The organism is Undibacterium sp. GW821-FHT11B02, assembly GCF_058808955.1.
The window spans coordinates 1-115343 of record NZ_JBXASD010000009.1; the positions used below are offsets into that span (position 1 = coordinate 1).

94 protein-coding genes, 5 tRNA genes, 1 pseudogene and 2 riboswitches (1 of these 102 running past the window's edge) are annotated in these 115343 nt (G+C 50.8%); of the genes and pseudogenes, 64 read left to right on the top strand and 36 right to left on the bottom strand.

What is annotated here, in order from left to right; genetic code table 11:
- A pseudogene (locus tag AC1RVX_RS19265) lies at positions 1-79 on the top strand (biopolymer transporter ExbD); the annotation flags it as partial.
- A 170-nt stretch (positions 80-249) separates the two neighbouring features.
- Positions 250-1503: a tetratricopeptide repeat protein gene (locus tag AC1RVX_RS19270; protein WP_493218226.1), complete on the top strand. Its 1254-nt coding sequence runs from the start codon at positions 250-252 to the stop codon at positions 1501-1503.
- Between the two features lie 115 nt (positions 1504-1618).
- Here the strand turns inward: AC1RVX_RS19270 and AC1RVX_RS19275 are convergent, their stop codons facing one another.
- From AC1RVX_RS19275 to AC1RVX_RS19285, 3 genes are all read right to left on the bottom strand, one after another.
- Complete coding sequence (locus tag AC1RVX_RS19275; RefSeq protein WP_493218227.1) at positions 1619-3181, bottom strand: transglycosylase SLT domain-containing protein; 1563 nt, start codon at positions 3179-3181, stop codon at positions 1619-1621.
- 340 nt (positions 3182-3521) lie between these two features.
- The gene (locus tag AC1RVX_RS19280) at positions 3522-4742 is read right to left on the bottom strand and encodes an MFS transporter (RefSeq protein ID WP_493218228.1); all 1221 of its coding nucleotides are present in this window, start codon (positions 4740-4742) and stop codon (positions 3522-3524) included.
- Positions 4743-5024: 282 nt separating this feature from the next.
- Complete coding sequence (locus AC1RVX_RS19285; RefSeq protein ID WP_493218229.1) at positions 5025-6842, bottom strand: ABC transporter transmembrane domain-containing protein; 1818 nt, start codon at positions 6840-6842, stop codon at positions 5025-5027.
- Between the two features lie 289 nt (positions 6843-7131).
- Here AC1RVX_RS19285 and AC1RVX_RS19290 point away from each other — a divergent pair, with 289 nt between their 5' ends.
- From AC1RVX_RS19290 to gcvP, 4 genes are all read left to right on the top strand, one after another.
- Entirely contained in the window at positions 7132-9528 is a 2397-nt protein-coding gene (locus AC1RVX_RS19290) for a penicillin acylase family protein (RefSeq protein WP_493218230.1), read from the top strand.
- 392 nt (positions 9529-9920) lie between these two features.
- Positions 9921-10008: riboswitch (glycine riboswitch) on the top strand.
- An 11-nt stretch (positions 10009-10019) separates the two neighbouring features.
- A riboswitch (glycine riboswitch) is annotated at positions 10020-10143 on the top strand.
- 72 nt (positions 10144-10215) lie between these two features.
- Entirely contained in the window at positions 10216-11346 is a 1131-nt protein-coding gene (gene gcvT, locus AC1RVX_RS19295; protein WP_493218231.1) for a glycine cleavage system aminomethyltransferase GcvT, read from the top strand.
- Positions 11347-11427: 81 nt separating this feature from the next.
- The gene (gcvH, locus tag AC1RVX_RS19300; RefSeq protein WP_493218232.1) at positions 11428-11805 is read left to right on the top strand and encodes a glycine cleavage system protein GcvH; all 378 of its coding nucleotides are present in this window, start codon (positions 11428-11430) and stop codon (positions 11803-11805) included.
- Between the two features lie 120 nt (positions 11806-11925).
- A complete protein-coding gene (gcvP, locus tag AC1RVX_RS19305) occupies positions 11926-14814 on the top strand; it encodes an aminomethyl-transferring glycine dehydrogenase (protein WP_493218233.1) in 2889 nt (962 codons plus the stop codon).
- A 78-nt stretch (positions 14815-14892) separates the two neighbouring features.
- Here gcvP and AC1RVX_RS19310 read toward each other — a convergent pair whose 3' ends face one another.
- Positions 14893-16998 carry a putative bifunctional diguanylate cyclase/phosphodiesterase gene (locus AC1RVX_RS19310; protein WP_493218234.1) on the bottom strand — a complete coding sequence of 702 codons (2106 nt, stop codon included), beginning with the start codon at positions 16996-16998 and terminating at the stop codon, positions 14893-14895.
- A 213-nt stretch (positions 16999-17211) separates the two neighbouring features.
- Positions 17212-17664: a cache domain-containing protein gene (locus tag AC1RVX_RS19315; protein WP_493218235.1), complete on the bottom strand. Its 453-nt coding sequence runs from the start codon at positions 17662-17664 to the stop codon at positions 17212-17214.
- A gap of 368 nt (positions 17665-18032) precedes the next feature.
- On the opposite strand from AC1RVX_RS19315, the gene AC1RVX_RS19320 reads away from it, so the two are divergent.
- Positions 18033-18368 (top strand): energy transducer TonB, encoded by a 336-nt coding sequence (locus AC1RVX_RS19320; protein WP_493218236.1) that lies wholly within the window; start codon positions 18033-18035, stop codon positions 18366-18368.
- A 166-nt stretch (positions 18369-18534) separates the two neighbouring features.
- On the opposite strand, the gene AC1RVX_RS19325 is transcribed toward AC1RVX_RS19320, so the two are convergent.
- The 10 genes from AC1RVX_RS19325 to prpR form a co-directional block, all read right to left on the bottom strand.
- A complete protein-coding gene (locus AC1RVX_RS19325) occupies positions 18535-19698 on the bottom strand; it encodes a cyanophycinase (RefSeq protein ID WP_493218237.1) in 1164 nt (387 codons plus the stop codon).
- A gap of 117 nt (positions 19699-19815) precedes the next feature.
- Complete coding sequence (locus AC1RVX_RS19330) at positions 19816-20553, bottom strand: AAA family ATPase (protein ID WP_493218238.1); 738 nt, start codon at positions 20551-20553, stop codon at positions 19816-19818.
- 14 nt (positions 20554-20567) lie between these two features.
- A complete protein-coding gene (phnE, locus tag AC1RVX_RS19335; RefSeq protein ID WP_493218239.1) occupies positions 20568-21374 on the bottom strand; it encodes a phosphonate ABC transporter, permease protein PhnE in 807 nt (268 codons plus the stop codon).
- Positions 21371-22210: a PhnE/PtxC family ABC transporter permease gene (locus AC1RVX_RS19340; protein WP_493218476.1), complete on the bottom strand. Its 840-nt coding sequence runs from the start codon at positions 22208-22210 to the stop codon at positions 21371-21373. Before AC1RVX_RS19340 ends, phnE begins: the two co-directional genes overlap by 4 nt.
- 5 nt (positions 22211-22215) lie before the next feature.
- Positions 22216-23070, bottom strand: a complete 855-nt coding sequence (locus AC1RVX_RS19345) for a phosphonate ABC transporter ATP-binding protein (RefSeq protein WP_493218240.1) — start codon at positions 23068-23070, stop codon at positions 22216-22218.
- Between the two features lie 23 nt (positions 23071-23093).
- Positions 23094-23933: a putative selenate ABC transporter substrate-binding protein gene (locus tag AC1RVX_RS19350; RefSeq protein WP_493218477.1), complete on the bottom strand. Its 840-nt coding sequence runs from the start codon at positions 23931-23933 to the stop codon at positions 23094-23096.
- 140 nt (positions 23934-24073) lie between these two features.
- Positions 24074-25102, bottom strand: a complete 1029-nt coding sequence (locus AC1RVX_RS19355; protein ID WP_493218241.1) for a GGDEF domain-containing protein — start codon at positions 25100-25102, stop codon at positions 24074-24076.
- Positions 25102-25713 carry a chemotaxis protein CheC gene (locus tag AC1RVX_RS19360; protein WP_493218242.1) on the bottom strand — a complete coding sequence of 204 codons (612 nt, stop codon included), beginning with the start codon at positions 25711-25713 and terminating at the stop codon, positions 25102-25104. Before AC1RVX_RS19360 ends, AC1RVX_RS19355 begins: the two co-directional genes overlap by 1 nt.
- Positions 25710-26075, bottom strand: coding sequence for a response regulator transcription factor (locus AC1RVX_RS19365; protein ID WP_493218243.1), 366 nt, complete (start codon positions 26073-26075; stop codon positions 25710-25712). Before AC1RVX_RS19365 ends, AC1RVX_RS19360 begins: the two co-directional genes overlap by 4 nt.
- 154 nt (positions 26076-26229) lie before the next feature.
- Complete coding sequence (gene prpR, locus AC1RVX_RS19370) at positions 26230-27819, bottom strand: propionate catabolism operon regulatory protein PrpR (protein ID WP_493218244.1); 1590 nt, start codon at positions 27817-27819, stop codon at positions 26230-26232.
- Positions 27820-28068: 249 nt separating this feature from the next.
- On the opposite strand from prpR, the gene prpB reads away from it, so the two are divergent.
- From prpB to AC1RVX_RS19400, 6 genes are all read left to right on the top strand, one after another.
- Positions 28069-28959: a methylisocitrate lyase gene (prpB, locus tag AC1RVX_RS19375; protein WP_493218245.1), complete on the top strand. Its 891-nt coding sequence runs from the start codon at positions 28069-28071 to the stop codon at positions 28957-28959.
- Positions 28960-29057: 98 nt separating this feature from the next.
- Complete coding sequence (prpC, locus tag AC1RVX_RS19380; protein WP_493218246.1) at positions 29058-30206, top strand: bifunctional 2-methylcitrate synthase/citrate synthase; 1149 nt, start codon at positions 29058-29060, stop codon at positions 30204-30206.
- 33 nt (positions 30207-30239) lie between these two features.
- Positions 30240-30713, top strand: a complete 474-nt coding sequence (locus tag AC1RVX_RS19385; protein WP_493218247.1) for a GNAT family N-acetyltransferase — start codon at positions 30240-30242, stop codon at positions 30711-30713.
- Between the two features lie 53 nt (positions 30714-30766).
- Positions 30767-33361, top strand: a complete 2595-nt coding sequence (acnD, locus tag AC1RVX_RS19390; protein ID WP_493218248.1) for a Fe/S-dependent 2-methylisocitrate dehydratase AcnD — start codon at positions 30767-30769, stop codon at positions 33359-33361.
- Positions 33362-33439: 78 nt separating this feature from the next.
- Entirely contained in the window at positions 33440-34633 is a 1194-nt protein-coding gene (gene prpF, locus AC1RVX_RS19395; RefSeq protein WP_493218249.1) for a 2-methylaconitate cis-trans isomerase PrpF, read from the top strand.
- A gap of 145 nt (positions 34634-34778) precedes the next feature.
- The gene (locus AC1RVX_RS19400; RefSeq protein WP_493218250.1) at positions 34779-36668 is read left to right on the top strand and encodes a propionate--CoA ligase; all 1890 of its coding nucleotides are present in this window, start codon (positions 34779-34781) and stop codon (positions 36666-36668) included.
- Positions 36669-36742: 74 nt separating this feature from the next.
- Here the strand turns inward: AC1RVX_RS19400 and AC1RVX_RS19405 are convergent, their stop codons facing one another.
- Positions 36743-37627, bottom strand: coding sequence for an HDOD domain-containing protein (locus AC1RVX_RS19405; protein ID WP_493218251.1), 885 nt, complete (start codon positions 37625-37627; stop codon positions 36743-36745).
- A 215-nt stretch (positions 37628-37842) separates the two neighbouring features.
- Positions 37843-39684 (bottom strand): DUF885 domain-containing protein, encoded by a 1842-nt coding sequence (locus AC1RVX_RS19410; protein WP_493218252.1) that lies wholly within the window; start codon positions 39682-39684, stop codon positions 37843-37845.
- A 439-nt stretch (positions 39685-40123) separates the two neighbouring features.
- Between AC1RVX_RS19410 and AC1RVX_RS19415 the strand changes: the two genes are divergently transcribed.
- The gene (locus AC1RVX_RS19415; RefSeq protein WP_493218253.1) at positions 40124-41218 is read left to right on the top strand and encodes an SPM autocatalytic domain-containing protein; all 1095 of its coding nucleotides are present in this window, start codon (positions 40124-40126) and stop codon (positions 41216-41218) included.
- A gap of 288 nt (positions 41219-41506) precedes the next feature.
- On the opposite strand, the gene AC1RVX_RS19420 is transcribed toward AC1RVX_RS19415, so the two are convergent.
- Complete coding sequence (locus tag AC1RVX_RS19420) at positions 41507-43243, bottom strand: methyl-accepting chemotaxis protein (protein WP_493218254.1); 1737 nt, start codon at positions 43241-43243, stop codon at positions 41507-41509.
- Positions 43244-43487: 244 nt separating this feature from the next.
- On the opposite strand from AC1RVX_RS19420, the gene AC1RVX_RS19425 reads away from it, so the two are divergent.
- Entirely contained in the window at positions 43488-44477 is a 990-nt protein-coding gene (locus AC1RVX_RS19425; protein WP_493218255.1) for a fumarylacetoacetate hydrolase family protein, read from the top strand.
- A gap of 60 nt (positions 44478-44537) precedes the next feature.
- A complete protein-coding gene (locus AC1RVX_RS19430; RefSeq protein WP_493218256.1) occupies positions 44538-45704 on the top strand; it encodes an ABC transporter substrate-binding protein in 1167 nt (388 codons plus the stop codon).
- A 33-nt stretch (positions 45705-45737) separates the two neighbouring features.
- Here the strand turns inward: AC1RVX_RS19430 and AC1RVX_RS19435 are convergent, their stop codons facing one another.
- On the bottom strand, positions 45738-47954 hold the full coding sequence (locus AC1RVX_RS19435) for a patatin-like phospholipase family protein (RefSeq protein WP_493218257.1): 2217 nt from the start codon (positions 47952-47954) through the stop codon (positions 45738-45740).
- A 169-nt stretch (positions 47955-48123) separates the two neighbouring features.
- On the opposite strand from AC1RVX_RS19435, the gene AC1RVX_RS19440 reads away from it, so the two are divergent.
- From AC1RVX_RS19440 to AC1RVX_RS19455, 4 genes are all read left to right on the top strand, one after another.
- Positions 48124-49065 carry a CysB family HTH-type transcriptional regulator gene (locus AC1RVX_RS19440; RefSeq protein WP_493218258.1) on the top strand — a complete coding sequence of 314 codons (942 nt, stop codon included), beginning with the start codon at positions 48124-48126 and terminating at the stop codon, positions 49063-49065.
- Positions 49062-49865 carry an HAD family hydrolase gene (locus AC1RVX_RS19445; RefSeq protein WP_493218259.1) on the top strand — a complete coding sequence of 268 codons (804 nt, stop codon included), beginning with the start codon at positions 49062-49064 and terminating at the stop codon, positions 49863-49865. Before AC1RVX_RS19440 ends, AC1RVX_RS19445 begins: the two co-directional genes overlap by 4 nt.
- Positions 49858-50511, top strand: a complete 654-nt coding sequence (locus AC1RVX_RS19450; RefSeq protein ID WP_493218260.1) for a class I SAM-dependent methyltransferase — start codon at positions 49858-49860, stop codon at positions 50509-50511. The genes AC1RVX_RS19445 and AC1RVX_RS19450 overlap by 8 nt, the downstream gene beginning before the upstream one ends.
- 70 nt (positions 50512-50581) lie before the next feature.
- Complete coding sequence (locus AC1RVX_RS19455) at positions 50582-50878, top strand: SCP2 sterol-binding domain-containing protein (RefSeq protein ID WP_493218261.1); 297 nt, start codon at positions 50582-50584, stop codon at positions 50876-50878.
- Between the two features lie 132 nt (positions 50879-51010).
- Here the strand turns inward: AC1RVX_RS19455 and AC1RVX_RS19460 are convergent, their stop codons facing one another.
- The gene (locus AC1RVX_RS19460; protein WP_493218262.1) at positions 51011-51349 is read right to left on the bottom strand and encodes a hypothetical protein; all 339 of its coding nucleotides are present in this window, start codon (positions 51347-51349) and stop codon (positions 51011-51013) included.
- Between the two features lie 121 nt (positions 51350-51470).
- On the opposite strand from AC1RVX_RS19460, the gene AC1RVX_RS19465 reads away from it, so the two are divergent.
- A complete protein-coding gene (locus AC1RVX_RS19465) occupies positions 51471-51776 on the top strand; it encodes a 2Fe-2S iron-sulfur cluster-binding protein (RefSeq protein WP_493218263.1) in 306 nt (101 codons plus the stop codon).
- A gap of 19 nt (positions 51777-51795) precedes the next feature.
- Here AC1RVX_RS19465 and AC1RVX_RS19470 read toward each other — a convergent pair whose 3' ends face one another.
- The 3 genes from AC1RVX_RS19470 to AC1RVX_RS19480 form a co-directional block, all read right to left on the bottom strand.
- Positions 51796-53193 carry an MBL fold metallo-hydrolase RNA specificity domain-containing protein gene (locus AC1RVX_RS19470; RefSeq protein WP_493218264.1) on the bottom strand — a complete coding sequence of 466 codons (1398 nt, stop codon included), beginning with the start codon at positions 53191-53193 and terminating at the stop codon, positions 51796-51798.
- A 167-nt stretch (positions 53194-53360) separates the two neighbouring features.
- The gene (locus AC1RVX_RS19475; protein WP_493218265.1) at positions 53361-55505 is read right to left on the bottom strand and encodes a 3-hydroxyacyl-CoA dehydrogenase NAD-binding domain-containing protein; all 2145 of its coding nucleotides are present in this window, start codon (positions 55503-55505) and stop codon (positions 53361-53363) included.
- Between the two features lie 24 nt (positions 55506-55529).
- Entirely contained in the window at positions 55530-56732 is a 1203-nt protein-coding gene (locus AC1RVX_RS19480; protein WP_493218266.1) for an acetyl-CoA C-acetyltransferase, read from the bottom strand.
- A gap of 210 nt (positions 56733-56942) precedes the next feature.
- Here AC1RVX_RS19480 and AC1RVX_RS19485 point away from each other — a divergent pair, with 210 nt between their 5' ends.
- The 4 genes from AC1RVX_RS19485 (at position 56943) to AC1RVX_RS19500 (ending at position 60682) form a co-directional block, all read left to right on the top strand.
- Positions 56943-57422, top strand: a complete 480-nt coding sequence (locus tag AC1RVX_RS19485) for a thioesterase family protein (protein WP_493218267.1) — start codon at positions 56943-56945, stop codon at positions 57420-57422.
- A gap of 58 nt (positions 57423-57480) precedes the next feature.
- On the top strand, positions 57481-58266 hold the full coding sequence (locus tag AC1RVX_RS19490) for an enoyl-CoA hydratase/isomerase family protein (protein ID WP_493218268.1): 786 nt from the start codon (positions 57481-57483) through the stop codon (positions 58264-58266).
- A gap of 275 nt (positions 58267-58541) precedes the next feature.
- A complete protein-coding gene (locus AC1RVX_RS19495) occupies positions 58542-58745 on the top strand; it encodes a cold-shock protein (RefSeq protein WP_007878889.1) in 204 nt (67 codons plus the stop codon).
- A 227-nt stretch (positions 58746-58972) separates the two neighbouring features.
- Positions 58973-60682: a methyl-accepting chemotaxis protein gene (locus AC1RVX_RS19500; protein WP_493218269.1), complete on the top strand. Its 1710-nt coding sequence runs from the start codon at positions 58973-58975 to the stop codon at positions 60680-60682.
- A gap of 66 nt (positions 60683-60748) precedes the next feature.
- Here AC1RVX_RS19500 and AC1RVX_RS19505 read toward each other — a convergent pair whose 3' ends face one another.
- Positions 60749-62995, bottom strand: coding sequence for an HzsA-related protein (locus AC1RVX_RS19505; RefSeq protein ID WP_493218270.1), 2247 nt, complete (start codon positions 62993-62995; stop codon positions 60749-60751).
- A 119-nt stretch (positions 62996-63114) separates the two neighbouring features.
- On the opposite strand from AC1RVX_RS19505, the gene AC1RVX_RS19510 reads away from it, so the two are divergent.
- Positions 63115-64794: a hypothetical protein gene (locus AC1RVX_RS19510; RefSeq protein WP_493218271.1), complete on the top strand. Its 1680-nt coding sequence runs from the start codon at positions 63115-63117 to the stop codon at positions 64792-64794.
- Between the two features lie 4 nt (positions 64795-64798).
- Here the strand turns inward: AC1RVX_RS19510 and AC1RVX_RS19515 are convergent, their stop codons facing one another.
- Complete coding sequence (locus tag AC1RVX_RS19515; protein ID WP_493218272.1) at positions 64799-65704, bottom strand: LysR family transcriptional regulator; 906 nt, start codon at positions 65702-65704, stop codon at positions 64799-64801.
- A gap of 165 nt (positions 65705-65869) precedes the next feature.
- On the opposite strand from AC1RVX_RS19515, the gene AC1RVX_RS19520 reads away from it, so the two are divergent.
- Both AC1RVX_RS19520 and aceB read left to right on the top strand, forming a co-directional pair.
- Positions 65870-66553 carry a haloacid dehalogenase type II gene (locus AC1RVX_RS19520; protein WP_493218478.1) on the top strand — a complete coding sequence of 228 codons (684 nt, stop codon included), beginning with the start codon at positions 65870-65872 and terminating at the stop codon, positions 66551-66553.
- A gap of 32 nt (positions 66554-66585) precedes the next feature.
- On the top strand, positions 66586-68172 hold the full coding sequence (gene aceB, locus AC1RVX_RS19525; RefSeq protein WP_493218273.1) for a malate synthase A: 1587 nt from the start codon (positions 66586-66588) through the stop codon (positions 68170-68172).
- A gap of 105 nt (positions 68173-68277) precedes the next feature.
- On the opposite strand, the gene paaX is transcribed toward aceB, so the two are convergent.
- A complete protein-coding gene (gene paaX / locus AC1RVX_RS19530) occupies positions 68278-69192 on the bottom strand; it encodes a phenylacetic acid degradation operon negative regulatory protein PaaX (RefSeq protein WP_493218274.1) in 915 nt (304 codons plus the stop codon).
- A 219-nt stretch (positions 69193-69411) separates the two neighbouring features.
- On the opposite strand from paaX, the gene paaA reads away from it, so the two are divergent.
- The 17 genes from paaA to AC1RVX_RS19615 all read left to right on the top strand — a co-directional run bounded on the left by paaA (position 69412) and on the right by AC1RVX_RS19615 (position 86439).
- A complete protein-coding gene (gene paaA, locus AC1RVX_RS19535; RefSeq protein ID WP_493218275.1) occupies positions 69412-70401 on the top strand; it encodes a 1,2-phenylacetyl-CoA epoxidase subunit PaaA in 990 nt (329 codons plus the stop codon).
- An 18-nt stretch (positions 70402-70419) separates the two neighbouring features.
- Positions 70420-70704: a 1,2-phenylacetyl-CoA epoxidase subunit PaaB gene (paaB, locus tag AC1RVX_RS19540; RefSeq protein ID WP_493218276.1), complete on the top strand. Its 285-nt coding sequence runs from the start codon at positions 70420-70422 to the stop codon at positions 70702-70704.
- 45 nt (positions 70705-70749) lie between these two features.
- Positions 70750-71517 (top strand): 1,2-phenylacetyl-CoA epoxidase subunit PaaC, encoded by a 768-nt coding sequence (gene paaC / locus AC1RVX_RS19545; RefSeq protein ID WP_493218277.1) that lies wholly within the window; start codon positions 70750-70752, stop codon positions 71515-71517.
- Positions 71511-72038 carry a 1,2-phenylacetyl-CoA epoxidase subunit PaaD gene (paaD, locus tag AC1RVX_RS19550; RefSeq protein WP_493218278.1) on the top strand — a complete coding sequence of 176 codons (528 nt, stop codon included), beginning with the start codon at positions 71511-71513 and terminating at the stop codon, positions 72036-72038. Before paaC ends, paaD begins: the two co-directional genes overlap by 7 nt.
- A gap of 33 nt (positions 72039-72071) precedes the next feature.
- The gene (gene paaE, locus AC1RVX_RS19555; RefSeq protein WP_493218279.1) at positions 72072-73148 is read left to right on the top strand and encodes a 1,2-phenylacetyl-CoA epoxidase subunit PaaE; all 1077 of its coding nucleotides are present in this window, start codon (positions 72072-72074) and stop codon (positions 73146-73148) included.
- Complete coding sequence (gene paaG, locus AC1RVX_RS19560; protein WP_493218280.1) at positions 73149-73940, top strand: 2-(1,2-epoxy-1,2-dihydrophenyl)acetyl-CoA isomerase PaaG; 792 nt, start codon at positions 73149-73151, stop codon at positions 73938-73940.
- 38 nt (positions 73941-73978) lie between these two features.
- A complete protein-coding gene (gene paaI / locus AC1RVX_RS19565; RefSeq protein ID WP_493218281.1) occupies positions 73979-74473 on the top strand; it encodes a hydroxyphenylacetyl-CoA thioesterase PaaI in 495 nt (164 codons plus the stop codon).
- Positions 74474-74572: 99 nt separating this feature from the next.
- The gene (gene paaK, locus AC1RVX_RS19570; RefSeq protein ID WP_493218282.1) at positions 74573-75901 is read left to right on the top strand and encodes a phenylacetate--CoA ligase PaaK; all 1329 of its coding nucleotides are present in this window, start codon (positions 74573-74575) and stop codon (positions 75899-75901) included.
- Positions 75902-75939: 38 nt separating this feature from the next.
- Positions 75940-77142 carry a 3-oxoadipyl-CoA thiolase gene (gene pcaF / locus AC1RVX_RS19575; protein ID WP_493218283.1) on the top strand — a complete coding sequence of 401 codons (1203 nt, stop codon included), beginning with the start codon at positions 75940-75942 and terminating at the stop codon, positions 77140-77142.
- A 21-nt stretch (positions 77143-77163) separates the two neighbouring features.
- Positions 77164-77763 (top strand): phenylacetic acid degradation protein PaaY, encoded by a 600-nt coding sequence (locus AC1RVX_RS19580; protein ID WP_493218284.1) that lies wholly within the window; start codon positions 77164-77166, stop codon positions 77761-77763.
- 34 nt (positions 77764-77797) lie between these two features.
- Positions 77798-79852 (top strand): phenylacetic acid degradation bifunctional protein PaaZ, encoded by a 2055-nt coding sequence (gene paaZ, locus AC1RVX_RS19585; RefSeq protein WP_493218285.1) that lies wholly within the window; start codon positions 77798-77800, stop codon positions 79850-79852.
- Between the two features lie 205 nt (positions 79853-80057).
- The gene (locus AC1RVX_RS19590; RefSeq protein ID WP_493218286.1) at positions 80058-82886 is read left to right on the top strand and encodes an ATP-binding protein; all 2829 of its coding nucleotides are present in this window, start codon (positions 80058-80060) and stop codon (positions 82884-82886) included.
- Positions 82887-83077: 191 nt separating this feature from the next.
- On the top strand, positions 83078-84955 hold the full coding sequence (locus AC1RVX_RS19595) for a potassium transporter Kup (RefSeq protein WP_493218287.1): 1878 nt from the start codon (positions 83078-83080) through the stop codon (positions 84953-84955).
- A gap of 58 nt (positions 84956-85013) precedes the next feature.
- A tRNA-Arg gene (locus AC1RVX_RS19600) sits at positions 85014-85090 on the top strand.
- A 184-nt stretch (positions 85091-85274) separates the two neighbouring features.
- Positions 85275-85667: a DUF4279 domain-containing protein gene (locus tag AC1RVX_RS19605; RefSeq protein WP_493218288.1), complete on the top strand. Its 393-nt coding sequence runs from the start codon at positions 85275-85277 to the stop codon at positions 85665-85667.
- Between the two features lie 188 nt (positions 85668-85855).
- Positions 85856-86161, top strand: a complete 306-nt coding sequence (locus AC1RVX_RS19610) for a hypothetical protein (protein WP_493218289.1) — start codon at positions 85856-85858, stop codon at positions 86159-86161.
- Between the two features lie 201 nt (positions 86162-86362).
- A tRNA-Arg gene (locus AC1RVX_RS19615) sits at positions 86363-86439 on the top strand.
- A 123-nt stretch (positions 86440-86562) separates the two neighbouring features.
- On the opposite strand, the gene AC1RVX_RS19620 is transcribed toward AC1RVX_RS19615, so the two are convergent.
- Positions 86563-86973, bottom strand: a complete 411-nt coding sequence (locus tag AC1RVX_RS19620; protein WP_493218290.1) for a thioredoxin family protein — start codon at positions 86971-86973, stop codon at positions 86563-86565.
- Positions 86974-87057: 84 nt separating this feature from the next.
- Here AC1RVX_RS19620 and tsaB point away from each other — a divergent pair, with 84 nt between their 5' ends.
- From tsaB to AC1RVX_RS19640, 4 genes are read left to right on the top strand one after another with little or no spacing between them, the layout of a single operon-like run.
- The gene (tsaB, locus tag AC1RVX_RS19625; RefSeq protein WP_493218291.1) at positions 87058-87750 is read left to right on the top strand and encodes a tRNA (adenosine(37)-N6)-threonylcarbamoyltransferase complex dimerization subunit type 1 TsaB; all 693 of its coding nucleotides are present in this window, start codon (positions 87058-87060) and stop codon (positions 87748-87750) included.
- 15 nt (positions 87751-87765) lie between these two features.
- Positions 87766-88248, top strand: a complete 483-nt coding sequence (gene rimI, locus AC1RVX_RS19630) for a ribosomal protein S18-alanine N-acetyltransferase (protein WP_493218292.1) — start codon at positions 87766-87768, stop codon at positions 88246-88248.
- Complete coding sequence (locus AC1RVX_RS19635) at positions 88248-89225, top strand: uracil-DNA glycosylase (protein ID WP_493218293.1); 978 nt, start codon at positions 88248-88250, stop codon at positions 89223-89225. Before rimI ends, AC1RVX_RS19635 begins: the two co-directional genes overlap by 1 nt.
- Entirely contained in the window at positions 89180-90202 is a 1023-nt protein-coding gene (locus AC1RVX_RS19640) for a DUF1853 family protein (RefSeq protein WP_493218294.1), read from the top strand. Before AC1RVX_RS19635 ends, AC1RVX_RS19640 begins: the two co-directional genes overlap by 46 nt.
- A gap of 37 nt (positions 90203-90239) precedes the next feature.
- On the opposite strand, the gene lplT is transcribed toward AC1RVX_RS19640, so the two are convergent.
- Entirely contained in the window at positions 90240-91502 is a 1263-nt protein-coding gene (gene lplT / locus AC1RVX_RS19645; RefSeq protein WP_493218295.1) for a lysophospholipid transporter LplT, read from the bottom strand.
- A 215-nt stretch (positions 91503-91717) separates the two neighbouring features.
- Between lplT and radA the strand changes: the two genes are divergently transcribed.
- On the top strand, positions 91718-93097 hold the full coding sequence (gene radA / locus AC1RVX_RS19650) for a DNA repair protein RadA (RefSeq protein ID WP_493218296.1): 1380 nt from the start codon (positions 91718-91720) through the stop codon (positions 93095-93097).
- 36 nt (positions 93098-93133) lie between these two features.
- Here the strand turns inward: radA and hpnE are convergent, their stop codons facing one another.
- Together hpnE and hpnD are read right to left on the bottom strand one after the other, a co-directional pair.
- The gene (hpnE, locus tag AC1RVX_RS19655; protein ID WP_493218297.1) at positions 93134-94492 is read right to left on the bottom strand and encodes a hydroxysqualene dehydroxylase HpnE; all 1359 of its coding nucleotides are present in this window, start codon (positions 94490-94492) and stop codon (positions 93134-93136) included.
- A gap of 4 nt (positions 94493-94496) precedes the next feature.
- Positions 94497-95330, bottom strand: coding sequence for a presqualene diphosphate synthase HpnD (hpnD, locus tag AC1RVX_RS19660; RefSeq protein ID WP_493218298.1), 834 nt, complete (start codon positions 95328-95330; stop codon positions 94497-94499).
- A 316-nt stretch (positions 95331-95646) separates the two neighbouring features.
- On the opposite strand from hpnD, the gene AC1RVX_RS19665 reads away from it, so the two are divergent.
- Positions 95647-96498: a hypothetical protein gene (locus AC1RVX_RS19665; protein ID WP_493218299.1), complete on the top strand. Its 852-nt coding sequence runs from the start codon at positions 95647-95649 to the stop codon at positions 96496-96498.
- A gap of 182 nt (positions 96499-96680) precedes the next feature.
- Here AC1RVX_RS19665 and AC1RVX_RS19670 read toward each other — a convergent pair whose 3' ends face one another.
- From AC1RVX_RS19670 to hpnC, 3 genes are all read right to left on the bottom strand, one after another.
- Positions 96681-97406 carry a M24 family metallopeptidase gene (locus AC1RVX_RS19670; RefSeq protein WP_493218300.1) on the bottom strand — a complete coding sequence of 242 codons (726 nt, stop codon included), beginning with the start codon at positions 97404-97406 and terminating at the stop codon, positions 96681-96683.
- Positions 97407-97421: 15 nt separating this feature from the next.
- Positions 97422-97694 carry a hypothetical protein gene (locus tag AC1RVX_RS19675; protein ID WP_493218301.1) on the bottom strand — a complete coding sequence of 91 codons (273 nt, stop codon included), beginning with the start codon at positions 97692-97694 and terminating at the stop codon, positions 97422-97424.
- Positions 97695-97965: 271 nt separating this feature from the next.
- Positions 97966-98814 carry a squalene synthase HpnC gene (gene hpnC, locus AC1RVX_RS19680; RefSeq protein ID WP_493218302.1) on the bottom strand — a complete coding sequence of 283 codons (849 nt, stop codon included), beginning with the start codon at positions 98812-98814 and terminating at the stop codon, positions 97966-97968.
- 253 nt (positions 98815-99067) lie between these two features.
- Between hpnC and AC1RVX_RS19685 the strand changes: the two genes are divergently transcribed.
- The 7 genes from AC1RVX_RS19685 to lon all read left to right on the top strand — a co-directional run bounded on the left by AC1RVX_RS19685 (position 99068) and on the right by lon (position 109920).
- On the top strand, positions 99068-100246 hold the full coding sequence (locus tag AC1RVX_RS19685) for an efflux RND transporter periplasmic adaptor subunit (RefSeq protein ID WP_493218303.1): 1179 nt from the start codon (positions 99068-99070) through the stop codon (positions 100244-100246).
- Complete coding sequence (locus AC1RVX_RS19690; RefSeq protein WP_493218304.1) at positions 100243-103338, top strand: efflux RND transporter permease subunit; 3096 nt, start codon at positions 100243-100245, stop codon at positions 103336-103338. The genes AC1RVX_RS19685 and AC1RVX_RS19690 overlap by 4 nt, the downstream gene beginning before the upstream one ends.
- 289 nt (positions 103339-103627) lie before the next feature.
- Positions 103628-103714: transfer RNA gene (locus AC1RVX_RS19695), tRNA-Leu, on the top strand.
- 28 nt (positions 103715-103742) lie between these two features.
- Complete coding sequence (gene tig, locus AC1RVX_RS19700; protein ID WP_493218305.1) at positions 103743-105092, top strand: trigger factor; 1350 nt, start codon at positions 103743-103745, stop codon at positions 105090-105092.
- A gap of 16 nt (positions 105093-105108) precedes the next feature.
- Positions 105109-105735, top strand: coding sequence for an ATP-dependent Clp endopeptidase proteolytic subunit ClpP (clpP, locus tag AC1RVX_RS19705; protein WP_305258513.1), 627 nt, complete (start codon positions 105109-105111; stop codon positions 105733-105735).
- Positions 105736-105993: 258 nt separating this feature from the next.
- Positions 105994-107259 (top strand): ATP-dependent Clp protease ATP-binding subunit ClpX, encoded by a 1266-nt coding sequence (gene clpX, locus AC1RVX_RS19710; RefSeq protein WP_493218306.1) that lies wholly within the window; start codon positions 105994-105996, stop codon positions 107257-107259.
- Positions 107260-107511: 252 nt separating this feature from the next.
- Positions 107512-109920, top strand: coding sequence for an endopeptidase La (lon, locus tag AC1RVX_RS19715; RefSeq protein ID WP_493218307.1), 2409 nt, complete (start codon positions 107512-107514; stop codon positions 109918-109920).
- Between the two features lie 246 nt (positions 109921-110166).
- On the opposite strand, the gene AC1RVX_RS19720 is transcribed toward lon, so the two are convergent.
- On the bottom strand, positions 110167-110769 hold the full coding sequence (locus AC1RVX_RS19720; protein ID WP_493218308.1) for a glutathione S-transferase family protein: 603 nt from the start codon (positions 110767-110769) through the stop codon (positions 110167-110169).
- 116 nt (positions 110770-110885) lie between these two features.
- Entirely contained in the window at positions 110886-111371 is a 486-nt protein-coding gene (locus tag AC1RVX_RS19725) for a DUF1579 domain-containing protein (RefSeq protein WP_493218309.1), read from the bottom strand.
- A 106-nt stretch (positions 111372-111477) separates the two neighbouring features.
- On the opposite strand from AC1RVX_RS19725, the gene AC1RVX_RS19730 reads away from it, so the two are divergent.
- The gene (locus AC1RVX_RS19730; protein ID WP_493218310.1) at positions 111478-112428 is read left to right on the top strand and encodes a helix-turn-helix transcriptional regulator; all 951 of its coding nucleotides are present in this window, start codon (positions 111478-111480) and stop codon (positions 112426-112428) included.
- A 209-nt stretch (positions 112429-112637) separates the two neighbouring features.
- Here the strand turns inward: AC1RVX_RS19730 and AC1RVX_RS19735 are convergent, their stop codons facing one another.
- Complete coding sequence (locus tag AC1RVX_RS19735; RefSeq protein ID WP_493218311.1) at positions 112638-112805, bottom strand: hypothetical protein; 168 nt, start codon at positions 112803-112805, stop codon at positions 112638-112640.
- 580 nt (positions 112806-113385) lie between these two features.
- Here AC1RVX_RS19735 and AC1RVX_RS19740 point away from each other — a divergent pair.
- The 5 genes from AC1RVX_RS19740 to hmpA all read left to right on the top strand — a co-directional run.
- Positions 113386-113469: transfer RNA gene (locus AC1RVX_RS19740), tRNA-Tyr, on the top strand.
- An 89-nt stretch (positions 113470-113558) separates the two neighbouring features.
- The gene (locus AC1RVX_RS19745; RefSeq protein ID WP_493218312.1) at positions 113559-113795 is read left to right on the top strand and encodes a hypothetical protein; all 237 of its coding nucleotides are present in this window, start codon (positions 113559-113561) and stop codon (positions 113793-113795) included.
- 73 nt (positions 113796-113868) lie between these two features.
- Positions 113869-113942 (top strand) — tRNA-Cys (locus AC1RVX_RS19750).
- A gap of 435 nt (positions 113943-114377) precedes the next feature.
- Complete coding sequence (locus AC1RVX_RS19755) at positions 114378-114938, top strand: HNH endonuclease (protein WP_493218313.1); 561 nt, start codon at positions 114378-114380, stop codon at positions 114936-114938.
- A 212-nt stretch (positions 114939-115150) separates the two neighbouring features.
- On the top strand, positions 115151-115343 hold the 5' end (the start) of the coding sequence (hmpA, locus tag AC1RVX_RS19760) for an NO-inducible flavohemoprotein (RefSeq protein WP_493218314.1). 1025 nt of this gene lie beyond the right edge of the window; the window shows 193 of its 1218 coding nt (coding positions 1-193); its start codon is at positions 115151-115153; its stop codon lies off the right edge, out of view.

Here is a 115343-nt window from a genome sequence, read left to right on the forward strand (position 1 = left end):
GGCCGCGGTGATGGCAGCAGCGCAGCGTCTGGGTGTGACCAAGATCGGCATGGTCGGGAATGAACAGTTCTTGAAATGACAAATATTCATTTCATGACGATTTCAGCGCATCAATGCTGAGTTCTTAAGGTATGATAGAAAATTGGCAGGGGACTCCCTGCCATTTTTCGTATTCACGGGTTGAGCCTAAGGTATTTCTGAAGCTGCAGTCCCAAAGTTTATTAAATTTATTGATTGAGAGATCAACATATGAAGCAACTTCGCTTGTCTCGTATTGCTGTATTGATTGCAGCTATTGGCTTTGCCGCCGCTCCGGAATTAACTAATATTGCAGCAAACCAAGCCTATGCCCAGGAATCCATGCGTCCTGAAATCGGTCGTATCGTGCAGGCGGCTGGTGAGTTGTACAAAGCGAAGAAGTACAAAGACGCCTTGTCCAAGATTCATGAAGCGGACAGCGTTGGTGGTAAGTCAGTCCATGAAAATTTCACGATAGAGCGCATGCGTCTGTCGATCGCATCAGCTGCAGGCGACAATGATTCGGTCATTCGTTCTGCAGAGACTATTGTTTCTGCGAATAAATTGCCAGGCAAAGAGCAGTTGCAAATGATACAGGTGCTGGCGAATGCTTATTTTAAGGCCGGCAACTACTCGAAAGCTGCCCAATGGTATAACCGCTATTATGCTGATGGCGGTACTGATCCTTCCTTGCGTCCTTACCTGATCCAGGCGATGTCACAGAGTGGTGACAGTGCCAAAGCCATGAAAGAAATCAAGGGTGAACTGGCTGCCGACGAGAAAGCCGGTCGTGTACCAAGTTTGACCAATCTTGAATACCTGGCCAACGACGCGCTGAGAAACAAAGACATGGCCACTTATTCCAGCGCGCTGGAAAAAATGGTGTCTTTCCATGGCAAGAAAGAATACTGGGTCAACTTGTTGAACAATGTTCAAAAACAACCTGGCTATTCAGAACGTCTGAAGCTGGATTTGATGCGTTTGAAGCTGGCTTTGGGTCAGATCACGAAAACTGCAGACTTTATGGATATGTCTTTGTTTGCTATCCAGGCTGGCTATCCTTCAGAGGCAATCAAGGTTATTGATGCTGGTTACAAAGCTGGCGCCTTGGGTGAGGGTAAAGATGCTGATCGCCACAAGCGTTTGCGCGATATGGCGGCCAAGGCTCAGGATGATGCCAGCAAAGCCATGGTGGCAAACGAATCGGAAGCGAAGCAGGCCAAGGATGGTACTGGCCTTGTCGATATGGGCTATAACTATGTAACTGCAGGCAAGTTTGACAAGGGTCTGAGCATGATGGAGGAGGGGATCGCCAAGGATAACCTGAAGCATGAAGACGATGCCAAGTTGCATTTGGGTGTGGCCAATATTTTGGCGGGTAAGAAATCTGCTGCGATTAAGGCATTGAAAACAGTACGCGGTAGTGATGGCACGGCAGACTTGGCCCGTTACTGGATTATTTATGCCAATCAGTCGATGAAATAAGTCGGGCTGGGCACTGGTGTTTCAGTGCAATATTTGAAAAAAGGTGCCAATGGCACCTTTTTTTCATTGAATCTTTTGCCGTAATGTGGTGACGTCGCAGTACGGCTGTGCGTCGCTAGCTGTGCTTTTTACGACTAGTCTTGAGGTGGGCGAGTAATGACTTGCCAGTATTGTGCACTGGTGCAACTGAGCGATGGACGATCCTGGGAGCGGCCGCAGTATGCCGGGTGGCAAGTGGGGTATGCTGGCTTACCTGGGTGACAAACGGTACTTGCACATGCAAAGTCTGACCGTGGGACAGATTGTCGCGCTTCAGGTTATTCCATGACTTCAGATCAGCAATGCTGACACGATAACGCTTGGCGATGCCTGCCAGGTTGTCATGCTTGCCGACCTTGTAGCTGACTTGCCGGGTAGAGGTTTTCTCTATAATAAGTTGGGCTTTTTCAGCAATTTCCAGCGAAATGTCATTGTCTGGAGCCTTAGCCGATTTTGGCACCAGCAGGGTGGAACCCGCTTTGACCATCATTTTTGCCGGGATCAGGTTAACTTCCCTGAGCAGTTCGGGTTTCAGGCCCAACTTGTGTGCCAGTGACTCAATACGTTCAGTTTTTTGCACGGTGTGGGCAGACCATGTGGACAACGGGCCTTGCCATTTACTGAGATTCTCTTTAAACAGTGCAGCATTATCGGTCGGCAGCAAGATTTTGGTATTGCTGTCTCCGGTAATGACGGGGCGGCTGAATTGAGGATTGAGCGCCGTAAATTCAGCCAGCGGTAATTCTGCCAGTTGTGCTGCTACCCGCACATCAATGTCCCTGGTTTTTTCTATGGTGACAAAGTAGGGCTGGTTTTCCAGCTTGGGCAGGGCCAGGCTGAATTGTTCCGGGTGACCAATGATATTTTTAACAGCCTGCAATTTCGGCAGGTAGTTCCTGGTTTCGTTCGGCATGTGCACCGACAGGCTCTGGAAGTCGATAGGCAGGCCTAGCGCCTGCTGTTTCTTGATGGCGCGTTGCACCGATCCCTCACCCCAGTTGTAGGCCGCTAGCGCCAGTTGCCAGTCGCCAAACATGCCATACAATTTTTCAAGATAGTTCAAGGCGGCATCAGTGGAATCCAGCACACCGCGCCGGTCATCCTTGAACATGGTCTGTTTCAGGTTGAAATCACGCCCTGTTGAAGCCATAAACTGCCACATGCCAGTAGCTTTGGCGGTGGATATGGCTTGTGGGTTGAAGGCGGATTCGATGAAAGGCAGCAGGGCCAATTCTGTTGGCATGCCGCGCTTTTCCAACTCCTCAACCACGTGATAAAGGTAACGTGAGCCACGTTGTACAGTGCGCAGAATATAGTCAGTACGTGTGCTGTACCAGGCAAGTTGATTGTCGACCAGTTGGTTTTCCAGGTCGGGTATTGCATATCCAGCGCGTATTCTGCCCCATAAATCAGTGGTTTTGTTCGTGTATTCCAGTGTCGTTGCATCAAGCGGTATAGGCAGCGGTAATTCTGGCACTGCAGAAGGTGCTGTGCCTATAGTTGGTACAGGAGCGATGGTTTCCGGTGCAGATGCCAAGGCGAATGCAGGAGGCGCGTCAGCCTGGCAAATTTGCGGCGCAGCGTAGCTAAGCAGCGCTGCAGCAAATAAGGATGAGGAGCGTAAGGGAAATCGTTTCATAGGCAATAAGTTGTCTAATCGACCATGGTCAACGTGGATTGCAGGATCGTGAGAGTGTACGCAAGTGCGGATTGCAGCGTCAAGGAAAATGTCAATGAAATGACAACTGTTACATCTGCAGGTCAACATTCATCATATTAAATATAAGAAAGTGCTGGCATTGGTACTTAAAATTATCTTTACAGAGTGTAAATGGAGGTAATGATGCCTTATCTCATGGATGCGACATTTTTTTACCTGCTTTTCAGGTTGATGACAGACGTTATTATTTAGTCATGCTCAGGGCTGGACTGTTGATGCCGCAACGCTTCATTGGCATTCAACCGCCTTGTTGCTCAACTTAAGCAAGCTGTAATGCCAATGGTTTTTCTTTGATCGGCAGGTGTATCAGTGCAGCGCCAACGGCCAGGCAGATATCGATATACCAGAGCAAATTGAAGTTGCCGCTGGCTTCGAAGACTTTGCCGCCTAACCAGACTCCCAGAAAGCCCCCTAATTGGTGCGCCAGCATGATAATGCCAAACAGGCTGGCCATATGTGCTGGACCAAAGAATTTGGCCACCAGGCCGGCTGTGGGCGGTACCGTGGATAAGAAAGTCAACCCCATGACGGCAGCAAAGACCAGTACGGCGGGACCGGTTTTAGGGGTTAGCAAAAACACGATGATGGCAAAGGCACGTGCCGCGTACAGTAATGACAACAGGGTTTTCATGCGCCAGCGGCCTACGGCCCAGCCCATGGAAATGCTGCCGACGATATTGAACAGGCCAAGTATGCCCAGGGACCATGCGCCATATTCAACAGGCAGTCCGCAAAGACTGATGATGCCAGGCAAATGCGTTGCCAGAAAAGCGACATGAAAGCCGCAGACAAAAAAACCGGCTGCCAGCATCAGGTAGCCAGTGTTTTTCAGGGCACTGTAGATGGCGTCTTTGGTACTGCTTGGCATTTGTCCATTATCTGTATTGTGCACAGGTTTGCCACGTAGCAGAAACGCAGCGGGCAGGGCCAGCAAGACTACCAGCCCCAGAATTTGCATGGCATTGTTCCAGCCATAGTGATTCATCAGCCACACAGCCAGTGGTGCCATCAGAAACTGTCCGAAAGATCCGCCAGCATTGATGATGCCGGTGGCGATGCCGCGTTTCTGAATTGGGATCATGCGGGTGGCAGTCGCCATCAACACAGCAGGTCCGGCCATGCCGGCCCCACCTGCAGCCAATATGCCTATCGCAAAAATCAGCCCGGCGGTGGTGGTCATCAGTGGAGTGATAAAGGTGCCCAGCGCTACCAGCACGATGCCGGTCAACAAAACGCGGCCAGCACCCAGTTTGTCGGCGATTGCGCCCGCAAATGGTTGTGTCAGCCCCCACCACAACTGGCCAAAAGCAAAAGCCAGGCTGATGTTGCCTATCCCTAAACCGGTGGAGGTATTCATGGGGCTGAGAAACAAGCCCATGCTCTGCCGCACTCCCATGCTCAGGGCAAAGGTGCCAGCCGTGCCTAGCAATACCAGCCAGATGGCTGGATATCTGTTTGTGAAGTTGCTTTTGGTGTCCATATGGCTTGCTGGTGATGAGGGCTTTGTTTTTTATGGATTATGGTCGTAATCTTTTTGGTATATTACGGTTATAATCTATAATGTCAAGTCAATTTCTAAGAACCTTCCATGGACGCCGCTATTTGCCAGGAAAAAACGCGTCATGATTTGCAGGAATAGATTGCGTACTTAGCGTGTTTACTTTCGGCCTGTTATTGCGACAAATGCCGCTGTGATTTTGGAAAAACAGGCGGTGCCTGCAAAACTTCAAGAGCCTGCGAATTGACTCAGCAGGCTCCAGGTTTATTCTTCGCCCTTATGTAAATCAAATTGCAATGCAGCCAGATTGGCATAAACACCGCCTTGTTCCACCAGTGATGCATGGGTGCCGGTTTCCACTATCTTGCCGTGTTCCATGACGATGATGCGGTCTGCGCGCTGTACTGTGGCCAGGCGGTGAGCAATGATCAGAGTGGTGCGCCCTTGCATCGCTACTTCCAGTGCCCCCTGTACCAGGCGTTCTGATTCGGCATCCAGGGCACTGGTCGCTTCATCCAGCAACAGCAATGGCGGATTTTTCAGCAAGGCGCGGGCGATGGCTATCCTTTGTCTTTGTCCGCCAGACAAGCGCACCCCGCGCTCACCGAGGAAAGATTGATAACCTTCTGGTAATCTCTCTATGAATTCATGCGCGGCGGCCAGTTTGGCGGCGGCGATCACCTCGGCATCACTGGCATCGGCCTGGCCATAACGGATGTTCTCCATGGCGTTGGCGGAAAAAATCACGGTATCTTGTGGCACTATGCCGATGGCCGCACGCAAGTCATGCAAGCTCAATTGACGTATATTCACACCGTCCAGGCGTATTTCACCATGCTGCGGATCATAAAAGCGCAACAGCATCTGGAACAGGGTGGTCTTGCCTGCACCGGAAGAACCGACAATTGCCACCGTTTCGCCTGGTTGTATATCCAGATTCAAGTCTGACAGTGCGGCGGTCCTGGGGCGTGAAGGATAATGAAATTCCAGCCCTTGCAGTGACAGCGATGCGCCTTCAGCTCCGTGTTCTGCCCGGACCGGCAGGCTTAACGTCTGGGCAGGTGCTGGATTTTGTATTGGTGACTGCGCTTCTATCAATTCCAGCAGGCGCTCGGTGGCACCGGCTGCGCGCTGGGCATCGCCCATCACTTCCGATAATGCACCGACTGCACCGGCGACAATGGATGCATACAGAATAAATTGACCGAGTTCACCGCCACTCATGCTGCCTTGTATGACCGCATGGGCGCCCAGCCACAACACAAATACGATGGCACCAAATACCAGCAGGATGGCAATCAGGGTCAGCATTGATCGTGCACGTATGCGACGCATGGCGGTTTGGAAGGCGCCTTCCACCGAGCCAGAAAAACGTTGCGCTTCGATATGCTCATGAGTAAAGGCCTGTACGGTAGGCATCGCGTTTAAAATTTCGCCTGCGATTGCTGATGCATCGGCAATCCGGTCTTGCGAATCACGCGACAGCTTGCGCACGCGGCGACCAAACAGGACGATAGGCAACACCACTACCGCCAGCGTGACGATGATGATGGATGACAGTTTGGGGCTGGTGATGAACAGCATGACCAGCCCGCCGAGAAAGAGCAGGAAATTGCGCAAGGCCATTGATATGCTGGTGCCGACCACGGTCTGTATCAGCGTGGTGTCGGTTGTCAGGCGCGACAGCACTTCACCGGTCTGGGTGGTTTCAAAAAATTCAGGGCTCTGCGTCACTACGTGGGAATAAACGGCGTCGCGAATATCTGCAGTGACCCGCTCACCCAGCCAGGACACCATGTAAAACCGGGCCGCAGTAGCAATGCCCAGCACACAGGCTACGCCAAACAGCGCAATAAAGGTCAGATCCACATGCTTGATGTTGTGATCGCCGCCACCAAAGCCCAGGTCTATCATTTGACGGAAAGCATAGGGAATAGCCAGTGTTGCACTGGCTGCCACCAGCAAGGCAATACCGGCCAGCACAAACTGCATTTTGTAGGGCCTTAAGAAGGGCAACAGTCCTTTGAGCGTTTGCAGGCTGCTGCGCTGCGAAATGTCAGTGCCGGGAGGGGAAGTGGTCATGCGCAGTCCAGAATAAGGGCGAGCGTGGGCTAAACAATAGCAAAGCGATTAGATGATGGTGTGTCAGGCAAAATCAATAGCCTGGGCAATTCTTTTTATGCTTGCATTAAGGGATGTGGCTTGTTTGGCAATATATGCAAACTGTTTTGCCACCCGTTTGTTATGCGCTTTGTCAACAAATGTATTCGAACAGTCAATGCGCCAGATCAAACTGGATTTGTATTTGTAAAAATCCGGTCCCGGCAGACAAGTGTAAAATCAGCAAACATACCCGGAATGAGAGATGCTGATGAAACGTCTGTTGAAGTGGAGTTTGCTGTTGCTGTTTGGCCTGATTGTCCTCGTGCTGATTGCTGCCTCAGTATATGTCTATGGCAAACGCGTGCAACGTTCTGGTAGTGGCGCGCTGAACGGTCTCAGTGCTGAAGTCACGGTGCAATATGATGAACGTGGCGTGCCACATATCGAAGCAAAAAATGAAGCTGATCTGTATCGTGCATTGGGATATGTGCATGCGCAAGACCGCCTGTTTCAGATGGAAATGGCACGCCGTCTGGCGCGCGGTGAACTGGCAGAAATCCTGGGGCCTAAATTGGTCGATACCGACCGTCTGTTCCGTACCCTGGGCATACGCAAGCATGCGGCAGACTATGCAGCGAAGCTGGATACAAATTCTGCTCCTGTAAAAGCCCTGAATGCTTATCTGGATGGTATCAATCAATTTCAGGCCGGGCATGCGGCCCCACTGGAATTTGATTTGCTGGGCATTCCCAAACGTTCGTTTACGGCGGAAGATACCATCGCCGTTTCCGGCTACATGGCCTACAGCTTTGCCGCTGCGTTTCGCACTGAACCGGTGCTGACACAGGTACGTGACCAGCTTGGGCCGGATTACCTGCGCATATTTGATCTGTCGTGGTATCCGCAAGGTGTTATCAAATCTGCCCCACAATTAAGCCATTCAGACTGGGCCAACTTGCAACGCATTGCCACCACCAGCCAGCAGGCCATGGAAGAATTCGGTTTGCCGCAACTGGAAGGCAGCAATGGCTGGGTGGTCTCTGGCAACAAAACTGCCAGTGGCAAGCCTTTGCTGGCTGGCGACCCGCACATTGCCTATTCAGTCCCGGCTGTCTGGTATGAAGCGCATCTGAAAATGCCAGGCTTTGAGCTGTATGGGCATCATCAGGTACTGAACCCGTTTGCCTTGCTTGGTCATAATAGCCAATTTGGCTGGACGCTGACCATGTTCCAGAATGATGATCTGGACCTGATAGCAGAAAAAGTGAACCCGCAAAATGCCAACCAGGTCTGGATCAAAGGGCAGTGGGTGGATATGCACAGCCGTGAAGAAATTATCAAGGTCAAGGGCAGCGATCCGGTTCGACTGCAACTGCGGTCTTCGCCGCATGGCCCCATTATTACCGATGCATTTCGCGATAACTTCCGTAATAATCCTGTGGCGATGTGGTGGGCATTTCTGGAAACAGAAAACCCTGTGCTGAATGCCTTTTATGAATTGAATCGTGCCAACACTCAGGCCCTGGCCAGCCAGGCTGTCAGCAAAATCCATGCGCCGGGCCTGAATGTATTGTGGGCCAGCACCAATGGCGATATTGCCTGGTGGGCTGCCGCCAAGTTGGTTAAGCGCCCGCCGGAGGTGAATCCCGCTTTCATTCTGGATGGCAGCAGCACGGAGGCAGACAAGCCCGGCTATTACGACTTTGCCGATAACCCGCATGAGATCAATCCAGAACGTGGTTTTATCGTGTCTGCCAATCAGCAGCCATTGCCGTCGGCTAATTTTGCCATACCCGGTTACTACAATTTGCCCGAGCGTGCGCGCAGACTGGAATATCTGCTGGCCAAACCTGGTATCAAATGGGATACCAAAAACAGCCAGGCCCTGCAACTCGATACCCGTACTGAATACGGGCCACAGCTTTTACAAAACCTGCTGCCGGTATTGCGCCGGCAAGTCAGCGATGCCGAAGGCCGTCGGCTGCTGGATCAACTGGAAAAATGGGATGGCAGTTACCAGATCAACAGTGTGGCACCTGTGATCATCAGCCAGCTTTTGTATCAGGTGAGTTTTGCTGCCATGGCGGATGAACTGGGCGAAGTGCAGTTCAAGAATCTGCTGCGCACACGGGTGCTGGATATGGCCTTACCACGTTTGCTGGCGGATGAACATTCCCCCTGGTGGGATAATCGCAAAACACCAGCGGTGGAAAGCCGTGACGATATTATTCGCCTCGCTTGGCGCGACAGCATCGCCCATCTGCAAAATACCTTTGGCAATGACAGCAAACAATGGACCTGGGGCAGGGCGCATACACTGACGCACAAACATCCGCTGTCACAGCAAAAACCGCTGGACAAACTGTTCAACGTCGGCCCCTACGCCGCACCCGGTGGGCGGGAAGTGCCAAACAACCTTTCCAGCCCCATTGGTCCGGCACCATGGGAAGTAACTTACGGCCCCTCAACCCGCCGTCTGATCGATTTTGCCGATGCCAGCAAGGCGCTGGGTATCAATCCAGTCGGTCAGAGCGGCGTTTGGTTTGATGCCCATTACAATGATCAGGCAACAGGATTCGTGGCGGGAAATTATGTGCAGCAGTATTTGGACGCGAAAGATGTGAGCGCGCATACCAGGAGTGTATTGGTGTTGCGAGGGAAGTAGGTTGCTCGTATGTCGTTTCCATGGGCAAGAATGTCCTGCGGAGCTGAGCGTTTGAGAATGACCGCTCAAACCTTCACCTATTGCAACTGAGCTTCCATGTGCTGGTAGTTATCAATGCTTGGCGGCAATTATTACTACTGGATGCACTAATTGGAGATTAATACAGAATTGATATTGATGATGGTCTTATATAGCTGGAGCCCTTCCTGATTTTTTTACAAGGACGATGTCTGTTCCCCGCTTCATTTTTTGATTAACGCTGGTAGCGCTCAAAAAAATCGCCAAAACTGTGTTTGATTGCTATTTGGATAAATATTCCGGTATGCGCGCAGCTTTTATGTAAATATTTCCACACCCAACTATCCAAGCCTCTGCAAGCCTTATATAATCTCGCTACTTGATCGGGAGAGCGTGACGAAAGTTGCCGCCGAAGGGGCTAATACCCAAAAAACTCTCAGGCAAAAGGACCGATCGACGGGGTAGCTAAAAGTTACTCCAACTCTGGAGAGTGGTAGCGGCAATGCAGTTGGCCGGACTACCCACCGAAGGTGCGCGCGGGAAAGCAAACATACAAAGCTCCCGTAATCTCTCAGGTACCAGGACAGAGGGGTATGCGATTTCAACGCATGCGACGTTTATTCGTCGGCATGCGTTTGTTCGTCCCTTCAATCTGGTAACGAGGCATTCATGACGCAAGCAGCGACATCACTCAAGGCAACTCCCCTCAATGCAGCCCATCGTGCGGCTGGCGCAAAAATGGTTGATTTTGGCGGTTGGGACATGCCTGTCAACTATGGTTCCCAAATCGAAGAACATCATGCAGTGCGCACGGATTGCGGCATGTTTGACGTATCCCATATGTGTGTCGTCGATTTGCGGGGTGAAAATGTACGTAGCTTCCTGCGTGGCCTGGTCGCCAATAATGTCGATAAATTGCAGGTAGCAGGCAAGGCTCTGTATTCCTGCATGCTCAAGCCTGAAGGCGGCGTCATCGATGATCTGATCATTTACTTCTTCAGCGAAAACTGGTTCCGCCTGGTGGTCAACGCCGGCACCGCAGAAAAAGATGTGGCATGGATGAATGCCCACAATGCGGCCACCAACAGCGGCCTGACAATTACCCAACGTCGTGATGGTGCGAATGCCTTCGCCCTGGTGGCAGTGCAGGGGCCGAATGCACGCGCCAAAGCCTGGGAAGTCTTGCCAGAAACCAAAGCCGCCAGTGCCGACATCAAACCCTTCAATGCCGTTATCGTGGCTGACACTTCCTTTGGTGAAGTGATGGTGGCACGCACTGGTTATACCGGTGAAGATGGTTTTGAAATTGCTGTTGCTGCTGATCGTGTCAATGACTTGTGGAATGCGCTGGCAGCCGCTGGTGTCAAACCTGCTGGCCTGGGTGCACGTGACACCCTGCGTCTGGAAGCTGGCATGAACCTGTATGGTCAGGACATGGATGAAACCGTCAACCCGCTCGATGCTGGTCTGGCCTGGACGATTGATCTTGTCAGCGAACGTGATTTCGTCGGCAAGCAAGCCTTGCAGACTCAAGGGCAGAATGCCCAGTTCCTGGGTTTGATCCTGCGTGAAAAAGGCGGCATCTTGCGCGCCCATCAAAAAGTCGTCTGCGCGCAAGGCGAGGGTGAAATTACCAGTGGTACCTTCAGCCCGACGATGCAGCAAGCAATTGCCCTGGCGCGGTTGCCTATGGGCGTGTCTGTGGGCGATACTGTACAGGTTGTTATACGTGACAAGCAATTGGCAGCGTCCGTGGTCAAGCTGCCTTTCGTCCGTAACGGCAAAATTTTGGCTGCGTGATTTGAACTGGCAGCCATACTGATTACTGCTTAACGCAATTTCAATAGAATTTCAATACAATTTACTTATTTGGAGCCCATCATGAACGTACCAGCAAATCTGAAATACACCACATCCCACGAATGGGTACGCACAGAAGCAGACGGTACCATCACCGTCGGCATTACTGAATTTGCTCAGGATGCGTTGGGCGATATCGTTTTTGTTGAATTGCCTGAAATTGGTGCAGCACTGGAAGCGGGCAAAGATTGCGCCGTGGTTGAATCAGTCAAAGCTGCCGGTGATATTTATGCACCAGTGACTGGTGAAGTCGTTGCTATCAATGAAGCACTGGCGGACGCACCAGAATCCATCAATGCAGACGCTTTTTCTGCATGGCTGTTCAAGCTGAAACCAGCAAATATTGCTGATGTTGATGGTTTGCTGAGCGCAGAAGCTTACGCCAAGAACATCGCTTGATTATGTAGTTAAAAGAGGTGGCCTCGTGGCTGCCTCTTTTGATATGGATTTGCCTGAATGCGGTTTGCCCTGCATAGCTCCGCCTGATACTCCACGTTACTCTTCTGTACCCCATATACCATGACCCGTCCTTCACTGACACAACTGGAAGCACACGATGCTTTCATCGCACGCCATATCGGCCCTTCTGAAGCAGAACAAGCCGCCATGTTGAAAACCCTGGGCTATGCGAATCGCACCGCCCTGATTGATGCCATCGTCCCGGCCAATATCCGCCGTCATGACGTGCTGCCACTGGCCCAATTCACCGAAGCCAAGTCTGAACAGGAAGCGCTGGCAACCCTGAAGGCACTGGCGTCAAAAAACCGTGTGCTGAAGTCATTGATTGGTCAGGGGTATTACAATACCCAAACGCCAGGTGTCATTCTGCGCAATATCTTTGAAAATCCAGCCTGGTACACCGCTTATACACCGTATCAACCAGAGATTTCCCAGGGACGCCTCGAAGCTATCCTGAACTTCCAGCAAGTCATCACTGATTTGACAGGCATGGACATTGCCAATGCTTCCATGCTCGACGAAGGCACGGCTGCTGCAGAAGCGATGACGCTGATACAGCGTGTTGGTAAATCCAAATCCAATGTGTTTTATGTCGCTGCCGATGTCTTGCCACAAACACGCGAAATCATCGAAACACGTGCCAAGCCGCTGGGTATAGACGTGCGTACCTGCGCCGGTACAGAAGCGCTGGACAATGATTGTTTTGGCGTCTTGCTGCAATATCCTGGTGTGGATGGTTCCATCGTTGATTACCGCGAATACGCGGCTGCCCTGCATGCCAAAGGTGCGATGGTGATTGCCGCTGCCGATTTGCTGGCGCTGACGCTGATCGCATCGCCAGGTGAGTGGGGCGCTGACGTAGTCGTCGGTAACAGTCAGCGCTTTGGTGTACCGCTGGGCTTTGGTGGCCCACACGCAGGTTATATGGGTACGCGCGATGCATTCAAACGCAGCATGCCTGGCCGTCTGGTCGGCGTGACAATTGATGCGCAAGGCAATAAGGCATATCGCCTGGCCCTGCAAACACGTGAACAACATATCCGCCGTGAAAAAGCCACATCGAATATCTGCACGGCACAAGTGCTGCTGGCGGTAATTGCTTCCATGTATGCCGTCTATCACGGTCCTGCTGGCCTGCGTCAGATCGCTTTGCGTGTGCATCGTCTGACGGGTGTACTGGCTGGTGGCTTGAAACAGCAAGGTTTGGCTATAGCCAACACAACTTACTTTGACACACTGACTGTCAATATCGCCAATGCAGCCGCTTGCCATCAGGCGGCTGAAGCTGCTGGCTACAACCTGCGCCAGATCAGCGCAACACAGGTCGGTGTCTCTCTGGATGAAACAGTGACACGCGCCGATGTTGAAGCCCTGTGGGCGATTTTTGCCAAGGCCAGCGGTGTAACTGCGACACCAGATTTTGCAGCGATAGAAGCTGGCGTCAATGACGCTTATCCGGCAGCGCTGACACGTGGTACAACTTTCCTGACGCACCCAACCTTCAACCGTTATCACGCAGAACATGAAATGCTGCGTTACCTGCGCAGCCTGGCTGACAAAGACCTGGCGCTGGACCGCACCATGATACCGCTGGGTTCATGCACGATGAAACTGAACGCCACCAGTGAAATGATTCCTGTGACCTGGCCAGAGTTTTCCAGCATCCATCCATTTGCGCCGGATGACCAGACTATCGGTTACCGCGAAATGATCGATCAGCTGGAAGCCATGTTATGCGCAGCAACCGGCTACGACGCCGTATCCCTGCAACCAAATGCTGGTTCCCAGGGTGAGTACGCTGGCTTGTTGGTGATCCAGGCTTATCATGCTTCCCGTGGTGAAGCACACCGCAATATCTGCCTGATCCCGTCTTCTGCGCATGGTACCAATCCCGCATCGGCCAGCATGGTCGGTATGGACGTAGTGGTGGTGGCCTGCGACGACAAGGGCAATGTTGACCTGGTTGACCTGCAAGCTAAGGCTGAGAAGCACAGTGCCAATCTGGCAGCAGCGATGGTGACTTATCCATCCACGCATGGCGTGTTTGAAGAAGGCATTCAACAATTGTGCGAAATCGTGCATAGCCACGGCGGTCAGGTATATGTCGATGGTGCCAACATGAATGCGCTCGTGGGTGTGGCTGCACCAGGCAAGTTTGGTGGCGATGTCAGCCATCTGAACCTGCACAAGACTTTCTGTATTCCTCACGGTGGTGGCGGACCAGGCGTTGGCCCGGTAGCAGTCGGCGCGCATCTTGCAAAATTCTTGCCTAATCAGAAATCGACAGGCTATGTGCGTGGTGAAAATGGTATTTCTGCCGTCAGCGCCGCACCATTCGGCTCTGCCAGCATCTTGCCTATCTCATGGATGTATATTGCCATGATGGGCTCTGAAGGTTTGAAGGCAGCGACAGAAACAGCGATCCTTGCTGCCAACTACATCGCCAAACGCCTGGCACCGCATTACCCTGTGCTGTACAGCGGTCATGATGGTCTGGTCGCACATGAATGCATACTGGATCTGCGTCCATTGACAGATGCCACCGGCATCAGCAATGAAGATGTGGCAAAACGCCTCATCGACTTTGGCTTCCATGCGCCGACCATGAGCTTCCCTGTGCCTGGTACATTGATGATAGAACCGACAGAAAGCGAATCGCAAGCTGAACTCGATCGCTTCATCGATGCCATGATCAGCATACGTGAAGAAATCGCCAAGGTGGCCAGTGGTGAATTTGACGCCAAGGACAACCCGCTGAAACATGCACCGCACACAGCAGAAGTGCTGATCGCTAATGAATGGCCACATGCTTACAGCCGTGAAGTGGCAGCTTATCCTGTGACTTCCCTGCGCAAGAATAAGTACTTTGCACCGGTTGGTCGTGCCGACAATGTCTATGGTGACCGTAACCTGTTCTGTTCTTGCATACCGGTCAGTGATTACGAATAAGCCGTATTACATGGTTTGAGTTTTAAACAAAACGGACATGCAATCATGTCCGTTTTTTTTCATCAATAGACGTAAATTTCAGATCAGGACCAAGTTCTGGGACATGACGCGCTGACGCAGCAATTTCTCAAATTGTTCAGATCCCACTGGCCTGCTGAAAATATAGCCTTGCCCTTCTTCACAATGCTGTTCCTTGAGGAAGGTCAATTGTTCTTCGTCTTCCACGCCTTCTGCAACGACTTTTTGTTTCAGACTATTTCCCATGGCGATCACGGCGCTGACGATGATGCCATCGCTACTGGTTTTGTTGTTGCCTATGTCCTGTACAAATGACTGGTCAATTTTCAGTACATCGATGGGGAACTGGTTCAGGTAGCTGAGACTGGAATAACCGGTGCCGAAGTCGTCAATGGCCAATTGTATACCCATGTTTTTTAACTGCTCCAGGATGGCAATACTGCCTTCTGCATTGCGCATCAATACACTTTCGGTAATTTCCAGTTGCAGACAGGTCGAAGGTAAGCCGGTTTCTATCAGTATGGCATTCACGGCTGTTACAAAATCCTGGCGGCGAAATTCAACGGCAGATATATTGACTGAGATGGTGGCGATGTCCAGGCCGCTATCCTGCCAACGCCGGGTCTGTACACAGGCTTCGCGCAGCACCCAGCGACCAATCGGTACAATGACACCGCAGTCTTCAGCAATGCTGATGAAACGTATTGGAGGCACCATACCCCATTGTGGATGCTGCCAGCGCAGCAAGGCTTCTGCACCGGTAATTTCACCGGTTTTCAGATTGATCTTGGGTTGATAATGCAAGAAAAATTCATTGCGCACCAGGGCAACGCGCAGATTGGCTTCGATGACCTGGCGCTCGACTGCCCGCACATTCATTTCGGGTTTGAAAAACTGATAATTGTTGCGTCCCTTGTCCTTGGCCTGGTACATGGCTGTATCAGCATTCTTGATCAGGGTTTCTGCATCAGTGCCGTCAGACGGGTAAACACTGATGCCTATGCTGGAGGTGACATGCAGTTCATGTTTGTTGATGTGATGCGGTGTTGCCAGGGATTTTAATAATTTCTCCGCAGTCAGGGCAGCATTTTCGACGGACTTGTCGTCTGTCACCAGAATCACGAATTCATCGCCCCCCTGACGGCTGACTGTGTCAGAACTGCGGACACATGCGCTTAGGCGTTCTGTCACTGATTTCAGCAGCTTGTCACCGGTAGCGTGCCCAAGTGAATCATTAATATGCTTGAAATTATCCAGATCCATAAACAGGATGGCCAGAAAGCTGTTGCGGCGTTTTGCGAGACCAATTGCCTGAGCTATACGATCATTCAGCAGGGCGCGATTAGGTAAATTGGTAAGAAAATCATGCTGTGCCAGGTGCGCCATTTTTACAGCCATGGCCTTGGCATCAGTAATATCATGGAAAACCATGACCGCACCAGCTATATTACCCGCCGAGTCGTGGATGGGTGCCGTGGAATCTTCAATTGCTACTTCACTGCCGTCGCGTCTGATGAGGATGGTTCCCGGGGTCAGGGCGGTTGCCATATCCTGCTGTAATACCGTGGCTACAGGATTGTCTTTTTCCAGCCTGCTTTCACTATGTATGATGGGCATGACGGTGGTAATGGGCTGGCCGCGTGCTTCTTCTCTTGTCCACAAGGTCAAGTGTTCTGCGGCGACATTCAAATAGTCAACATTACCCAACATATCCGTGCCGATGACTGCATCACTGATGGAGTTAAGTGTAATTTCTGCACGCACCTTATCGATGTAGATAGACTCTTCTACCGCTTTACGCTGTATGACATTGCGCAAGGATTGCGGCACCAGATAACTGGCAAAGTGTCCCTTGGTCAAATAGCCTTGAGCGCCTGATTTGACTGCTTCAATCGCGAGTGTTTCATCATCACCGCACAGCGTCAGAATAGGTGTCTGTGGGGCATTGGCATATAAGGTGTTGAAAGTTGCCATACCCTGACTATCCGGCAGATACATATCTGCCAGTATCGCATCTATCTTGTGTTTCTGGATCTGAGTTATGGCATTTGACAGGCTGTCTGCGATCAAGACTTCGTAAGGGCCATCGGTGGTGTCGCGCAATGCATTCTGTAGCGAAATGCAGTCAGTCAGATCGTTGGTGATAATAAGTATTCGCTGCGCCATCTGTCTGTTCCTTTGCCGTGTCATGTTCTCGTTTGTATAAATTACGTGACATGTCAACTGGCGTCTGTACGATGACGCACAAAGTGAAGGAAAAACGGCTTATGGCAAGCTTAATATTTTTATATCTAAGGGGGCGTGCTTGCAGATATAAAAAAGGTATCGCTAAAATCCCTGGCTGATACCTTTGATTTTGGATACTGCCTGGTGTGCAGATTATTTGCCTTTGTAAATTCCTGCTTCCAGTATCACGTCATTGCTGCGGAAAATATAGGTGGTCTTGTTCTCTATCTGCTTGCTGACAGGATTGTTATAACGGTAATCTACCCAGCCTTTACCTTTACTTTTTGCCAGGGTAAGGATGTCCTTGCGGTAGTATTTTCCATCGGCATCCGGCAAGTCCAGCATGTTTTTACCTATCAGTTTGGGGTTGATGGGGTGGGCGATGATAGCGCCATCCATGCCGCGCATGTAAAGGTAAATAGAGCCATTGATGAATTCAGGATTTTTATTATTGATTTCCTGTGCCAAAGCATCTTTGCCATGTTTTTGCATGTAAGCCACACCTTTCTCTACCATGGCGATGGCATCGGCAGGATTGTCTTCGGCATAAGCGAACTGCAGATGGCTGAGGAACAACAAAGTGGCAAGCAATTTCAAGAATTTCATTTTGTGTCTCCTCGCATTTGTTTCTTGTATAAACCAATAGCCAAGCAGAATGGCATGAATTTAGGCTAACGGAAATAATTCAAAAAAGCAAATGCTTAGAGTGCGTTTTCTTCAGTAAAAATGAATTTTATTCGCTTACAGGTATCAATGCTGGATATTGTTATTCTTGTAATTAGTTGTGGAAAGATGATGAGTAGAATGAGGGTAAATACTGAGCGTTTGCTCAATATTCTGATTACAGAAAGATGATTTATGGAAATATGTTGCTTTGCGGAAAAACCATGAGATACAATACGCGCCTAGTTTCTTTGTGGTAATTATCTTCTTTTAAAAATCCTGCTGTTATCATTCTGTTACTATTAAATTCCATGAAAAAATTTATTTTAGCCCTTGCTTTGCTCGCCTCCTTTGTGTCTGTTTCTGCCAACGAAATTGCTCCCTCAGTGGATAAACAAAGCTGCGAAAAACCAGTTTATCCGAAATCTGCGCTGATGAATGAAGAAAGTGGCACCGTCGTCTTGTCGATTTTGGTTGGTCCTGATGGCAGTGTTGTTGACTCCAAAGTGGAAAAATCCAGCGGTTCCAAGGCTTTGGATAAAGCTACCCAAAAAATCTATACCTCTTGCAAATTCAAACCAGGTGCCAAAGATGGCAAGCCACAGCAAGCGTGGACTAAACTGGAATATGTCTGGAGCCTGTCTTGATCGGTGATTTTTGCTGATCAGCGTTGATCAACAAGACAAAAAAGAGATGCTGCGGCGTCTCTTTTTTTACGTGCTTGCGCCTTGCACTACTTGCTAAGCAGCTTTGTTTATAAGCCTTACGCAAAATCACCCCAACTGCGTTGCAGCTCCTTTGATGAACTGAGTTCTACTTATATAGTGGTAACTGCATTTTGACAGCTCGTATGTCCAATCGCAGATTGTGTACAGTATAGGCTTCAGCACCCGAAGAGCCAGAGAAATAGCCCAGGCTTTCTGCGACTTTGCTAAAGCTGAATTCAAAACCCAATTCAGGCTGCTGGTCCATAGCAAATGCCAGACCAATTGCGCGCCCCTGCCCACTGTTGATCAAATTGAACATCAGGTCAGTGACCACGGTATTGGCCAGGATATCAGCATAAAAGCGTTGGTCGATGTGGTCTGCCTGAGCAGGACTCAGCTTGCCTTTGAGTTTGTCTGCTGAAGGGCTCAGTATCTTGCTGCGCAAATTGAAGCGGTCACCGCGGTCTAGATAGCTGATGCGGGCATTGCTGATATTGAAGTGTGTCTGGGTGTTGTCGGTTTTTGCTTCTGTTAAATCAAGCAGGATGGCACCTTTATAGCCGATGACTTCTACTTCATCTTGATTGGTGACAACCATGGCGGTATTTTCATCCACACCCAGCCCCAGCTTGTAATTCTTTTTCAGCATGACGGGCAGCATGCGGGCAAAGCGGCCGCGGATGATCAGGTGCTGGTCGATAAATACGTCGGAGCCGATGAAGCCCAGACCAGTCGCAATTTCTTTGCCATCAGTGACACCTAGTTTCAGTGTAGGCAGCACGGGCATGGCATCATAAAACATGGTTGTACTCATGATGGCGGCACCAGCACTGCTACCAGCAATAACACCGCCGCGCCGGTACAAATCCCAGATAGCTTCCAGCATGGCAGTTTTGCTGCCGTCAGGTTTGAGCAGGGCCTGGACGATGCGGCCCTGATCACCTCCGGTAAAGTACACGCCGCTGGCATCTTTCAATTTGTCTAGCCATGCAAGGTCATTGACGACATCCTGAGGCTTGAACTGTCGGTAGTTGACTGACAGAGGAATGACAAAGGCCTGAGCCCCGTGCTGATTTAATGCTTCGGCTGTAGCTGCGCCAGCCCGTTCCGGATTGCCAGCCGCAGCCGGGATGATGGCGATTTTTGCTCCTTTGCCACCCGCCTGTTGAACGATACGCTGCCACACAATGGCATTATCAAACCGCAGGGCACCGCCTATGATGACGAGGGAACCCTGTGGGGGCATGGCAGTTTCAGCTTGTGCGTTCATTGGTAATTGCCAGAGCAGGACAGTCAGCCAAGCTAGCAAGTTGCCAAGTCGCTGACCAAATTTTTTCTGAAAAATAGGCATGATTTTCATCCTGAATTTCTGCAATTCGCCAAAGAATCATAACTCATCGTCAGACAGCAATTGCTGTAGCCGCTTGGAATAATTATTGAGGAAGTCACGGGTTACTGCAAAGTGTTCCGTGTCTTCATAGCTGGTTTCGGTGATGCCGCTGCCGTCAAACTGATAAATTTTTGCATGCGGATAGGAAAGCAGTATCGGTGAATGGGTGGCGATAATGAATTGCGAGCCATCCTGCACCAACTGATGGACGGCGCTAAGGGCGGCCAGCTGGCGGTTGGGAGACAGCGCAGCTTCGGGTTCATCCATCAGGTAGAGGCCATTGCCTTGCAGCTTGTTGAGCAACAGTGCCATGAAAGATTCGCCATGCGAGCGTGTGTGCAGTGAGCCACCATAACCCCCAAGGTAGCCAACTTCATCCATGTAGGTAGCGACATTGAAAAAACTCTCGGCCCGCAAGAAATAACCGTCGCGTGGTTTTTTGAAGCTTTTGGACAGGCGTAAATTCTGGTGCAGCGATGAGACTGATTCTGTGGTGCGATAAGCGACATTCTTCGTTCCACCTTCTTGTCCATAACCCAGCGCCATGGCGATCGCTTCCAGTACCGTAGATTTGCCTGCGCCGTTTTCACCGACGAAAAAAGTCACGTCGGCATGAAAATCCAGCACGTCCAGCTCCCTGACCGCGGGGATGTGGTAAGGGTAGCTGTCAAAGTCAATCACAGCATCATCACGTATGCTGATGCGTTGCAGATAGGGTTTGGCGGACAGGCTCATGGTGTGATTTTAATCTAATGCATGAGCCAGCGTCGCATCGCAAAACTCAGCGCATCCACCATGGCCACCAGAATCAGCATGGCGATGATGACAGTAGCGGCAGTCTGCATCTGGAATAAGGATAAATGATACTTCAACATTTGCCCCAGGCCACCGGCACCGACGACACCAAGTATGGCTGCGGCACGGATATTGTTTTCCCATCGGTACAGGGTATAGGACAGCATTTGTGGCAGGCTTTGTGGCAGCGTGGCATACAGGAAGGCATTGATGGCTGAAGCACCGTTCAGGCGCAATGTGGATTCTGCCTGCGGTGCGGCGTTTTCCAGCGCTTCGGCAAACAGGCGGCCAAGCACGCCGGTAGTATGGGCGGCTAAAGCAATGGTGCCGGCAAATGGCCCCAGACCAGCGGCAATCAGCATGATGGATGCCCACACCAGTTCAGGTATGGCGCGCGCCACATTCAAAAATAATCGCGTAATGCTTTTTGCTACGCTGCCAAACCGGCCACTGGCTGGCAGAGCCAGAAGCAAGCCCAGGATGGCGGCAATCAAGGTGCCCAGTGCCGACATGGCCAGGGTTTCAAATGAGGCCAGGGCGGTTTTGGTCAGCAGGGCCGGGCTGATGTTGGGCGGTGCAAAGCCCTGGAGGAATTCCCAGGTTTTACCCGCCGCGTCGTCGCTGAACAGGGCGCGCCATTCCATATTCAGGCTGACAAAGCTGGCAATGACCAGCAGAATAATCCCCGCACTCAACGCCAGCTTGAGTGGGCTGAACAGCGCGGGTGCGGCTGGCATGCTGTTTGTATTTTCCAAACTCATGCCAGTGCCTTGCGGAATAATTTACTGGCCAGGTCAGCGACACCCACCAGCAGCACGAAGACGATCAGCATGGTCGACACTTCAGCGCCGGATAACATTTTCATGGATTCATCCATGCGTTGCCCCAGACCACCAGCACCGACAAAACCCATGACGACCGAACCGCGTATTGCGCATTCCCAGCGATAGATGGTGTAGGAAATCAATTCCGGTGCAGCATTTGGCAATGCGCCATACAGAAATGCCGTCAGGCGGCTGCTACCGTTCCTGAGCAGGCTGTCGGTGGCGTGGGCATCATTGGCTTCCAGTATTTCAGCATAGACCTTGCCCAGCATGCCGGCATAGGTGAGGGCGATGGCGAACACGCCAGCTGTCGGCCCCAGCCCGACCAGGCGCACAAACAGCAAAGCCCAGACCAGCTCGGGCACGCTGCGCAGCAAGACCAGCTTCCAGCGCACTATCTGCCGCAGCAGTCTGGCCATGCCGTGCATGTGCCCGCTACCCAGGCGCGAGATCGACAAATGTTCATTGACGATCAGGGTCATGGGGATTGCACCCAGCAGCGCCAGCGTCAGGCCCGCAGTGGCAATGGCGATGGTTTGCCAGGTTGCTTCCAGTACGATCAGTAAAAAGTCTGTAGAGTGGGCCGGTGGAAAAAAGCTTGACAGGAAGCGCCAGGTCGCGCCCAGGCTTTGCGCATCGATCAGTTGCCAGGGCTTGAATTCAGTGATTTGCAGCATGGGCCAGAGCAGCACCAGCATACATAATGTGAGCGTTACCCGCATGCGCCATGCAGGATCGTGCTGAATATCTTGATGGCTTTTCTGTTGTTTCATCATGCTTAAAAGCAGCGTGGTGTATCAGAAAACTCCGGCTGATCCAGTGCAGGCATATCGATGGACTGATGATCAGGATTGCCAGCATTCCGGTACAGGTCCGCTATCATCTGATCACTGACCTTGTCGCTGTCAAACATAATTTTGCCAGCACGCAGACCTATGATGCGCGGGAAGTGCTGACGTGCCAGTTCTACCTGATGCAGGCTGCAGATCAGCGTCGCATTGCGTTGTTTTGCTTCCTGTTGCAAGGTATTCAGGGTTTGCAGTGCCAGGGTGGGGTCCAGCGCAGACAGTGGTTCATCGACCAGCAACAGGCTGGCATCAGACAAGAGCAGGCGTGCCAGTCCGCAGCGCTGGCGTTCGCCGCCGGAGAGTTTATCTACCCTGGCATACAGCTTGTGCTGTAAATCAAAGCGTTGCAAGGCTTGCCAGGCAGCCAGCGGGTCTGTCGGCTTGATCAGATTGCGCAGTGCCTGTGCCAGTGTCCAGTGTGGCAGTCGGCCAGCCAAGACGGCGGTAATGACACGCTGGCGTGCAGGCAGCGGTGGGGTTTGCGGTGCCAGGAACAGATGACGGCGCAAGGCATGGCGTGCCGTATGTGACAGTGCCCAGACATTCTGGTCCATGAATTGGAATTGACCGTTGGCTGGCTGGTGGGCCGCAGCCAGGGTATGCAATAGCGTGGTTTTGCCCGCACCAGATGGCCCTATGATGGCAATCTGCTCGCCCTGAGCTACCGTCAGGTTCAGGTTGTCAAGTATGTATTGCTGTTGCGCTTGCCCTGCCACCAGTGCAGTATGTACTGCACCGGGAAAAGCCACACTCAATTGCTGCAAACGCAGTTGTACTGTAGTCATGACTGCCGACATTGCTGCCGGCATTACTTCAGCAGGCCGGCATTATGTGCAGCCGCTTCTATGGCCTTGTAGTTGTCAGCCTTGGTCGGGATGAAGCGTGTAGCACGTTGCAAGTCCAGGATTTCCTTGTCTTGCGGATTGGCTGGATCGAGATTCAGGAAAGCATCGGTGATCTTCTTGCGCAAATCAGCAGGCATGTCGGCACGTACTGACCAGTTGTAGTCAAAATAACCTGGTGTGGTGTAAAACACGTGTACCAGTTTAGTATCAACTTTGCCTTGCGCCAGCAGTTTTTCCCAGACCGAAATATTCAGTGCACCTGCATCTACCTTGCCACCTGATACTGCGGCTACGGTCGCATCATGGGTGCCAGAAAAGGCGATGCGTTTCATGTCGGTGTCAGGATTGATCTTGGCTGCCAGCAGATAAGCACGTGGCATCAGATGGCCTGACGTGGAAGATTCTGAGCCAAAGGTAAAAGTTTTGCCTTTCAGATCTTCCAGTTTATTGATGTTTTTATCGCTGGTGATGAATACCGATTTGAATTTTTCATCTTCTTCGCGCTGTACCAGTGGGATCACCTGGTCTTTGCTGCGTATCTTGGCCTCGACGAAAGTAAAACCACCGAACCAGACCAAATCGAGTTTTTTATTGATCAAGCCTTCCACACATGCCGGGTAGTCGTTTACCGGGACAAATTCCACTTTCATTCCCAATTTTTTCTCCAGCATGGCACCCAGGGGTTTGAACTTGCGCTGCAATTCTGTTGGCGCTTCATCTGGTATGGCGGATACGCGCAACACCTGCTGGGCACTTGCCAGGCCAGAAAATGCCAGCAAACTGGCGGCGATCAGGTGATGCATGGTGCGACGTGTTGGTGAAAAATCTGAAAATGATTTACGCATGCTAGTGCCTTCTAAAGTGTATTTTTGACCTGATTGACTGTTCAGGCCATGAATTGATTGCAAGATTGCTTAATTGGAATTAAACCAGGCATACCAAATCAGCTGAGCAAGCCTTCGTTGTGGCTATCGGCAGAGGTGCTGGTCGATGATGGCGCGCGAAAATTTTGCAATGGTAAATAATGGCTTTGGTTACGACCTGCTTTTTTTGCTTCATATAATGCAGCATCAGCGCATTTCAGCAGCAAATGTTGATCTTCATCCGGATGTTTGTGAAAATTGCTGAAACCTATGCTGATGGTGACGCGATCTGCAGCACGGGAATTGCTGTGTGGGATATTCAACTCCCATACTGCACTGCGCAGTTTTTCTGCAAACTGTATGGCAGAGTCGGTGGGCATATTGGGCAACATTAAAATAAATTCTTCGCCACCGTATCGTGCCAGCACATCAGTGGCACGTAGCAATTGTTTGCGCAATGCGGCAGCGACCAGTATCAGCGTTTTGTCGCCGGCTACATGTCCATAGCTGTCGTTGTATTCTTTGAAGCAGTCAACATCCACCATGAAAACTGACAACGGTACTTTGTGACGTACTGCATGACCCATTGCCATTTTGTAGTGTTCGTCGAAGAAACGGCGGTTATAGATGCCGGTCAGACTATCGGTGGTGGCTTCACGTTTCAGCGCTTCAGAATGGGTACGCAGAATTTTTTCGCGTTTGATTGATGTTGAAGAATCGCTGACCTGAATCAGGCATAGCCTGGTGCCATTGTCCGCAGTGAGCGGTGTAATGGTGATGGACTGATGGATGCGTTTTTTTTCATCGTCTTGCTCGCTACGGTCAAACAGCGGCAAGGGGGAGCGGTGCAGGGCATTCGACAGGACGACCGGCAGTCCGTAATTCAGGGTATTGCTGATGGCGTTCAGGATGGCGCGGCTGGGCAACTCTTCAAAAGCCTCTGATATGTGGCGACCCAGCGCCTGTTCTGCGGCGACACCACTATGTCTTTCTATCCAGCCGTTCCACAGACGGACATGCTGTTCTGCATCGACCAGTATCAGACCGAGACTGATTGAATTCAGAATTTGTTCCACAGCGACTGGGCTGGTGGACAGCAACTGCACCATCAGGTTTCCCCCAGGAAACGTTCTATCTGAGTGACCAAATCAGTCAACGAGGTTGAACTGAGCAAGAAAATCAGGTGACCTTCAGAATGCCTTCTTTCTATTGTCAGGTCTATGTGCAGTAAAAGCACATATGGCTGATCGTGGTCATCACTGACACGACGGAAAATTTCTTCCGTGGTAGCAACTGAATAGTCAGGCAAGGAACAACTGAGTGGAATATTGAGCATATCAGCCATGGCTGACAGGCAGGCGTTGAGTATGATGTTACCCAGCTCGCACATGGCTTCTTGTTCGAACTCTGCCAGGTCTTCGATGCTGATTTGCGATCCCATCATGTCACGCACAATTTCCAGCGCATGGTCTTCAGTGAACAACAGTATGGCATCAGCTTCAAACGAGCCGCTAAAAGTCTGGTGTACTGCACCAAACTTGTCGTTTTGCATACCCATGATGGAGAAATCAATCTCCGACGACTTACGAATTTCTACCGAGGGAACTGACAGGCGGACTTCTTCGCCGACGATATCGCTGAGGCTGGCTGCCGCTCTGCCTGCACCGACATTGAAAACTTCACTCAGTGCATCAAGATGAAGTTCAGTCAACGTGTTCATTGCCCGCTCGCGAAATAATTGAGGACGAGGGTGATCGATTTTTCGGTGACAGGCTTGGCCACGAACACACTGCCTATGGAATTGGCGCGTGTCTGCATGCTATCTTGCACATTGGCAGAGAAGATGGCAATGCGCACATGGGGATTGTCCTTCAGAATTTTTTCTGCAGCATCCGTCCCCAGCATGCCAGGCATGTTGATGTCCATGGTGCAATAGTCTGGCTTGTTTTCCTGCACAGATTTCATGGCTTCTTCGCCTGTACTGGCTTCGAATATTTCCCATTCAGGCTGTGCCGCCTTCACATGGGCACGTATGACCATGCGTGACACTTTGCTATCATCAACAATTAGTAATTTTTTCATAATATTTTTATGTAAAACAAATGCACCCATTGATATTGAGTTGCAGCTCAAATTCATTTTACCTTACCGAGCCGGAAATTGAATGGTCAAGATGCTCAATAAATGCTTCCGTGAAGGTATTTGCACAGCTTATTTTGTGTGTCCGTTGTCATTTTCAATTTTTCAGTCGCCGCCACAAGGTGGTTCTGCTGATACCCAGGTAACTGGCAACGGCTTCGCGGTTGTGCCCGAATTTTTCCATGACCTGTTCCAGCGATTCTTCCAGGGCTGGTACCGCCGTTTCTTCCTGTTGAATACCAGTCATTACCAGCTCAGGCAAAGTTTTTGCGACAAACCCAGGTGTTAGTGCCTGTAAGGGTTCGGCTGCCAAAAACAAGGCCAGACGTTCCATCAGGTTGCGTAATTCTCTGATATTACCCGGCCAGGCATAGTGCTGGAGCAAAGAGCCGCAAGAGGCAATTTCCGCATGCAGATTGGCGTGTGGGCGGGTACCCATACCAGCCAGCGCATGTTTCAGGAACCATTCTGCAAGAGGGAGCAGATCGTCCGTTCGTTCCCGTAACGCGGGCAGATGCAGTCGCAATACCGCCAGGCGAAAATACAGGTCGGCGCGAAATTTGCCTTCCTTGATGCGGTCTTCCAAATTGCAATGCGTAGCGCTGATAATGCGTACATCGACAGGAATAGGACGCATGCTGCCGACGCGTATCACTTCACGCTCTTCCAGTACCCGCAACAACCGGGTTTGCAAGCCCAGGGGCATTTCACCAATTTCATCCAGGAATACGGTGCCGCGATGCGCAGTTTCAAACAGACCAGCATGGCCACCCCGTTTTGAGCCTGTAAATGCACCTTCTTCATAGCCGAATAATTCGGATTCCAGCAAGCTTTCGGCAATGGCACCGCAATTGACGGCAACAAAAGGCTGGCGCGCTCTGGTGCTTTCGCGGTGCAGGGCCTGGGCGGCCAGTTCCTTGCCGGTGCCAGTTTCACCTTGCAGCAACACGGTAGCGGGGGAGCGGGCAAACAGGACGATGGATTTACGTGTCGCCTGCATGATGGTCGAATCACCTCGCAAATCATTCAGGTTGTGGCGGGCACGTAGCGAATCTGCTGCCGGATGCTGGCGACCACGGGCGGACTCCAGTCGCGTCAGGCGGGCAATTTCCAGTGCATCATCAAAAGCCTGCCGTATCGACCCCGCTGAATACATGAAAATACCAGTCAGCCCGGCTTCTTCCGCCAGGTCAGTGATCAGGCCGGCACCGACGATGGCCTTGATGCCACTGGCTTTCAGTTCGCTGATCTGGGCGCGTGCATCTTCTTCCGTGACGTAGGTGCGTTGTTCCAATGGAAAGTCGAATGTGGTTTTGAAATCTGTCAATTCAGGCATGGTTTCCTGGTAATTGATCAAACCAATGGCGGGTGATACCTTGCGCGCCCTGGCCAGCGCCTGCATGACATCAAAGCCACTGGCCTTGGCGATGACAACCGGAACTGGCAGGCGGTTTTTCAGGTAGGCACCGTTTGAACCGGCGGCGATGACAGCATCGCATCTTTCCGTTTGCAGACGTTCTTTCAAGTATTGCGCAGCTTCTTCAAAACCCATGTGTATGGGTTCGATATCGGCGCGGCCATCGTATTCGACCATGATGTCGCGAAACATGTCGAACAGGCGTGAAATGGACACTGTCCAGATGACGGGTTTGTCGCTGTTGTCGCGCTGTGGTGGCGGGTGTTTCATTGTTGTTCGTTTTTTAATGATTGTTTCAATTTTTGTTTCAACTATGTTTCGTTTATGTTTCAAGTGAAATATTGAAACACCATTATGCGCCATATTGTTGGTGTGTCTCAAGCTCTGTTTGGTATTTCTTATCCGATAAGTGCTTGATTTGTATGTGTATCAGTCATTCTCATTTGCTCTGTTGTCAGAGGTGGCACGCCGATTGCAATATGCTTGCCAGAATCTATTCATTAATCTGAAAGCATACACATGAGTACATACTCCGCAGGTGCCGCCTTCCGCAAGGCGATGCAGGAAGAATCCCCATTGCAGGTCGTGGGCGCAATCAACGCCAATCATGCCCTGCTGGCAAAACGTGCCGGTTTCAAGGCGATTTACCTGTCCGGTGGCGGTGTTGCTGCTGGTTCCCTGGGCTTACCTGATCTGGGTATCTCCAATCTGGATGATGTCCTGACTGACGTACGCCGCATAACCGATGTCTGTGACTTGCCTTTGCTGGTCGATGTGGATACCGGCTTTGGTGCTTCTGCCTTTAACGTGGCACGTACTGTCAAATCCATGATCAAGTTTGGCGCCGCTGCCATACATATCGAAGATCAGGTGGGAGCAAAGCGCTGTGGACATCGTCCTGGTAAGGAAATTGTCAGCAAACAAGAGATGGTAGATCGCGTCAAGGCAGCAGTGGATGCGCGCACCGACGACAACTTCGTCATCATGGCCCGTACCGATGCGCTGGCGGTGGAAGGTCTGGAAGCTGCTATCGAGCGTGCCCTGGCTTGCGTTGAGGCAGGTGCAGACATGATCTTTCCGGAAGCGATTACTGAACTGGCGATGTACAAGCAGTTTGCCAATGCCGTCAAAGTGCCTATCCTGGCAAATATCACTGAATTTGGTGCTACGCCCCTGTTTTCTGTTGAAGAACTGGCGGCCGTGGATGTGGGCCTGGTGTTATATCCCCTGTCGGCTTTCCGTGCCATGAACAAGGCGGCAGAAAACGTCTATGGTGCGATACGCCGTGACGGCACGCAAAAGAATGTCGTCGACACCATGCAAACCCGCATGGAATTGTATGAACGCATCAATTACCACGACTTTGAGCAAAAGCTGGATGCCCTGTTTGCACAGCAAAAGTCCAAGTAGAAACTATATAAACGTTCCCGCTCTTGTGTTGAAATTTGTGCTGCATCAAATCAGCAAGCGGGAATAGCACTTCTAATGAAACGATGGAGAAAAAAATCATGACTGAAGCAGTTCCTTTCAAACCCAAGAAATCGGTTGCCCTGTCTGGTGTGACTGCAGGTAATACTGCCCTGTGTACCGTAGGCAAAACCGGCAATGACCTGCATTACCGTGGTTACGATATTCTGGATGTGGCTGATGCCTGCGAGTTTGAAGAAATTGCCCATTTGCTGGTGCATGGCAAATTGCCTACGGCTTCTGAACTGCGTGCCTACAAAGCCAAGCTCAAAGCCCTGCGCGGTTTGCCCGCCAATTTGAAGGCGGCACTGGAATGGCTGCCAGCATCTTCCCACCCTATGGATGTCATGCGTACCGGGGTATCCGTACTTGGTTGCGTGCTGCCAGAAAAAGATGACCACAATACCCCGGGCGCACGCGATATCGCTGACCGGCTGATGGCTTCGCTGGGTTCCATGCTGCTATATTGGTACCACTACAGCCACAATGGCAAACGCATAGAAACAGAAACCGATGATGATTCTATTGGTGGTCATTTCCTGCATTTGCTGCATGGTGAAAAACCAAGCGAACTGTGGGAAAAAGCCATGCATACATCGCTGATCCTGTATGCAGAACATGAATTCAATGCGTCCACCTTTACCGGCCGTGTCGTTGCTGGCACAGGTTCTGACATGTATTCCGCCATTACCGGCGCGATTGGTGCCTTGCGCGGCCCTAAACACGGTGGTGCCAATGAAGTCGCATTTGAAATCCAGAAGCGTTACGACAATCCAGATGAAGCTGAAGCGGACATCAAGAAACGTGTGGAAAACAAGGAAGTCGTGATCGGCTTTGGCCACCCCGTGTATACGATTGCTGATCCACGCAACAAGGTCATCAAGGAAGTGGCACGTAATCTGTCCAAGGATGTCGGCGCGATGAAAATGTTTGACATCGCTGAGCGTCTGGAAACAGTGATGTGGGATATCAAAAAAATGTTCCCCAACCTTGACTGGTTCTCTGCCGTGTCCTATCACATGATGGGTGTGCCGACTGCCATGTTCACGCCTTTGTTCGTGATTGCGCGTACATCGGGTTGGGCGGCACACATCATAGAACAACGCATCGACAACAAGATCATTCGCCCTAGTGCCAATTATGTTGGCCCTGAAGACCTGAAATTTGTTCCCTTGAATAAACGTAAATAAGCTAACGTAAATAAGCAAACCAAAGGTTGCAATATGAAAGTGCAGGCAGACCTGTCCAAACTCAGCACCAGACGCGCTGTGAGGCAGGATCTGCCGCGCCTGCTGGAATTGATCGCCGACGATGATCTGGGCAAGAACCGTGAAGGCGTAGGTTCGGAGGAGGCATGTTATGCAGAAGCCTTTGACCGCATAACTGCTGACGATAATCAGTTCCTGATGGTGGCCGAGATGGATGGCCGCATCATTGCCATGCAACAGGTGACTTTCATCCCTGGCCTGAGCAGGAAAGGCGCTACCCGCGCCATGATAGAAAGCGTGCGGGTCGATAGCTATCTGCGCGGGCAGGGTATAGGACACTGGTTTATAGAGCAGGCCATACTATTGGCGCGCGAGCACCGTTGCCAGTTGGTGCAGCTGACCAGCGACAAGAAGCGCATACAGGCGCACAGATTCTACGGAAGCATGGGCTTCACAGCATCACATGAAGGCTTTAAATTGCAACTCTGAGCTGCTCTGAACTAGCTCTGAACACCGAATACTAATATTGAAAATAGCGAGCCATGAATACTCAATTTCGCAAGCCACTACCTGGCACCAAACTGGATTACTTTGATACACGAGCTGCCGTCGATGCGATTGTGCCAGGTGCCTATGACAAGCTGCCGTATACCTCACGCGTGCTGGCAGAAAATCTGGTGCGTCGCTGTGATCCGGCAACACTGACTGATTCTCTCCGTCAATTCATCGAACGCAAGCGTGACCTGGATTTTCCCTGGTTCCCGGCGCGTGTGGTGTGCCATGACATCCTGGGTCAGACGGCCCTGGTAGATCTGGCAGGTTTGCGCGATGCGATTGCCTTGCAAGGCGGTGACCCGGCGCTGGTCAACCCTGTCGTGCCAACACAACTGGTGGTTGATCATTCGCTGGCTGTTGAATGCGGCGGTTTTGATCCGGATGCCTTCAACAAGAACCGCACCATTGAAGACAGGCGCAATGAAGACCGGTTTGATTTCATCAATTGGACCAAGAAGGCATTCAAGAATGTTGATGTGATCCCGCCGGGCAACGGTATTTTGCATCAGATTAATCTGGAGCGTATGTCGCCTGTGGTGCAGGTTACAGACGGCGTTGCTTATCCAGATACCCTGGTAGGTACTGACAGCCATACTCCCATGGTCGATGCGCTGGGCGTGATTGCAATTGGTGTTGGTGGCCTGGAAGCCGAAAGCGTCATGCTTGGTCGTGCATCCTGGATGCGTTTGCCAGACATTATCGGCGTTGAACTGACAGGCAAGCCACAGGAAGGTATTACGGCCACTGATACGGTACTGGCATTGACAGAATTTTTGCGCAACCAAAAAGTGGTTTCATCTTATCTGGAATTTTATGGTGAAGGCGCATCCCACCTGACCCTGGGCGACCGTGCCACAATTTCCAACATGGCACCGGAATTCGGTTCCACCGCCGCGATGTTCTACATCGATGAACAAACCATCAAATACCTGAAACTCACAGGTCGTGATGATGAACTGGTCAAGCTGGTTGAAACCTATGCCAAAGAAACCGGCCTGTGGGCAGATACGCTAAAAAATGCTGAATATGAGCGTGTACTGAAGTTTGATCTGTCTTCCGTCGTGCGCAATATTGCTGGTCCATCGAACCCGCACAAGCGTGTGCCAACGTCAGAACTGGCAGCCCGTGGCATTAGCGGCAAAGTGGAAAATGAACCGGGCCTGATGCCTGATGGCGCTGTCATCATCGCCGCCATCACCAGTTGTACCAACACCAATAACCCACGCAATATGGTGGCTGCCGGTTTGCTGGCGCGCAACGCCAACAAGCTGGGCCTTACTCGCAAGCCCTGGGTCAAGAGTTCACTGGCCCCTGGTTCCAAGGCCGTGACCCTGTATCTGGAAGAAGCCAATTTGTTGCCCGAGCTGGAGCAGCTTGGTTTTGGGGTGGTGGCTTATGCCTGCACATCCTGTAATGGTATGTCTGGCGCGCTTGACCCGGTGATCCAGAAAGAAATCATAGACCGTGATCTGTATGCGACGGCAGTATTGTCGGGTAACCGCAATTTCGATGGACGCATTCATCCTTACGCACAGCAGGCTTTTCTTGCTTCGCCACCGCTGGTGGTGGCATATGCTATTGCAGGCACCATCCGTTTTGATATCGAGAAAGATGTGCTGGGTCTGGATGCTGCTGGCAAGCCAGTTACACTGAAAGACATTTGGCCGACTGATGAAGAAATTGATGCCGTGGTGGCTGCCAGCGTCAAGCCTGAACAATTCCGCAAGGTGTATATCCCCATGTTTGCCAAGCAGGCAGATGATGGTGAAAAAGTCAGCCCCCTGTATGACTGGCGTCCACAAACCACCTATATCCGCCGCCCACCGTATTGGGAAGGTGCACTGGCAGGTGCTCGCAGCATGAGGGGTATGCGTGCGCTGGCGGTATTGGGCGATAACATCACGACAGACCATCTGTCGCCATCGAATGCCATCATGCTCGATAGCGCCGCTGGTGAATATCTGGCCAAGATGGGTTTACCGGAAGAAGATTTCAATTCTTATGCCACTCACCGGGGTGACCATTTGACGGCGCAACGGGCGACCTTCGCCAATCCGACTCTGAAAAATGAAATGGTCGTTGTCGATGGCAAGGTCAAGGCTGGTTCACTGGCCCGTATCGAACCAGAAGGAAAAATCACCCGCATGTGGGAAGCCATAGAAACCTATATGGAACGCAAGCAGCCACTGATCGTGATTGCTGGTGCCGATTACGGCCAGGGTTCTTCGCGTGACTGGGCAGCCAAAGGTGTACGTCTGGCTGGTGTCGAAGTCATTGTCGCTGAAGGCTTTGAGCGCATACACCGCACCAATCTGGTCGGCATGGGTGTCTTGCCACTGGAATTTTTGTCGGGTGTGAACCGCCTGACGCTGAACATCGATGGCACAGAAACCTTTGACGTCATCGGTGAGCGTATGCCACGTGCAACGCTGACCCTGATCATCAATCGCAAGAATGGCGAATCGGTGGCAGTGCCTGTAATGTGCCGCCTGGATACGGCAGAAGAAGTATCGATTTATGAAGCGGGTGGTGTCTTGCAGCGTTTTGCACAAGACTTCCTGGAATCTGTCAAAGCAGCATAAATTTCACTGATACTGGTTGCAAGCGCTTCTCTTGATGGAGGAGCGCTGTCTCTGAATCGAATTTTAAAGAGTAAATACATGGCCCATCTTCCACAGATCAAAATCCCGGCAACCTATATGCGTGGCGGTACCAGCAAGGGTGTATTTTTTCGTCTGCAGGATTTGCCGGAAGCTGCCCAACAGTCAGGCGCAGCGCGTGATGCCCTGTTGTTGCGCGTGATAGGTAGCCCCGACCCGTATGGCAAGCAGATAGATGGTATGGGCGGTGCGACTTCCAGCACGAGCAAAACCGTCATCCTGTCAAAAAGCAGCAAGCCAGACCATGACGTGGATTACCTGTTTGGCCAGGTTTCCATAGACAAGGCTTTTGTTGACTGGAGCGGCAATTGCGGCAACCTGTCTGCGGCAGTAGGTGCCTTCGCCATCAGTGCTGGGCTGGTTGATGCAGACCGTATCCCGCAAAACGGCATGGCTACTATCCGTGTATGGCAGGCGAATATCAGCAAAACCATCATCGCGCATATTCCCATGACTGACGGCGCTGTGCAGGAAACCGGCGATTTTGAGCTGGATGGTGTGACCTTCCCGGCGGCCGAAGTGCAACTGGAATTCATGGACCCGGCGGCAGATGAAGATGGTGAGGGTGGCTCCATGTTCCCAACAGGTAATCTGGTTGATGAGCTGGAAGTGCCGGGTGTCGGGACGCTGAAGGCGACCATGATCAATGCCGGCATTCCCACCATTTTTGTAAACGCAGAGGCGATAGGCTATACCGGTACGGAATTGCAGGACGCCATCAATAGTGATGCTGAAGCCCTGGCCATGTTTGAAACCATACGTGCCCATGGGGCATTGCGTATGGGCCTGATCAAGGATATCAGCGAAGCAGCACAGCGCCAGCACACGCCCAAGGTGGCGTTTGTTGCCAGGCCTGTCGATTATGTGTCATCCAGTGGCAAGCAGGTCAAGGCTGCTGATGTGGATTTGCTGGTGCGCGCCCTGTCCATGGGCAAGCTGCATCATGCCATGATGGGTACAGCGGCAGTGGCGATTGGTACTGCCGCTGCGATACCTGGCACGCTGGTGAATCTGGCGGCTGGCGGTGGCGCACGCACTGCAGTACGTTTTGGTCACCCGTCCGGCACATTGCGGGTAGGCGCGGAAGCAACGCAGGTCAATGGCGAGTGGAGCGTCACCAAAGCCATCATGAGCCGCAGCGCACGCGTATTGATGGAAGGCTGGGTACGCGTACCTGCTGCAGATCTTTACTGACAGGACAACGGATTTGAATTGAAATAGCTTTATGCACGTCAAAGTGCAGGCATGGCCTCGCGCCAGCGCCACTGTTCAAGAATAAAAATAAGCGCTCAGCGGTGCGGTAACAACTGGACTATTTTGTGATACCGAAGGAGACAGCATGACTTACGCAGCGTTTTATCAGGAATCAATACAGGATCCGCAAGGCTTTTGGGCCAAAGAAGCGCAATTGATAGATTGGCACAAGCCGTATGAACAGGTGCTGGACCACAGCAAACCACCATTCGCAAAATGGTTTGTCGGCGGTGAAACGAATCTCTGCTACAACGCCGTGGACCGCTGGCTGGAAAAGCAGGCAGACCAACCTGCATTGATCGCCATCTCTACCGAAACCAATGCCGAGAAAACCTATAGCTTTTCCGAACTGCATGGCGAGGTGCAGCGCATGGCCGCTATTATGTTGAGTCTGGGTGTGAAGCAGGGCGACAGGGTATTGATCTACATGCCCATGATTGCAGAGGCCGCTTTTGCCATGCTGGCCTGTGCCCGTATAGGCGCGGTGCATTCCGTGGTGTTTGGTGGCTTTGCTTCAAAAAGCCTGGGTACGCGGATTGATGATGCCAAGCCTGTGCTGGTGGTGTCAGCAGATGCCGGTATGCGTGGTGGCAAGGCTGTGCCGTATAAACCCTTGCTGGATGAAGCTATAGCACTGGCCGAACACAAACCCGCACATGTCTTGCTGGTGAATCGTGGTCTGGATGCCATGCAGCTGGTGGCTGGGCGTGATGTCGATTATGCGACAGCCAGAGAGCGGCATTGGGATGCGCAGGTAGCTGTCACCTGGCTGGAATCAAATGCCATGTCCTATGTCTTGTACACGTCCGGGACGACTGGCAAGCCCAAGGGCGTGCAGCGCGATGTCGGTGGTTACGCTGTGGCATTGGCTTCGTCGATGAAACATATTTTCTGTGGCAAGCCGGGGGAAACCTATTTCGCCACTTCGGACATAGGTTGGGTGGTGGGGCATTCCTACATCGTGTATGGCCCGTTGATTGCCGGTATGGCCACCATCATGTATGAGGGCACGCCGATTCGTCCGGATGCGGGTATCTGGTGGAGCATCGTTGAAAAATACAAGGTCACACGCATGTTCTCTGCACCGACAGCGGTACGTGTCTTGAAGAAGCATCCATCTGAGTTGATGCGCAAATACGATCTGTCTTCACTGAAAGCGCTGTACCTGGCCGGTGAACCACTGGATGAAACCACATCCAGCTGGATCGCCAACGAGCTTGGCGTACCGATCATCGATAATTACTGGCAGACCGAAACGGGCTGGCCCATCTTGTCAGTTGCCCGCGGCATTGAACAAACCGCCACCCGGTTGGGCAGCCCTGGTGTCGCTATGTACGGGTACAACGTGCACATCATTAATGAAAATACGGGCGCGGAATGTGGTGTCAATGAAAAGGGTGTCGTCGCCATCAAGGGGCCTTTGCCGCCAGGTTGCATGCAAACCGTGTTCGGTGATGATGAGCGTTTTGTTAGCACGTATTGGACCAACTTTGCGCATGAGCAGTTGTACTCAACTTTTGACTGGGGCATCAGGGATGCTGATGGCTATTATTTTATTCTGGGCCGTACCGATGATGTCATCAACGTCGCCGGGCATCGTCTGGGTACCCGTGAGATAGAAGAGAGTATTTCCAGTCACCCGCAAATTTCTGAAGTGGCGGTAGTCGGGGTCGAAGACAAGCTCAAAGGACAGGTAGCAGTTGCTTTTGCCATACTCAAACATCCTGAACTTGCCGCTACACCAGAACAAAAGCGGGCACTCGAAGGTGAAGTGATGGCTGTGGTAGACAAGCAACTGGGGGCCGTGGCGCGACCAGCGCGTGTGCATTTTGTCAACATGCTGCCAAAAACCCGTTCCGGTAAATTATTGCGTCGCTCGATACAGGCGATTTGTGAGGGGCGTGATGCAGGGGATTTGACGACAATAGAAGATCCCTCGTCTTTACAGCAAATTTTGGCGATCTTGAAAGCCTGACGAGTGCACTAAAGGGAAAATGAAAAAGGGAAGGAGAGCTATCGCTCCTTCCCTTTTTCTTTGTGTTTATGTATTCAAACCAGTAAGGCGGCAGCCAATGTCCTGACTTCTTCTTCTGATTCTTCAAGTATGCTGTTGAGCGTGCCGTCACCGACGACGAAATCAATTTCTGATGAATATTGTTCAGACTCTTCGGCGTAGGAATGAATGTCCATGGGCGAATGTGTAGCTGCCAGTTCATTCGCCAGCAGCAAGGTATCACCCAGGGTTTCTGGCGGCATGGCACGCAAGCCAAACCAGAGCGCTTGCACGGCTTCCACCACCGTCTGCGGTAATTTCAGGCTTTGTATGACAGCAGTTCCGATTTGTGTCTCTGAAGATTCACGATCAATAATGGTGTCGGAGAAGGATGGCAAATCATCAGGACTGGAATCCGGGGCCGGCAGATCACGTTCTATCAGTGATGGGTATTCATCTACCCGCGATAGCAGGTAGAAATTGCCAACTTCATGCACGATGCCCGCAAACATTGCCGTGTCAGGGTCTACCTTGGTAACGCGACGGGCAATCACCTGGGCCAGCGCAGCGACTTGGGCGGTATGCTCCCATAACTTATTGGTCATGGCCTGCAATTGCCTGTTCTTGCTGGTGCCTGCCAACTGTCGCATGACCAGTGAGGCAACCACTGCCCGCAAAGTACGAAAACCCAGGCGGTTAATGGCTGCCTTGACACTGGTCACATCGGTGCCCCGGCTATAGGCGGCAGAATTGGCAATCGCGACCATTCTGGCAGCAAGAAATGGCTCATTCAAGACCAGTTTGGTCGCTGTATCAAGGCTGCAATTTGGATCATCCAGTGTTTGTTGAAGTTTAAGGGAAGCCGCCACGTTTGTCGGAAACACCAGTTCGCCGCGTTGAGCTTGCTCGGCAATGCTGTTGAGTGCATCGATTTTATTCATCGCAGATGTCATTTGCACAAATTAAACATACATGATTGTGGGCGGACTTGCTGCCCATAGAGTCAGGGAGACGCGGCATTGCTGCCGCTTGTTGTCTGTCTCCATGATTTAGCTTATTTCAGGTCAACATGTCCAAGACCTATAGTTCCAGATTTCATTCTGCTTCAGATAATGTTACAGGTCAATCAAGCGATGCAAAATAAAGTAAATCTACATCAATTTGTCTTTTGGCTGGCTATCCATTTATCTATTTTGGCTTCGAGCAAAGCCAATGGCAAAGTGCCGTCGCTGAGCACCATATCATGGAACTGGCGCAAATCGAAACGTGGGCCGAGTGTAGCGCTGGCCCTTTGACGTAATTCCATAATTTTCAGTGAACCTATCTTGTAGCCCAGCGCCTGACCAGGCCAGGCCATATAGCGCTCCGTCGCCTGGCGTGAGGCTGCCTCGCTATAACCCAGAGTCGCCTGCTGGTATTGAATCGCCTGTTCGCGTGTCCAGCCCTTGGCGTGCAAGCCGGTATCCACCACCAGACGGGTTGCACGCAAGAGTTCATCAGTCAGGTGACCCAGATAGGCGCTGGGGTCGTTTTCATACAATCCCATCTCTTTACCCAGGGTTTCGGCATACAGAGCCCAGCCTTCGGTATAGGCATTATTACCGCCAAATTTGCGGAATTTTGGGATATCCAATTCTTGTGATCTTGCCAAGTGAAAATGATGGCCTGGCTGGCCTTCATGCAGATACAGGGTTTTCATGCCAGCTGTGCTGTAGTCGGCTGGATTATTGATGACGGCCCAGAACACACCTGGGCGGGAGCCATCAAACGCCGGCTGGGTGTAGTGGTCAGATGCAGTCAGCCGGCTGATTTCCGGTTCTGCACGAATATCCAGCGCGGCTTTGGGCATCCTGGCAAATAGTTCAGGCAGTTTCGCTACGACCATTTTTTCGATCTTGTGATACCCATCCAACACTTCTGCCTCGGTCTTGTAAGGGCGATATTGGGGTTGAGTATCTATCCAGGCAGGCAGACCTGCCGGGTCACCCTGATAGCCAAGCTTTGGGCCCAGGGCAATAAACTCACTTTGTATGCGCGCTACTTCTTTCAGGCCCAGGGCATGGATTTGTTCCGGGTTAAGATCAGTAGTGGTCTGGTCTTTGACCCAGGCGCGATACCAGATATCGCCATTGGGCAGGGCGCTCCAGCCACTGCTGCTGCGGCTGCCAGCCAGGTAATCGGTGGACAGGAAATGATTGAACTGGCGTAGCGCAGGTAATACTTTGCTGTTTAGTGCCAGGCTGTATTCGCGGTTCAGGGCTTGTTTGTCTGCAGTTGAAAAATCGGCTGGGAAATTTTTGATGGGTGCGTAGTAAGCATGTTCCTCAAGTTTTTCCGTTGCCAATTGTGCAAATTGCGGCAGTGCGGAATTTACCAGTGCTTTCGGTAACACGATGCCACGCTGCATGCCTTCCCGCATATTGCTGGTGGCTTGATTCAACCAGGCGGGCAATTGCGTCAAACGATGCAGGAAGATTCTATATTGCCGGACTGTTTTCAGCGGCTGGGCACTTTGACCAGACGCAAACTGTGCCAAGGTGACCGGCACGCTATCCATTTGATTGAGCGGCAATAGTTGATTATCAAATTTGGCAATGTCGAGATTGGCCTTGATTTCAAAATCCAGGCAATCATAGGTCACGGTATCTGCTAACGATAAGTCATTGCGCCTGATTTTGGCCAGCCTGGTGGCGATATCCTGCCACATGGTGACCTGTTTGGCCTTGACCGCAGGCGCAATGGTCATGGGCAGCTTGTCATCAAAGCGGGTATCGCCGTTATAGGAAGCCCCTATTGGCTCAAAGGCGGCCTGCTTGTCGTAATAATATTCAGCCAGCAAATTCAGCCGCCTGCCTGTTTCCGTGTTTGTCTTGACACTGACGGGTTGCGCTTGCCCGATTTTTGGCTCTGGCGTCGTGGCGGCATGTGCCAACATGGTAACTGAACTCAGCAAACCAGCTGAAAGAAGGATACTGGTTAAGGAGCGCAATTTGTTCATGTGAACTTTCCGTAGAAGAGTGATTGAAAAATAGTTTGCAAGCTTATCAGAACTTGGAATTCATCAATACGAGCGTATTTGTTTGTATTGTAGAAATTTGCGTTATGCAGCTTTGCATTTTGTTTGTGTAAAAGTTTGTTTGTAGACTGTCATTTGTCAGTTGCAGTTCCATCAATGCTCAAAACTAAATCTTCTTTTCTTGACGTTCTTGTATAAAGCTTTTTGAACTTTGACCGTTAGATGAGGTGATCACGCACATTTCGTCTGAATGCTCATCAGTTCAAAATTGGCGTGTTGATAGAACTGGCATCAGGCGTGCATGGCATGCGTGGTCGCATCCCTATATGGGCTGCGATGGTGGACTATTATGTATTGAAAAGCAAACGGTCACTGCTGCAAGTTCGCTGTCTTTATTAGTAGTGCAAGGCGGGAGCGCATCGTGAAAATTGTTTCCTCAGACATATCCCTGTCATCCAGTCATATTGCCAGTAGTACTCTTGAAACGCAGGACAAGTTGCGTGCCTGGGTAGGCGACACACGTCCGGATTTTGAAGGGCGCAACGCAGACTTGCCAGCAAATTTGCGTAATGTTTCCGCCAATGTGCAAATTTCAGATGCGGGACGCGCTGCCCAGGCAGCACCACAAACTTCTGCCACTCAGACCGATGCTGTACAGCAGGCCAGCGACGAGGCTGAAAATGATCCGCGTATACGCCTGATCATGTACATCATTGAATTGATGACCGGTAAAAAAATTAATACCTTGAGTAGTGCCGACATTGAGTCCGGTGCAGCAGCAAGCACGGCGCAGCCTTCAGCTAGCACAACCACAGCTCAACCGGCGCAGTCAGCCGCACCCAGCAAGGCAGGCTGGGGTGTTGAGGTGGATACGCATGAATCCTATACTGAAACTGAACAGACTTCTTTCAAGGCCAGTGGAAAAATTGTCACGGCAGACAATAAGGAAATCAGTTTTAATCTTTCCTTCGATCTTAATCGCAGCTATCACGAAGAAAGTGATACCCATGTCCGTCTTGGCGACGCCAAGAAAGTGGATCCTTTGGTCGTCAATTTCTCTGGCGATTCTACTCAACTTACTTCGCAGAAATTTGCCTTTGATCTGAATGGGGATGGCACAAAAGAAAACATATCCTTTGTCCAGGGCGCAGGTTTCCTGGCGCTGGATAAAAATAATGACGGCAAGATTAATAACGGCACCGAATTGTTTGGCCCCGGTACTGGTAATGGCTTCTCTGAACTGGCTGCTTATGACAGCGATGGCAATCACTGGATAGATGAAAATGATGCGGTATACCAGAAGCTAAAAGTGTGGACCAAGGACAGTGCAGGTCATGATCAGCTACAGACGTTGAAACAGGCTAATGTGGGTGCCCTGTATCTGGGTAACGCAAGTACCCAGTATGCCTTGAATAATGCGCAGAACCAATCGGACGGACAACTACGTTCTTCAGGTGTGTGGCTGAGCGAAGATGGAAAAGCGCATAGCCTGCAACAGGTAGATTTATCTGTGTGAGCAATTTTTAGGACTTACGCAAAACCGCCCCAACTGCGTTGCAGCGCCTTGCCGTACTAAAGTACTGTCTTCGTCGCTGACGGTGTAGTCGGGGTTTCAGGCGACATGTTGCCTGCCGACGGAACGAACCTCCCCTGCAAGGGAGGTTTCCTAAAAGCGATAGCCTTGCTGGGACAATTTTGCGTAAGTCCTATTTTTATCTGAATTTACTTATTAGATTTTCGCACAGAAAAAACAGATCCTTAACGGGAGCTGTTTTTTGTGTGACAGTTTTGTTTCAAAATAATTTTAGAATTCTTCCCAATCTGCACTTTCGCCAGTAGGTGGTTTTTCTGATGCTGATTGTCTTGTTGCTGGCCGGGCGGCCGAAGTGGCGGAAGCTTTGTTCGTTGCCTTACCCAATTTCAAGGGTGCGTGTGCCGGTTTGGCAGCAGCAGGGCTGGCCTTGCTGATAGCAATTGATGTTGGTTTTTGTTGCACAACATCCAATTTGAATACACTGACTGCCTGTGCCAGTGCACCAGCCTGTTCCTGCATGCTTTCTGCCGCAGCAGATGCTTGTTCAACCAGCGCGGCATTTTGCGTCGTCATTTCATCCATGCGGGAAATAGCCAGGTTGACTTGTTCTATGCCTGCACTCTGTTCCTGGCTGGCTGCTGTGATTTCACTCATGATATCGGCCACATGCTTGATGGAAGTCACAATTTCATCCATGGTCATACCGGCTTCATCAACCAGTTTGTTACCCAGATTGACTTTTTCAACTGAATCATTAATCAGGGTCTTGATCTCTTTTGCGGCACTGGCGCTGCGCTGCGCCAGGTTCCTGACTTCGGCTGCTACCACTGCAAATCCGCGTCCCTGTTCACCGGCACGTGCGGCTTCCACTGCAGCGTTCAGAGCCAGGATGTTGGTCTGGAAGGCAATACTGTCGATCACCCCGATAATATCGACGATCTTGCCTGAACTGTCTTTGATCGAACCCATGGTGTTGACCACTTGGCCAACGATATGCCCACCTTTGGTAGCGACGTCAGATGCTGAGATCGCCAGTTGATTCGCCTGGCGGGCATTGTCTGCATTTTGTTTGACGGTTGATGTCAGCTCTTCCATTGAAGATGCTGTTTCTTCCAGTGCGCTGGCCTGTGATTCGGTACGGCCAGACAGGTCAGCATTGCCGGATGCGATTTCACTTGAAGCGGTAGAAATCATTTCAGTACTGCTATGCACCTGACTGATGGTCATCACCAGGCTATTGTTCATGTCGGCCAGGGCACTCAGCAATTGCCCGGTTTCATCGCGTGAACGAACTTCTATCTTGCCGGTCAGGTCACCATTTGCCACTCTCGTGGCAACTTTGACTGCGGCATCCAGCGGGCCAGTGATCGAGCGTGCAATCCATGCTGCAACGGCGGCACTGAGGATCAGGGCGATGATTCCAAGGACGATCATCAGGTTGCGCGAGAACATGATGATGCTCTTGATTTCTTCACCGTTTGTTGCCATGTCAGATTTTTGAATATCTGCCAGGGCGTTGATGTCAGTCAGCGACTGTTTCAGTGCAGGGAAGGTGGTCTTGCTCATCATTGCCACCGCTTCGTCTTTTTGGTCCAGTTCTATCAGATCCCCGGTTTTGCTGAAGGCGGTGACAAAAACGGCATTTGAGGCCACCAGTTTGTCAACCGCTTCTTTTTCTTTGGGGCTTTGTGCCAGTTTCTTGAGGATGTCCAGCAACGCGGTAATTTTCTTTTTGTTGGCGTCAATGGCGGTATATTGCTGCGTGCGTGCATTCTGGTCTGGTGTAATGAATAATTCCAGGGTACGGCTACTGTTTTCCTGGATGATGGCAGAAATTTCCAGTGCACTGGTGACACCTACGGCATCATTTTCCAGTATCTGTTTGTTGCGTGCAGCAATTTCATTAAGTCTGACAACGCTAAGGCTGACCATTAGCAGCATGGTCAGCAAGGTGAGGCCAAAGCCAAAACTAAGACGTACCCTGATTTTGAGATTGCTGAAATTCATTATAGTGATTCCTATATAAAACAGTAGGTTAGGACGCCAGGGATCAATTTTCGTCGCTTGTCTCCAGTAATTTACCCTGTTTTACAGAATAAATTACATTGAAGATCGTGTATTGAGCATACCAAAATTGGCTTGTAGTGCCAGCTAAATCTATGATTAGTCGTAGGGCTTGTGGGTTTCCTGACAGTTTCTGGTTTTTGATCATGTAAAATCGTGAATATGTGTGTATTAAAACAGAGGATTTATGAAGCTTGCAACACTTAAAGATGGTTCTCGCGATGGTCAGCTAGTGGTGGTATCCCGCGATTTGAAGACAGCCTGTATCGCAGACGGCATGGCACCGACTTTGCAACGGGCACTGGATGACTGGAATTTCATTGCACCTCAACTGGATGAATTGTATGCGCGTCTGAATGGGGGGCGCGCGGCCAACAGTTTTGATTTTGATGCCAGCAAGTGCATGGCACCGCTACCACGTGCTTTCCAGTGGGCAGATGGTTCTTCCTATGTCAATCATGTAGAACTGGTACGCAAGGCCAGAAACGCCGACATGCCCGACAGTTTTTGGCACGATCCACTGATGTATCAGGGGGGCGGTGACGATTTCATTGGGCCGCAGGATGATATCGCTATGGTGTCAGAAGAGTGGGGTATTGATTTCGAGAGTGAAATTGCGGTCGTCACCGGTGATGTGCCCATGGGTGTCAAGGTGCAGAATGCGGCCGAGCACATACGCCTGCTGATGCTGGTGAATGATGTGTCACTGCGCAATCTGATACCAGCAGAATTGGCAAAGGGCTTTGGTTTTTTTCAATCCAAGCCAGCATCCAGTTTTTCGCCGGTGGCAGTGACACCGGATGAATTGGGTGATGCATGGAAAGACGGCAAAGTGCATCTGCCTTTGCGTTCCAGTCTGAACAATATGTTGGTTGGGCAGCCGAATGCAGGCGTGGATATGGTTTTTTCTTTTCCGCAGCTGATTACGCATTTGTGCAAGACCAGAAATGCCCGCGCTGGCACCATCATCGGTTCGGGCACGGTATCCAACAAGGATGCTGCCAAGGGATATAGCTGCATAGCAGAAAAACGTGCGCTCGAAATGATTGCTGTTGGTGAGCCTGTCACGCCGTATATGAAATTTGGCGATAGTATCAAGATAGAGATGCTGGACAAGAATGGAAAATCCATATTCGGTGCGATTGAACAGAGCGTAGTCGAATATCACGCTGGATGATTTTTTTTGATGCTACAGGCAGTGCCGGTGTGCCTTTGTAAATTTTTTGTGGAGTAGTTTATGTTACCTGTTTTTTCCTGCACTTTACGCGTTGTGGCACTGGCTTCTGCAAGCCTGGTCTGCCTGTCAGCTGCAGCGCAGATAAAGGTGGGTATCAATCTGTCGACGACGGGGCCGGCGGCTGCGATTGGTTCTTCGTCCAAAAATGCTATTTTGCTGTGGCCAAAAGAAATAGCCGGAAAAAAAGTGGAATATATTCTGCTGGACGATGCTACAGATCCCGGCAACGCGGTTAAAAATGTCAGAAAGCTCATCGCCGAAGAAAAAGTCGATATCATCATCGGCCCCAATACCACACCCAATGCCCTGGCCTTGCTGGACGTGGTGGCAGAAAACGAAACACCACTGGTCACCCTGGCTGCCTCTGCCAGCATTGTTGAACCTATGGATGCCAAGCGTGCCTGGGTATTCAAGATGCCGCAAAACGATACCCATATGACGACCATCCTGACCCAGCATATGGCTGATCATGGTGTTAAGACAGTCGCCTTTATCGGTTTTGCCGATGCCTATGGCGAGGGCTGGTGGCGTGAATTTTCCAAACTGGCTGAATTGCGGCATATCAGGATCGTGGCAAATGAACGTTTTGCCAGGACCGATACCAGTGTCACGGGACAAGTACTGAAGATGATGTCTGCCAAGCCGGATGCGGTGCTGATTGCAGGTTCAGGCACACCTGCCGTATTGCCGCAAAGGACGTTAATAGAACGCGGTTATAAATCACAAATCTATCAGACCCACGGCATAGCCAGCATGGAATTTTTGAAGCTCGGTGGCAAGGATGTCGAAGGCACGCTATTCCCGACCGGCCCGGCAGTGGTGGCCCGTCAATTGCCGGAAAAAAATCCGGTCAGGAAAGTCTCTGTCGATTTCGCCCAGAAATATGAAACTGCCTATGGGCCGGGCAGTGTGACCCAGTTTGCCGGTGATGCCTGGGGAGCCTACATGCTGATGGCAAATGCCATCCCGGTTGCATTGAAAACGGCACAACCCGGCACCAAAGCTTTCAGGCAGGCCTTGCGTAATGCGCTGGAAAACACCAGGGAACTGGTGGTTCCCCAAGGTGTCATCACGATGAGTCCAACCGACCATGTGGGGCTGGACCAGCGTTCGCGCGTCATGGGTAAAATCCAGGCTGGCAAATTCGTGTATGCCTATGGCGGCTAATCGGCAAATCAGTTGACAGATTGACGGTTGGGCTTATTGCCTCCCTAACTGGAAGAACACATTCTTGGCACCAGCCGGACCGACCGCAAAGCCCAAATAAATCGGGCCGATGAAGCTGTTGAATCCGGCAAACAGACTGGCGCTTTTGCGCAGTGAAGACGCCGACATTTCGCTTCTCTTGTTCCAGACATTGCCTGCTTCCAGCGAAGTGCCAAGGAACAGGCTTTGCCCCGCCAGATCAAATTTCACGGCACGCAGCAAATACGTCAGACTGCCATACAGCAGGTAATTGCCAGTGAACTGATCTGGCTGATAGGCTGACAATTGCTGAAAACCACCCAGTGTAGAGCCTATGCCGCGTATTTCAGTGTCAGTCTGGAATAAGCCTGCGCCATTCAGTTTCAAGTTGATGCTGTGGTTGTCCCAGCTGTTGGCCCAGGTTGTATTGATGCTCAGTTCCTGGTAGTTATTGTGTGATCTGTCCGTACCCAGAAAGACATTGCCATCGAATTTGTAACCGTAGCGCGGGAAGCTGGCGTCACTCAACTGATCAATCACCAGTGCTCCTTTCAACCCCAATTGATGCAAATCGGCGCTGGGCAGGGGTTCTGTGCTTAAGCTGCCATCTTCGTTTCTTAGCAGGAAGCCCCCTAATTTCGGTCGCACACGATAGCTGTTGAAATTCAATCCCAACTTGGCTTCTCCCAACTCTCCCTGTTCACCAAGGCGCATGCCAAGATCCAATCCCAGCCGGTCGCTGCGGAAGTTGTATTCGGCGACCCGGGTATTGCCGTTGTACAGGTTTCTGGTGTTCTGACCGATTTCTGCAAATGGTGACAAATACATGCCCTCACGCTCAAACAAAGGCTGGCGTAATTCGGTATGCAGTTTGATGCTGTTGCCAAATTCCACATCGTTGCGCCATTCCAGACCGCTTTCGGTGAGCCATGGACGCCTGTGACCAACCTGCAGTTTGAAGCCGCCGGTGCCTTCAAAGCCGCTGGACAGTGCCAGTCCAAAGCGCAGGAAATGTGGTCCCCAGTTACGTCCGTAGGCATTTACACGTATCCCATATTCGCCGTCACGCTCTATCAATTCATGATTGATGCTGTCAAAGTCACGAGCATTGTTCAGAATTGACAGTTTGCGATTCACGTCTTCGGCCTTGTATTCTATTCCCGGATGTATGTTCAACTGGCGTCGTATATCGCTTTCGGGTACCGCGCCATTGGTGACAACATCGACAAATTGAATATCAATCTTTGGTAGTTGCGGGTTCAGCCGTATTTGATGCCGGATCGCATATGTCTCTGGCGACAGGCTATAGGCTTGCAGCTGTGATGCCATTTCGCGTGTGACGTTTTCACCTATTGCCACAGCCTCTCTGGAGCGGCCAAAATCCATAAAGCTGATGTCCCCCAGATGCGGTTCTATCAGAATGTCGTTGGCGGTCAGCAGGGCTTTTTGAGCTTCTACATTCTGTTCGGTTAGGATGTTGACCATCTGCTGGCTGACATTGAACAGGGTTTGCAATTGATCGCGCGGCATCAACGGTGTGCCGATATTGACTGCGATCACGATATCTGCCCCCATTTGCCGGGCAATATCTACTGGCAGGTTCCTGACCAGGCCACCGTCTGACAATAAGCGGCCATCGATTTCTATCGGAGCAAAAACGCCGGGTGCAGCCATACTGGCGCGTATCGCCTTGTGCAGCGGGCCTTTGGTAAAGATCACCATTTTGCCAGTTTCCAAATTCGTGGCGACGGTACGGAAAGGAATGGGCAGGCGGTCAAAATCTATATCTGGCTGTAGATGAGCAGTCCAGTTCTGCAATAGTTCAAGAAACTGGGTCGCCTGTACCACACCTGCTGGCAGACGTACTCCATTGGCGCTCAGACCCAGTGTCGCACCTAGCGGGTACTGTTCATCTTCTTCGCGCACGGATTGTGGCAAGACGCGCCTTTCCACCCTGTCCAGCGCAATGTCATCGAGCTTCAACGCATCCAGGCGGTTTTCGATTTCAGATGCAGAAAGACCAGCAGCGTACAAGCCGCCGACTACCGCCCCCATACTGGTACCAGCAATGCAATCAATGGGAATACGCAATTCTTCCAGTACTTTTAGTACGCCAATATGAGCAAAACCGCGGGCACCACCACCAGACAGGGCCAGGCATATCCTTGGTGTCCTTGCTTGTGGCTGTTGTACTGTCAGGGTTTCTGCATTTGAGGATCTTGATGCTAACAAGCAACTTATGAAACTAAAAAATAGCAGGAAAAGTGATTTAAACATGTCAGACAGTGTGGAAACATGGAATTCTGGGCTCAGGGTCTATATACTAACGGATGCATATTAAATCATGTTAACCTATGTTTAATTGCATAAGAGATTTTTCTTGCCCTTACCAAAAAAACCTATGAACCTACATCAATTGCGTTTTGTACGTGAAGCCGTGAGACAGAATTTTAATCTGACTGAGGCAGCCAAGGCCTTGTTTACTTCGCAACCAGGTGTGTCCAAGGCGATTATTGAGCTGGAAGAGGAATTGGGGGTCGATATCTTTACCCGTCACGGCAAGCGCATACGCGGTTTGACCGAGCCGGGCAGGGCGGTGCTGAAGTCGGTAGAACTGGTGATGCAGGAAATTGATGGCCTGAAACGTATAGGCAAGGAATTTGCCGCACAAGACAGTGGCAGCTTCACCATCGCCACCACCCATACCCAGGCCAGATATGCCTTGCCCAAGGTGGTACAGGCTTTCATGCAGAAATATCCCAAAGTGCGTTTGTCCTTGTTGCAAGGCAACCCCAAGCAGATTGCAGAAATGGTCATGCGTGACCAGGCCGACCTGGCAATAGCTACCGAAGCCATTGCCGGTTTTGATGGCTTGATCTCTTTGCCATGCTATCAATGGGAACATGTGGTGGTGGTGCCCGTCGAACATCCCTTGCTGAAACTGAAAAATGTCACGCTGGAAGAAATTGCCAATTATTCGCTGATCACCTATGATTCCGCCTTTGCTGGACGGACAAAGATAGATCATGCCTTTACTATCCGCAATCTGAAACCAGATATTTTGCTGGAAGCGATTGATGCCGATGTCATCAAGACTTATGTAGAACTGGGCATGGGTGTGGGCATTATTGCAGGCATGGCATTTGATGCAGAACGTGACCGCAACTTGCGCGCCATTCCTGTCGGGCATCTGTTTGGCATGAATATTTCGCGTGTTGCCATCAAACAGGGTGCGTATCTGCGTAGCTATATCTATACTTTTATTGAATTGCTGAACCCCACCCTGAACCGTAAAATGATAGACAATGTCATGCAGGGTAACAAGGATACCTACGATTTATGAGTATGCAGGCCCTGCACACCTGGCCCGCGGCAGAACGCAGCCAGGTGCGTGGCATCCTGACCGATATTGATGACACCCTGAGCACCCATGGCAAATTAAGTGTGGCCAGCCTGGATGCACTGGACAGGGCCAAGGCAGCAGGTTTAAGACGTATTGCGGTCACTGGCAGGCCGACTTACTGGACACTGCCATTGTTGAAGTTATGTGATTTTGATGCTGTCATTGCCGAAAATGGTGCCAGCGCTTTCTGGCTGGATGAGCAAGGGCAGCAACAGGCACTGTATTATGCCGATGTTGCAACCCGCCGCCAGCATCGTCAGCAGCTGGAAGCATTTGCCGCTATCATGCGCCATCATTTCCCCGATATCTTGCCAGCGGCAGACGCGCCGCAACGCATTGGTGACCTGGCTTTTGATATCGCTGAAAATATCCCGGCCATACCAATGACGCAATTGAATGAAGTCGTGGCATTGATACGTGAACATGGTCTGTATGCCACTACCAGCAGCATCCATGCCCATGCCTCGGTGCTGCCGTTTTCCAAGCAAAGCATGAGCCAGCGGCTATTGCATGAAGTATATGGCGTGGATGATGCAGAGGCTCGTCGTACCCATGTGTTTATTGGCGATTCTGCAAATGATGCCAGCATGTTTGCCCATTACCCCTTGTCGGTCGGGGTAGCGAATGTGCGAAAATTTCTGGACCGGTTTGAAGCTCACCCGCGCTACGTCTGCAATGCAGAATATGGTGCTGGTTTTGTCGAGCTGATTGATTTTCTGTTGAAAGATAAAAATGAGTGAAAATACCATGCGCGATTATTATGCGCAAAGAGCGCAGACGCTGGAGAAGGTGTATCAGAAACCTGAACGCCAGCAAGACTTGCGTGAAATCGAGGCTCGCGTAAAGGACGTACTGCAAAACCAGCGCGTACTGGAACTGGCTTGTGGAACCGGCTACTGGACTGAGCGTTATGCCTCTCTGGCAACATCCGTTGTGGCAACGGACTACAACCAGAGCATGCTCGACCTGGCGCAGGCCAAATTGTATCCTGAGGGCAAGGTGGAATTCGCGCTGGCTGATCTGTATGAATTGCCTGCCGCCAAGGCAGACCAGTATTCAGCCTGCTTCGCTGGATTTTTCTGGTCTCATGTCAAACGTGAAGCGCAGACGGGCTTGCTGGCCCATTTGAGCAAAGTGTCAGGCAAGGGCACAACATTAGTGCTGATAGACAATAATTATGTTGAAGGCAGCAGCACCGTCATCGCCCGTACTGACTTGGAAGGCAATACCTTTCAGTTGCGCAAACAAGAAGATGGCAGCCGTGTGGAAATTCTCAAGAACTTCCCGACAGACAGTGCCTTGCGCAAGAAATTTGGCCCTGCCGTGCGTGATATCCGTATCTTCAGGAACACCTATTACTGGATGCTGACCTGTATATTGAAATGAGTTCTAGTATTGTTCCTCGAAGACCAGCCGTGCTACATTGCAAGTCGTTTAAATTTTTCAGGAGTAATTCATGGACTTGCAAGCATGCACAGAAGCGATACGCGCTAAAGTTGGTGACAACAGTGGTTTGAATGCGACGCTGAAATTTGATTGCGGTAGTGATGGCGTGGTTTTTGTTGATGCCGTAGCGACACCGAATGCTGTCAGCAATGAAAATCAGGAAGCCGCCTGCACGATCAGCATTTCTCTGGAAAACCTGGCAGCCTTGCTGACCGGCCAACTGAACCCAATGAACGGTTTCATGATGGGTAAATTGAAAGTGTCCGGCGACATGGGCGTGGCCATGCGTTTGCAAACCGTGGTGTAAGATTGCTAGGTGTAAACTGTTTAAGTCCAGCAGTTTAAGTGATCGGTACAATTAAAGCGGCATTTCACTATTGCGCAAGCGATGGGAAATGCCGTTTTCAATTTTATTTGTATTAAATTTCCTGATCTGTGATCACACCAAAGATACAGCTCCTAAAGCCAATGCTGATGTGCCATCTGGATACAATGCATCATAGCAACGGGTGCAACTGGTGCAGAATAAATGGGAACGCTTAACGAATTTGTAACGCAATATCAATTGCAGTTGCACCCCGCTACAATGGGGGCAATGCTCACGCATACTACCGGATGAAGGCGCATCTTCCGATTGATAGCCTTCCTGTATCATGACTCCTTCTATGACATCTCTGGGATCTAATTGCACCAGGGTAAAATCGGGTGCACGTAAATTACGCCTTTCTGAATAAATATCTTGTTGAACTGGTTTACGGATAGCACTGGCTGTCATCATGGTTTACTCCTGATATGACTTTTGCCCAAACTCCTGATGCATGACGTAACATCGTGCAAAGCCGGACAGACTTTCAATCTAGTAAAATTCAACCTTAAAAACAAGGTGGAAAACGACAAATATGACGCAGCCAAAGAATGTCTGGACGCTGAGCTTGCAGCCGTATGCCTGGACATGTGAAACGGATGAAGAAACCAGCCTGCTGGAAGCTGCCCTGATGGCTGGTGTGCGCCTGCCCAATTCTTGTCGTAATGGTACTTGCCGCACCTGTATATGCAAGCTGCAGTCGGGCGAAATTGTCTACCGGGTCGAATGGCCTGGGCTGAGCCTGGAAGAAAAACAGGAAGGCTGGATCTTGCCCTGTGTCGCCCAAGCCCGCAGTGATATCAGTCTGGACGTGCCAGCCGCAGTCAATATTTTCGACTGAGTTCGGCTGGCGTCGATTGTCACAGGATTTGCGTATGCAGGGAAGTCAATGTTTTACCCTCTATCTGGTAGCTGGCCAGGTGTTCTGGTACTTCACAGCGCCATTTCAATTCGCGCTCTATTTTTTGACGTAAATGGTCGGCAGCTGCTGGTTCCCCGTGTGTGATAAAGGCGCATATGGGCGCATGTTTCAAGTGGCTCAGCCATGCCAGCATTTCTTCATAATCGGCATGGGCTGACAAACCATCAATTTGCACAACTTTAGCCCGTATCTTCACATCTTGCCCATGTATACGTACGGTGGCGGCACCATTGATCATGCTTTCCCCACGGGTACCACCAGCCTGATGGCCGCAGAATACGATGGTGTTGCGGTCATCCGGTGCCATGTATTTCATGTGATGCAGAACCCGGCCACCAGTTGCCATGCCACTGGCAGAAATGACGACCTTGGGCCAGCGTTCACTGTTGATGCGTTGTGATTCTTCCGGTGTGCGTACATAGGTAGTCATGGCGATCATGCCGTCTATGTCGTCTGTGGACAGTTTCAAATCATCAGCATGATGGCTATAAATACTGGTGGCGCTTTCAGACATGGGGCTGTCAAGGTAAATCGGGAAGTCAGCAATCTGTTTTTTCTTGCGCAACTGGTATAGTAAATACAGCAGTGTCTGCGCCCGCCCTACGGCGAAAGAGGGGATGAGGACTGAGCCACCATGTTGTACGGTGCTGTTGATCACATCGCGCAATTCGTCTTCAGGCGAATTACTGGCATGCAGGCGATCGCCATAGGTTGATTCGACGATCAGGTAGTCGGTTTTCTCCGGGAATTCCGGTGCTTTCATGATGTAGTCGCGCGGCCTGCCGACATCGCCTGAAAACAACAGGGTGCTTTGATCCATCTGTAGTGCAATACTGCAAGAACCGAGTATGTGGCCATTGGGTATCCACCTGGCATGTACTTGGTCGGCAATCCTGATGCGCGCATGATCATCAACCACATGAAAATGTTGCAGTGCCTTGTTGACGTCATCGCTGTCATACAGTGGCAGGGCTTGTTCATGTTTGGATAGATGATGACGATTCAGGTAGGCTGCTTCTTCTTCAAACAAATGAGCAGAATCGCGCAGTAACAGTTTGCATAAGGCAAAGGTGGCTTTGGTACAGTATATTTTGCCGCGAAAACCAAGCTTGACCACGACTGGCAGATAACCGGAATGATCCAGATGAGCATGCGTGAGAAGAATGGCATCAATTTTTGCAGGATCGAAAGGAGGGGCTTCCCAGTTGCGTAAGCGCAGCTGCTTATAGCCTTGAAACAGGCCACAATCAACCATGATGGTGCTATGTTCTGCTGTCAACAGATAGCGGGAGCCCGTTACCGTGTTTGCTGCCCCTAAAAAATGCAGTTTGAGCAAAATACACCTCCGCCATGAGTTTATGTTTGGATCTCTGTATGGCCCTGTCGTATTCCTGAACGCTAACAGGTTCTAAGTATAGGAATGAGTTGCGACTGATACAAAGAATTTAATTTTTTTTCGATATCAAAGATTAACAGCGCGGCATAAGGGATTGTTGTGCTAACTCAATACTGGCGACTATCCTGTGCATATTGCAGGTAATTGGGGGATAACGCATAAGCTCCACCATAGCGGGCCTGTAATTCTGCAGCCCTTGCTGCAAATCGTGCTGGCCCAACGTGATTGATGAATTGCACTGCGCCACCCGTCCAGGCGGGAAATCCTATGCCGAAGATGGAGCCTATATTTGCATCCCGGCTGGCGTCCAGCACACCCTCGTCCAGACAGCGCAGGGTTTCCAGACTTTGCCGGTACAGAAAGCGGTCTTGCAGATCCGCATAAGGCAGGTGAACATCAGCCTTGCCAAAAAGTTTGCCCAGTTCAGGCCATAAATATTTCTTGCCGCCATTCACGCTTGTGTCTTGCGGATATTCATAAAAACCGGCTCCGGCAGCCTTGCCGGCACGCTGATGCTGATCAAGCATGATGTCGATAATGGCGGTTGATGGTGGGGCTTGCCAGGCGATGCCTTCCGCTTCAAGATCGGCCCTGGTTTGCTGTGTCACGTGACGCGACAGGCTGAGTGACACTTCATCCTGTACAGCGAGTGGCCCCACGGGCATGCCTACAGACAGGGCAGCATTTTCTATCAATGCAGCTGGCAAACCTTCTGCCAGCATGCTCAAACCTTCGTTGACAAAACTGGCAAATACGCGGCTAGTGAAAAAGCCACGGGCATCATTCACAACGATGGGTGTCTTACCAATTTGCAGGACATAGTCATAGGCAAGCGCCAGGGTGGCCGCACTGGTTTGCTGACCCTTGATGATTTCCACCAACTGCATTTTTTCTACTGGCGAAAAGAAGTGCAGGCCAATAAAACGTTCAGGATGGCTCACCGCTTTGGCTAGGCTGGAAATAGGCAGGGTAGAGGTATTGCTTGCCATCACGCCACTGTTGGTAAGCCAGGTTTCGGCTTCGCTGCTGACACTCGCTTTCAGTTCGCGGTTTTCAAAGACAGCTTCGATGATCAGTTCGCAACCTGCAAATTCACTGGTTTGGGTGGCTGCTTGTATGCGCCCCAGTTGCGTTTGTGCCTGCTCTGCTGACAAGGCACCCTGGCTGACTTTTTTGCCGAGCTTGTCAGCGATAGCTGCTTTGCCTAGTTGTGCCTGGTTTGCCGTCTGATCTTTCAGTACCACCTGTATGCCGCGTGCGGCGCTGACAGACGCAATGCCGGTACCCATCATGCCTGCACCAATGATCCCCAGTCTGCTGATTTTTGTTTTGGGAATAGCTTGCGGACGGCTTTTACCGCTGGCGATTTCCTGCATCTGAAAAAAAAGAGTGCCTATCATATTCCTGGAGACCTGGCCGGTTGCCAGATGGGTAAAATAACGTGCCTCTATTTTCAGTGCATTGTCAAAATCGACTTGCGCGCCTTCCACCATGGCGGCAAGTATGGCTTCCGGCGCAGGATAATTGCCACGAGTTCTCTCGCGCAGCATGGCGGGGGCCACCATGATCATGGGCTGCAATGTGGCAGAGTGTGGCATACCGCCCGGCATCTTGTACGATGAACCATCCCAGGCTTGTTGTGGATGGGGGTTTGCCACTATCCACGCGTGCGCCTGTTGCAGCATGTCGTCATGGCTGCTGGCGAGTGTGTGCACAAAACCTGCCTTTACTGCGGCTGCTGGGGAAACTTGTTTGCCTTCCAGTAGATACGGCATGGCTGCCTGCAAGCCCAGCATGCGTACACTGCGCACCACGCCACCAGCGCCGGGCAGCAGGCCCAGTGTCACTTCAGGGAAGCCGATTTTTGCCTTGGGATTGTCCAGCGCAATTCTATAGTGGCAGGCCAGCGCCAGTTCCAGACCGCCACCCAGCGCACTGCCATTGATGGCGGCCACCACAGGCTTGCCCAGTTTTTCGAGTCTGCGTAGCACGGCATGGTTTTGCTCAAGCATGGCAAAACAGGATGCTGCATCTTGTATGTGGATGAGTTCACGCAAGTCGCCACCAGCAAAAAAACTGTCTTTGCCCGAACTGATGATGACGCCACTGATCTGTTCTTTTTCTTCTTCCAGTCGTGTTATTGCAGACGCCAGTGTGGCCCTGAAGGCGGCATTCATGGTGTTGACTGACAGGTCAGCCATATCGATCCAGAGTGTGACTATCTGGTGTGCATCTTTGCTGTAATTGATCATGATGTATACTTTCTCCCGGATGTCTCAGGTACGCTCTATGATGGTGGCGATACCCATGCCACCGCCCACACATAGCGTGATCAGGCCACGTTTTAACCGGCGTGCTTCCAGTTCATCGATCAGATTACCCAGCAACATGCAACCGGTTGCTCCCAGAGGGTGGCCCAGGGCAATCGAGCCGCCATTCACGTTGACTTTTTCTTCCGGCACATTCAGATCTTTCATGAACTTCATGACGACGGCGGCAAAGGCTTCATTGACTTCAAACAAATCGATGTCTTCTATGCGCAGGCCGGCTTTGCCCAGTGCTTTCAAGGTGGCAGGGCCGGGGCCGGTCAGCATGATGGTCGGGTCCGTACCTGTCACTGCCGTGGCGACGATGCGTGCACGTGGGCTTAAACCCAGGCGTTTACCCATGACTTCGTTGCCTATCAGTGCCAGTGCTGCGCCATCGACGATGCCAGACGAATTGCCAGCTGTATGCACATGCTGTATGCGTTCGACTTGAGGATATTTGCGTATCGCTACACTGTCAAAGCCCATCTTGCCCGGCATCTCGAAAGAGGGTTTCAGCGCAGCCAGTGCGGCCATGCTGGATTGCGGCTTGATAAATTCATCTTCGGCCAGAATCACCAGGCCATTCAAGTCCCGTACCGGGCGCAGCGATGTGAAGCGTCCGGCAGCTCTGGCAACTGTCGCTTTTTGTTGCGAGCGCAAGGCAAAGGCATCCACGTCTTCACGACTGAAACCTTCCAGCGTGGCGATCAGGTCCGCTCCTATGCCTTGCGGTAAAAAATCGGTCTGCATGCTGGTCTGCGGGTCTGCTGCCCAGGCACCGCCATCCGACCCCATGGGCACACGTGACATGGATTCGACGCCGCCAGCCACGACCAGGTCTTCCCAGCCTGAACGTACTTTTTGTGCCGCCAGATTAACCGCTTCCAAACCCGAAGCACAAAAGCGGTTTAGCTGCACACCGGCCACCTGCCAGTCCCAACCGGCAGCAAGGGCAGCAGTCTTGGCAATATCTGCACCCTGGTCACCTATTGGCGTTACGCACCCAAGCACCACGTCGTCAATCAATGCTGTATCCAGTGCCAGGCGTTGCTGCATGTCCTGCATCAACCCGGATAGCAAGGACACAGGTTTGACGCTATGCAGCGAACCATCCTTTTTTCCTTTACCGCGCGGAGTGCGCGGCGCATCAAAAAGATAGGCTTCAGTCATTTTATCCTCCGGTGTGAGTGGACCGTGCAGGGCTTTTTTATTCTGAAGTGTAAGATGATACAATTATTAAATCAATTGCTTGATTAAATAATTTCAAGCTTGTACGCGAATTTACGTGATGCCGCAACACAGGAATTTTGATCCGGCAACCGGGTGGATGCAATGCCTTAGCTTGCCTTGTGCAACGAAACAACAAAGAACTGAATAATCATGACGCAAAACATTCTAGGCAATCCCGAATTCCAGCACATGCTGAAAATTGTTATTGAAGAAAAAATCCCCTTTTGTCATTTACTGGGTATGAAGCTGGACAGTTTTGACCCCGATACACCGCAACTGGGTATCGACATGCGCGAGCAATTGCTGGGCAATTTTTCCCAGGGCATGCTGCACGGTGGTGTGATTGCTTCTGTTCTGGATAGCGTGGCGGGATTTGCTATTTTGCTGAAAATGGCGCAATTAAGCCCGCAGGATGATGTGGCCGCGCAGATCAGGGAATTTGGCAAAATGAGCACGATAGACCTGCGCATCGATTATCTGCAGCCAGGTCGTGGCAAGCGCTTTGTTGCCACTGCTGAAGTCACCCGTCTTGGCAAGCGCGTCGCCAATGTATTGATGGATTTACGCAACGAAAAAGGTGAACGTATAGCGACGGGGGCTGCTGCTTTCATGCTGCATGGCCGTGCCTGATTGCCTTTCTTCGACATTCTTACTAGGATGGTATGAGTGAACTCGTTTGGAGATTGACATGAGCATACGTCTGGAAAAAGCCAATGGACTGGCGACCATGATATTCGACAATCCCGATAGCATGAATGTGATGGGCGTAAGCGAGATACGCAGCCTGAACCGGCTGACGGAAGAACTGGCAGACGACCACAGTATACGCGTCGTCATCGTCCGTGCTGAGGGCAAGGTGTTTGGAGCGGGTGGCGATATTGCCAGTTTTCGCCCGGGTGATCCAGCTTCGCCAGAAGCCATACGTGAAATCGGTGCTGAATTGAACCAGGCTATTTTGCGACTGCACAATTTGCCAGCCATTGTGATTGCTTCGGTCCATGGCGCTGTCGCCGGTGGCAGCATGGGCACCATGAATGCGGCTGATCTGGTGGTGGCTGCCAAGGGAACGCGTTTCAATATGGCGTATGCAAAAATTGGTGCCAGCCCGGATGTTGGTAATACCTGGTTTTTGCCCAGGCTGGTGGGCAACCGCAAGGCACTTGAATGGTTATTGTTTTCAGAAAATTTTGATGCAGATGAAGCACATGCATTTGGTCTTATCAATCTGGTGGTGCCACCTGAACAATTGAAAGATGTCACAGAAAAGCTGGCGCTACGGCTGTTGCGCGGGCCACATGAAACTTATGCCAGGATGAAGCGCTTGATTTACCAGGCAGAATCGACCTCTCTTGAGCAGCAGGTTACCAATGAAATCGAGGCGTTTGCTTCGGTCACGATGACGCCAGACTTTGCCGAGGGTGTATCGGCTTTTTTAAGTAAACGGCCCGCGCATTTTGGCTGCAAACTGAATTAGGGCGTTTTACAACTCCATAGCTGGGATGTGAGCCGTGAAAGTCACGGTCAAAATGGAAAATTGGGCTTAAAACCATTGTTTTTTTATGGTGCAGCATAGAAAATTGAAGTTTCCGTGATGGCTTTGTGTTTTATTTTACTTTTTCGCGAAATTCTGCGTATAATCATCCGGTCGTTGAGATTCAAAGTGGTAGTGCAGTATCAGTCTGTCATTTCTTACTTGGTTGAAACGATCTATCGGGCATATGCCCACATTAACTGAAATAGGAAATTGTAATGGCAACAGGTATTGTTAAATGGTTCAATGATTCAAAAGGTTTCGGCTTCATCACTCCAGATGAAGGCGGTGAAGATCTGTTTGCTCATTTCTCCGCTATCCAATCTAACGGCTTCAAATCTTTGAAAGAAAACCAACGCGTTTCTTTTGAAGTAACTACAGGCCCTAAAGGCAAGCAAGCTTCTAACATCCAGGCAATCTAATTAATTGCTGAATTGTTAGTTTAGTTTTGCACTAAAAAATCCCCGATTCGTCGGGGATTTTTTTTGCGCAAAATTTTTCCTGAAACAAAGATTTGCACAAGCTGGAAACTTATTTATACTCAAGCGGCAATGTATGTACTAAAGTTGTCCCTTATCAACATTCGAAATGAGAATCTTTGTATTCTTGTGCTCAACTGAATCGTGAAGTAAAAAAGGGAGAAGTCACAATGTTCAATCTGACAATCAGATTAAGACTGATAGGCACGATGGCTTTCATGGCAGTCATGCTGACTATTGGTGGTTTGATGGGTATTTATGGTGTTCATGGCAGCAATAGCGTCATCAAGGAATTATTTACCAATCAATTGCCGTCGGTTGAGGCTTTAGGACAATCCCGCGTTTACATCCTGCGTGCGCGCACATCTCTGGATCGCGCCATTGTGCATTCCGAGTTCCCTGATGCAGCAGAAACCATCAAGAAATCGGAAGAATACTTAAACCAGTCAGACATTTACTGGAAAAAATACTTGTCTTTGCCACAAAGCGCGGAAGAGAAAAAGATTTCTGATGAAGTTGCAGCCCTGCGTGACAAATACATCAAGGATGCACATCTGCCTATGTTTAATGCCATCAAGGCTGGCAATAAGGATGAGGCAGACAATATCAATATGAAGCTTGTGCCGCCAGCCTTTAGTGCATATTCGAACAAGATGGATGCATTGAGCGCCTATCAATTTACTGACGCTGCCGACGCATTGAAGCAAAGTGAGCAGGATTTTACTACTTTCGTATGGGTTGACGTGATCGGTGTATTAGGTGGGCTGTTTGCGGTATTTGTGTCTGCTTACTTCTTGCTGGCAGCGATTTCCCATCCGTTGAAACAGGCAATTACGCAGTTTGAAGCAATTGGCAATGGAGACCTGACACAACAACTCAGACCGGAATCCCGGGATGAAATGGGGCAACTGGTTTCGGCGCTGGAAAACATGCGCCAAAGCCTGATGCAGACGGTGATGATGGTACGTCAATCAAGTGGTTCAATCGCTGTGTCTTCAGAAGAAATTGCCACTGGTAACATGGACTTGTCCAGCCGCACTGAACAGCAGGCAGCCAGCCTGGAAGAAACGGCTTCGTCCATGGAGCAACTGACATCCACTGTCGAGCAAAATGCTGACAATGCGCGTCAGGCCAATACCCTGGCGTCGAATGCGTCTGAAGTCGCTACCAAGGGGGGGCAGGTAGTGGGCGATGTGGTCCACACCATGTCTTCCATCAAGGAAAGCTCGAAGAAAATTGTCGATATTATTGGTGTGATTGATGGCATTGCTTTCCAGACCAATATTCTTGCACTGAATGCCGCTGTCGAAGCTGCCCGTGCCGGTGAGCAGGGGCGCGGTTTTGCTGTGGTGGCAACGGAAGTGCGCAATCTGGCACAACGCTCGGCCAACGCAGCGAAGGAAATCAAGGAGCTGATCAGCAATTCGGTCGATAAAGTGGAAATTGGTTCCAGGCTGGTGGATGACGCTGGCAAGACCATGAATGAGATTGTCGTGTCGATTAAAAATGTTGCTGACATCATGGCTGAAATTACTTCTGCCAGTGTCGAGCAAAAAGATGGCATCAATCAGGTCAGTCAGGCCATTACCAAAATGGACGAAGCCACGCAGCAAAATGCCGCACTGGTGGAACAGGCTGCTGCCGCTGCCAGCAGTATGCGTGATCAGGCCAATAACCTCAATCATGCTGTCAGTATTTTCAAACTGGACGTGAAAGACAACGCAGCTGCCAAACCTGCAACGATCGCGCCCGCCAAAGCGGTAGTGAAAGAAAATCCGCTTGCCAAACGCCCGGCAGTTAAATCACTGCCTGCGAGCAAATCAGAAAAACCAATCAAGAAAGCTGCACCAGCAGCCCAGGATGACTGGGAAGAGTTTTAATCTGGTGTGAGAGATGCGCTAAAGATAACTGCTACCGTGCGTCCCTGCACGGTAGCTGATCGGGATTTAATCTGCTCGAACACCTGGCAGTGTTTTCCATATACCCAATAATTCCCTTAAAGCCTGTGGTTTATTTGTGGGTGTTGGTTTGTCTGCCTGATTCAGGCTATTGACCCCGTGGCAGGACGCGCAAACCCGCATTTCCCCACGTTGAAAAGTGATCCAGTTGCGTTCGCGGACCACGGCATTGCCAGCCGCATCAGTGGTTTGCCAGCTTAATGCCCGGCCAGCAGGCACAAAGGCGGCGGTAGAGCCATCACTGGCAATCCGTACGCTACCCATAGGGGCATGTGTTGTTACAGCATTATTCAATTTGGCCAGATCGCTGGGGGTTGCCAGCACACGTCTGCCGGCGCGATCAGGATAGGCGCGCAGCAGGTCTGCCTCAAATATCTGGAAATAGCTAATTGGATAAACCCTGGCTTGCGGACGGGTAGTGGAGATGGTTTTGCGCCCGCCTGGCACCTGAAGATTATATGGCTGCTGCAAATCAGCACGGTCACGGCTGGTCTGGTCGCGTGTCACGATAAGGGCCAGGTTATGGTCTAGCAACCAGGCACGCAAACGGCTTTCACTGATACCTTCTTCTGCCAGTACAGCACGTTCTGGTGCTTCCAGCAAGTCTGGGACGTTGTCTGTGATAGGGCGTGGACGCAGTTCAGTCGCTTCCAGTTCCCATAGCAGGCCCTGATAGTATTGGCGACCTTTGGCTGTCCACCAACTGAGCGATTTGCGTATACCGCTGGTCAATGGCTGCGCTGCCGTATACAGCCCGCTTGTTGTGTCCTGTTCCAGAAATTGCAGGCGCAAATCTGGCAAGCTTTCTTCTGCTGCCGGCGCGCGCGTGGTGGACGTGTGGCTCGCCACCAGTCTGCCATCTGACAGAGGCAGGGGATTGCGGAAGCGTCCACCGGGCAGGTCATCATTATTTGCCGTCGCAGTAATTGCAGTGATGCCGATATTTTCAGGATTTTGTCCGGGAGCCGCATATAGTTTCACCAGGTGGTTAGTGGTGTAAGCACCGGACTCTCTTGCGTTGGTCGCGTAATACACACCAGGGTGACGCGGATCTTCGCGGACATGGAATAGCCCACCTTCACGTCGCAAGGCAAGACTGTTGGCATGCAGGCTGTCATTCGTGTGGTTTTTTAAACCAGGGTCATCAATGAAACTGGGGATCATGAAGCCAAATGCCAGCTCATGCTGACCTAGATGATTCAAGGTTTCCTCGCCGGTACCATCCTGATTGATTTGCCAGATAGTGAAAAAATTACTGCGAAAAGCACTGACTTGGCCGTATGTGGATTTGCCGCCTGTTCTTGATTCTGGAAAGCTTTCAAGTCGCGTATTCAGGCGGGCAGCAGTGCTGCTTTCATCTGCGTAATTGAAAGACTGGAAGGGCGGGGCGAGGCCATTACTTTCGGCATCCCGGTCGCGGTCGGCCAACTGATCTTGCTGCAGATGGTCCCAACGGGTGAAGATGACACGGCCATAACTGTCTATGCTTGGGCTGAAAGCACCGCTGGGTGTATGGCTGAGCAACTTCAATGTTCCCGTGCGGGTATCCAGTCGCCAGATGCCTGTGATGCTTGGGGTAGCTTCATATTCATCCAATTGTGGATATAGATGTGCATGGCCATTCAGCGGGCGGTCAGAGGTAAAAATGATCTGGTCGTCGGCAGCATAAATCGGCGAGACATTATGGTAGTCCGGGTTTTGATGCGGCACTTTTTTGATGCGCGCTATCTCATGCTCACCCAGGCCACTGACTTCATAGATTTGCCAATGGCTTTTGTCTGTCTTGCCAGGTTGATCCGGTGCGCCCACCAGCATGCTGAACAGGGCTTTTTTACCGCCCCAGTGGGAAGAGGGTTCTCTCACCGCGATCGCTTTCGCCCCCTGAAAACCTGCCATACCCAAACCAGCCTCTCTGGTCAGGTTGCGTAGCTTGCCATTTGGGTAAAGTAGCATGAGGTCGCCACCGCGTGGTACTTGTTCAATGCTGCCAAGGTGATTGGCAAAGGCCGATAATCGTGCTGCTGTATCAGTCTGCACTGGCACCTGGGTCACGAACAAGATGGGATAGCTTACAGGTGCTTCATTGCTTTCAGGTGGGTTGATGCTGGCATGGCTGGTGGGTGTTGGCGCACTGTTGGGCGTATCCCCGGCAATGCTTGCCCTGTCTTCCTGGTGCGCGGCTTTGTCGCAGGCGGTCAGCAGCAGGCATAAGGCAAGAAGGTGGACGTAAAACATTTTTCAGTTAAATGGCAAAATCTCAATGTGCACAGATTGTAGCCTGATGATTCATGATACTTGAGCTTTTGGCAAATTTACGTCAATCTTGCAATATCGGTTGTGGCAATGCATACCATATGATTGCCGTGATGCTGATGCCGGGACAGGCGCAGGTTCAACAATGCGGGGCGATGATGCAGCAGGCAGACGATGGACATGAAATGAGACATCACAAAAGAAAAACATGGCAGCACTTGGCAAGCAGGGTTCTGCTTGCGGTTAATGTTGCCGTTGCCCTCGTTTCTTGCGGTGGTGGTGGCAGTAGTGGCAACAGCACTGGTGCCGTAATTCCACCTGATACGCAAGTCAATGGCCCGGCCTGGTCAGGCTTTGGACGCAATGCGCAACATGATGCGATTTCCGGCATTGCTACCCAGCCGCTGAGTCGCATACTGTGGCGCACCGGGGTTGACCTGGCACCGCAATATACATCTGGCGGTTATTTGCTGTATCACTATGGTTCACCAGTGATTACTGCAAAAAACACCGTGATATTACCGGTCAAGTCTGAAGCCAGCGATGTCTATCGTTTCGAAGCACGCTCGGGCAGCAGCGGCACATTATTGTGGTCGGTTGCCAGCGACTATGTCATGCCTGCACATCGCTGGACCCCCAGCTATAACCTGACGCTAACCAGCACAAATCGTCTGTATGCACCTGGCGCTGGTGGTAAAGTCTATTTTCGTGATGATGCAGACAGTAGCGCTTCCGTCACCCAGACCAGGGCGTTTTATGGGGATGCCGTTTATATTGCATCCAAGGCTGCCATGGATGCCGCCGTGTTTATCAACACGCCGATTACGGCAGATGCGCAAAATAATATCTACTTTGGCTTTATTGCTGCGACGGGCAACCCCGCTGGCCTCAGCAGTGGCATAGCCCGTATCAGTGCCGACGGCAAGGGTAGCTGGGTCAGCGCCCGGCAAAGTGCGGGCGACAGTAACATTACTAAAGCTGCAGGTAATAGCGCACCGGCAATCTCCACCGATCAGGCCACCTTGTATGTGGTTGTGAATGGCGATAGTGTCAGTGGTTCACGTCAGTCCGGTTACCTGCTGGCGCTTGACAGTACGACTTTGGCCGTTAAAAGCAAGGTATTGCTGAATGATCCGAAAGAAAAAACACCTGCCTTTGTCTCTGACGACAGCACGGCATCACCGACTGTTGGTCCAGACGGGGACGTGTATATAGGCGTACTGGAAGCAACATTAAGTACGCATAATCAGCGTGGCTGGATGTTGCATTTCAATGCGGACTTGTCCAGGAGTAAGTTGCCTGGGTCCTTTGGCTGGGACGATACTGCATCCATCGTTCCCGTCAGCACGGTGCCATCTTACAAAGGTAGTTCGCCTTACCTGATCATGGTCAAATACAATAACTATGCGCGTTCAGGTTCTGGCGATGCCAAAAACAAGGTGGCAGTGCTGGATCCTAATACTGCACAGCAGGACAGTATTTCTGACCAGCAGGTCATGACCGAAGTGCTGACCATACTTGGTGCCACGCCTGACCCCAACTGGCCGGGTGGTGTGTATGAATGGTGCATTAACACGGCAGCGGTTGATCCCTTTACCCGTTCCATCCTGGTCAATAGTGAAGACGGTTATTTGTATCGCTGGGATTTGACAACCAATACCCTGAGCGAAAGAATCAAGCTAACCAGCGGTCTGGGCGAATCCTATACCCCGACTGCCGTCGGACCGGACGGTGCAGTCTATGCGATCAATAATGCAGTCCTGTTTGCGCTGGGAAAATAAACATTCACGATTTTTTCCAGTAATTTGGCTGGCTGTAAGCGTGACGTAAAAAATCGATGAAGGCGCGTATGCGCAAGGGCAGGTGGCGGCGTTGGGCGAATATCGCATAGATATCATTGCCCGGCGCATTGAATTCATCCAGCATGGTGACCAGCTTGCCGCTTTCGATTTCTGCGCCCACTTCCCACATCGAGCGCCAGGCCAGGCCCTTGCCTGACAGTGCCCAGTCATGCAAGACTTCGCCGTCATTGCAGACCATATTACCTTCGACTTTCAACGTAACATTTTTGCCGTTCTGGCGAAAGGTCCAACCGCGCTGGCTACCATCGGCACTAAAGGCCAGGCAGTTGTGCTTGCTGAGTTCATCCAGCGTCTGTGGTGTGCCATGGCGCTTGATGTAGGCGGGCGATGCAACCACCACGCGCTTGTTGTCAGCCAGCTTGACGCCGATGAGATTGGAATCGGTTAGTGCGGCGATGCGTATCGCCACGTCTATGCCTTCACCAATCAAATCAACGACACGGTCATTCAGGCTCAGTGTCAATTTAACGTCGCGGTGTTCACTCAGGAAAGAGGGCATCAGTGGCGCCACATGCTGGCGGCCAAAACCCGCTGGTGCTGAAACGGTCAGCGTGCCACTGGCGCGGGCGCTGCGTTCAGATACTGCACCTTCTGCTGCTTCCAGGTCTGCCAGTATTCTTTGGCAATCTTCCAGAAAGGCTTCACCTTCATTGGTTAACGCCAGCTTGCGGGTGGTGCGTTGCAAGAGCTTGACGCCCAGACGTTCTTCCAGCGCATCCAGGCGACGGCCTATCATTGCGGGGGCCACGCCTTCTGCCCGGGCTGCTGCGGACAAGCTGCCACGTGTTGCCACTTCAGCAAAAGTCGAGATTTGTTTGAATTGATCCATGGCAGCCTGGCTGGTTAAATTTTCATTTGCAACTAAAATGAAAAGATGTAGTGATGAAATTCGATGATTATGTGATTTTATATTGAATATACTGCTTCCATGTTATTTGCGATTCAAATTTTTACAATCCATGCTTTTGATGCATTCTTGATACATTGACCGGAAATCATGCCCATATCAGCCATCGCCTTTGACGCCTACGGTACTCTGTTCGATGTGTATTCCATCAGTGAACAGGCGGACAAGCTGTTTCCTGGCAAGGGCCGGGCATTGGCAGAATTGTGGCGCGACAAGCAGATTGAATATACGCGCCTGCGTACCATGTGCAGTATGTACAAACCATTTTGGGAGGTGACGCAGGACGCCTTGATCTTCTGTTGCGAGAAACTGGGGCTGGAGCTGAGTCTGGATGCGCAAAATACCCTGATGGGCCAATATGCGCGCCTGCAGGCTTTTCCTGAAAACCTGCCAGTACTGCAAGAATTGCACAAGCAGGGTTTGAAGATGTCGATTTTATCGAACGGTAACTTACACATGCTACAGTCGGCTGTTGATGCGGCTGGCATGCAGGGCTTGTTCAGTCATTTGTTGTCGGTGGAAGTCGTCAAAAAATTCAAGACTGCGCCCGAGGCCTATCAAATGGCACCCGATGTATTTGGTGTGCCTGCAAAGAATATCCTGTTTGTATCCAGCAATTGCTGGGATGCCTGTTGTGCCACTTGGTTTGGTTACACCACATTTTGGGTCAACCGGCAAAACGCACCACTGGAACAGTTGGGCGTCACGCCGCATGGCGAAGGGCGCACGCTGCAAGACCTGATCGCGTTTGTTGAAAAACACCGCCACTGATTTCGTTTTACATTATTTTTCTGGAGACCATCATGACACAACTGACTTTACCCGAAGGCATGCAAATTACTGGCGAAATCAAGCCTGGCTTTGCCGAGATATTGACGCCGGAAGCCTTGGCCCTGGTTGCCAAACTGAGCCGTGCATTTGAACCACGCCGCCAGCAACTGCTGGCAGCACGTGTGGAACGCGCCAAGCGTCTGGATGCTGGTGAAACACCAGACTTCTTGCCAGAAACCCTGCATATCCGCGAAGGCGACTGGAAGATCGCGCCTATCCCTAAAGCACTGGAATGCCGCCGTGTGGAAATCACCGGCCCGGTAGAGCGCAAGATGGTCATCAACGCCTTCAACTCTGGCGCTGACAGTTACATGACTGACTTTGAAGATTCAAACACGCCAAACTGGGATAACCAAATCACTGGCCAGATCAATATGCGTGATGCCGTGCGCCGCACCATCAGCCTGGAGCAAAACGGCAAGTCTTACAAATTGAATGACAAGATCGCCACGCTAGTCGTGCGTCCACGTGGCTGGCACCTGGATGAAAAACATGTGCTGGTCGATGGCAAGCGCATCTCTGGCGGTATCTTTGATTTTGCCCTGTTCCTGTTCCATAACGCCAAAGAACAATTGGCACGCGGTGCTGGCCCATATTTCTACCTGCCAAAGATGGAGTCGCATCTGGAAGCGCGCTTGTGGAATGATATTTTCGTCATGGCACAAAATGAAACCGGCCTGGCGCAAGGTACCATCAAGGCCACAGTGCTGATTGAAACCATCGTTGCTGCTTTCGAGATGGATGAAATTCTGTATGAACTGCGTGAACATAGCTCTGGCCTGAACGCCGGTCGCTGGGATTATATTTTCTCTTGCATCAAAAAATTCAAGAACGACAAAGACTTTTGCCTGGCAGATCGTGCCAAGGTCACCATGACTGCGCCTTTCATGCGTTCTTATGCCTTGCTGTTGTTGAAAACCTGCCACAAGCGCAATGCGCCGGCGATTGGTGGTATGGCAGCGCTGATCCCTATCAAGAACGATCCAGAGAAAAACGACATCGCTATGGGTGGTGTACGCAACGACAAAGCCCGCGATGCAACGGATGGTTACGATGGTGGCTGGGTAGCGCATCCTGGCTTGGTTGAACTGGCGATGACAGAATTTAAAAAGGTATTGGGCGATGCACCTAACCAGATTTCCAAGCAGCGCCCTGATATCGAAGTCAGCGCCAAGGATTTGCTGAACTTCCAGCCAGAAACGCCAATCACCGAAGCGGGTTTGCGTTACAACATCAACGTCGGCATCCATTACCTGGGTGCATGGCTGGCTGGCAATGGCTGCGTACCTATCCATAACCTGATGGAAGATGCTGCAACGGCAGAAATCAGTCGTTCACAAGTCTGGCAATGGATACGTTCAGCCAAGGGTAATCTGGAAGATGGCCGCAAGGTTACTGCCGACATGGTCCGCGCCATGATTCCTGAAGAATTGCTCAAGGTCAAAGAAGTTGCCGGTACAGGTCCTACCTATGACCGCGCAGCGCAAATTTTTGAAGAGATGTCGACTTCAGAAAATTTTGCTGAATTCCTGACCCTGCCATTGTATGAAGAAATTTGATCAAAGACATCTTACGCTGATCTGATAGTGGCGAATTAAAAAAAGCGGACCAGTTGATGACTGGCCCGCTTTTTTGCATTTGGTACTGCTTTGGTACTGCTGTGATCAGTCGGCAAAGCGCTGTTGCAAATCCTCACCAGCAGGTTTTGTGCTGCTATCACCCAGCGCGTCGGATAATAGTTGTTCTGCCTGTTGATAGCAGGATTGATACACATCCCGGCACAACTGATAGGCCTTGCTACCCGCCCAGTTAGCGGGGCGCAATTCTGTTGGCAAGTGCGGGTCATGTAATTGCGTACGGCGGAAGTTGTGGATCAGCAGACTGCGTATGACAAAGGCGGCGGGTGCTGGCAGATCCTGATTGCTGATTAATTTAAGCAGGGGAGAAAAATTGTTGATGAATTCCTGGTAACTGGCATTGACTTCATTCAGTTGCCAGTGTGACTTGATCAGGGAGTGCAAGGGCTGGCCCTGCAATTGTTCATCATCTCTGGCACTGCAGATCAGCAATTGATCACGATAGCCTGTACGTTCCAGAATATCCTGCAAAGCCACCCTGTCTGCTTGTGGGTGAGCAAAGACGCCGGTATTGATCTGGCGGAAGCCTTCCCAGCTTAATTCCTTCTTCAACTGGTTTTTATTGCCGCTGCCTGCATCATTATTGCTGGCAATCAGCAAGGTCCAGTGGTTATCCCACGTAGGGGATTGTTGGGTGTACACCCTTTTATACGCATGCTGAAAACGGGCATAGGTAGCGCTTGCCAATTGATAGCTGCTGCGGCGGCCATCACGTTGTGCTTCCAGCCAGCCCTCATCGGTCAGCCTGAAAACGCTGGTGCGTACCAAGCGGTCACTGATGCCGAAATGGCCCATCAGCGTGATTAATTCCCCCAGCCAGATACTGCCGCCATGCGGTGCTATGGCATCGCCAAACACCGTCATCACCAATGATTTGGCGCGTGGCGGGTCTCTCGCTATGCATAGTTCTATCCAGTCCTGGATTTTTGCTTCATTTCGCATACGATACTTTTAGATTAAGAGGCAGATGATATCAGGCAGATTTTACCCAAGCCTGGCGCTGTGCATTCAAATTTACTGCCCGCTATTTTCATGGGTAAATACCTGTTTAATTTAAGTGATACAAAAAAATACTGACATTAATAAAAACTGTATCATATAATTGCTTGAGGCAGATCAAGGTTTTGTATTTTTACAAAGTACCCAGAAGAGGATGTTGTCATGTATGCGCAATTAGTGGAAACAGGTCTTGCAAAAGTCCGCACATCTGAAGAGTTAAGTGATGCAGAGCGTGCCTTTCAGGAAAGAATCGATGCCGGTATCCGCATCGAAGCCAAAGACTGGATGCCTGATGCCTACAGGAAAACCCTGATACGGCAAATTTCCCAGCATGCACATTCCGAAATCGTAGGTCAGTTGCCAGAGGGGAACTGGGTTACCCGTGCACCCACTTTAAAACGCAAAGCCATCTTGCTGGCCAAAATCCAGGATGAAGCAGGGCATGGCCTGTACCTGTACAGCGCCGCAGAAACCCTGGGGGTATCGCGTGATCAATTGCTGGATGATCTGCATTCCGGCAAGGCCAAATATTCCAGCATCTTCAATTATCCAACCTTAAGCTGGGCTGATATGGGTGCCATAGGCTGGCTGGTTGACGGGTCTGCCATCATTAATCAGATACCACTGTGCCGTTGCTCTTATGGCCCATATTCACGCGCCATGATACGGGTTTGCAAGGAAGAATCGTTTCATGCGCGCCAGGGTTACGACATCATGATGACACTGTGTCGTGGCACTCCAGAACAAAAGGCCATGGCACAAGATGCCCTGAATCGTTTCTGGTGGCCAGCGCTGATGATGTTTGGTCCGTCAGATTCGGCGTCAGTGAACAGTGCACAATCGGCACAATGGCGTATCAAGCTTTTTTCGAATGATGAATTGCGTCAGCGTATGGTGGACCAAACCGTGCCACAGATTGAATACCTGGGCCTGCAACTGCCTGACCCAGCCATCAAGTGGGATGAAGAACGCGGCCATTATGACTTTGGCGAAATCAACTGGGATGAGTTTTACCAGGTCCTGAAAGGCAATGGCCCCTGCAACCGTGAACGGCTACGTACCCGCGTCAAGGCTTATGAAGATGGGGCATGGTTCCGTGATGCGCTACAAGCACATGCAGACAAGCAGCAAGATCATAAAAAGAGTGCATAAAAATACTGGAGGCAGATCATGAGCAAAGAATGGCCCTTGTGGGAAGTATTCATCCGCAGCCAGCACGGCCTGGCGCACAAGCATGTGGGCAGCCTGCACGCGCCGGATGCGGAAATGGCAATCAACCATGCACGCGATGTGTATACGCGCCGCAATGAAGGTGTCAGCATCTGGGTGGCACGTGCAGGCGATATTTTTGCCAGCAGCCCCGGTGACAAAGAGGCCTTGTTTGAGCCATCGGACAGCAAGGTGTACCGTCACCCAACTTTCTTTCCGATGCCGGACGAAGTCAAGAATCTGTGATTGAACTGCGCCAACACATAGCCACATAATTTCTGGAGAATTGACATGTCAGCGGATGAGCACAATCGCAAGTTCAATTATGTTTTACGTTTGGCAGACAATGTCATGATACTGAGCCAGCGCCTGTCGCAATGGTGTGGCAAAGGACCAGCGCTGGAAGAGGACATGGCACTGGCCAATGTCGCCCTTGATCTGATAGGTCAGGCCAGACTGTGGTATGCCTATGCGGCAGAACTGGAAGGCAGGGGACGTACAGAAGACGACCTGGCTTTCTTGCGTGACGCACACGACTTCCATAATTTCTTGCTGGTCGAACAGCCGAATGGCAGCTATGCAGATACCCTGATGCGGCAATTCTTGTTCGATGCCTGGCATTACTACTATTTGCAAGCACTGAAGCAATCTAAGGATCAGCAGATTGCTGCCATCGCAGAAAAGTCCTTGAAAGAAGTTACTTACCATTTACGTCGCAGCAGCGATCTGGTGGTCCGTCTTGGAGATGGTACTGATGTAAGTCACAAAATGATGCAGACTGCACTGGAAGAACTCTGGCGATTTACTGGTGAATTGCTCATGGATGATGGCGTCGATGACACCATGCATGCAGCAGGCGTCGCGCCCTTGCCGTCGGCATTGAAAGTCGCCTGGGATACCCATATTGCCGATGTTTTGCACACGGCTACCTTACGCCTGCCCGATGCAGATAGCTGGATGCACAAAGGTGGCAAGCAAGGCGTGCATACAGAACACATGGGTTACCTGCTGGCAGAAATGCAGTTCCTGCAGCGTGCTTATCCGGGGGCGCAATGGTAGTTGCCAAGGTAGATGCACTCGCTCCACCTGCCAGCGCAGCACAGATCTGGCAATGGCTGGGAGAGGTCAGTGATCCTGAAATACCGGTCATTTCTGTGACAGACCTGGGCATTATCCGCGCCGTGGAATGGCAGGGTAAGGAATGCGTGATCACAATTACCCCCACTTACTCTGGTTGCCCGGCCATGGACGTAATTGCCGATGAGATTGGAAAAACATTGCAGATGTATGGCATCAACAAACACAGCATTGTTTATCAATTGTCACCCGCCTGGAGTACAGACTGGATGACAGAAGCAGGCAAGAAAAAACTCAGCGGCTATGGCATTGCCCCACCACAGCAGCAAGTGGTGGATATCTCATCCATACAACGTTATCGTGAAGCGCAGCCAGCCATCGCTTGCCCGCAATGCGGTTCTGTCGATACCCAACTGGTCAGTCAGTTTGGATCAACAGCCTGCAAGGCCCTATACAAATGCCGTACTTGCCTTGAGCCTTTTGATTACTTCAAACCGCATTAGCGAATAATAAAAAATAATTGGAGACCTCAGTACATGAGCAAATTTTATCCCCTGACGGTCAGTCAGATACGACCTGAAACCCGGGATGCGGTAGTATTAAGCCTTGCCGTACCAGCCGACTTGCAAGCGAACTTCGCCTATAGAGAAGGCCAGCACCTGACCTTGCGTGCACAGATTGATGGTGAAGATGTGCGGCGCTCGTATTCGATTTGTTCTGCGGTACAGGATGGGCAATTGCGTGTCGCCGTCAAACGTGCGCAGGGCGGCGTATTTTCCAATTGGGCGCATGACAACTTGCGTGTTGGCATGCATATTGATGTCATGCCTGCCATGGGGCATTTCAATCTTCCCCTGGCTGCTGAGCACAAAAAAAATTATTTGGCATTTGCTGCTGGCAGCGGTATCACGCCCATACTGTCCATCATCAAAACAACGCTGCAAAGCGAACCACACAGCAGGTTTACTCTGGTATACGGCAATCGCGCATCATCGACAGTCATGTTCAAGGAAGAACTGGCGGCGCTGAAAGACAGTTACCTGCAACGCCTGAACCTGATCTACATTATGAGCCGTGAGCAGCAGGATATAGACTTGTTCAATGGCCGCATCACAGCAGAAAAATGCCTGAGCCTGTTTGATAAATGGATACGAATTTCTGACATGGATGCCGCCTTTATCTGCGGGCCGGAAGAAATGATGCATGCCGTCAGTGCAGCCTTGCAGCAAAGCGGCATGCCCAAAGACCATATCAAGGTTGAGCTATTTGCCGCCAGCATACCGGCGTACCGGCATGTCGCCAGCACCAAGCCTTTACCTGGAAAATCATCTTGCGCCGTAACCATCATCGTGGATGGACATCACACCCACTTTGATATGGAAAAAGACCATGAATCCGTGCTGGATGCTGCCCTGAAGCTGGGGCATGATATGCGTTATTCCTGCAAGGGTGGAGTGTGTTCCACCTGCCGCTCCAAAGTAGTGGAGGGCAAGGTCGATATGGACAGGAATTACGCCCTTGAGGATTATGAAGTGGCGCGTGGATTCGTGCTGACCTGCCAAAGCTTTCCCGTCAGCGATACCCTGACCCTGGATTTTGATAGCGAGAATTGAATGGACTATTCCCATATTCTGTTTCACATCAGCGAAGGCATTGCCTATCTGACCCTGAACCGCCCAGAAAAACTCAATAGTTTCAACGTTGCCATGCATCTGGAAATACAGGATGCACTGGCAACGTTACGGGCCGATGCCTCGGTTCGTGTCATGGTGTTAACCGGCGCTGGACGCGGCTTTTGTGCTGGCCAGGATTTGTCTGATCGTGCGGTGAGTGCGGACGCCGCTCCGCCAGACCTCGGTGCATCAGTTGAAAAATATTATGCGCCGCTGGTGCTGGCCCTGCGCGCTTTACCCATGCCCGTCATTTGTGCCGTGAATGGTGTGGCAGCAGGTGCCGGGGCCAATCTGCCGCTGGCCTGCGACATCGTGCTGGCAGCACGTTCTGCCAGTTTTGTTGAAGTCTTTTGCAAGCTGGGTTTGATACCGGATACCGGCGGCACTTACTTCCTGCCGCGTGCACTGGGAACTGCCAGAGCCATGGGTGCAGCCATGCTGGGTGGAAAAATAAGTGCTGAACAAGCAGAGCAATGGGGCCTGATCTGGAAATGTGTGGATGACGACCAACTGCAAACCGAAGCCTTGGCTTTGGCGAGACATTTTGCATCTGCGCCGACCAAGGGCCTGGCCTTTACCAAGCAGGCAATCTACGCCAGCCCGCAACATACGCTTGAACAGCAACTGGTACTGGAAACAAGCATGATGCGTGAGCTGGGGCAGAGCGAAGATTATCGCGAAGGTGTTGCGGCGTTTGTCGAGAAGCGCACGCCAAAATTTGTCGGCAAATAATCTGGAATGTAATGCCTTTACCTGGAGGAACAGTATTGATGAATACACCAGCTAATCAAGCAGATAAGCAAGTCTGCAAAGACAGTCAGCACATGGCAGAACTCACTGCCGCCGCCATGTTTGCCAGCGATGCTGCAACACGTGGGCTGGATATACAAATTGTGCATGTAGGTGAGAGCACGGCAACACTCAGCATGCTGATCAAACCCAATATGCTGAATGGACATAAGACTTGCCATGGTGGTTATCTGTTTACCCTGGCCGACAGTGCATTTGCCTTTGCCTGCAATAGCCGTAACCATGTGACAGTTGCTGCCGGTTGCAGCATAGAATATCTGTCACCTGGACGTGAAGGAGATGTCATTACGGCGACCGCGACCGAGCAATCATTGACTGGCCGTACTGGCGTTTACGATGTGCGCCTCACCAATCAGAATGGACAGTTGATTGCCCTGTTTCGCGGCAAGTCGCACAAGCTGAATGCGGAAGTGGTGCCTGGTCTGGTGTTGCAAGAGAACACAATTCCAAGCTGAGACTGCGTATTGCCTTCAATCATAAGACAACGAACAAACCAAGTGACTAAGTTGAGTAAATAAGCTGAGTAAATAAGCTGAGTGAGCAGGAGACAAAAGATGGCAGACAACACAGATAGAAAAATAGCTACGGGCCTGGACGCAATAGAAACCGCCAGCAAGGATGAATTGCAAGCCCTGCAATTGCAGCGTCTGAAATGGACTTTGCACCACGTGTACAACAATGTGGCACACTATCGCGCCAGTTTTGATGCGGCGGGTGTACATCCCGACGATTTGAAAAACCTGGCTGATCTGGCGAAGTTTCCCTTCACCGGCAAGAAGGATTTGCGCGACAACTATCCCTTCGGCATGTTTGCCGTACCGCGTGAAAAAGTGGTCAGGGTACATGCTTCCAGCGGCACCACGGGTAAACCTACCGTGGTCGGCTATACCCAAAAAGACATTGATACCTGGGCAGGTTTGGTGGCCCGCTCTATCCGCGCTGCCGGTGGTCGTGCCGGGGATATTGTGCAGGTTTCGTATGGCTATGGCCTGTTTACCGGTGGCCTGGGTGCGCATTACGGGGCAGAGCGCCTTGGTTGTACAGTCATCCCCATGTCGGGAGGGCAGACTGAAAAGCAGGTGCAACTGATACAGGATTTTCAACCTTCCATCATCATGGTCACACCTTCTTATATGCTCAACATCGTAGAAGAAATGACGCGCCAGGGGATTGATGCCGCCAACACTTCGCTGCGTATAGGTATCTTCGGTGCCGAACCGTGGACTGATGCCATGCGCAGTGAAATCGAAATGCGCGCCGGTATCGATGCCGTTGATATTTATGGTTTGTCAGAAGTCATGGGGCCCGGTGTCGCCAGCGAATGCATAGAAAGCAAAGATGGGCCGGTGATTTGGGAGGACCATTTTTATCCGGAAATCATTAACCCGGATACCGGAGAAGTGCTACCCGATGGCGAAGAGGGGGAACTGGTGTTTACTTCACTGAGTAAAGAAGCTTTCCCTGTCATACGCTATCGTACGCGCGACCTGACACGTTTGCTGCCTCCAACTTCGCGAACCATGCGCCGCATGGGTAAAATCACCGGGCGCACTGATGACATGCTCATTATCCGGGGGGTGAATTTATTCCCCAGTCAGGTAGAAGAACTGATACTCAAACATCCGCAACTGGCACCGCAATATCAACTGATAGTGACGCGTGACGGGCATATGGATAAGCTCGATATTCTGGCTGAATTGCGTCCTGAAATATCAGGGCAATTGTCTGTACATGAGGTAGAAAGTCTGCACCAGCAGCTTGAGCACCATATCAAAACCTTTATCGGCGTCAGTTGCAAGGTCAGCATACTGCCAGCCAACAGCATAGAGCGCACTTTGGTGGGCAAGGCCAGGCGGGTTGTAGACAAGCGCCCCAAGGCCTGAATGAAAAATACTAACCTATAGAGACCAGGATAATCATTATGGAAGCATGGATATGTGATGCAGTCAGAACCCCATTCGCCCGTTACGGCGGTGCCATGTCCGGTATACGTACCGATGACCTAGCGGCCCTTCCGATCAAGTCATTAATGGAGCGCAATGCCAGCGTGGACTGGAAACTGGTGGATGATGTGTATTACGGCTGCGCCAATCAGGCAGGTGAAGACAATCGCAATGTTGGCCGCATGGCTGCACTGCTGGCCGGTTTGCCGGTAGATGTGCCAGCCAATACCATTAACCGTTTATGCGGTTCCAGCCTGGATGCCATAGGCATAGGTGGGCGCGCTATCAAATCTGGCGAAGCGTCGCTGATCATTGCTGGTGGGGTAGAGAGCATGACGCGCGCACCCTTTGTCATGGCCAAGGCCGACAGCGCTTTTTCACGTGCGGCAAAGATAGAAGATACGACGATAGGCTGGCGTTTTGTGAATGCTTTAATGAAGGCGAAATACGGTATTGATTCCATGCCGGAAACCGCAGAAAACGTGGCCGAACAATTTGGCATCAACCGCGCTGATCAGGATGCCTTTGCTCTGCGCAGCCAGCAACGCTGGGCCGCGGCCCACGCCGCCGGCTTTTTTGCCGGCGAAATCATCACCGTCAGCATCCCGCAAAAGAAGGGCGATGCCATCCTGTTCAGCACCGATGAACATCCACGACCCGATACAGACATCGCCATGCTGGCCCGCCTTAAAGGCGTGGTCAAGCCGGATGGCACAGTCACTGCCGGCAATGCATCCGGCGTGAATGACGGTGCCTGCGCCTTGCTGCTGGCTTCAGACGCTGCGGTAAAACAGCACGGTTTGACACCACGCGCACGTATCGTCGGCATGGCCACGGCAGGTCTGGCACCACGCATCATGGGTTTTGGGCCGTCGCCGGCAACACGCAAATTGCTGGCGCAAACGGGGTTGAGTCTGGCGCAAATGGATGTGATCGAGCTTAACGAAGCCTTTGCTGCACAAGGCCTGGCAGTCACGCGTGATCTTGGTCTGGCTGACGATGCTGCGCATGTCAACCCGAATGGTGGCGCGATAGCGATAGGGCATCCGCTGGGTGCATCCGGTGCACGCCTGGTGACGACTGCATTGAACCAACTGGACCGCATCAAAGGCCGTTATGCCCTGTGCACTATGTGCATAGGTGTGGGGCAGGGTATTGCGCTGATAATAGAACGTGCCTAGAGCCAAACAAAAGGACATGGCATGACGATATACGCAATCGATGGTCTGATACCGGTAGTGCACCCCACTGCTTATGTGCACCCCAGCGCCACACTGATCGGCGATGTGATTGTCGGGCCTGGCTGTTATATCGGCCCTTCGGCCAGCCTGCGTGGTGACTTTGGTCGCATCGTCTTGGAAGAAGGTGCAAATGTGCAGGATACCTGCGTTATCCACGGCTTTCCCGATAGTGATACGGTGGTGGAGCAAGATGGGCATATCGGTCATGGTGCAGTCCTGCATGGCTGTCATATTGGAAAAAACGCGATGGTGGGCATGAATGCCGTGGTCATGGACAAGGCCGTCATCGGAGAATCATCCATCGTCGCTGCCATGTCCTTTGTCAAAGCCGGTATGGATGTGCCACCACGCAGCCTGGTGATGGGGGCACCAGCCCGCATTGCGCGTGCCTTGCGTGATGAAGAAATCGCCTGGAAGACTGAAGGCACGGCGCAATACCATGCGCTGACTCGCCGTTCACTCGCCAGCATGCAGGAAGTGGAAGCCCTGACTGCCGTTGAAGAAAACCGCCCGCGCATCGCGCTGGCAGCAGGCTTGCCAAGCTACGGCACCAAGTCCTGATCCTGACAAACCTCATTATTTAAAAGAGTAGCTCATGAAGATTTTGCAAAGCTGGATAGCTGGTGGATGGACGGGTGCAGAACCTCAACAAGTTTTGCATAGCGCCATTGATGGCAGCGCGATTTACGCCAGCCATGCTGAAGTATTGGACTTTGGCGCAGCACTGACTTATGCAAGACAGATCGGCCTGAAGAATTTGCTGGCCCTGGATTTTCAGCAGCGTGCTTCCATCCTGCGCGCTCTGGCCAAATACCTGACCGAACATAAAGAAGATCTGTACGCCATTTCATCCCACACTGGTGCGACGCGCAGTGATAGCTGGATAGATATAGAGGGCGGTGCAGGAACCGTATTTGCCTACGCCAGCATAGGTACGAATGAATTCCCGTCTGGGAATGTGGTGCATGAAGGACCGGCCATACCATTGGGTAAACAAGGGCATTTTTCTGGCACGCATATCCTGGTGCCGCGCCAGGGTGTGGCAGTGCATATCAATGCCTTCAATTTTCCAGTCTGGGGTTTGCTGGAAAAATTTGCCCCCAGTTTTTTGGCTGGCATGCCTTGCATAGTCAAACCTGCAACCGCAACATCGTATCTGACCGAGGCTCTGGTCAGGCAAATTCATGCCAGCGGTTTGCTGCCTGAGGGCAGTCTGCAACTGATCATCGGTTCCACCGGCAATCTGCTTGATTTGCTGGAAGAAACTGATGTCGTCACCTTCACCGGTTCTGCTACTACGGCGGCACAATTGAAGGTGCATCCAAATATCGTGCGCCGTTCTATTCCCTTCAATGCCGAAGCCGATTCATTGAATTGCGCGATACTCGGGCCGGATGTTGCGGCCGGTGATGAAGAATTGGATTTGTACGTGAAGGAAGTGGTGCGTGAAATGACTGCCAAGTCCGGGCAAAAATGCACAGCCATACGCAGGGCCATGGTGCCTGCTGCACAGTTGGATGCAGTAGCAGAAAAAATTCGTGCCCGGCTGGATAAAACCGTCGTCGGTGACCCACGCATTGAAGGTGTGCGCATGGGGCCACTGGCCAGCCGCGCACAGCAGCACGACGTGCTTGCCAGCATTGAGCAACTGGCAGCAGGCAATCAAATTATCTGTGGTGGCACCGTACCTACGCAATTGCAGGGCGAAGGGCTGGAGCAGGGTGCTTTTGTCGCGCCGACCCTGATCGTCTGCCGCCAACCCATGCAAAATCAGGCTGTGCATGAGATTGAAGCCTTCGGTCCGGTAACCACCCTGATGCCTTACAAGGACATGCAGGAAGCATTGACCTTGGCCGCAAAAGGCTGTGGCAGCCTGGTGGCTACCCTGGTCACCAAAGATCCGCATATTGCTGCGCTGGCGATACCGCATATGGCGGCAAGACATGGTCGTCTGATGATATTGAATGCCGAATCGGCACCAGAATCAACCGGCCATGGCTCACCCTTGCCACAATTGAAACATGGCGGTCCTGGCCGTGCCGGTGGTGGTGAAGAACTGGGTGGCAGCCGAGCCGTCAAACATTACATGCAAAGAGCTGCCGTGCAGGGTTCACCCACCATGCTGGCAGCAGTCACGGCAGAACATGTACGTGGTGCGGCTGTACTGGAATCCGACATCCATCCTTTCCGCCGTTATTTTGAAGATTTACAAATAGGTATGTCCTTGCTGACCCACAGGCGCACCGTCGGTGAGGCTGATATAGTTGCCTTTGGTGGTTTGTCCGGCGATTATTTCTACATGCATTTTGATGAGATAGCTGCTAAAGAAAGTCCTTTTGGCAAGCGTATTGCGCATGGTTATTTTGTACTGTCAGCCGCTGCCGGTTTATTTGTTTCCCCTGCGCCAGGTCCGGTATTGGCCAATTATGGACTGGATACCCTGCGTTTCATCAAGCCTGTCGGTATAGGCGACACCATACGCGCCCGTCTGACTTGCAAGCGTAAGATAGACAGGCAAAAGAAAGATGCCAAGGGTGTGGGGCAGGGCGTGGTAGCCTGGGATGTGGAAGTGACTAATCAGAGCAATGAACTGGTCGCATCCTATGATATTTTGACATTGGTGGCCAAAAAAGCAGGTGTTATTGCATAGCTCTTAAAATTTCGCCAAAAAATTAACATGACTTGCTTACGCCAAACTTGCCAATTTCAAGCAAGGCAGCTTTTTGTTAACAATATCTAAATGATGCTGAAGCGATACGGATAAAGTGAACTTTTCCAGATTGATCTGATACTATTTCTGGAACAGGACTTATTCCACCCACCATACTTGACCTTTTAATACCGACGCTTATCCCATGGACATGTTCGTTACTGATGACGAAGTAAAGCAATGGGAATGCGAATTGCCATGTTTGCAAGGGCAAGAACTGCTGCAAATGATGGTAACCTTGGCTTGGCACATGCGCCAGCGTGACACAGCTAAAGCTCTGAAACTGGCGGATGCGGCAGAGAGCTTGCTAAGTGAACTGTCGCAGCTTAACCCTGCCAGCAATACAGAGCCTCAATCCTGCTTGTCGCATGCCAGATTATTGCTGGTGAGGGCAGAAGTTGCATGGCTTTTCAGTGAGTTTGATAATGCGCATCAATTGGCAGAAACAAGTTTGCAATTGTCTGCACATGAAAGAACGCGCGATACGGCCCTGCTGGCTGCAGACGCCCACTATTTGCTGGCCTGCGTTGGTTTGCTGAAAGGTGAAATGCAGATGATGGAGGTAGAGGCTGAACGGGCGATTTTATTTGCCCGACAGGCTCAGGATAGCATGCGCGAACTGGTGGCTGAAACCGTGCTGTCGAATCTGATGGTATTGCGTAATCTACCACGTGCCATAGAGCGTTGGGGTGCACAACGTAATCCGGCAACGGCGGGTGACGACCCATTTGTGAATAGCTACGTCAATGAATTTTTAATTTATACCTCTTCCCTCAGCAGCGACTTTGCACAGTCGGCAGCGCGTGGCATACAGGTATTTGAAGTCGCCCGGCGGTATGGACAAAAAAGGCGTCTTATTAGCGTCGCCAGCAATATCGGCGATGCTTTCAATAGTATGCGTGATCACCAGACTGCCTTGCGCTGGATACAGGAAGGTTTGAATCTTGCCAGGGAAACCGGTTGGCCTAACAGTATCGCCAACTGCCTGATTCAAATGTCAGAAACCCTGCGTCGTCTTGGGCGGCTTGATAGCGCCAGAGAAATGCTGGAAAGCGCTTTTCCTATCTTGAATAATGTTGTTGGCTCACGCTCGCATTTGTTGGCCTTGCGTTGCCTGGGGGATTTGTCGCTGGATCGTGGTGATTTCGATACAGCGTTGAAGAGTTTCTCTGAACTGATTTTTTGGGCTGACAATAAAGATCACCTGGATTTCCGGATAGGCTCTCGCCGGGGCTATGCGGCAGCGTTATCTCAATTGGGGCAGGCACAAGAAGCGCAATTGGCTGCGCTGGAGGCGCTGGAACTGGTGCGACACAGTAAAGACAGTTATCGCCATGTCGAAGTCTTGCGGGTGCTGGCTGCCTTGCATGCGCGTCATTTTTTACCGCCACCTGAGGATATGCAGGCTGCCAGTGCCCCGCTTTATTATTTGGGTATGGCAATGGATATTGCCAGTCATATTGGTGGTTTTACGGTGCCGGGCGAACTCTATCAGGAACTGGCAAATGCTTATGCCGCAACAGGTAGCTATAAAGAAGCTTATGAGTATAGCCGTGAAGCCATAGCTGCAAGCGAAAAAATCCATAATCAAGAGGCCGCGAATCGTGTCAACGCCATGCAGTTGAGTCAGCAGACTGAACTCATGAAGGCAGAAGGCGAACACCTGCGCCAACTGGCTGCAGCTGAGGCAGAACGGGCTGAAGTTTTGCAGCAAACCAGCGCCGTGCTGGAAAAACTGGGTGCGATAGGGCAAGAAATTACTGGTAGTCTGGACGCAGCTGCCGTCTTTGATGCACTTAACCGCCACGTACATGATTTACTGCATGTCACCGCCTTCGTCATTTATTTGATGAATGATGACCAGCTATCCATGACTTCAGCTTTCGGTGTGGAAAACGGTGTGCCGATAGAACACGATACCGTCTATATGCACAGTACCGTATCCAATTCGATACGCTGTGTGAAGGAAAGACGTGAAATTTCCATAGAACTTGGTGGCGAAGACGATTTGCCAAGCCATATTCCTGGTACGGAAAAAGTACACAGCATGCTGTTTGCGCCGTTGATCATCGGTGACAGGGTGCTGGGGGCTATGACCATACAATCATCGAAACAGTTTGTCTATGGCGCACGCGAAAAAATGATTTTCCGTTCCCTGTGCGCCTATGGTGCAATTGCCTTGGGGAATGCCGACGCCTATCTGCGATTAAAGCAAACGCAAGAACATTTGCTGGCACAAGAAAAACTGGCTGCGCTTGGTTCACTGGTAGCTGGTGTCGCGCATGAGCTTAATACTCCGATAGGTAATTGCCTGCTGGTTGCCAGTACTTTGCAGGATGGCAGCAAAGTCTTGCATGGCAAATTGCTAGGGCAAACCTTGCGTCGTTCTGACCTGAACAATTTTTGCGAAGAAGTCAAAATGTCGTCAGAAATCCTGATGCGTGGGTTAAGCAGTGCTGCTACCCTGGTCAGCAGCTTCAAGCAAGTGGCAGTGGACCGCACTTCGGAACAAAGGCGCAGCTTTGATTTGCGCCAGGTTCTGCACGACATCATTGCTACGCTAAATATACGCATTACCCAGACTGGCCATACCATTGAACTGAATGTGCCCTATAACATCCATATGGATAGTTATCCTGGCTCGCTGGGGCAGGTTATCAGCAACCTGGTAGAAAATTCCATCTTGCACGCCTTTGATCATGTCGAATCTGGCCACATGCGTATTGATGTGTCACTGCTGGACGATCAGCACGTGTTGATCGGTTTTTCAGATGATGGTGCTGGCATTCCGGAAGAAAATCAAAAGCGCATTTTTGATCCTTTTTTTACAACCAAGCTGGGCCAGGGAGGCAGTGGCCTGGGTTTGAATATTTGCTATAACATTACAACTTCGATATTGCATGGACAATTGAGCGTCAAAAGCAGTATTGGGGGCGGTACCAGCTTTTTCCTGGATTTGCCTTTAGTGGTTTGAGGGTAGTAAGTGACAGGCTGGTATTCCGAAGTAAAAAAGGCATGTTTAATAAATATTGGTTTGCGTAAATTTTTTGTAAAAACAACTCCTGAATTTGATGCTTGTCAAGCACCGTTTTTTTGTTGTACTTACTTGAAAATAATCGCGGAATCACCTATTGTGCAATGCACCAATAATAACAAGGTACACAATTGGCTAATCAACACACAAAAAGCAGCCTGGCAGGCTTAACTCTGGCTGCTGTCGGCATCGTATATGGCGATATAGGAACAAGCCCTCTTTACACGATGAAAGAGGTGTTCTCAAAAGAACATGGCTTACCACTTAATGAAGCGAATATTTTCGGCGTAGTCTCGCTGATATTGTGGGGTCTGCTGATTATCGTCGCAATCAAATATGTCACCCTGATTTTGCGCGCAGACAACCGTGGTGAAGGCGGTATCATGGCCCTGACTGCGTTGGCACTGGAATCTGTCGGTAAGTCTTCCAAGTGGCATTTCACACTGTTGGTCCTGGGTTTGTTTGGGGCAGCGTTGTTTTATGGCGACGGTGTTATTACACCAGCCATTTCTGTTTTGTCAGCTATAGAAGGGCTGGAAGTGGCAACGCCTGCTTTTACGCCCTATGTGGTGCCGATTACGCTGGTGGTGCTGTTGTTACTGTATTCGGTGCAATACAAAGGTACAGCCGGTATAGGTAACTGGTTTGGTCCCATCATGGTGGTCTGGTTTTTGGTGCTGGCAGCCATGGGTGCGTACAACATTCTTAAGATGCCAGGCATTTTATGGGCGCTTAATCCAATACATGCATTCGCCTTTTTGACGGAGCATAAAATGCTGGCATTTCTGGCACTAGGTGCTGTGGTGCTGGCATTTACTGGTGCCGAAGCCTTGTATGCAGACATGGGACACTTTGGCGCCAAACCTATCCGCGGAGCCTGGTTCATGATTGTGTTCCCGTCGCTGGCCCTGAATTACCTGGGGCAGGGTGCCTTGTTGCTGGCGAATCCGGCAGCAGTTGACAATCCCTTCTATCAACAACTGGGCGCGTGGAGTGTTTATCCACTGGTGATTTTGTCTACGGTCGCTACTGTAATTGCGTCGCAGGCGACAATCTCTGGCACCTTCTCCATGACCAAGCAGGCCATTTCCCTGGGCATCATGCCACGGATGGAAATCGTGCATACCTCATCCAATGAAATCGGGCAGATTTATATTCCTGCAGTGAACTGGCTGCAATTGGTCGTAGTGGTTGCTGCAGTAGTTGGTTTTGGTTCTTCGTCCAACCTGGCTTCTGCCTACGGTATTGCTGTTACAGGCACCATGCTGGTGACATCGCTGCTGACTTTCTTTGTGATCCGCTACGGCTGGAAATATAACCCTTTGCTGTGTTATGTGGCGACTGGCTTCTTCCTGTTCATAGATTTTTCACTGTTCTCTGCCAATGCGCTGAAGTTCTTCCACGGCGGCTGGTTCCCGGTCGTGCTTGGCCTTGTCATGTTTACCCTGATGATGACCTGGAAACGTGGGCGCGAACTGGTGTTTGATAATCTAAAAAAACACGCCATCCCGCTGGAAGATTTCCTGGAATCTTTGTTCGTCTCACCACCGGTGCGGGTAGCTGGTACTGCAGTATTCCTGCGCGGTGAAGCCGACGGCGTGCCGCATGCCCTGCTACATAACCTGTCACACAACAAGATACTGCACGAGCGCGTTATCTTCCTGACGCTGCACAATAGGGAAATCCCCTGGGTGCCAGACGCCCAGCGCGTCAAGGTGACAGATCTGGGTAATGCCTGCTTCCAGATTGACGTGTTCTATGGCTTCAAGAATGAACCAGATATCCCTGCTGCGCTGGCACTGTGCGAGCAATTTGGACTGACATTTGAATCGTTGGCAACTTCGTATTTCATCTCGCGCCAGACCATTATTTCTACCCCCGGCAGTGGCATGGCCGCGTGGCGCGAAAGTGTTTTTGTCGCCATGTCCCGTATCGCCCGTGATGCGGCTGACTATTACCAAATACCCAGCAACCGCGTTATTGAAGTCGGCGCACAGGTGGAAATCTAAAAAGTGGCAGCAGGGGGCTTATAAAATAAAAATGCCTATGCTATAATCTTGGTCTTTCGCGGCTGTAGCTCAGCTGGATAGAGTACTTGGCTACGAACCAAGGGGTCGTGGGTTCGATTCCTGCCAGCCGCACCAGATTTAAAGGGACTAGATGAAAATCTAGTCCCTTTTGTCTTTTGGGATTTGGTTTGTTGTCGGGTTTACTGAGTTAATCTGATTGGCATGAATGACTTGCGGCTAAAAGGTGTTCAAATTGGGTTTAAAGTGAGGAATGCAAAAGTTGTTTTTGCTTTTTTTATTGACTGGCGGGTGAGTTGAAATGCACAAATACTCAGTTGCGTTCCGGATTGAGGGGAGATTTTTGATTCCATCAGAGGTTACTGACATATTGGGTTTACAGCCATCTCATGTGCGTGTGCATCCTTCGGGCGAAAATTATAATGGACGTAATTCAATCTGGTCTTACGGAGGCTCTGCATCACAAATCGAGTGGGATTCGCTGGAAGATGGGCTCCTTCATGTACTTGGAGAGCTTTTCGTAAAGAAAGATTTAATCGATTTAAAATTTACGGAATGTAAAAAATATTGGTGGTGTGGTCATTTCCAGCAAAGCTTTGACGGTGGACCAAGATTTTCACCTGAGCTGTTTAGAAAACTTGCTGATTTTGGCGCACCGCTTTTTTTGGATAATTACTTTTCTGATGATGATTAATCGTATTATTGCCGTGTCGGTGCCAGGACGTACATCGTCATTTATTATGCTTGAAGTGCGCACTGATCGAAATTCATTGTTGAAAAGTTTGCTAGATTTGAAAACCCAGATAAGCCAGACTGGATAAGAGTGTCTTGCAGATGCTTAAAATGGCGAGTTGTTTTGGTTCAATAAAGCAGGGAAATTTCATGGAAACACACCCAATTTTATTTTGGTCCTTACTAATTATTTCATTTGCTGTAAGCACAAAAATTTCCATTAATCTTTTGAGAAGACCGGGGCAAATTTGGGGGAAGGTGATATTGGTATACATTGCAGTAATTCCTTTTTTTGGTCCAATATTTTTTGCGTTTATTGATGCTCCGCCAATTTTGCCAGAATCAGAGAAGGGCAAGCAGATTCCAAAAGGAACGGAAATTTATCCTAGTTTTGATCCTTTGGTTGATGGTGTAAAAAACATTATTGATAATAAAAAGAATCGCGAGTTCAAATAAGAGGTGCAACAGAAGCTAAATGAGTTTGAGTTTCGAACGTCTATAGCGTAATGCCGGAATGCCATTGAAAGTTGGATTCCATTTTGTTAATAATTGGGAAATGTGGGCTATCGGAGTCGGCATCCAGTCCATAAAACCCCAAAATATTTCCCCCAAAGGGCTTTTTATTTTCAGATTACCCGTGCTATACTCTCGTTTTTCGCGGCTGTAGCTCAGCTGGATAGAGTACTTGGCTACGAACCAAGGGGTCGTGGGTTCGATTCCTGCCAGCCGCACCAGATTTAAAGGGACTAGATGAAAATCTAGTCCCTTTTGTCTTTCTGGTGTTGAAATATCCTTCGGAATGGCTAGGGCGTGTGGTCGTTGGCCATGTGTTCGACGCCGTTATGGCTACTGCTGTGTCAGCTTGCCAGTATCAGTTGTCGTATATTCCAGCCTTCCGGGGCGTCCTGGTTGACGGCGCTGCGTTTGATGTCGGGGCCTGGCGTTTGCTCAGTCATGGATGCGATTAATCTTTGTAATTGCATCTGATCAGGCAACACTGTTCCGAGGAAGATGACCTGATCGCGGTATTGAATCAGGATGGTAGGGAAGTCCTGAATATCCACTTCATCCACCAGATGGGCCTGGTCCTCGATATCTATCCAGGCGAAGCATTTATCAGCATGCTGCTGTGCCAGGCTGTCAAAAGCCGTGCGATAGGTATTGCAGGTGTCGCACCAGGCAGCGCACAGGCAGGCGATGAGCCAGTCCTTGTTTGCCAGTTCTGCCTTGATGGAGGGGATGTGTTCGGTATTCGTGATTGCATTCATATGACAATTTTAACCGAACTGGGCGATCGGGTGCGGCTGGCAAAAGCCAGCCTTGAATTGAATGGAACACGGTAAAATACGGGCATGACTATTTTATTAGCAATTGAAACTTCTACTGAATTGGCGACGGCAGCTGTGTTGGTTGACGGTCGCCTGTATCTGCGCGAGCTTTCTGGTGTACAAACGCATTCTCAGGGTATTTTGCCTGCCATCCAGGCTTTGTTGAAAGAAGCTGGCGTTGCCTTGCAGGATTGTGCTGCCATTGCCTTTGGGTGTGGGCCTGGCGCATTCACCGGCATACGCACGGCTTGTGGCATTGTGCAGGGGCTGGCGTATGGTGCAGATTTGCCGGTTTTGCCGGTGGTCAGTCTGCTGGCGATGGCAGAAGCTGCCAGAGGTGAAAAAAACTTTGCCGAATTTGTTTGCATACTGGATGCGCGCATGAATGAAGTCTATTGGGCGCAATATCGCTTTATCGACAATGGCTGGGAAGTCGTATCGGCACCAGCGCTGGCGCGTCTTGATGATGTCTTTCCACTGGTTAGTTTTGCGGCTCCTGCCTATGTACTTGGTCATGGGGTTGTTTTGCCGGAAGCGATTGCTGTCGGTGCAGACAGCCAGGTGTGCATGCCGCATGCAGCCCAGGTCGCAACACTGGGGCTTATTGCATTGCAGGCAGGCTTGCAATTGCCGCCCGAGCAGGCGCAACCTCTGTATTTGCGAAACAAAATTGCACTGACCACGGCCGAGCGGGAACTGGCCAAAGCGCTGGGCTGAGAGATTGTGAGAGTGATGAATTTGACGCCCGCCTTACACGCATTAAACACCTTACCTGCTTTGTGCAAGCTCGGTTATGCCGATATAGATAGAATACTGACTATAGAAGAGCGGGTGTACACCCATCCGTGGACGCGGGGTAATTTTACCGATTCGCTGTTGAGCGGCTATGAAGCCTATGGCTTTCGCGATGCAGAGCAGGAATTGTTTGCCTATTTTGTGGTGATGCCAATTGTGGATGAATTGCATCTCTTGAATTTTGCTGTGGACTTGCCGCATCAGGGGCAAGGCAAGGGTAAGTTATTACTCGATAAATTGTTCGATTATGCGAATGAACGCCACTATGTATCCATCTTGCTGGAAGTCAGGCGCAGCAACGCGCGTGCTATCTCTGTGTATGAAAGCGCGGGCTTTGCCGCCATTGGTGTGCGCAAGGGCTATTACCCAGCGCAGGATGAGCAGCGAGAAGATGCCATCGTCATGCGGAGGGCTTGCTGATGTCAGTATCTGATCAACATCGTCATAGTATGTTGCAGGAACTGGGGATAGGCCCTGTCTGGCAGTTGCGACACAATGCTGATGTACCAGCGGATGCGCCGACACCTGTTGTGGCGCGTTTGCCGCTTGATGTAGCCGGCGTTAAACCACGACAAGCAGCAGTTGTTGAACTGAGTATGCCTCCAGCCGTGGATCCAGTTGAATCTGTAGTCAGTGAGCGGCAAGTGTTACAGCAAGCTGTCACGCCAGAACCTGTGGAGCAGCAAACGCGCCCGCAGATATTGCCGCCAGAAGACGTAATACCGCTGCAACCGGCAGCGCAGGTAGAAGCAAAACCAGTGATAGCGCCAGTAACAGTGCCAGAAGCAGCGCCAGAAGCTGATGCAGACACCTTGTCGGTATCCACTATGTCCTGGGAGGTATTGCAGCCGCTTGTTGAAACCTGTCGTGCCTGCGGCCTGTGCAAGGGCAGGTCAAAGTCGGTGTTCGGTACTGGTGATCGTCATGCCAAATGGTTGTTCGTTGGCGAGGGGCCTGGCTACAATGAAAACCTGCAAGGCTTGCCTTTTGTTGGAGCTGCCGGGCAATTGCTCGACAATATGCTGAAAGCGCTGGGGTTGGCGCGTGGTGATCAGACGTATATTGCGAATATCGTCAAATGCCGCCCAACCGATGAAAACGGCAAGGACAGGCCACCCACTGCCGATGAAATCGCTGCCTGCCTGCCCTATCTGCACAGACAGATTGCACTGATACAGCCGCAAGTGATCGTCGCTTTGGGCAAGACGGCAGCGGTATCGCTGTTGGGCATGGATCTGGAAACGCCGGTAGGGCAGCTCAGGGGCAGGTTGCATCACTTCAATGATATCCCGCTGGTGGTGACTTATCATCCGGCTTATTTGTTGCGCAAGCCAGCAGATAAAAGCAAGGCATGGGTGGATTTGTGTATGGCTATGCAAGCCATGCCTGCCGCCTGATATACAAACCACACATGGATAGCTATCAGGCTGATTTCCATCAACAGTGGCAACATTTGCACAACCCCCATGTGCGTGCGCTGGCCTGGATGCTGACAGCTCCAGGCTTGCTGGATGCGCAGTCACCCCTATGGCATGGGGCCATCGCCCAGCCGCCAGTGAATGATGCGGCTAACTTGCAGCAGTGGTTGCAAGCACTGGATCATGATCCGGCTGCTTTGCTGGCATTGCTGGGCCGGCATTCGCATCGCCGGCTGGGTCTGTATGCTGAAACCCTGTTTGAGTTTTATCTGCAAGCCCATGGCTTGCTGCATGCGCATGGCTTGCAGGTGCATAACAAGGGGGCCAATACCATAGGTGAATTTGATTTCTTGTTACAGATGAATGGCTGCTTGCTGCATCTGGAACTGGCAACCAAGTTTTATCTGTTTCACATGACGGATGCTGCCATGACGGCGGGCAAGCCAGCGGTTTTGCATGATTTTTTGGGGCCGAACCTGGCGGATAGCCTGGGCGCAAAAATCAGCAAGATTATTGATCAGCAATTACAGTTGTCGCATCACCCACTGGCGCAGCCTTTGTTGCCGCAGACGGTGACTGCCGCGCAGGCACTGGTACTTGGTTGGTTGTTTTACCGGGAGCAAGGTTTGCCGCATCAACAAGCTAGCTTGCCAGGCTTGAACGCCAGCCATTGCCGTGGTTTGATCTGGACGCGAGAAGAATTGCTGTCGCTGGATTTTAATCAGGCACTGATACTGGACAGGCTGGATTGGCTGGCACCAGCGCAGGTATCGCCAGGTCAGACGCAGGATAAAGCCCAGGTAGTGGCGGCGATTCAAGACAGTTTTAGCCTGACTCAAACGCCTGTCATGCTGGCCCTGATGCAGGAAAATGAAGGGCTGATGCAGGAATGCCGGCGTGGCATGGTTGTGCCAGCCAATTGGTTTATGCGGGCTGCGGAAATCAAACGACCCTGAAGGTGACGCGCCGCGCAGGCGCGTCGTATAGCGGAAATCAGTGCTTGTGTTCACCTATCAGCGCGAGCGAATCAAATTCACGCTGGTTGGCTGCATGCTTGCGCATCACCAGATACATGGTGCTGGCAACGAACATGCCAAACAGGACGATCACCACCAAAATATCCAGGTTCAGCGATACCATCAGCGCATACAACGCCAGCATGGTCAGTACCGACAGGTTTTCATTGAAGTTTTGTACTGCGATGGAATGCCCGGCGCTCATCAGCACATGGCCGCGATGTTGTAGCAGGGCATTCATGGGAACCACGAAATAACCGGCCAGCGCGCCTACCAGTATCAGCAGGGGATAGGCAATCCAGACGCTATGTACGAACACCATGGTGGTCACGACCAGACCCATGGCTACACCCAGTGGCATGACGCTCAATGATTTTTTCAGAGGTACAAAGCGGGCTGCAGCTACAGCACCCAGAGCGATGCCGACCGCCACCACGCCTTGTAGGATGGCAGCTCTGTCGAGTTGCATATTCAGGGATCTTTCCGCCCATTTCAGGACGATAAATTGCAGTGTTGCGCCAGCTCCCCAGAACAGCGTGGTGACCGCCAGTGATATCTGACCCAGCTTGTCTTTCCACAAAACCGTAAAGCAGCCGGCAAAATCGACGATCAGTTTGACGGGGTTGCGTTGCTGGTGTTCGTAGCGTGCGCCAGTATCCGGAATCCGCATGTTAAACAAGGCGGCCAATCCATAACAGGCGGTGATGACGCACAATGCAGCTTCAGATGGTGTTGTGATATTAAAATCAAGGATGGGGAAGTCAAAGTGCAGCAGTGCTGCAGATACTCGCGGGTTCACCAGTGCACCACCCAATACCGTACCAAGGATGATGGATGATACCGTCAGCCCCTCTATCCAGCCATTCGCAGCGACCAGTTTTTCTGGTGGCAGCAATTCAGTCAGGATACCGTATTTGGCAGGTGAATAGGCTGCAGCGCCAAAGCCCACGACCGCATACGCGAGCAAAGGATGGACGTGGAAGAACATCAGTGCGCAGCCACCGACCTTGATCATATTGGTCATCAGCATGACCTTGCCCTTGGGCAGCGAATCTGCAAAAGCGCCAACAAAAGCAGCCAGCAAAACGTAAGACAAAACAAAAAATAACTTCAACAGCGGCGGCATCCATCCTGGGGAGTGCATGGAGGCCAGCAAAGCCATTGCGGCTATCAGTAAGGCATTGTCGGCCAGTGATGAAAAAAACTGTGCCGCCATGATGGTGTAAAAACCGCTCTTCATGCTTTATTCATGCTTTATATCTACCTGCTACAAAATGTCACTGGCAGCTTTATACCATGAAAATTGCAGGAAATTTGTGAAATAGGGCAAGCTAAATCATGGATACTGGTTAAAATATCAGTGTTTGTGTTGACATGTTTGAGCAGCATCAAACTCGGCATGTGGCTTCATCTGTCACTCTGATATGACAGTCCTACAACTTTTTAGCGTTAAAAATGGCAAAAGCAAAAACCAATTTCACTTGCACCGAATGTGGTGGTGTTGTCAATAAATGGGCTGGTCAGTGTCCGGCTTGCGGGCAGTGGAATACTCTGGTTGAAACAATCGTAGAAGCTGTTGGTAATCGCTTTTCTGCCAAACCGCAGGGGCTGGCACAATCGGCACCAGTATTGAACCTGGCTGAAATTGAAGCGATTGATGTACCGCGCTTTGGTACTGGCATTGACGAATTTGACCGGGTGCTGGGTGGTGGTCTGGTGCCGGGTGGTGTGGTCTTGATAGGTGGTGACCCGGGCATAGGTAAATCAACCCTGTTGTTGCAGGCGCTGGCGAATATGGCACGTATAAAGAAAGTGCTATATGTCAGTGGCGAAGAATCCGGCGCGCAAATTGCGTTGCGGGCCAAGCGTCTGGTGCTGGATGCCAAGGATTTGCAATTGCAGGCTGAGATACAACTGGAGAAAATCCTCAATACCCTGGCGGAACACAAGCCGCAGGTGGTGGTGATTGATTCCATACAAACCATGTATTCGGATGCACTGAGTTCTGCGCCAGGCTCGGTTGCCCAGGTGCGTGAATGTGCTGCGCAGTTGACGCGTGTCGCCAAGACCATGGATATCACCATGATACTGGTCGGTCATGTCACCAAGGAAGGTGCGCTGGCCGGACCACGTGTGCTGGAGCACATTGTTGATACGGTTTTGTATTTTGAGGGCGATACCCATTCCAGTTTTCGTCTGGTGCGGGCCATCAAGAACCGTTTTGGTGCCGTCAATGAACTGGGTGTGTTTGCCATGACAGAAAAAGGTTTGAAGGGGGTTTCCAATCCTTCAGCCCTGTTTTTATCACAACATGATACCCAGGTTGCCGGGTCTTGCGTCATGGTCACACAAGAAGGCACACGGCCTTTGCTGGTTGAGATACAGGCCCTGGTTGACAGTTCGCATGCGCCGAATGCGCGCCGCTTGTCTGTGGGACTGGAGCAAAATCGTCTGGCCATGTTGCTGGCGGTGTTGCACAGGCATGCTGGCGTGGCGGCCTTTGATCAGGATGTCTTCATCAATGCTGTTGGCGGCGTCAAGATTGCCGAACCTGCTGCCGATCTGGCGGTGCTGCTGGCGATTAATTCTTCCATGCGTAACAAACCCTTGCCACGCGGGCTGGTGGTGTTTGGTGAGGTTGGTCTGGCTGGTGAGATACGGCCAGCACCACGCGGGCAGGAACGTTTGCGTGAAGCAGCCAAACTGGGCTTTTCCATTGCCATGATACCCAAGTCGAATGCGCCCAAACAGAAAATAGAAGGTTTGACGATTATCGGTGTCGACCGTATTGAAGAGGCGTTGACCAAGATAAGGGAAGTTGATGATGCAAGCTAGGTTGCGCTAAGTTGCACTAAGTTACGCTAAGTAGAGTTACCTGGATTTCAGAAATGCCAGTGCCGCCTTGCTGGCCGCAACGCCGCTACGCACTGCGCCTTCCAGCGTCGCAGGATAATCACCTTTGGTGTAATCACCTGCCAGAAACAGGCCGGGGCTGGATGTCTGATTGTCTGGCCGTTCCAGTCCAGGTGTGCAACTGAAGGTTGCGCGTTTTTCTGAAATGCATTTGTGCCACAATGGTTGCAACAGGGCGGGCATGCCGAGGCTGGTGGATAATTGCGCAGCAATGTCCTGTGCCAGTTGTTGTTGATCCATGGCGCATGCCTGTTCCGATGCGCTGACAACCACGGCCAGCAAGCCAGCTTGCTTGTCATGCAGTTGACCGCGGTCAAACACATACTGCCCCCATTTGCTTTGCATGGGGTCATCCAGCAAAGCCAGCATGGGGTGTGGCAAACGTACGGTATGCTCATATTGCAGATAGCAGGTGGTGATGGCCTCATAAGTGAAGGCGGGCATGCTGTCGGTATGACTGGGCAAGGTCTGCATCAGCCGTTCTGCATTGGTGAAATCGCTGGCCAGGATGACGGCATCAAATATTGGCAGCCTGGTCGTGTCGGTTTCGTTGTTTTTGATATCCAGCTGCCATTTGCCGTCTGCATTTTGATGCAATGCCTGTACCGCATTCCCCAGTAATACCTGGCCACCATGTTTGCTAACCATGGCCGCAGCTTTTTCGGGAAACAGGGCAGACAAATCGACCCGGGGAACCAGCATGTCGGATGCGGCGCGGCTGGCACCCAGGCTGTCACGCAGTACATTCAAAAATACCTGGGCCGATGCACGCTCTGGCGGGGTGTTCAGGGCTGCGATGCATAAGGGATTCCACATCAGGCGGCAAAGGCGCTCTGTCTGGTCAAAACGTTCCAGTAATTCACTGACGCTGCAATCTTCATGCAGACGCCAACCCATCCAGCGTGCAGTAGTGGAAAAACGTGCCAATGCCTGCTTGTCGGCAAAGCTTAGTCCCGTTGCCTTCCAAAGCGCGACCAGCATATGCAAGGGTGCTGGCAACCTGGGTGCAATGAAACACATGCCATCTTCATGCAGCGGGTAGATCATTTGCAGCGGCAGTTTCAGTAGTGCCTTATCCAGATTCACGCCAGCTTTGCGCATCAGGCGCAGGCTTTCGCGATAAGCACCCAGCAAGATGTGCTGGCCGTTGTCGAGCTGATGGCCGTGCAGGCTTACACCGCGTGCACGCCCTCCCAAATTGCGCCCGGCTTCTATTAAAGTAACGCGCACGCCTGCTTGTGCCAGTTCAACAGCAGTGGCGCAACCGGCCCAGCCGGCACCAATAATGGCTATGGATTTGGCAGATGTTTGGGTCACGCTATCAGCCACGAACGTAGGTTTTCCAGGCCAGCCACAGCTTGCGTATGGGGGTCAGTGAAATGCGCTGGTTCAGCACATGGAAGCCGTCGCGCTGGATCTCGACCAGCAGGGCACGATAAATCGCTGCCATGATCAGGCCGGTTCTTTGTGCCTTGCGGTCTTCTGGTGGCAGCAGGGCGAAAGCTTCATCGTACAGCCGTTGTGCGCGTTCATACTGGAATTGCATCAGGCTTTCAAACTGTGTGCTGTGGCGTGCGTTCAAAATATCGGCTGCGGTGACGGAAAACTGCTGCAATTCGTTGACTGGCAGATAGATCCTGCCTTTGCGCGCATCTTCGCCCACATCGCGGATAATATTGGTCATCTGGAAAGCCAGGCCAAGTTTTTCAGCAAATTCGCGCGTTTGTGGATTCTTGATGCCAAAAATACTGGCAGATAATATGCCGACTACGCCAGCCACATGCCAGCAGTATTTTTGCAGGGCGGCGAAATCCAGATAGCGGGTCTGATTCAAGTCCATTTCCATGCCATCGATGATGGCCTGCAGATGTGCGCCATCAAGCTGGTATTCCGCCATGTGCGGCAACAGGGCCTTGGTCACCGGGTGGGTAGGTTGCTGCGCCAGCATGGCCTGAACCTCTTTGCGCCACCAGCCTAGTTTGCTGCGTGCCACCATATCATCTGTGCTTTCGTCCACGACATCATCCACCTCGCGGCAAAAGGCGTACAGCGCAGTAATGGCGCGACGTCTTGCAACAGGTAAGAACAGGAAGCTGTAATAAAAGCTGGAGCCACTTTGAGCAGCTTTTTGCTGGCAATATTCGTCTGGAGACATGCTGGATGGTCTGGATTAATCGGGGGAAATCTGGTTAAAGGGAGATTGCTAAAGCCAAAAGACGTAATGCTAGCAAACTGTGGCAAAGTTCATACTTATATCTGCGTTTATCTTGAAGACGTTTACCAATCGTTTCCTGGGCCTTAGATAAATGAAAATTGGTTTAATGGTAATATGCGCCGTAACAGAATGTAATCACAATGAAGAATTGCCTCCTTTGGCAACGCTAGCTCGTATAATAGTGGGCGCATTATAGTGCGCTCCGTAATTTGGGGGCGTTGCTTTTGGAAAAATTCTATCAATCCGGACGAATATCTTGAATAAATCGAAACTTTTAGGAATTATAGCTTGCCTGGTACTTATCCTCGCTGGTTGCGGTGGCTTTGTATATACCACGGTGGGTGGTACTGTAACCGGTCTCGGTACCGGTGATGTTATTGTATTGAGGAACGAAGCAAATTACACAAAAAGTCTGAGTGTAGACGGCACATTTTCATTCAATGTTGCCAGCAACGGTAGCTATGCCATTACTGTCCTGACACAGCCGAATACTGTGAACTGTACTGTAGTTAACGGCACAGGCAAAATGACCAGTGAGGCTGCGGTCAATAATATTGTCGTTACTTGCGTCCCGAACGTTCCTATCGGCGGAACTTTGAGTGGCCTGGCAGATAGTACTTCTTTGGTTCTGGTAAATAATAGTGCAGGTACGACTGCGACGGTTGCTGCGAATGGAACTTTCTTGTTCCCTAATTATGTTGTGAACGGTAATGCTTATGCGATTGCTGTTGGTGTCCCCCCTGCGGCGCAATACTGTACTGTTGCCAATGGTACAGGTACTGCCAACATCCTTAACCCGGCGGCTGCATTGACGTCTGTCGTAACATGTGTGCCTGCGGTGCCAGTCAAATTTACTGTCACGGGCCTGACAGCGGGTACGATATTGACCATGGCCAATACGGCGAATGCCTTTGCTGATAAATTCTCGGTCACAGTTGATGGTACATATGGCTTTAACTGGAGTCTGCTCAGCGGTACGTCTTATGTTGCAACAGTGGATACCCAACCTAGCGGCCAGACCTGTACGGTAGCCAATGGTACGGGTGTTGTTGATATCAATAATGCTGCTGCCTCCACTAATATCACGGTTACTTGCGCCAAGAGCTGATCATGTACCTGCACTGCCAGTGCAGGTTTTGATGAACTGCAGTAAATGAAAAACAGCCATGGGTGACCATGGCTGTTTTTTTATGTCATAGCTGTGGAGTCGGAAATGAGAAGGGGGCAGGCTGCTGCGCTTAGTGCCTGGCGCGAATATTTAGGGAGGTGCGTTGTTGTAACGGCTTTGGGCTACAGTTCTTCCAGTCGACCCAAGTTGTTGAAGTAGAAAATGCCTTCATGTTTGAAGCCCCATTTGCCGCCTTTTAGACGTATAAACGGTTCAAAGCTGAAAAATGGTACTTCACCCAGTTCTATCTTGTTGTCTGAGTGTATGTATTCACGGTCATCTTTGTTGGTAACGATGCTGTGACCCACGTTATTGCGATAATCCAGATTCACAAAACCATTTTGGCGTATGCGCAGGTTGGCCCAGTCAAATAACTGGCCGAAAGTAGTTTTCGGTGTCACCATTTCAGGCATTTGTGCGTGCAAGTGCTTCAGGAAGCTCAAGCCGTTGCGAAATTCCAGCATTTTGGGCGCATGGGTGACCTTGCCGTGTTCTACCGGGAAAGAGCGGGCACAATCGCCCCAGTATTGTTCATTGGTGGGGCTAAGATCAACGGTGATCAGATTAGCGTTGCCAACAGGTTCAGTGCCAGGCTGGTAATCGCGACCAGAAATCGAGACACAACTGCGTGACCCCAGTAAAACCAGTGCCGGACACTGGTGATACCAGGTGTCGGCATAGCCGCATTCACACAACATGGCATAGGCCTTGTCGGCAATGCTTTGTTCGGTATCTTTGGCGGTAATTACATCGGCCAGACGTTCCAGTACCGCCTTGGCGGCAGCCTGGACTACACGGTGTTGCTCAATTTGTGTTTCGGTCGGCATGATGGCTTTGATGGTGAACAATCTGTTTACTCGGTCTTATTGCTGTGGTTTGCGATGGTGGTCACTGGCATCATCGTTATCTGCATTGCTGTCTGTATCAGTATTACTACCATCGTCATCTGCCTTGTCACTGGTGCCCGGGGTAATTGCCCTGACACCGGCACGTGTCACATCTACTGCCGTACCTACCACTGCGCTGCCAACTTTGACCGTGGTCGATACTGCTGCATCGGCAATGGCGATGACAGTACAGCCATTTAAGGAAAGCAGGCAAAGCAGCAGCGCACTGCGGTATATGTAGGTTGGCAAAACTGGCTCCGGTTTTCGGTAGAAGGAAGATTCAGCGCTCAAGGCAGCAATGCATGCATGAAAATGGTTGTGACTAGCGATTCACTACTATTCGTATCATGCTTAGTGCATGCAGATTATTTTAAGTTCATTCTGCAATAACTACTATGTCTATCCGTATAAATTCGGATTGATTTGTTACCAATCGTTGCGTTTGTTTACATCTGCAAGAAAAAGCTGTTTAGATATGTGTATCGGACAACTGATGTCGTACATGTGCTCAGCACGTATCTTACATGTGACAGGCGCGCCATATCAGCCTTATCCAGTCTGTTTTGCCCAGTTTGGGGCGCTGATAAAATACATCGTATTGCACTTGCTCGATTTTTTCCAGGATGCGCATGCCACCCTGTACAACCAGCCGCAGTTCCCAGCCCAGCCGGCCTGGTAATCGTTTCGCCAGGTTGCTGCCGGACAGCATCATGTTTCTGGCGCGGGCAATCTGGAAGCGCATGAGATTGCGCCAATCTTCATTCAACACGCCGTTGGCAATCTGTTGTTCGGCAATGCCAAAGCGGCTGAGATCATCCTGCGGCAGGTAGATCCGTTTTTTTTGCCAGTCTATGGCAACGTCTTGCCAAAAATTGATGATTTGCAGTGCACTGCAAATGGCGTCCGAATCGCGCAGGTTGTCTGCGCTGGCTTCGCCATACAGATGCAGCATTAGTGTGCCTACCGGATTAGCGGAGCGTGCGCAATAATCCAGCAGGCTCGGGAAATCGGTATAGCGTGTCGTGACCACATCCTGCTTAAAGGCTGACAACAAGTCACGAAAGCAATGCAGTGGCAGGTTATATTTGTGTATCACCCCGGCCAGTGCCTTGAATAGTGGCGATTCGCTGCTACTATTTTTCTCTATGCCATCAAGTTCGGCTTCATAGCTTGCTAGCTGACGCAGTCTTTCTTCAGCACTGGCATCTCCTTCATCCGCAATATCATCTGCACTGCGGGCAAAGGCATAGATCACGTTTACTGCGGGCCGTAACCTGGCTGGTAAGAGCAGGGAAGCAACAGGGAAGTTTTCGTAATGTTTGGAGGGCTGGGTAGGGGCAGCAGGCATATTTGGTTGCGGTTGATTCATATTGTGTGCCCAATATGCCTTAATTTTGGGCGATACATAGGCAAAAATTCAATAAAAAGCTTAATGACTGAAAAGTCATTGGCAAAAACAGGATGCTTCACTATAATTACTAACCGTAAAGTCATTTATTCGATGATAGCAGAAAAATATTTTAAAAAATCAATTCTTGTCTGAACCCTGCAAGATTCGTCGTCTTAAGTTTCTACTCGTATCATCCCGGCTTGGAAAGCCTGCATAGTAAAGGAAAACTCCTGTGTTAATACCAGAAACTACCAATCATTCTCAGGCGCGGCAGTTGGCTGGCAGGCGCGTTGTCACTTACGCCTTCGCCCTTGCTTCTGCGACCTTGTTGCTGGCTTGTTCCAAACCTGCTGAAAAAACCGAAGATATTCGTCCGGTGCGGACGATTACCCTGGCATCCAGCAATGTCGACATCAATTCCGAATTGCCGGGTGAAGTCAGGCCACGTATCGAATCGCGTCTGGGCTTTCGAGTTGCCGGCAAAATCGTTTCGCGCAAGGTTGATGTCGGTGCTGAGGTCAAACGTGGTCAGTTGCTGATGCAGCTTGATCCGCAAGATCTGGCGTTGGCCCAGATGCAGGCCAAAGCCGGATTGGCAGCAGCAGAAAGTAATCGTGACCTGGCATTGGCAGAACTGAAGCGCTATCAGGACCTGCGTTCCAAGAATTTTGTTGCTGCTTCCGTGCTGGACGGCAAAGAAGTGGCCGCCAAATCTGCCCAGTCCAGCTATGAACAGGCTCTGGCCGCCTATAAAAACCAGGCCAACCAGTCTGGCTACACCAGTCTGGTAGCAGATGTGGATGGTGTCGTTACCGGTCTGGATGCGGAAGTGGGTCAAGTTGTGTCTGCTGGCACTGCGGTAGTCCGGGTAGCCCAAACTGGTGATCTGGATGTAGTTGTCGGCATCCCTGAAGACAAGATCAACTCCATTCGTCAGATGACAGATGTGAATGTGCGACTGTGGGCCAATCCGGGTCAGGATATTCCTGCCAAGCTGCGAGAACTGTCCCCAATTGCTGATCCGGTTACCCGTACCTTTACAGCCAAGGTTAGTCTGGGTGGAGATGTCAAGAATGTGCAATTGGGCATGACTGCCTTTGTCAGTTTCAATGCAAAAAATCCCAACAGCGCGATCAAGGTGCCGCTGACCGCCATGTTTCAGGAAAAGAACGCATCTTCAGTATGGGTGGTCGAATCTGGCGTGGTCAGGCTGGTGCCGGTACAGGTCGCCGGTTCGTCTGGTGAGGAAATCTTGCTCTCCGGTGGTGTCAAGCCGGGCCAGGTGGTGGTGACTGCAGGTGTCAATCAACTGAAAAATGGTCAGAAAGTGACTATCCTTGGTGTCGAGACCCCGGCAACACCGCCAGCTCCTGCCAAAGTGGCTGATGCTGCTGCGGGAGCTGCCAAATGAGTGATTCTTCCCGTGGATTCAATTTATCCAGATGGGCGCTTGAGCATATACCGCTGACGCGTTACCTGATAGTTGTGCTGTTGCTGGGCGGTATACTCAGTTACAGCAAACTGGGGCAGGATGAAGATCCGCCGTTTACTTTCCGTGCCATGGTGGTCAGGGCGATCTGGCCGGGTGCCACTGCCTTGCAGATGGCGGACCAGGTGACCGACAAGCTGGAGAAAAAACTGCAGGAAACACCATATATCGACAAGATACGCAGCTATTCCAAACCAGGCGAAACGCTGATCATTCTGCAATTGCGCGAATCGACACCGCCCAAAGAAACGTCGCAATCCTGGTATCAGGTGCGCAAGAAGATAGGCGACATCAAGGCGACTTTGCCGCCAGGCGTGCAGGGGCCATTCTTCAATGATGAATTTGGTGATACCTATGGGTCTATCTTTGCCCTGTCTGGTGACGGCTTCAAGTATGAGGAAGTCAAAGAATATGCCGATTTTGTTCGTCAGCAATTCTTGCGCATTCCTTCCGTATCCAAGGTTGAGCTGTTTGGGGTGCAAGACGAAAAAATAAATATTGAATTTTCCCAGAAAAAATTCTCACAACTGGGAATCCCCTTTGACGCAGTAGTCGGGCAAATCAGTTCTCAGAACGGTATCGAGGGTACAGGTGTATTGACCACATCCAGTGATAACCTGCAAGTGCGCGTAACTGGCGCCTTGATGACGGTGAAAGACCTGGAAAGCCTGCAATTGCGCGCTAACGGGACAACTTTCCGCCTCGGCGACTTTGCCACCGTCAAGCGTGAATACAAGAACCCGCCACAAGACAAAATGCGCTTTAACGGCAAGGAAGTCGTGGGTCTTGGTATTTCCATGGAAAAGGGTGGCAATATCATTGAGCTGGGCAAAAATCTCCAGCGTGATGTTGCTATCATCAAGGCCAAACTGCCGGTTGGTATCAAGCTCGAACAGGTATCCAACCAGCCGGATGCGGTGACTTCATCCGTCGGCGAATTTATTCATACTCTGATCGAGGCCGTGGTCATCGTGTTGGCTGTCAGTTTCCTGGCGCTGGGCTTGCATACCAAGCCATTCCGCCTGGATATCTGGCCTGGTCTGGTGGTGGGTCTGACGATACCGTTAGTATTGGCGATCACCTTCCTGTTCATGCGTATTTTTGATATCGATCTGCACAAGATATCATTAGGGGCATTGATCATTGCTCTGGGTTTGCTGGTGGACGATGCCATTATCGCGGTCGAGATGATGGTCAGGAAGATGGAAGAGGGCTTTTCACGTTTTGATGCGGCGACTTTCGCCTATACCTCAACCGCGATGCCAATGCTGACCGGTACCCTTATTACGGCAGCGGGTTTCCTGCCGATTGGTCTGGCCAAGTCTGCTGCGGGTGAATACACCTTCTCCATGTTTTCGGTGAATTCATTGGCACTCATTATTTCCTGGCTGGCAGCGGTTATTTTCACGCCTTACCTTGGTTATCTGCTGTTGAAGGTGAAGCCCCATGGGGGATCAGGCGGTAGTGAGCATGAGATATTTGATTCGCCGTTTTACAGTCGTTTCCGTGCGCTGGTGAACTGGTGTGTGGAATGGCGCAAAACCACGATCATCATTACCCTGGGTGTATTTAGTCTGGGTGTGTTCGGGTTCAAGTTTATTGAACAACAATTCTTCCCTGATTCCAGTCGCCTGGAATTGATGGTTGAGCTGTGGTTGCCTGAAGGTTCATCCTTTGAAGCTACCGAAGCGCAGGCCAAGAAATTTGAAGCCTTTATCCAGAAGCAGGAAGGCGTCGACAGTGTCACCAGCTACGTTGGTACTGGTAGTCCGCGTTTCTATTTGCCTCTGGATCAGATTTTTCCACAGACTAACGTATCGCAAATTGTAGTGCTGCCCAAGGATCTGAAGACCCGGGCTGCGCTGCGCCTGAAAATTATTGATATCTTTAAAAAGGATTTTCCTGAAGTTCGTGGTCGCGTGAAGCTGTTGCCGAACGGACCGCCGGTTCCATACCCTGTGCAATTCCGTGTTTCTGGTCTGGAAGTGAATAAGGTCAGGGAAATTGCTGATCGCGTGAAAGCCGTCATGCGTGCCAACGCGAATACTGTTGGTGTGAATGATAACTGGAATGAGTCGGTGAAGGTCGTCAGGATAGATCTGGATCAGGACAAGTTGCGCATGTTGGGTATTACTTCGCAAACCGTCATGCGTGCTGCTAACACCATACTGACAGGTACGACAGTTGGGCAGTTCCGTGACGGCAATAAACTGATTGACATCGTAGTACGTCAGCCAGCAGACGAACGTTCTACTGTGGAGGCACTGAGCAACGCCAATATTCCGACATCCAGCGGTAAATATGTGCCTTTATCGCAAGTTGCACGCATTGCCCTGGTATGGGAGCCTGGCGTGGTCTGGCGTGAGGGGCGCGAATGGGCCGTCACTGTACAGTCTGACGTGGTGGATGGTATACAAGGGCCGACGGTATCCAGTCAGATTTCGCCGAAACTAGATGAAATCCGCGCCAGCCTCTTGCCAGGTTACAAGATAGAACTGGCCGGTGCGGCAGCGGATAGCGGTAAGGCGCAGGAATCGATTGCAGCTAACGTACCGTTGGTGATCTTCATCATCTTTACATTGTTGATGCTGCAATTGCATAGCTTCTCACGTGCCTTGCTGGTGTTCCTGACCGGGCCTTTAGGTGTGGCTGGTGCGGCAATGGCCTTGTTGATCTTGCAACGTCCATTTGGCTTTGTGGCCCAGCTTGGTGTGATTGCCCTGTTTGGTATGATCATCCGTAACTCGGTGATCCTGATCGACCAGATTGAGCATGATATCCGCGAGGGTGCTGCGCCGTGGGATGCGATTGTGGAATCTGCGGTTCGTCGTTTCCGCCCCATTATCCTGACGGCCGCTGCTGCCGTCCTGGCGATGATACCTTTGTCACGTTCGGTATTCTGGGGGCCAATGGCGGTTGCCATCATGGGGGGCTTGATCATTGCGACAGCACTGACCTTGCTGTTCTTGCCAGCATTGTATGCGGCGTGGTTCCGCGTCAAGAAGCCCGCGTGATCTTTGTGTAAATAGTTTCAACGAAAAAGCCCTTGTCTGTATTTATATGCAGGCAAGGGTTTTTTCGTTTGTGAACGGGCGGGCAGGGGGCTTGAAGGGTTTTTGGCTGTATTTAAAAAAATAAGGCACGGCCGAATAAAATCCAGTAGAATATCGGGCTGGAGTTGTAATGCCACATACATCAGTTTTGGGCGACGCTTGAATTTCGGGTCGCCCTTTGCTTTTGTACCGGCGGTGCAGGACATATCTCGTGTTCTGATACTTGGCCGGTTTGCAACATAAACATCCCGCGAGGATGGCGAAATTGGTAGACGCACCAGGTTTAGGTCCTGACGCCAGCAATGGTGTGGGGGTTCGAGTCCCCCTCCTCGCACCACAGAATTTTTACTATTTGGACGATTTTCATGGCAACTGCAGTCGAAACTTTAGATAAATTGGAACGCCGTTTAACGATTTCTTTCCCGATCGCTGACGTGCAATCGGAAGTTGAAAAGCGTTTGAAAGTGCGTGCACGTACAGCAAAAGCGCCTGGCTTCCGTCCTGGTAAAGTGCCGATGAAAATGGTCGCTGCCCAGTACGGCTATCAAGTCGAAACAGAAGTGCTGAACGACAAGGTCGGTCAGGCTTTCTCTGTTGCCGCCAATGAAAATAAATTGCGCGTTGCCGGCTACCCAAGCATAGAACCAAAATCCGGTGCTGATGTTGCCGAAGGCAGTTTGGCATTTGATGCCACATTTGAAATTTATCCAGAAATCACTATCGGTGATTTGTCTGTTGCTGAAGTGGAACAAGTCAAGTCTGAAGTGACTGATGTTGAAATCGACAAGACCATCGACATCCTGCGCAAACAGCGCGTGCATTTCCACGTAAAAGGTGAGCAGGGCGCGCATGGCGACGGCGGTGCAGAGCAGTCTGCACAAAGTGGCGATCGTGCTACAGTCGATTTCGTTGGCAAGATCGACGGCGTTGAATTTGATGGCGGCAAGGCAAATGACTTCAACTTCGTTCTGGGCGAGGGCCGCATGTTGCCTGAGTTTGAAACGGCGACCATCGGTTTGAAAGTTGGCGAATCCAAGACTTTCCCATTGGCTTTCCCTGAAGATTACCATGGCAAAGATGTTGCCGGTAAAACAGCGGAATTCACCATTACCTTGAAAAAGCTGGAATGGGCGCACATGCCTGAAGTAGATTCCGAATTTGCAAAAATGCTGGGCGTGGAAGATGGTGACCTGGTGAAAATGCGTACTGACATCAAAGAAAACCTGGAACGTGAAGTACGCGGTCGTGTTAAATCCAAGACCAAAGAAAGCGTCATGGACGCACTGGTCAAGGCAGTTGAATTTGATGTACCTAAGAGCCTGGTTGCCCAGGATGGCGAACGTCTGGCAGAAATGACACGCCAGGACATGGCGCAACGCGGTATGAACGTTAAAGATGTACCATTCCCTACTGAACTGTTTGCTGCTCAGGCAGAGCGTCGCGTACGTCTGGGTTTGATCCTGGCTGAACTGGTCAAGGCCAACAACCTGCAGGCAACAACTGAGCAAATCAAGGCGCAAGTTGAAGATTTCGCTCAAAGCTATGAAGACCCACAGCAAGTCGTTAAGTATTATTTTAGCGATCGCAACCGTCTGGCTGAAGTCGAAGCCCTTGTATTAGAAGAAAACGTCGTTAACTATGTCCTGGGAAAAGCGAAAGTCACAGACAAGGTTCTGCCTTTCGACGAATTGATGGGTAACAACGCACAAGCGTAAGCAAAAAGGAAATCACATGACAGGCATCATCCGTAATTCGGCACTGGACACAAATATGCTGGGCATGGTGCCTATGGTGATTGAGCAGAGCGGTAGAGGTGAGCGTGCATACGACATCTATTCCCGTCTGCTCAAGGAACGTGTGATTTTTCTGGTTGGCCCGGTGAATGACCAGGCTGCCAACCTCATCGTTGCACAATTGCTGTTTTTGGAAAGCGAAAATCCAGATAAGGATATTTCGCTTTACATCAACTCCCCAGGTGGTTCGGTATCTGCAGGTATGGCGATTTATGACACCATGCAGTTCATCAAGCCTGATGTATCGACGCTGTGTACTGGTCTGGCAGCGTCCATGGGTGCCTTTTTGCTGGCAGCCGGTGCCAAGGGCAAGCGGTTTTCTCTGCCAAATTCACGTATCATGATTCATCAGCCTCTGGGTGGTGCTCAAGGTCAGGCTTCTGATATTGAAATCCAGGCACGCGAGATTTTGTATCTGCGTGAGCGTCTGAATGGTATTCTGGCTGAAAAAACCGGTCGCAGCCTGGAGCAAATTGCCAAAGATACAGATCGTGACAATTTCATGTCTGCTGATGCAGCGGCGGAATATGGCCTGATCGATAAGGTGTTGGCACATCGCGCGTAAGCAGTATACAAAAAATAAAACGCCCGCTCCTCGTTGGTCCGGGCGTTTTTTTATTCTGTTTTATAATGTCTGCGTGAGTTCAATTGCAATTCAACTGTAATTCAACCGCAATATACGGATGCCATGACGAAAGCCGTTTTTGCAGGTAATATGCGTACGGAAGAAGCTTGGAGTAGGTTGCAGTCATTTCTTGTTAGTCTGACTGTGCAGCCGGCCATTGGTTTCATGGATTAATTTTGTTTATTTTATATACGTATCATGCCCGATAAAAAATCCTCCAGCGGAGAAAAGTTGCTCTATTGCTCGTTTTGCGGCAAGAGTCAGCATGAGGTTAAGAAACTAATAGCAGGGCCATCCGTATTTATTTGCGATGAGTGCATCGATCTGTGCAATGACATCATTCGTGACGAAGTGTCCGAAATTGATAACATTGCCAGTGCAAAGACTGAATTGCCCACGCCACAGGAAATCACTGATTTGCTGGATCAGTACGTCATTGGTCAGCTTAACGCCAAGCGTATTCTGGCGGTAGCGGTATACAACCATTACAAGCGTCTGAAGCACCTTGGCAAGAAAGATGATGTCGAACTGGCCAAGAGTAATATCTTGCTGGTAGGCCCAACCGGCTCAGGTAAGACACTGCTGGCGCAAACACTGGCACGCATGCTGAATGTGCCTTTCGTGATCGCCGATGCAACTACGCTGACCGAAGCTGGTTATGTTGGTGAAGACGTTGAAAACATCATTCAAAAGTTGCTGCAAAACTGCAACTATGAAGTCGAACGTGCGCAAAAAGGGATCGTTTATATCGATGAGATTGACAAGATTTCTCGTAAATCTGACAACCCTTCGATTACCCGTGATGTGTCTGGTGAAGGTGTGCAACAAGCCTTGCTGAAACTGGTAGAGGGTACCATGGCGTCGGTGCCACCACAGGGTGGTCGTAAGCATCCAAATCAGGATTTCATTCAGATTGACACCACCAACATCATGTTTATCTGCGGTGGTGCGTTTGATGGCCTCGCCAAGATCATTTCCGACCGTTCTGAGCGCAGTGGCATCGGTTTCTCTGCCAGCGTCAAGAGCCAGTCAGAAAAGAGCGCCAGCGACGTTATGCAAGATGCTGAACCACAAGATCTGATCAAGTTTGGCCTGATCCCTGAACTGGTAGGCCGTCTGCCCGTCATTGCCACACTGAATGAACTGGACGAAGCAGCACTGATACAAATTCTGGTTGAACCTAAAAACGCCCTGATCAAGCAATATGCAAAATTGCTGGAGATGGAAGGCACAGAGCTGGAAATTCGTCCTGCAGCCCTGCAAGCGATTGCCAAGAAAGCGATCGCCCGCAAGACAGGTGCCCGTGGCTTGCGTTCCATCCTGGAGCACGCTTTGCTGGATGTCATGTATGACTTGCCTAGCCATCAGAACGTGGAGAAAGTGGTCATTGATGAAAATACCATCACCAATGGCGCGAAACCGCTGTTGATTTACCACGAGCAGCCCAAGGTTGCCGGTGCCTGAATCACCTGCGTGATGCAACAGTAGAAACTTAATGGGGAGGCAACTCCCCATTTTTTATTGATTTCTTACGCTTTATTTCTTTGTTTTAATTTGATTCGAAGTACAATGATTTAAGAAAACAATGACAGCTTCAATCGTAAAGCTACCCGGGGAAGCTCTCTGTGTGGCTTTTTTATTGTTTTTTTCCAAGATGGGCTTGTGTTTCCGCCCAGTGCGCCAACATTGTTAACCAGTATTTATGAAAGGTGCGCCATGACGACTACTCTGATAACCGAACAAACCCAACTGCCGTTGTTGCCACTGCGTGATGTTGTTGTATTCCCGCACATGGTGATTCCTCTGTTTGTGGGGCGCCCAAAATCCATCAAAGCCCTGGAAGCTGCCATGGATCAGGGCAAGAGCATTATGCTTGCCGCCCAGAAAGCTGCTGCCAAGGATGAACCTTCGGCAGATGATATTTATGAAATTGGCTGTATTGCCAATATCCTGCAAATGCTGAAGTTGCCAGACGGTACCGTCAAGGTGCTGGTCGAAGGCGCTCAGCGTGCGCGCATTCACAAGATCCATGATTCCGAATCGCACTTTTTCGCAGACCTGACGCCCGTCGCTCTGGATGAAGGTGATGAATCTGAAGTGGAGGCGATGCGTCGCGCCATCGTTCAACAGTTTGATCAATACGTCAAACTGAACAAAAAAATCCCTCCAGAAATTCTGGCATCCTTGTCCGGCATTGATGATGCTGGTCGCCTGGCTGATACCATTGCTGCCCATCTTCCATTGAAGCTGGAACAAAAGCAGGTCATCCTGGAAATTTTCAGTGTCTCCAAGCGTCTTGAACATTTGCTGGGGCAACTGGAAGGCGAACTCGACATCCTGCAGGTAGAAAAACGTATCCGTGGTCGCGTCAAGCGCCAGATGGAGAAATCCCAGCGCGAGTACTACCTCAATGAACAAGTCAAAGCCATCCAGAAAGAATTGGGTGAAGGTGAAGAGGGCGCTGACATTGACGAGCTGGAGAAAAAAATCCTGGCCGCCAAAATGCCTAAAGAAGCGCGTGACAAGGCACAGAATGAGTTGAAAAAACTCAAAATGATGTCGCCGATGTCGGCTGAAGCTACTGTTGTCCGCAATTACATCGACACCATCGTTAATCTGCCATGGAAGAAAAAATCCAAGGTCAATAATGATTTGACGAATGCTGAAAAAGTATTGGAAGACGAACACTTTGGCCTCGATAAGGTCAAAGAGCGCATCCTGGAATATCTTGCAGTACAGCAACGCGTCGACAAGCTGAAAGCGCCTATCCTGTGCTTGGTTGGTCCTCCAGGCGTCGGTAAGACTTCGCTGGGGCAATCCATTGCCCGTGCCACGAATCGCAAGTTTGTGCGCATGGCCTTGGGTGGTGTGCGTGACGAGGCTGAAATCCGTGGTCACCGTCGTACTTACATCGGTTCCATGCCAGGCAAGATTTTGCAAAGCCTGTCCAAAGTCGGTGTGCGTAATCCATTGTTCCTGCTGGATGAAGTGGACAAGATGGGTGCCGACTTCCGTGGCGATCCTTCGTCTGCCTTGCTGGAGGTATTGGACCCTGAGCAAAATCACACGTTCTCCGATCATTACATCGAAGTCGATTTTGATCTGTCCGACGTGATGTTTGTAGCGACATCCAATTCCTACAATATCCCGCCAGCTTTGCTGGACCGGATGGAAGTCATTCGTCTGTCGGGTTATACCGAAGATGAAAAGACAAGCATTGCCCAACGCTATTTGTTGCCCAAGCAAATCAAGAACAATGGTTTGAAAGAAGGCGAAATTACCGTTGCAGAAAGTGCCTTGCGCGACATCATTCGTTATTACACGCGTGAAGCCGGTGTGCGTTCGCTGGAAAGAGAAATCTCCAAGATTTGCCGCAAGGTCGTGAAAATGCTCTTGCTGAAAAAGACCGAGAAAAAAGCCACGGTCAATTCCAAGAATCTGGATAAATACCTGGGTGTGCGTCGCTACGACTTTGGCGTCGCTGTCAAAGACAACCAGATTGGTCAGGTAGTTGGTTTGGCCTGGACTGAAGTGGGCGGCGATTTGCTGACCATAGAAGCCGTTGCGATGCCTGGCAAAGGTGGTGTCATCCGTACAGGTACTCTGGGTGATGTCATGAAAGAATCCATCGAGGCAGCCCGCACCGTGGTACGCAGTCGCGCCAAGCGTCTGGGTATCAAGGCGGATGTGTTCGAGAAGAGTGACATCCATATCCACGTGCCTGAAGGTGCAACACCGAAAGACGGCCCGTCCGCAGGTATCGCCATGACTACGGCGCTGGTATCCGTGTTCACCGGCATCCCGGTTCGTGCTGATGTCGCCATGACAGGCGAGATCACACTGCGTGGCGAAGTATTGCCTATCGGTGGCTTGAAAGAGAAACTGCTGGCTGCGCATCGCGGTGGTATCAAAACCGTGTTGATACCAGAAGAAAACGCCAAGGATCTGGCAGAGATCCCGGATAACGTCAAAAACAAACTGGAGATCATCCCGGTCCGTTGGATAGACAAAGTCCTGGAAATCGCGCTGGAAACCCAGCCTGTTCCTTTGGTTGATGAGCCAACACCAGTGGCTGCTGCAGCAACACCAGAGACACCGGTGGATACGACGGTGGTAAAACACTAGACTGGTTAGGGCTTGTCGGTAAACGTCTGACAAGCTTTGGTGGCAAACAAAGAAAAGCGCCTGATTTTTTAATCAGGCGCTTTTTTGTTTTCGCACACTGGTCAGTGTTGGGTTGCTCTACAACATTCCACCTGAGTTGTGTTTTTGAAGTAAAAGGCAGATTTTCGATGAACACCTGTCACCAAAGTTTTCAAGTTTCAATCTGCAAGTTTGTCCGTTCAGTGTGAAGCTGTTAATCGCTGTTGATCACTCTAGTGCCACATCCGGATGCAGCCATCCTGGCAGGGCTTGAATGGCGGAAAGCCATCGTTGTGTGTGCGGGAAATCAGTTGTAGTCACCTCGATTTGCGACAGCCAGTGCAGGTAGGCGGAACAGCTGAGGTCGGCGATACTAGGGCCGGATGACAGCAAAAATTGTTTGTCTGTGAGAGTTTTATCTAAGGTTTGTAAATCGGTCAGCGCACGCTGACGCAGGTAATGCAATACTTCTGGGGGCTGTTTTTCCCATAGCAGGGCGTAGCGCAGGTTGGGTACGCTGAAACCTATGCGATTGGTTTCCCAGCTTAGCCATTCCAGTATGGATTGCCAGTCATGCTCATTGCGTCCGCAAAACTGTTTGTGCCGTTGCGCCAGATAGATGAGGATGGCATTTGACTGGCAGAGTGCTTGCCCGTTGTCCAGCAACACCGGTACCTCACCAAATTTACTGGCAGCGACGAAATCAGCTGGTCGTTGGTGTCTAGGGATGGCAAGGTCTATCCATTGATATTCGTGCGGTATGCCGGACAAGAGCAGAAATGATCTGACCTTGAATGTATGACCTGAATTGCTGCTTCCAAATAATTTCATGTTGGGACCCTGCTTTTCTGCGTTGGTGTACGTTGGCATGTATCAGCGGTGTTTTTTTATGCATAGCTGAATGTGAATATACAGCGGTGTGTCATCATTTTATTGTGTGGTGATTTTCACCGGCGTTCGAAATCCATGACCCAATTGGTCTCCCACGTGTTGCCGCCATCGATGGAAAATGCCTGCTCCCAGCGTGGCGCGTCGGTCTTGGGCATGGTCCATAAAAAGCGTACGCGTATCGCTTGGCCAGCGAAAGTGTCGTCGGCATAGAATGTACCGACTCCGTTTTGAAACTGACCGCGCATCGGTGTATCGAGGTGGCCGGGATAGCGGGCATCCAGCCACCAGATGGACCAGGTACCACTGGCTGCATCATAGCTGCGCAGGGTCGCGGCGCGGTATGGGGTGTCTGGCATATCGAGCTGGTTGTCATCAAAATTACCTGTGCCACCCAGGATTTTGATGGTGGATGTGGTGCCGGTAAATTCCTGCCAGTCCTGGCAATTAACCAGCCTGTCTTTTAGACGACGGTGTTTTACCTTCCAGTTACCTATAAAAAAATCGAAATCTGCTGCACCTGTAGTGCTGGTCGACTTGTCCATGATGTTCCTTTGATGGTGTGGTATTGCGGTGCCGGATTAGCACCTGTCAGCATCTTATTGTTTATATAGGACGGAATTGATCCTAATTAATGTCTATACTTGCAGCATGTCTTCCATTTACCATCCAACCACACGTGTACTGGCTGTACTTGAGCTATTGCAGGTACATGGTCGCCTTGGTGGTGCTGAGCTGGCTGCAATGCTGGGTATAGACAGACGTAGCTTGCGCCGGTATATCGTCACCCTGGAAGAAATGGGGATACCTGTCATGACTGAGCGTGGTCGTTATGGTGGTTATGCATTGATGCCAGGTTTTAAATTGCCGCCGATGATGTTTAGTGAAGATGAGGCATTGGCGCTGGCAATAGGTTTAATGGCAGCACGCAGATTAAGCCTGGTAGATGCAGCACCGGCAATTACCAGCAGCCTGGCCAAGTTGCAGCGACTGTTGCCCGACAAGTTGAAACTTAAACTGCAGGCGATGGAAGAGATGGTGCAACTCGATCTGGCACCTTCTGCAACGCCAGCTGACAAATTGGTGCTTGGCAGTTTGAGTGAAGCTGCCATGCAGAAGTTGAGGGTACATCTGCAATATCGCGCCGCTGACGGTATTGGTAGTGACAGGGATTTTGATGCCTACGGCCTGGCGTTTCATGCGGGTTTTTGGTATGCCGTCGGGTTTTGTCATTTGCGAAAAGATGTACGCAGCTTCCGGCTTGACCGTGTGTTGCAGGTACATGTTTTGGGCGTGCACTTTGCACGTCCAGCGAGGTTTAATGTGGTGCAGCATCTGCGCAAGGCCGTGGCGACAATACCGCGTGCATTCAGCGCCGAGGTATTGCTGAAAACGGATATGCAGACAGCGGGTGACTATTTGTCTGATGCGATTGGTGTGCTGGAGCAAAGCAGTGAAGGCGTGTTGCTGCATAACCAGTCGGATGATCTGAACTGGTTTGCGCGGCAATTGGCGGCCTTGCCATTTGAATTTGTGATTCACAAACCGCAACAGTTGCGCCTGGAGATGAGGGCGCTGGTCAGGCGTTTGACAAAGGCTTAGATGCAAAAAATGGACTGGTAATAGCCTGCATTGATATATGTAAGTGCACAACAAGGTGATAAAAATCGTCTTATTTAATAATAAATCTTCATTAAATGAAGAAAATATTCATAAAAGGCTTGCTACTTGAAAAGGTATGTGGCAAGATTTAATCGCTGAAACAAATAACACTTTTCAAACTGAACGGAAATGATTGTGAAAACCACTTCTCAACCAGCATCTTTATCGAACTCGCGCCCCTTGGCGCGGGGCGGGCCGTTGCAGAATTGGCTGGCCAGTTTGATTTCCGTCAGTGCGATTAATGCGGTAAAAAACGCGACGTCGGTTTCTGCGATATCTGATACGCAAGCTTCGTCTGATGCTGGCTGTTCTCTCACATTTTTTGCGGGCTCTTGCGAGCATGGCTATCAAGATTATGGCTATTACTGGACACGTATGATTGACATCCGAGGGGGGAACCCTTGACATTATGGAGGCAGGCAAATGCCCGCTTCATGATACAAAAGCTGAAAAGCCCGGATGCCTGAAAAGCACTGGGCTTTTTTCTTGGTTTTTAGTTTTTAACTGTCTTTAGTTCAGCTTGCGCTGACAAAGACTCAGCAATAGAACCCGCCGTAAGAACCTGTTTCCGATCTTACTGCGCGTGCGCAATTGGAGTCCATGCGAGGCTCATGTGCTGCTCAAAATGCTCATGTACTAGAGTACATTCCGCTTTTTGCGCTGCTCTTCACCTCGCTAACGCACGCTCGCTACAGATCGTAAACTGGTTCTAAGGCGGTCGTGCCGGAAAACACCGGATAACACGGGATTCTTTAACAATTTGGGAAGATGTAATGATGAAATCTTTATTCATGATCCATGTAACTGGATCATGAATAAAGAAGACATCTCAATGGGCGCATGGCACGTAGCCATGCTGCCAATATAAGGATGACGTTGTGTCATCCAGCAAGAAATGGATTGATATTCCGCTATGGACGCGGGGCTGTCTGTAAAACAGTTGCTTAGGCTGGCCAGGTTCGATTCCTGGGCGATCCACCATCAGTATTTTTCGTACTGATTCTCAAGGAAGAGTCAGGAGGAGTGCTGATTTTTAAGAAAATTAGAATAAAAATAAAAGAAGAAAATTTATGTTTACGATTTACTGGACCATCGTTTTTGATGGTCAACGATTGGCCTGCTCCAGGGAGTTTGGCCGCGATGAAATGACGAAGGCATTGCATTTCGCAGAAGCCTTGCGCGCAAAGCAGCGCAATGGTTTGGCGATATGCCATATCACCATGTCGTCGGAAAACCCCGACTCAGTTGGCCGTGCCGGCGTAGCCGAAACAGATTCCAGCTATGCGTGGAAAAAACGCAGACTGTAAGCTTGTTAGCTCTGAGTTGATGCTGCAATATCAAACGCGGATATGGAGCGCATTTTATCAACAAAAGGTGTTTGCCTGGTTGCCTGAGTGGTCAAAAGGCGCAGCCTGCAAAACTGTTGTTCGCCGGTTCGAATCCGGCACCGGGCTCTTTATCAAAAGTGCTCCTGACAGAGCACGAATTTATTACAAGGCCGATCTATTTGTCGGCGATCATTTATGCGGCGTAAGACAAATGAAAATACCTCACGATTTTTGTTTGTTGTCACCTTGAATGGTGAGCGCTGCGCCATTTTGTATTCCTCCAACTTGTGAAGAAAAGTTGGAGTGAGTTTTTGCAAGGTTTAGGCCCGCTTTCAGTTATCACAGATAGATAGCGAGGGCCTGCTAATACCTTGCTACAAGCAGTCATGAGAATCGAAAGTTTATTCTGCATGACCCCGGACGCAACCGGGATTTATCCTTGGCCGACAAAGGCAAAACCTGAACTGAAAAGCTTTATACGGTGATGGCAATTAGTCGCTACAATGTAATTACCACCCCCGTCTTCCCAAATTGAAAACATCCCAAAGAAACAGGTGATGTATGCAACAAATACTGGTATTGGACATAGCAGGAATACCATACGACTGGATCAGTCAAAATGATGCAGCGACCCATTATGCTGCCAAAAAAGTGGCGTGGGATATTGGCGATCAGGTATTGATGCTGCGTGGGGGTTATAACAAGGATGGCGAACAGTCAAAAATTGTCGTCCGTCCCATCATTTCCATACGTAATAGTGAACGGATGTCGAAGAATAGCCGACATCAAATTCCCCTTGGCGATGGTAACCGTCTGTTATATGCGCGTGACAAATATATTTGCGCTTATTGCGGTGAAAAATTTCCTTACCATGAGCTGTCGCGTGATCACGTACTTGCTCGTTCACGTGGGGGTAGGGATGTATGGGAAAATTGTGTCACTGCGTGCCGGATATGCAATCAAAACAAGGGTAGCAAACTGGTGCATGACTTCAGACCTTTGATTTATGTGCCTTATGCACCTTGTCGTTTTGAACACTTCATTTTGAGTGGTAGAAACGTGATAGCCGATCAGCTGGATTATCTGACAGCCAAATTGCCACGTCATAGCCGCCTGCTGTAATGGGGCGGCATACTCCCGATATGGTACCAATAAGCAGAAAAGAATCCATTTAACATGTATTGTAAATACATGTTAAATGGATTATGATCCGACTAAGGAACTTTAAAAGAAGGTTCCTTCCTTGTTTCATCCAATTGTTTTTTTCTTAAACATGTATATTAAATACATTAAATTGGATGCATTTACATTAAATATACTTTTTATGAGGCATCATGTTAGATATTTCCACTCGTGAGCTGGTGAAAGCTACAGTCCCGGTTTTGAAAGAACATGGCGTTACCCTGACGCGTCACTTCTACGCACGCATGTTTGAACATAATCCAGAACTAAAGCCTGTCTTTAACCAGGGTAACCAGCAATCTGGCAGTCAGCAGCAGGCGCTGGCGATGGCCGTATTGGCCTATG

Coding starts and splice junctions, on each gene's coding strand:
- AC1RVX_RS19430 (WP_493218256.1), top strand. CDS start 44,538: ATGTTACCTGTTTTTTCCTGCACTTTACGCGTTGTGGCACTGGCTTCT.
- AC1RVX_RS19610 (WP_493218289.1), top strand. CDS start 85,856: ATGGAAACACACCCAATTTTATTTTGGTCCTTACTAATTATTTCATTT.
- paaC (WP_493218277.1), top strand. CDS start 70,750: ATGTCAGCGGATGAGCACAATCGCAAGTTCAATTATGTTTTACGTTTG.
- AC1RVX_RS19490 (WP_493218268.1), top strand. CDS start 57,481: ATGAGCATACGTCTGGAAAAAGCCAATGGACTGGCGACCATGATATTC.
- AC1RVX_RS19410 (WP_493218252.1), bottom strand. CDS start 39,684: ATGAACAAATTGCGCTCCTTAACCAGTATCCTTCTTTCAGCTGGTTTG.
- acnD (WP_493218248.1), top strand. CDS start 30,767: ATGAATACTCAATTTCGCAAGCCACTACCTGGCACCAAACTGGATTAC.
- AC1RVX_RS19455 (WP_493218261.1), top strand. CDS start 50,582: ATGGACTTGCAAGCATGCACAGAAGCGATACGCGCTAAAGTTGGTGAC.
- paaZ (WP_493218285.1), top strand. CDS start 77,798: ATGAAGATTTTGCAAAGCTGGATAGCTGGTGGATGGACGGGTGCAGAA.
- AC1RVX_RS19475 (WP_493218265.1), bottom strand. CDS start 55,505: ATGATCAATTACAGCAAAGATGCACACCAGATAGTCACACTCTGGATC.
- paaB (WP_493218276.1), top strand. CDS start 70,420: ATGAGCAAAGAATGGCCCTTGTGGGAAGTATTCATCCGCAGCCAGCAC.
- AC1RVX_RS19620 (WP_493218290.1), bottom strand. CDS start 86,973: ATGAATGCAATCACGAATACCGAACACATCCCCTCCATCAAGGCAGAA.
- prpB (WP_493218245.1), top strand. CDS start 28,069: ATGAGTACATACTCCGCAGGTGCCGCCTTCCGCAAGGCGATGCAGGAA.
- AC1RVX_RS19495 (WP_007878889.1), top strand. CDS start 58,542: ATGGCAACAGGTATTGTTAAATGGTTCAATGATTCAAAAGGTTTCGGC.
- AC1RVX_RS19310 (WP_493218234.1), bottom strand. CDS start 16,998: ATGGCGCAGCGAATACTTATTATCACCAACGATCTGACTGACTGCATT.
- clpX (WP_493218306.1), top strand. CDS start 105,994: ATGCCCGATAAAAAATCCTCCAGCGGAGAAAAGTTGCTCTATTGCTCG.
- AC1RVX_RS19730 (WP_493218310.1), top strand. CDS start 111,478: ATGTCTTCCATTTACCATCCAACCACACGTGTACTGGCTGTACTTGAG.
- AC1RVX_RS19510 (WP_493218271.1), top strand. CDS start 63,115: ATGATTGCCGTGATGCTGATGCCGGGACAGGCGCAGGTTCAACAATGC.
- paaI (WP_493218281.1), top strand. CDS start 73,979: ATGAATACACCAGCTAATCAAGCAGATAAGCAAGTCTGCAAAGACAGT.
- AC1RVX_RS19315 (WP_493218235.1), bottom strand. CDS start 17,664: ATGAAATTCTTGAAATTGCTTGCCACTTTGTTGTTCCTCAGCCATCTG.
- AC1RVX_RS19720 (WP_493218308.1), bottom strand. CDS start 110,769: ATGAAATTATTTGGAAGCAGCAATTCAGGTCATACATTCAAGGTCAGA.
- AC1RVX_RS19280 (WP_493218228.1), bottom strand. CDS start 4,742: ATGGACACCAAAAGCAACTTCACAAACAGATATCCAGCCATCTGGCTG.
- paaK (WP_493218282.1), top strand. CDS start 74,573: ATGGCAGACAACACAGATAGAAAAATAGCTACGGGCCTGGACGCAATA.
- AC1RVX_RS19355 (WP_493218241.1), bottom strand. CDS start 25,102: ATGGTGCAGTTGCTGTCCACCAGCCCAGTCGCTGTGGAACAAATTCTG.
- AC1RVX_RS19690 (WP_493218304.1), top strand. CDS start 100,243: ATGAGTGATTCTTCCCGTGGATTCAATTTATCCAGATGGGCGCTTGAG.
- AC1RVX_RS19465 (WP_493218263.1), top strand. CDS start 51,471: ATGACGCAGCCAAAGAATGTCTGGACGCTGAGCTTGCAGCCGTATGCC.
- AC1RVX_RS19425 (WP_493218255.1), top strand. CDS start 43,488: ATGAAGCTTGCAACACTTAAAGATGGTTCTCGCGATGGTCAGCTAGTG.
- AC1RVX_RS19580 (WP_493218284.1), top strand. CDS start 77,164: ATGACGATATACGCAATCGATGGTCTGATACCGGTAGTGCACCCCACT.
- AC1RVX_RS19345 (WP_493218240.1), bottom strand. CDS start 23,070: ATGACTACAGTACAACTGCGTTTGCAGCAATTGAGTGTGGCTTTTCCC.
- lplT (WP_493218295.1), bottom strand. CDS start 91,502: ATGAAGAGCGGTTTTTACACCATCATGGCGGCACAGTTTTTTTCATCA.
- pcaF (WP_493218283.1), top strand. CDS start 75,940: ATGGAAGCATGGATATGTGATGCAGTCAGAACCCCATTCGCCCGTTAC.
- AC1RVX_RS19325 (WP_493218237.1), bottom strand. CDS start 19,698: ATGAACGCACAAGCTGAAACTGCCATGCCCCCACAGGGTTCCCTCGTC.
- AC1RVX_RS19360 (WP_493218242.1), bottom strand. CDS start 25,713: ATGAACACGTTGACTGAACTTCATCTTGATGCACTGAGTGAAGTTTTC.
- AC1RVX_RS19515 (WP_493218272.1), bottom strand. CDS start 65,704: ATGGATCAATTCAAACAAATCTCGACTTTTGCTGAAGTGGCAACACGT.
- paaD (WP_493218278.1), top strand. CDS start 71,511: ATGGTAGTTGCCAAGGTAGATGCACTCGCTCCACCTGCCAGCGCAGCA.
- paaG (WP_493218280.1), top strand. CDS start 73,149: ATGGACTATTCCCATATTCTGTTTCACATCAGCGAAGGCATTGCCTAT.
- prpC (WP_493218246.1), top strand. CDS start 29,058: ATGACTGAAGCAGTTCCTTTCAAACCCAAGAAATCGGTTGCCCTGTCT.
- AC1RVX_RS19365 (WP_493218243.1), bottom strand. CDS start 26,075: ATGAAAAAATTACTAATTGTTGATGATAGCAAAGTGTCACGCATGGTC.
- tig (WP_493218305.1), top strand. CDS start 103,743: ATGGCAACTGCAGTCGAAACTTTAGATAAATTGGAACGCCGTTTAACG.
- radA (WP_493218296.1), top strand. CDS start 91,718: ATGGCAAAAGCAAAAACCAATTTCACTTGCACCGAATGTGGTGGTGTT.
- AC1RVX_RS19420 (WP_493218254.1), bottom strand. CDS start 43,243: ATGAATTTCAGCAATCTCAAAATCAGGGTACGTCTTAGTTTTGGCTTT.
- AC1RVX_RS19745 (WP_493218312.1), top strand. CDS start 113,559: ATGTTTACGATTTACTGGACCATCGTTTTTGATGGTCAACGATTGGCC.
- AC1RVX_RS19385 (WP_493218247.1), top strand. CDS start 30,240: ATGAAAGTGCAGGCAGACCTGTCCAAACTCAGCACCAGACGCGCTGTG.
- paaX (WP_493218274.1), bottom strand. CDS start 69,192: ATGCGAAATGAAGCAAAAATCCAGGACTGGATAGAACTATGCATAGCG.
- prpF (WP_493218249.1), top strand. CDS start 33,440: ATGGCCCATCTTCCACAGATCAAAATCCCGGCAACCTATATGCGTGGC.
- AC1RVX_RS19590 (WP_493218286.1), top strand. CDS start 80,058: ATGGACATGTTCGTTACTGATGACGAAGTAAAGCAATGGGAATGCGAA.
- paaA (WP_493218275.1), top strand. CDS start 69,412: ATGTATGCGCAATTAGTGGAAACAGGTCTTGCAAAAGTCCGCACATCT.
- AC1RVX_RS19340 (WP_493218476.1), bottom strand. CDS start 22,210: ATGAAACAACAGAAAAGCCATCAAGATATTCAGCACGATCCTGCATGG.
- rimI (WP_493218292.1), top strand. CDS start 87,766: ATGAATTTGACGCCCGCCTTACACGCATTAAACACCTTACCTGCTTTG.
- tsaB (WP_493218291.1), top strand. CDS start 87,058: ATGACTATTTTATTAGCAATTGAAACTTCTACTGAATTGGCGACGGCA.
- phnE (WP_493218239.1), bottom strand. CDS start 21,374: ATGAGTTTGGAAAATACAAACAGCATGCCAGCCGCACCCGCGCTGTTC.
- hpnD (WP_493218298.1), bottom strand. CDS start 95,330: ATGTCTCCAGACGAATATTGCCAGCAAAAAGCTGCTCAAAGTGGCTCC.
- AC1RVX_RS19640 (WP_493218294.1), top strand. CDS start 89,180: ATGGGTGGATTTGTGTATGGCTATGCAAGCCATGCCTGCCGCCTGATA.
- lon (WP_493218307.1), top strand. CDS start 107,512: ATGACGACTACTCTGATAACCGAACAAACCCAACTGCCGTTGTTGCCA.
- AC1RVX_RS19440 (WP_493218258.1), top strand. CDS start 48,124: ATGAACCTACATCAATTGCGTTTTGTACGTGAAGCCGTGAGACAGAAT.
- AC1RVX_RS19290 (WP_493218230.1), top strand. CDS start 7,132: ATGAAACGTCTGTTGAAGTGGAGTTTGCTGTTGCTGTTTGGCCTGATT.
- AC1RVX_RS19270 (WP_493218226.1), top strand. CDS start 250: ATGAAGCAACTTCGCTTGTCTCGTATTGCTGTATTGATTGCAGCTATT.
- hpnC (WP_493218302.1), bottom strand. CDS start 98,814: ATGAATCAACCGCAACCAAATATGCCTGCTGCCCCTACCCAGCCCTCC.
- AC1RVX_RS19405 (WP_493218251.1), bottom strand. CDS start 37,627: ATGAATAAAATCGATGCACTCAACAGCATTGCCGAGCAAGCTCAACGC.
- AC1RVX_RS19285 (WP_493218229.1), bottom strand. CDS start 6,842: ATGACCACTTCCCCTCCCGGCACTGACATTTCGCAGCGCAGCAGCCTG.
- AC1RVX_RS19635 (WP_493218293.1), top strand. CDS start 88,248: ATGTCAGTATCTGATCAACATCGTCATAGTATGTTGCAGGAACTGGGG.
- AC1RVX_RS19500 (WP_493218269.1), top strand. CDS start 58,973: ATGTTCAATCTGACAATCAGATTAAGACTGATAGGCACGATGGCTTTC.
- AC1RVX_RS19320 (WP_493218236.1), top strand. CDS start 18,033: ATGAAAAAATTTATTTTAGCCCTTGCTTTGCTCGCCTCCTTTGTGTCT.
- gcvH (WP_493218232.1), top strand. CDS start 11,428: ATGAACGTACCAGCAAATCTGAAATACACCACATCCCACGAATGGGTA.
- AC1RVX_RS19350 (WP_493218477.1), bottom strand. CDS start 23,933: ATGCATCACCTGATCGCCGCCAGTTTGCTGGCATTTTCTGGCCTGGCA.
- AC1RVX_RS19605 (WP_493218288.1), top strand. CDS start 85,275: ATGCACAAATACTCAGTTGCGTTCCGGATTGAGGGGAGATTTTTGATT.
- AC1RVX_RS19480 (WP_493218266.1), bottom strand. CDS start 56,732: ATGACTGAAGCCTATCTTTTTGATGCGCCGCGCACTCCGCGCGGTAAA.
- aceB (WP_493218273.1), top strand. CDS start 66,586: ATGACACAACTGACTTTACCCGAAGGCATGCAAATTACTGGCGAAATC.
- AC1RVX_RS19450 (WP_493218260.1), top strand. CDS start 49,858: ATGAGTGAAAATACCATGCGCGATTATTATGCGCAAAGAGCGCAGACG.
- prpR (WP_493218244.1), bottom strand. CDS start 27,819: ATGAAACACCCGCCACCACAGCGCGACAACAGCGACAAACCCGTCATC.
- AC1RVX_RS19755 (WP_493218313.1), top strand. CDS start 114,378: ATGCAACAAATACTGGTATTGGACATAGCAGGAATACCATACGACTGG.
- paaE (WP_493218279.1), top strand. CDS start 72,072: ATGAGCAAATTTTATCCCCTGACGGTCAGTCAGATACGACCTGAAACC.
- AC1RVX_RS19485 (WP_493218267.1), top strand. CDS start 56,943: ATGACGCAAAACATTCTAGGCAATCCCGAATTCCAGCACATGCTGAAA.
- AC1RVX_RS19275 (WP_493218227.1), bottom strand. CDS start 3,181: ATGAAACGATTTCCCTTACGCTCCTCATCCTTATTTGCTGCAGCGCTG.
- AC1RVX_RS19400 (WP_493218250.1), top strand. CDS start 34,779: ATGACTTACGCAGCGTTTTATCAGGAATCAATACAGGATCCGCAAGGC.
- clpP (WP_305258513.1), top strand. CDS start 105,109: ATGACAGGCATCATCCGTAATTCGGCACTGGACACAAATATGCTGGGC.
- AC1RVX_RS19445 (WP_493218259.1), top strand. CDS start 49,062: ATGAGTATGCAGGCCCTGCACACCTGGCCCGCGGCAGAACGCAGCCAG.
- gcvP (WP_493218233.1), top strand. CDS start 11,926: ATGACCCGTCCTTCACTGACACAACTGGAAGCACACGATGCTTTCATC.
- AC1RVX_RS19725 (WP_493218309.1), bottom strand. CDS start 111,371: ATGGACAAGTCGACCAGCACTACAGGTGCAGCAGATTTCGATTTTTTT.
- gcvT (WP_493218231.1), top strand. CDS start 10,216: ATGACGCAAGCAGCGACATCACTCAAGGCAACTCCCCTCAATGCAGCC.
- AC1RVX_RS19330 (WP_493218238.1), bottom strand. CDS start 20,553: ATGAGCCTGTCCGCCAAACCCTATCTGCAACGCATCAGCATACGTGAT.
- AC1RVX_RS19505 (WP_493218270.1), bottom strand. CDS start 62,995: ATGTTTTACGTCCACCTTCTTGCCTTATGCCTGCTGCTGACCGCCTGC.
- AC1RVX_RS19460 (WP_493218262.1), bottom strand. CDS start 51,349: ATGATGACAGCCAGTGCTATCCGTAAACCAGTTCAACAAGATATTTAT.